Origin of the sequence: Winogradskyella sp. HaHa_3_26 (assembly GCF_019278425.1) — a bacterium.
In the GTDB taxonomy this organism is placed as follows: domain Bacteria; phylum Bacteroidota; class Bacteroidia; order Flavobacteriales; family Flavobacteriaceae; genus Winogradskyella; species Winogradskyella undariae.
The window spans coordinates 2,978,530-3,093,872 of record NZ_CP058981.1 but is presented as its reverse complement, the minus strand read 5'-3'; the positions used below and the strand labels follow the sequence as shown (position 1 = coordinate 3,093,872).

Here is a 115,343-nt window from a genome sequence, read left to right as displayed (position 1 = left end):
TTTTTTTACCAGAAAGTGCATATACGGTTGCTATATTGATTGAAGTAAATGTTTTCCCTTCTCCACTCACAGAGGATGTAACCATTAAAGTGTGCGCTTTACCTACTTCAATTTTTTGATTTTTAAAGATAAATTGCAAACTTGAACGAATAGCTCTAAACGACTCCGCAACGGCAGACTTAGGCTTTTCATAAGCTACTAAATTATTTTTATAGCGATACTTACCCACCAATCCAAGAATTGGGATGTTAGACATACGGGTAATTTCATCAGACCCATGAATGGTATTATCGAGTAGGTAAACAATAAAAATAAGAAACATTGGAATAAAAAACCCTAACATTAAGCCCATCATGTAATTCAGGGATTTATTAGGTCCTATTAACCCACCTCCAATATCTTTAGCTTCATCTATGACTGTTAAATCTGAAATATTAGCAGCTTTAACAATAGCGGCCTCACTTCGCTTAGCCATATAAATATTATAGGATTCCTGACTGATATCGAGCTGTCGTTGAATCTTTAAAAATTGTTGTTCGTCTTCTGGTAAATCACTCAATTCTGATTCTAAATTAGAGATATTAAGATTTAAAGTACGAATTCGAGCATTTATCGTTCTTTTAGTAGCATCAACAGTTTCGAGCAAAACATTTTTTTCGGAATCAATACGTCGATCTAACTCTTTAAAAAGTCCTGACCCTTCTTTAGTTGTATACTCTAAATTTTGACGTTCAGCAGCTAAAGCTACAATTTTAGAGACACTATTAAGAATATTACCTTCATCTATACCAACACTTGTTGGAGCAGCGATGTTAGTATAATCTGTTTTTGTATTTAAATAAACCTCAAGGTTGCTTAAGTAATCAAGCTTAGATGCTTCTACTTGTTTTTCTAATTCAAATTGTTGAAGCTTATTTGAAACCTGTGAAATCTCAGTACTAACATCAAAGACTTTATTTTCTTTACGAAATTGATTCATTTCATCTGTAAATCCATTGAGGTTTGTATTAACAGTTGCCAAACTACTATCAATAAACTTAATCGTATTTGTAGCATACAAGTTTTTACGCTCCAATTCAGTTTCGCTCAAAATAGCAGAAGTCGCATTCAAATAATCTACAATTTTAGCTTTATTATTACCAGCCAATTCTAACTTTAAGATAGAACCTGAAGAAGAATTAACTGTTCCTACAATAACGCTCGTCTTATAGTCATGAACAATGCCATCAAAATTGCTAAACTTAAGAAAATATTCAGAGCCAACTAAAACATTATAACCGGGCTTAACCATCACCTTACCATTAAGAAAGGGTAAAGAAATAGCTTCTCCATTTTTAAATGTTTTTTTAAAAGCCCCATTTGGCATTGTGACATGAGATTTAGATTTATCACCATACTTTTGAGAAGCCGCACTTGTGCCTTCGTATGCTGTAAAAATCTCAAATTCATTAGCACTCAAAAATCGAATTCCTACAGGATAATTAAGAACTTGGTCTTTAGATTTATCAATTATAAACTCGAAAGGAGCTTTTTTATAAATATCAATTTTACGATATTTCCCTTCTTCTAAATACTGCATATAATATTGAAGAGAATCTACAACCATCTCGTTATGGGTACGGGTTTTAATGGCGGTAATTATTTTACCTACTTTACCCGAGGTCCCTCCCCAATTAAAGGAGATACTAGTATTGGCCGTAAAAAAGGGATTTTGATCATTCTCTACAGAAATCAATGAATCTAGTTTGTAAACGTTTTGTTTTCTTACATTAATAAAATAAGCAATTAACATAGCTACACCTATACATATAAGAACAAACTTCCAAAGGTTTAATACTTTAAAAAGAAAGCCCCTAAAGTCAAAACTCATGCTTTGTGAGTCTTGGTCATCCATTTCGTCGTAATCTCTCATAGGTAATTATAATCTAGAATAAAGTAATACGGCTGTAGTAATTAAAGAAAGTATAGAGGCGATAGCAGTTATACTAGACAATGCTGTTTCCCCCGTCCCTATAGATTTTTGCTTTAATGGCTTCACATAAATTATATCATTAGGCTGTATATAATAATATGGAGACTGCATCACTTTTATATCCGTTAAATCTAAATGATGTATTTTTTGACCTTGAGGATATTGCCTGATAATTAAAACATCTTTTTTATTTCCTGTCACAGGGATTTCACCCACATTAGCGATAGCTTCAAATATATTAACACGTTCTGAAAATAACACATTACTTCCTGGCGACCCTACCTCTCCATTGGCGGTGTAACGTAAGCCTGCTAATTTTACAGTTACAAAAATATTAGCAGTTTCTTTAAATTGCTCATCAAGTAACTTGGCTTCAATAAGATTTTCAATTTCTTCTGTGGTAAACCCTAACACATTTAAATACCCTAAGGTTGGTATTCTAACATTCCCATGCACATCTACCGTAAAGCCATCAAAATAAGCACGCTCTGCACTACTTGCATTTAAATCGCCATCACCTGCTGGGTTTAATATTGATACCGTTTCTTGATCAAGCGCTTTCACTCTTATGTTCAAAATATCATTAACTTGAATACGGTAGGGTTTCTGAATTTCCGTAAGGTTATTTACAATACTATCATTGGAAGCATCTTCCTTTATTTGTAAGTAAACCGTATCTTTATGTGGAATACAAGAGGACACCACAATACAACATAATAAAATAATTAAAAGCTTAATAGGCTTCATAGTAACTATAGATCTTAGGAGGCAAATATAATCTATCAACACTAATATTAAAACTAATACGATTCTTTTTGGTTTATTTCCGTTCTTTGTAAAAAAACAACTTTGAATTACCTTAACGTAGAAAACATATCAAAGTCTTTTGGCGAGTTAGTACTCTTTAAAGATTTATCATTCAGTATTCATAAAGATCAAAAAATCGCTTTTGTCGCTAAAAATGGAAGTGGAAAAACATCGATCCTTAAAATGTTAGCTGGAAAAGACACGCCTGACGATGGGCAAATAGTCGTTAGAAAAGGATTACGATTGGCTTTTTTAGATCAAGAACCCGATTTAAACCCTGAATTAACCCTTGATGAAACCATCTTTGCTTCAGATATTCCGATTTTAAAAATCATTGAAGCCTACGAACATGCGTTACAAAACCCTGAAGATGCTGATGCCTATCAAAAAGCATTTGAAGGTATGGATCGTCATAATGCGTGGGAATTTGAAACCCAATACCAACAAACCTTATCGCAGTTAAAACTAGATGACCTTACCGTTAAAGTTAAAACGCTTTCTGGTGGACAGAAAAAACGTTTGGCTTTAGCACAAGCCTTGTTAAGCAAACCCGATATCCTTATCCTCGATGAACCTACTAACCACCTTGATCTTGAAATGATTGAATGGTTAGAAGACTATTTTTCCAAAACACAACAAACGCTTTTTATGGTAACGCACGACCGTTATTTCTTAGAACGTGTTTGTAATGAAATTATAGAACTCGATCATGGTCAGCTGCATACCTATAAAGGAAATTACTCGTATTATTTAGAGAAGAAAGAAGCCCGAATAGAAAACCAAGCTACTGAAGTAGGTAAGGCCAAACAACTCTTTAAAAAAGAACTAGATTGGATGCGTCGCCAACCTAAAGCACGTACTACAAAATCTAAAAGTAGAATTGACGATTTCCATGAAATAAAATCTAAAGCAAGCCAACGTCGTAATGACCACCAAGTGCAATTAGAAATCCACATGGAACGCTTAGGAAGTAAGATTATTGAATTCCATAAAGTTTCTAAAGCGTTTAAAAATAAAACCATTTTAAAGGATTTTGAATACACCTTTAAAAAAGGCGAACGTATAGGTATCATTGGAAAAAACGGAACAGGAAAATCGACCTTTCTTAACTTACTAACCGAAACGCTTCAACCTGATGCCGGAAAAGTAGTGATTGGAGAAACCGTAAGAATCGGGTACTATACCCAAGGTGGTATTAAGGCTAAACCTAACCAAAAAGTTATTGATGTTATAAAAGAATTTGGTGACTATATTCCTTTAGCTAAAGGCCGACAAATTAGTGCTCAGCAATTATTAGAACGCTTTTTATTTGACAGGAAAAAGCAATGGGATTTTGTTGAAAAACTAAGTGGAGGTGAACAAAAACGTCTGTATTTATGTACTGTTTTAATTCAAAATCCAAATGTTTTAATTCTCGATGAACCTACAAACGACTTAGATATTGTAACCCTAAATGTCCTTGAAGATTTCTTAATGGATTTCCCTGGTGTGCTTTTAGTAGTCTCTCACGACCGTTACTTTATGGATAAAATTGTAGATCATATGTTTGTTTTTAGAGGCGAAGGTGTTGTTGATGGTTTCCCTGGTAACTATTCAGACTTTAGAGCTTATGACAGCAGTCAATCTAAACAAATTGAAGTTGTCGCAAAAACAGATAACACAAAATCGACTAAACAAAACGAAGTCAACAAACTAGATTATAACGAACAAAAAGAGCACAAAAACTTAGAGTCTAAAATACGATCTTTAGAGTTAGACAAAGCCGCTTTAGAAACTAAGTTTCTTAATCCGGAGTTATCACAAGAGGAAATTACAAAACTATCAGATCAACTTCAGGTCATTATTGATACTATAGAAAAAAAGGAAACACGTTGGTTTGAATTATCTGAGAAATTGGAGGGATAGTTGAATGGTGATGCGGTGATGCGGTGATGCGGTGATGCGGTGATGCGGTGATGCGGTGATGCGTGAAAAACTAATATTTTGACATTATAAAAACAATAAATGAATCATTTTTAAAACTCCGCAATGCTGTCACTTTAAAACAATGAGAACCTGAAACTCTGAAACTCTGAAACTCTGAAACTCTGCGAGAAAAATAAAACCAAAACATTGTACCAACTAAAATCTTACATAAAATTCTTAACAAAAGCCACCAACCACCACGGTGTCCACTCCCCTTTTGTATACAATTTTGTCACAAAATGCCTTTATGACAAGACATTTTACGAAGCCTACAATCCGTTAAAATCTTATAAAAAGGAATTAAAAAAATCGAATACACTTTTACAAGTTACAGATTTAGGAGAAGGTTCTAAAGCTCTAGATGCGCACAAAAGAAAAGTAAGCAAAATGGTCAGTACCTCTAGTAGTTCTATAAAAGATGTCAAACTACTTTACAGACTTTCAAAATATTTCAACTTTAAAAACAGCTTAGAATTAGGAACTTCGTTAGGCATGGGCACTTACGCTCTAGCCCTAGCAAATCCTAAAACTAAAATTACCACGATTGAGGGTTGCCCAAATACCTCAGCCTTTGCTAGCTCTCAATTAAAACAAAAAAACATTAACAATGTTGAATTTATAATTGATGATTTCAAAGAAACCATCCCCAATTTAAAAGATTCAAATTTCGATTTCATCTTCTTTGACGGTCATCATAATAAAGTAGCAACCATCAAATATTTCGAAGCCTTATTACCTAAAATTCATAACGACAGTATTTTTGTTTTTGATGATATTTATTGGTCTCAAGGCATGACAGAAGCTTGGGATTACATTAAAAATCACGATGCAGTAACTGTAACTGTAGATACCTTTCATTTAGGCTTTGTTTTTTTCAGAAAAGAACAAAAGAAAGAACATTTTAAAATTAGACTGTAACAACCTAACTGTTTTAGCGTCTTATAATATAACAACTGCAAAAACCTTTTATCTTGCAGGTAGATTTACAACTAATATCGTATGTGAGGTTGAGCGCAGTAAAAACCAAATAAAATTGTACTTTTAAGACCTTTCGACTGCGCTCAAGGTGACAAAAAATATAAAATTATGAGTGACAACGTCATTGAAATTAGAAATATCATTAGAGATTTTAAATTAGGACAAGAAATCGTTCATGTCTTAAAGGGTATCGATTTAGATATTAAACGTGGAGAATATGTCGCTATCATGGGACCTTCGGGTTCTGGGAAATCTACATTAATGAATTTACTTGGTTGCCTAGACACACCAACGGGAGGTTCTTATAATCTAAATGGAAAGGATGTAAGTAAAATGAGTGATGATGATCTTGCAGACATTAGAAACACAGAAATCGGATTCGTTTTTCAAACTTTCAACCTTTTACCAAGAACCACAGCTTTAGACAATGTAGCTTTACCAATGGTTTATGCCGGAATTTCTAAAAAAGCAAGAGAAGAACGTGCTACAGAAGTCTTAAATGATGTAGGCTTAGCCGACAGAATGGATCACAAACCTAATCAGCTTTCTGGTGGACAAAGACAACGTGTTGCCGTAGGAAGAGCTTTAGTAAATAAACCTTCAATAATTCTTGCCGATGAACCCACAGGAAACTTAGATTCTAAAACAGGCGTGGAAATCATGAAACTCTTTGGAGATATTCATAAATCAGGAAACACAGTAATCATGGTAACGCACGAAGAAGATATTGCAGCCCACGCTAAGCGCGTTATTCGTTTACGAGATGGTGTCATTGAGAGTGATACTTTTAATTCATAAAAAAGGGATACGAGAATTTGGTGATGTGGTGATGTGGTGATGTGGTGATGTGGTGATGTGGTGATGTGGTGATGTGGTGAACCTACCAATTATGCTATTATTATAGCCTTTAATCTCTTCTTTAAAAAAAGTAATGTGGTGATGTAGTAATGTAGTAATGTGGTGATGTGGTGATGTGGTGAGCCTACGAATTATGCTATTATTATAGCCTTTAATCTCTTCTTAAAAAAAAGTGATGTAGTAATGTAGTGATGTAGTAATGTAGTGATGTAGTGATGTAGTGATGTAGTGATGTAGTGATGTAGTGATGTAGTGATGTAGTGAGTCTACGAATTATGCTATTATTATAGCCTTTAATCTCTTCTTTAAAAAAAGTAATGTGGTGATGTGGTGATGTAGTGAGTCTACGAATTATATTACCGTTTCACCATCTCACCTATTCACCATCTCACCATCTCACCATCTCACCATCTCACCATCTCACCATCTCACCATCTCACCATCTCACCATCTCACCATCTCACCATCTCACCATCTCACCATCTCACCATCTCACCATCTCACCATCTCACCATCTCACCAACTCACCATCTCACCATCTCACCCATAAAAAAACATTTTCAAACACATAACATTTAACTCATAACTCTTAACTTTGTTTATATGAAGGTATACACAAAAACAGGAGACAAAGGCACAACTGCCCTTTTCGGTGGCACACGTGTCCCAAAGCACCATATAAGAATAGAAAGTTACGGTACCATTGACGAACTCAACTCTCATATTGGTTTAATCAGAGATCAAGAAATCAACCCAATGTATAAAAACACCTTGATGGATATTCAAGATCGTTTATTTACCGTTGGCGCCATATTAGCAACCGATCCTGAAAAGGCAACCTTAAAAAATGGTAAATCACGTTTAAATATCCCTAAAATACACACCAAGGATATTGAGAAGTTAGAGAAGGAAATAGACCTCATGGAAGACAGCCTACCACCTATGACGCACTTTGTGCTTCCTGGCGGCCATCAAACCGTGTCATTTTGTCACATAGCACGTACTGTGTGCCGTAGAGCTGAACGTTTAGCATCTCACCTTAACGACTTAGAACCGTTTCAACCCGAAACTTTAATGTATATCAATAGACTATCTGACTACCTTTTTGTGTTGGCACGGAAGTTGTCTTATGACTTACAAGCTGAAGAGATCAAATGGATTCCGAATAAAGAATCTTAAAATAATAATCGTTAGTTCGATTATTCTAGCCTTTTAGCCAGAATGTATTGAAAACAAAGTTTAATAATGACCGTCAGTTCGAGTATTCTGACCTTTTCGTCAGAATGTATCGAGAACTAGATGATTAAACTAATATTATTTTAAACGCTTAAGACTAAAAAAGCAAAAAATTAGTCCGAAAGCAAAAGTTGAAGATTACACGTTCTTTTAATTAATGATGAAACATTTATAAGTGAAATTTGATCGAATTCAAAATGCACTAATATAAATGTTAAGCGAGACCAAAAAATTAAAATATTTATTTTAAGAGTTAATTAATTTGATTTTTTCTTGAATTATTCAACTAAAAAATTATTTTTGCAAAAATTAAATTACACGCAATTATGTATTGGACATTAGAATTAGCATCTTATTTAAGTGATGCACCTTGGCCGGCAACAAAAGATGAGCTTATTGACTATGCAATTAGAACAGGAGCACCATTAGAAGTTGTAGAAAATTTACAAGCGATAGAAGATGAAGGAGATTCTTACGACTCTATCGAAGAAATTTGGCCAGATTATCCTACTGACGAAGATTACCTCTGGAATGAGGATGAATATTAACATATAAAATTATCACAAAAAAGTCTCTTGCGTTATTATAACTGAGGGACTTTTTTTATTTTCGGATACATTTTAATCTGAAATAACCTATATGTTCTAAGATGTAAATGATATCTTAAAACAACTAACTGAAATTAATACTAAGATTGGCAAATGCCAATCCGTTACAAATGATTAACTATGACTTTTTTAGATAAAGTACTTAAGGTTTTTGTTGGAGATAAATCCAAACAAGATGTAAGTGCCATTAAACCTATTGTTGAAAAAATAAAAACTTTCGAGAAAGCTTTAGAGGCCTTATCACACGATGAACTTAGGGCAAAAACTGCCGAGTTTAAAGCTAAAATAGCAGAAGCCAGGCAACCCTTAAATACTAAAAAAGAAGACCTTTTAGAAAAAGCAAAAAATACTGAAGATATTGATGCTCGCGAAGATCTTTATCTTGAAGTTGATAAAATTGACGATGAGATTTACGAAATAACCGAAGGTGTTTTAAACGATATTCTTCCTGAAGCCTTCGCCGTCGTTAAAGAAACAGCAAAGCGTTTTGTTCATAACACACAAATACCGGTAACAGCAAATGCTTTTGACCGTGAGATTTCCGGAGAACACGATTATGTCAACCTAGAAGGCGATCAAGCTATTTGGGAAAACTCTTGGGATGCTGCAGGTAAACCAATTACTTGGGACATGATTCATTATGATGTTCAGTTAATTGGTGGTATTGCAATGCACCAAGGAAAAATTGCAGAGATGCAAACAGGTGAAGGTAAAACTTTAGTTGCAACACTTCCTGTATACTTAAATGCCTTAGCGGGTAAAGGCGTACACCTAGTAACTGTAAATGATTACTTGGCAAAACGTGATAGTGCTTGGATGGCACCAATATTTCAGTTTCATGGTATGAGTATCGATTGTATCGATTTCCACACACCAAACTCTGATGCACGTCGTAAAGCTTACAATGCAGATATTACTTACGGAACAAATAACGAATTTGGTTTCGATTATTTACGTGATAACATGGCCAATTCGCCAGAAGATTTAGTGCAACGTCCACATCATTATGCTATTGTAGATGAGGTCGATTCCGTTTTAGTCGATGATGCACGTACACCATTAATCATCTCTGGACCAGTACCAAAAGGAGAGATACATGAATTTGATGCCTTAAAACCTAAAGTAAATGCCATTGAAGAAGTACAACGTAAATATTTAATTGGTGTCTTAGCAGAAGCTAAAAAACTGATTGCTGCTGGCGATACTAAAGAAGGTGGTTTCTTATTATTAAGAGCTTACAGAGGGATCCCTAAAAATAAAGCATTGATTAAGTTTTTATCTGAAGAAGGGATCAAGCAATTACTTCAAAAAACAGAAAATCATTACATGCAAGACAATAATAGAGAAATGCCTATTGTAGATGCAGAACTCTATTATGTAATTGATGAAAAAAACAATCAAGTTGAATTATCTGATAAAGGTGTTGAATTCCTTTCAGGTGAGGATGATCCCGATTTCTTCGTGATGCCAGAAATAGGAATTGAAATCGCTAAGATTGAAAACAAGAATTTATCTTCTGAAGAAGAAGCTGATCTTAAAGAAGAATTATTTAAAGACTTCGGAATTAAATCGGAACGTATTCATACGCTTAATCAACTTCTAAAAGCTTACGCCTTATTCGAGAAAGACAACCATTACGTTGTTATGGAAAACAAGGTTATGATTGTTGATGAGCAAACAGGTCGTATTATGGATGGCCGTCGTTATTCAGACGGATTACACCAAGCGATTGAAGCTAAAGAAAGTGTAAAAATTGAAGCAGCTACACAAACATTTGCTACAGTAACCCTTCAAAATTACTTTAGAATGTACCGTAAACTATCTGGTATGACAGGTACAGCAGTTACAGAAGCGGGTGAACTTTGGGAAATCTACAAATTAGATGTGGTTGAAATTCCAACCAACAGACCCATCGCTAGAGATGACAGAGACGATTTAGTTTACAAAACAAAACGTGAAAAATACAATGCCGTAATTGATGAAGTTACTGCTTTAGCACAAGCTGGAAGACCTGTATTAATTGGTACAACTAACGTTGAGATTTCAGAACTTTTAGGTAAAATGCTAAGCATTCGTAAGATAGACCATAATGTCTTAAATGCGAAACAACATAAGAAAGAAGCAGATATCGTAGCACAAGCAGGTAATGCGGGTCAAGTTACTATTGCCACCAACATGGCTGGTCGTGGTACCGATATTAAATTAAGTGATGAAGTTAAAAAAGCAGGAGGTTTAGCCATTGTAGGTACTGAGCGTCACGATTCACGTCGTGTAGACAGACAATTACGTGGTAGAGCTGGTCGTCAAGGAGATCCAGGAAGTTCACAATTCTATGTCTCTTTAGAAGATAACTTGATGCGTTTATTTGGATCTGAGCGTATTGCTAAGATGATGGACCGAATGGGCTTAAAAGAAGGAGAAGTCATTCAACACGGTATGATTTCTAAGTCTATTGAACGTGCACAGAAAAAAGTTGAAGAAAATAACTTTGGTGTTCGTAAACGTTTATTAGAGTATGACGATGTTATGAATGCACAACGTGAAGTTATTTACAAACGTCGTCGTAATGCCTTACATGGAGAACGTCTTAGAGTCGATTTAGCAAACATGATTTTTGATACCTCTGAAGGTATTGCAGAAAGCAATAAAAACGCTAATGATTTTAAAAACTTTGAATTTGAATTGATTCGTTATTTCTCAATGGCATCACCTATTTCTGAAGCTGAATTCGGGAAAAAGAATGCAACAGAAATTGCAGGAATCATTTACAAAGCCGCTTTTAAACATTATCGTGAAAAAATGCAACGTGCTGCAGATTTAGCATTTCCTGTCATTGAAAATGTATATGACACACAACGCGATCGTTTTAAAAGAATCGTGGTGCCTTTTACTGATGGTGTTAAAAACTTACAAGTTGTAACCGATTTAGAAAAAGCATACGAAACTAAAGGAACACAGTTAATTAATGATTTTGAAAAGAACATTACTTTAGCAATTGTTGATGATGCTTGGAAAGTACATTTGCGTAAAATGGACGAATTAAAGCAATCGGTTCAGTTAGCTGTACACGAGCAAAAAGATCCGTTGTTAATTTATAAATTTGAGTCTTTTGAATTGTTTAAAGCCATGATTGACCAAGTGAATAAAGATGTTATTTCATTCTTATTTAAAGGTGAAATTCCACAGGAAACAGCAAATACAATTCAAGAAGCAAAACAACGTAAGCAAGAAAAATTAGAAACTCAAAAAGATGAGATTCCTAATTTAGATGAGCGTTCTTCTCAAAATAGAGCTGCAGGTGCAGGAGCTTCACAACAACAGCAACAAGTTGTTGAAACGATTGTTAGAGATCAACCAAAAATTGGTCGTAATGATAAAATAACGATTAAGAACGTTATGAGCGGAGAAAGCAAAGACGTTAAATACAAACAAGCCATTCCTTTATTAGAAAAAGGAGAATGGGTATTAGTTGAATAATGTAATTTCTACGAAAGTAGAAACCGAATAAATAGAATTTAAAAATCCTGATGTAACCCATCAGGATTTTTTTGTTTTATACTTAAAGACGCATAGCGTCACTTCGAGTAAAATCCTCTCTTCTGGATTTTGTATCGAGTAGTATTCGTAATAACACAAGTTCTCGATACGTTTCTCGCTTACTCAAAACACTCGAACTAACGGGAAGAATATAAAACAAACCTCAACGTCACTTCGAGTGAAATTCTCTTTTTAGGAATTTTGTATCGAGAAGTATTCTTATTAACAAAAGTTCTCGATACATTTCTCGCTTACTCAAAACACGCGAACTGACGGAAAAATATAAAACGAACCTCATACGTCACTTCGAGTGGAATTTCCTTTTTGGAATTTTGTATCGAGAAGTATTCTTATTAACAAAAGTTCTCGATACGTTTTTCGCTTACTCAAAACACGCGAACTGACGGAAAAATATAAAACGAACCTCAACGTCACTTCGAGTAAAATCCTCTCTTCTGGATTTTGTATCGAGTAGTATTCGTAATAACACAAGTTGTGATTAATATTGCCGACTTTCGGTCATCCACCAAACATTGTAGCTTTCTTCGAGGTCTTTTAAGTTTCCAAAAATGATGTGATTTGAAAATCGACGTAGGAAGATTTTTAAAGCGCCAAACTGTTCGATTGAAATCGTTGAGAGCGCGCTCTCAGAACGTTTGAAAACGTTAAACAGTTTGTCTGAAGTTATTGAAAAAAAATGAGAAAGTCAAGTTTGTTATATTATTTAACACTAATAAACACCTGACTTATAGTCCCTTACATTGATGTTTTTTTCAACAACTCATCATTTTTAGAAATTTAAATAATAAGGATTCGAAGAAAGTTTTTATTTTAAAACAAGCCATATATCGGTATATAACCAATTTTAAAACAAAACAATGTCTGGTGGCTGAATATCCTATGTAGCGTCGTCCATACTACGTATTTTAAGCTTAAAGTAGATAACCAAATCTAAGCCTAGAATAAAGATCCTGGAAAGCTATAAACCAAAAGAAAATAAAAATACTAAACACAACAGCGCATATAAAAAATAGCTTAGTCATTGATTTAATTTTATTTTTTGTTTCTTTATAGAAGATATATAAACCCGAAAGGCAGCTGATAATGAAGACGCTACTTTTCATATACGTACACCGTTCTCGATACATTTCTCGCTTACTCAAAACACTCGAACTGACGGGAAGAATATAAAACAAACCTCAACGTCACTTCGAGTGAAATTCTCTTTTTAGGAATTTTGTATCGAGAAGCAATTACTTCTCTCTAATAAATCTACATCTTTAATAAAACTTACCGCCCTATTATGGATCAATATTTAAGATTATCAATCAAAACTAAATTCTCCAAGAATATTTAAAAATACAGCTTACCTTATAACTTTTGTTTTTAATTTCGTTATGTTAATATAACGAACAAAAAATATGATGGATATTTCAAATCAGGACGTTTCAGATTTCGAATTTACACTTTCTTTAGAGATTGCTGGAAACATAGTAGATGAAAGACATGACCTTACCATAGGTGCTCTCACAATGATAAAAAAGAAAAAAACTTATGTTATAGACTTCAATCAATCTTATACAACTTACATTGAAGCCAGAGATATTACTGTAATAGAATGCCATTGCCCACAGCAACATTTTGAAATATTGGAAGATGGCACAAGGTATAATGAGGATTTTCCTGATTGCAAATTTGACCTTTCTACTACAGAAATGCCTAATGCTGATAATGTTTTATGGCTAGATGGCGAACTGGATGCTGAGATTAAGAGTATGACTTTGACTGGAAAACTTAATGAAACGTATTCATTTTCATCCAACGTTATTGAATGGAGTTCCTATGAGTCTTAAAAAGACCACTTAGTTCTCGATACGTTTCTCGCTTACTCGAAACACTCGAACTGACGGAGGTATATAAATCGGACCTCAACGTCGCTTCGAGTGAAATCCCCTGTTTAGGGATTTTGTATCGAGAAGTATTCAAAATAACTAACGTTCTCGATACGTTTCTCGCTCACTCAAAACACTCGAACTGACGGGAAGAGTACAAATCTAACCTCATAACGTCACTTCGAGTGAAATCCCTTTTTTGGGATTTTGTATCGAGAAGTATTCGTAATAACAAGAGTTCTCGATACGTTTCTCGCTCACTCAAAACACTCGAACTGACGGAATAATACAAAACGAACCTCATACGTCACTTCGAGTGAAATCCCTTTTTTGGGATTTTGTATCGAGAAGTATTCGTAATAACAAGAGTTCTCGATACGTTTCTCGCTCACTCAAAACACTCGAACTGACGGGAAGAGTACAAATCTAACCTCATAACGTCACTTCGAGTGAAATCCCTTTTTTGGGATTTTGTATCGAGAAGTATTCAAAGTAACACAAGTTCTCGATACATTTCTCGCTTACTCGAAACACTCGAACTGACGGAATAATACAAAACTAACCTCATACGTCACTTCGAGTGAAATCCCTTTTTTGGGATTTTGTATCGAGAAGCTTCATTTATCAAAATTCTTCTTTGCGAGGTTAGGTAACTTTTCAAAGTCACCACTGATCAAAGCTTCTTTTTTTATCCTTGACCATTTCTTTATTTGTTTTTCAGTTTGAATAGCTAAATTTATATCCGTAAACTCAGCATAATAAACTAAACTTAGAGGTCTTCTTTTATAAGTATAACTATCCTTGTGTTTCCCTGTTTTATGCTCCTCTACTCTTTTAGTTAGATTAGAAGTTATACCTGTGTAATAAGAATTATCTGAACATTTTAATATGTAAACATAGGACTGTTTCATGGTTACAAGATAATAAATTGCATTTAAAACCTAATAGACAGATATTTGATTAACAAAAGTTCTCGATACATTTCTCGCGCACTCAAAACACTCGAACTGACGGAATAATATAAATAGAACCTCAACGTTGCTTTGAATGAAATCCCTTTTTAGGATTTTGTATTGAGAAGTATTCAAAGTAACTAACGTTCTCGATACGTTTCTCGCGCACTCGAAACACTCGAACTGACGGAAGCATATAAATTGAACCTCATACGTTGCTTTGAATGAAATCCCTTTTTAGGGATTTTGTATCGAGAAGTATTCAAAGTAACTAACGTTCTCGATACGTTTCTCGCGCACTCGAAACACTCGAACTGACGGAAGCATATAAATTGAAGCTCAACGTTACTTTGAGTGAAATCTTCTTTTTGGGATTTTGTATTGAGAAGTATTCAAAGTAACTAACGTTCTCGATACGTTTCTCGCGCACTCGAAACACTCGAACTGACGGAAGCATATAAATTGAAGCTCAACGTTACTTTGAGTGAAATCTTCTTTTTGGGATTTTGTATTGAGAAGTATTCGTAACAACCAACGTTCTCGATACGTTTCTCGCTTACTCAAAACACTCGAACTGACTGGTGTTTATCACAAAGAAAATTCTTAAATTTACACTTCTAAATTCACAATAAAAATCAACGTTTTATAACCCAATAAAACAGACTACAATTAATACATTCATTATGAAAAATATAGTCCTAATTATAACCTTTATGTTAAGCAGCACTTTAGTTACCGCACAAAAAACAATGACCCCCGAATTATTATGGAAAGTAGAACGCTTAAGCGTTATGGGACTCAACGAAGATGCTTCAACTATTTTTTTCGCTATAAAAACACCGGATATTCAAACAAATGGTTACGACTCTAAATATTATAAAATGCCTATTTCGGGTGGTGATGCTACTGAAATAACAAAAGAAGAGGTTACGGTAAGTGACAAAAATATATCTCCTGACGGTACGTATCAATTATTCAACAAAGAAGTCGCTATTGAAGCTGTCAAAGGGAAAGATGTTTATAAGGATTTAAAAGCTGCTGAAGTTTATATTTTTTCTGATTTAGACATTCGCCATTGGGATACTTGGCAAGATGGTAATTTTAATCACTTATTCTATAAACAAGTCGGAAACGATAATGAAACAGGAATAGATGTGATGCCAAATGAACCTTTCCATACGCCACAACGTCCTTTTGGTGGTGATGAAGATTACATTTGGTCACCTGACAGTAAAGACATTTACTATGTTAGCAAAAAACTAAAGGGTAAAGCTTATGCGACCAGTACTGACACAAATATTTTTAAATACAATTTAGAAAATAAAACGACAGAGAACATTACAGAAGCTAATAAAGGCTATGATACAACTCCGGCTTTTTCTTCAAAAGGTGCTTTAGCCTGGTTACAAATGAAAACTGATGGTTACGAAAGTGATAAAAATGATATTATTGTTTTAAACAACGGAATCAAACAAAATTTAACAGCCAACTGGGACGATGCTGTAAGAAGTTTTCTTTGGAGTAATGACGGAAAAGATATCTTTTTCACAGCTCCTGTAGATGGAACAATTCAACTTTTTAAAGTGAATTACCCTGGTAAAAAACGAATTGCTCCTGTTGTGGAACAGCTTTCTAACGGACAATTTGATATCACTTCTATTGTTGCACAAAAGGATAAAACACTTTTGGTTACAAGAACAGATATGAATCATGCTGCTGATATTTTTAGTTTCGACTTAAAAACTAAAAAATTCAATCAACTCACAAACATCAATAGTGACTTATACGCTAGTGTAGATTTACCAAGCGTCGAAAAACGTTACGTTACAACTACTGATGGTAAACAAATGTTAGTTTGGGTTATTTTACCTCCAAACTTTGATGCTACTAAAAAATACCCAACCTTATTATATGCTCAAGGTGGACCACAATCTCCATTATCTCAATTTTATTCTTACCGTTGGAATTTCCAATTAATGGCATCTCAAGGTTATATCGTAGTTGCTCCAAACCGTCGTGGTATGCCTGGCCATGGTGTAAAATGGAATGAAGATATTAGTAAAGATTGGGGAGGACAAGTCATGGATGATTATTTATCTGCTATAGATGACATTGCCAAAGAACCTTACGTAGATAACGATAGATTAGGTGCTATTGGAGCAAGTTTTGGTGGTTATTCTGTTTTCTATTTAGCGGGAATTCATAACAATCGTTTTAAATCTTTTATTGCACATGATGGAGTTTTTGATACCAGAAGTATGTACGGAACTACCGAAGAATTATTCTTTGTAAATCATGATTTTGGAGGACCATATTGGGACAAAACCAATGAAGCTGCTCAAAAAACATATAACGAGTTTAACCCTATTACTAAAATCTCTGAATGGAATACACCAATTTTAATTATTCAAGGCGGAAAAGATTACCGTGTACCTATTGAACAAGGTTTAGGGGCTTACCAAGCTGCTCAATTATTAGGATTGAAAAGTAAATTATTATATTTTCCTGAGGAAAATCACTGGGTTTTAAAACCTCAAAATGCTTTAGTTTGGCAACGTGAATTTTTTAAATGGTTAAAGGAAACGTTATAATATTCTAAGTTTAAATTTATAATCATTAATAATTCAACCTAAATGATAAGAAATATTTTAGCTACAATTTTTGGCTTTATAATAGCATCATTAACTGTTTATAGTATTGAAAACCTCATCGGTCATAATTTATTTCCTCTCCCAATTGGTGCAGATCCTTTAAATATGGAATGGTTGAGTAATAACATGAATTTAATTCCTACAGGGATGAAAATCTGTGTTGTGATAGCTCATTTCACGGGTGTTATTATTGGAATGTTTGTGGCTGCTAAAATTTCTAAGCAAAGTATGGTACCAAGTTATATTGTTGGCGCCTTAATGCTTACTGCTACATTTTTTAATATTGTTATGTTACCTAAAGAACTTTGGTTTACACTTTCTGATGGTGGTTTTGCTATTCTTGGTTTTATTATAGGGAAGATTTTATCTGAAAGACAAATAAAAAAGTAAGTTGATACGTCACTTCAAGTGAAATCCTCTTTTCAGGATTTTGTATCGAGAAGTATTCTTTGTAATAAAGGTTCTCGATACGTTTCTCTCGCACTCAAAACACTCGAACTGACGTTAGACGCTATGTGATCTAAAATGTGAATCCGATTCTAATGCCTCCCCATTTTGCTGAAACCCCAGACTCAAATTCGCGTGTAATTGCTGATCGGGTATATTCAAAATACATGGTTTTTGTTTTTATAACGATACCATAATTATATTGTGCTGTAAAACGTTCCACTCCTTTTGATGAAATTGTATACGGATTATCTCTATTAAATAAGCCGCCTTGCAAAGTAGCATCATAACCAACAACAGTAATAATCGGTTGCGCATAAGCATAAATTTGAAATTTGTTTTTAGGTTTATCAGCTGTAAATTCTGAATTTAGAATTCCAAAGGTCGTATTAAAACCTAAAGATGTATTTGTAAATAAAGTCCCTAATTGTACTGAAGATTGCGCTTGTAAAGCAAACAAATGATTGTATTGATAAATTTGCTTTTCATAATTTATCTGATAATTAATGACCACATCATTTTGAATTTGGTTATCCCAACCACCAGGAACTTTATTCCCTGTTGCTTCATGAATGCCAACTTGCATTTCTTTCCCGAAAGCTCCAGGACCAATTAATCCTAAACTTAAAGACTGTGATATTCTTGTTTTACGAATGGTATCTGTGGCAATTGTAAATGACTTCAACATTATAGCTGTAGAAAAAGGACGATCTCCAAATTGAATAGCTTCACTTACATAATCATTCGGTGTAAAACCAATATGTTCTAAGGATAAACCATATTTGGTATGCGATGCTTTAGGTTTAATGAATAGATAATTTATCGGATTTTTTTCTAAACTAGGAGAAACTAATTCCAAATTATAACCCTGTGTATAGTTTTCGTCTGTAGCAGCAAAATAATCATTATCGTAGTGAAATCTAAAATAGGTTTCACTCTCTATATTTCGGTACGAAACTGAATTATCTATTTTCTGAGCCAACAAACTTATTGGTAACAAAAACAAAATACTAATAACAAATACTCTCATACAACACATACGAGAATATTAAAGCTTAGGTTTTACTTGTTCAATTTCAATAATAAATTAGGATCAGGACAATTCAATTTATAAAATTCTAAATCTATTTGATTAGAAACTCCTGGGTAATCACCTTTATAATCTTCAATATCTTTTATAATTTGAAAATGTAAATGTGGAGGATAATCACCGTTAATCTCTGCTGTCCCTAAATTTGCGATCTGTTCTCCTTGCTTCACCTCTGCTCCAACTTTCAGGTTTTCAATTGAAGCTAAACTTAAATGTCCATAGAGTGTGTAAAACTCAAATTCTTCAATTTTATGTTTCAAAATTATAGTTGGGCCATAATCTCCATAATTGGTGTTATTTTTAAAACTATGAATAGTTCCTTTTAAAGGTGAAAATATCGCTGTATTTGCTTCAATCCAAAGATCTAAACCAATGTGAATATTACGTTCCGTTTCTTTATTTAGTTGATTAAAATAATCACTACGTTGATAAATACCACGCTGTTCTAAATAACCGCCGAAAGCCAATTTAGCATTATTTTGTTTCATGTAATTCCAGATATACGCTTCCAAATCTTTAGAAGACGAAACATTAACTTGTTTTAATTCAGTATTCTCAACCGATAAATCTAAAGAAACACAAGTACCTTTGGCTACTGAAATATCTATTATAGGATGTGATTTTAATGTCTCTAAAAAACATTGAAAAGAAGAAATTAACATGGACTCATATTTAGAGTGTAAAATTATACATTAATAAGATTGAAAACTTGAACGGTTATAAAATTCTAATAATAATTTCCGTTTTATAAGAAAAACTTAAAATTCAACGTTAACCAATCATAAAGTTAGGGATTTGAATTATCTTTAAATCTTGAATACTTATGTTTGTGTTATTATTTCAAATTAAAATTTATTAAGATTTATAATCATGCTGAAACGCCTCCTTATCATTTTGTTTATTTTAGCTTTAGGCTTACTTTCATATTCTGTTTTTGTTGAAAATATTTTCTCTCCACGTTTAAGTCCAAAGGATTCTGCAAAGATTTCATTAAACGATTTAGATATCACGGTAGAATACAACAGACCTTCTAAACGCGATCGTGAGGTTTTTGGAGCACTTGTTCCTTTTGATGAAGTTTGGAGAACAGGAGCTAACGAAGCAACGACTTTTGAAACTAATAAATCATTGATGATTGATGGTATTGAGTTAAGAAAAGGAAAATATACCATTTGGACTGTACCAATGGAAGATTCATGGAAGGTGATGTTTAACTCTAAACAATACGAATGGGGTGTTAACGAAAAGATGGAACCTATGTGGGATCCTAATTACGATGCTTTAGAAATTATTGTTCCTGCACAACAACTCGATATTACAGTTGAACGTTTTACAATTGCATTTGATAATAAAACAGGGCATTTAAAATTAACGATGGCTTGGGATAATACATTCATTGAAGTCCCTATTGATATTGTTGAATAATTAAGCTTTAAATAAACTGAAGTCTTTTTAGTTATAGCTATTAGATTCAATTTATAATTCTTTTGGAAATAAAAAAACAGAGAGTTTCTCTGAATATATTGATGAGGAAAAAGATGTGATTAAGTATTCCATGAACTTGAAATACGAGAGAAATCGAACAAAATAAGAGTTGAAATGGAGAATACTAATTAATGTCTAGATTAAACCTCTCCACAACTATACATTAAACTACAAGACTTATGCCGTGACACAAAAAAACGATATTTTTGTGCCCATTAAGTAACAAAACGAATGACGTACCAATTTACCATTATAGTTCCGGTTTATAATGAAGAAGAGAACCTAGAACGTGTAGAAAAGGAACTTTCTAACTATCTTAAGATTGCAACTGTATCTACCGCTATCTTATTTGTGAACGATGGTTCTAGTGATAATAGCCAAGCTTTAATTGAAACTATTTGTAAACGTAATGAAGCGTTTGAATATATTTTATTTAAAGAAAACAGAGGCTTAAGTGCGGCTATTAAGGCTGGGTTTGATGCTGTAGATACTGAATTGGTAGGTTATATAGATTCTGATTTACAAACTGCTCCAGAAGATTTCAATATCCTTTTAGAACATATAGGTCAACATGAGCTGGTTACAGGTGTACGCTCTAATCGAAAAGATTCTTTTGTAAAGAACATGTCTTCTAAAATTGCTAATGGTATAAGACGTGCATTTACGCATGATGGCATGGATGATACCGGTTGCCCGCTTAAAGTTATAAAAACAGATTATGCTAAACACATTCCGATGTTTAGAGGATTACACCGTTTTTTACCTGCCATGATTATGTTACAAAATGGACGTGTAACGCAAATTACTGTACAACACTTCCCTAGAATGGCAGGAACTGCTAAATTTGGACTTTGGAACCGATTACTTGGTCCTTTAATGGATTGTTTTGCTTATTTATGGATGAAGAAAAAATATATTAATTACGATATTTCAAAATCTAGTAAAGACAACGTATAATTTGAAAGACTGGTTTATTTACAGCATTGGTTTCTTAGCTCAGATCTTATTTTCTTCTCGGCTAATTATACAATGGATCACCTCAGAAAAGCAACGTAAAGTTATCACTCCAAATACTTTTTGGACCCTAAGTTTAATTGCCTCTTTCTTATTATTTATTTATGGTTATTTACGCTTAGACTTTGCCATTATGCTCGGACAAAGTTTAACCTACTATATTTATATCCGAAATTTACAGCTGCAAGGGCAATGGCAAAAATTCCCAAAAGTGATACAATATTTACTTTTTGCTGTTCCTATTTTAATTGTTCTTTTCTATTATAACAATAATAAAATTGATGTTGATTTATTATTTCAAAATGATGCTATACCAACATGGTTATTGGCTTTAGGGATTGTGGCACAAATTGTTTTTACACTACGTTTTGTATATCAATGGATTCATTCGGAACGGCATAAAGCCTCTAGTTTACCTTTAGGTTTTTGGGTCTTGAGTTTAATAGGGGCAGGTTTAATCTTAACTTATGCCATTATTAGAAAAGATCCGGTATTATTTATTGGCCACTTATTTGGCTTAGTAATTTATGCTCGTAACGCTTATTTAATTAGACATACCAATGATTAAGTTCATCGAAAAATATCCTATTCCTAGCCTTTTACTATTTGTTATCGTCATGCTTGGCTTTACCATTGACGCTATTCCTGTGACGATTATGGAAGCTCGAAATTTTATTTCAGCTAGAGAAATGCTTACGGATAACAATTGGGTTTTAACCACAATGAATGGCGTTGCACGTTATGAGAAACCACCTTTACCAACTTGGATTACGGCTGCTTTTGGATATCTTTTTAGTATTACATCTGTGTTAGCTTTACGTTGGCCTGCCCTTCTTTTTGTTGCGAGTATCGGAATTTCAATCTATTTATTGTCAAAAAAATTAAACTTAACACCATCGCATAGTTTAATTAATGGTTTTATTGCGTTAACCTCTTTTTACATCTTAGGAATTACTATTGAAGCTCCTTGGGATATATACACCCATGGTTTTATGCTTATGGCCTTATATCAGCTGTTTCTTATGTTTCAAACTGGTAAAACCGCTATTGTAAGAAGTTTACTTTTTGTACTATTCTTAGCTTGCTCCGTATTATCTAAAGGTCCCGTTTCATTATACGTGTTGTTTTTACCTTTTATAATTGCTTACGGTATTGCTTTTAAATTTAAAGGAGGAATCCTTCATTTTTTAAAACTTTTTAGTCTTTTAATTTTCGGACTCGTTTTAGGTGCCTGGTGGTATCTTCATGTTAGAATCGCAGATCCAGAAACTTTTAATACTATTGCAGAGCGCGAAACTTCTAATTGGCACAGTTATAATGTAAGACCTTTTTACTATTACTGGAGCTTCTTTATACAAACAGGTTTATGGACTATCCCTGCTTTTATTAGTTTATTATATCCTTATTTAAAATCTAGAGTTAGTAATCTTAAAGCTTATAGATTTAGTTTCTTTTGGACCATTTTAGCTGTTATTTTACTCTCTGTTATTCCTGAAAAGAAATCCAGATACTTAATGCCTGTTCTTATTCCACTAGCTTTTAATATTGGATTTTATATTGAATATTTAGTCCGTGAATTCAAGAATCTAAAGTCGAAGAAAGAAACTCTTCCTGTTTATTTTCAGTTTGGGTTAATTGGTACTATAGCTATCCTATTCTGGGTTATTGGTTTTTCAATAAGTTCTTTTTTAACAGGAATTGTTCTTGTAAGGTTTATAATCTGTAGTCTCGTTTTGGCGCTTATTGGATTTTATATTTTTAAAAGCTTAAAGGCTAAAAACATTAAATCGGCTTTCTATCTTGTAATAAGTTTTATGCTTTGCATTGGCTTTTTAGCTTTACCGCTAGCCAAGTTACAAGCACAACCCGATTACAAAACACTTTCGGAATTACCATCAGATGCCATTCCGCTTTACAGATTAGATGGTGTGTCACCTGAAGCGATCTATAATTATGGAGCTAAGATTCCGAGTATAAAAACGGATGAAGGTATTTTAATTCCTGAAGAAAAACAATTCAGACTCTTAACTACAACGGCTCTACCTGAAGACATAGAAGAACTTTCTAAACTTTATACTATTGAATTTAAAGCGACTTATGACTTTAATTTTTCTAGTGCAAATGAAAGATCTCGATTAGTGAATCAACTCTATTTATTGACCAGAAAATAAAAAGGTTTCAAAAAGCTTTTTCTAAAAAACTTAAGCTACATATCTTTTAAAAAGATAATTATAAAGTTTATAAAATCCAAACCCTGTAATCGTTCCAAAAGTTAGACCACAAAGGATATCTAAAGGATAGTGCACACCTACATAAATGCGACTGTAAGCCACAATTAAACTCCAAATAACAAGTAGATAGATTAAGTTTTTAAAGTAAGGTTTTAAAAGTAAACCTGTAAAAATAGCCACGGCCATAGAGTTAGAGGCATGACCAGAGAAAAAACCATATTTTCCACAACGAGGAGCAACAAAACGTGTTAAATCCATAATACCTTCTGCCCTACAAGGACGTGCTCTTTGAAAAGTATCTTTAAAAACATTGGTAATTTGATCTGTAAATGTAATCATTGCAGCAACAACAAAAACCAATAATAAAATCCCTTTCCAGCCATATTTCTTATAAATCAAGAAGAGTAATACAGCATATAACGGAATAGAACACAGTTTATTAGTAATCACTAACCATAATCCATCCCAAGATTCAGAACCCAAATTATTGAGATATAAAAACAGGCTTTTATCTAATTCTATAAGTTGCTCTAACATTATTAATCGTCGTATCTCGCTATTTCTCTATCGTAAAAATCAGTAGCTTCTTGAATATAATTTTCAGTTTCACTCTCTAATTCCTTTTCGTCGTGCTGATCAAATTCTTCAAACCATTCTACTTCATCATCTTCAAGATTAATGATAAAGCGCGGGAATTCTGTATGAATAATAAAAATTGCATTCGGATAATCTGTGTTATCACCTAATATGAATTTTGGTAGTTCCATGTAATAAATATAATATTTGAAGCCTGAGACTTGGTGTAAAATTTAACTTAAGTTGCAAATATATCGATTTTGCTTGAGCTGTTCGATTAATATTGAAATATCGAATAGGCTTATAAAATCAGAATTTAATTTGATGTTTTTACAATTAACTTTTTAGTCAGCAAATGAAATCTTATAAATAACATAATAGCCGCGACACTTAAACCTACAATAAGTCCAATCCATATACCAAGGCTGCCATAAGCCTCTTCTTTCCCTAAATAATAGGATATAGGAAAACCTATCACCCAATAAGATATAAAAGTAATTACAGTCGGTATTTTAACATCTTGTAGTCCTCTTAACGCTCCAAGTGCTATAACCTGAAGACTGTCTGTTATTTGAAAAACCGCTGCGGCTAGCAACAATGTCGCTGCAACTGTTACCACTTCTGTAGTATCTACGATATTAATAGGATCATCTAAATCTACATACATCGTTGGTAAGAACTTATGAAAAACAACAAATAATAATGCAAAAAGAACAGCAAAAATAAACCCAACCATAAATATCGATTCGGCAATACGTTTTAATGCCGAATAATCTTTTAATCCTTTTTGATTTCCAACTCTAATCATCGCTGCAACACTTAATCCTGTAGCAACCATAAAGGTCATTGAAGACAAGTTTAATGCAATTTGATTAGCGGCTTGTGCATTGGCTCCTAAAGTACCACTTAACCAAACGGCAGCTGTAAAAATACCAACTTCAAAAAACATCTGTAATGCACTAGGCAATCCCAAGTTGGTTAATTTTTTTATAGGTGCTTTACTTAAGTTGAAGAATTTTAGGTTGGTAACATACGCTTTAGATTTTTCTCGTTTTGCAAGTAAACACCATAAATAAGCAACCATAACAAAACGAGACACTAAAGTTCCAACGGCTGCACCAACAATCCCCATCTCAGGGAAACCAAACTTCCCAAAAATTAAAATATAGTTAATTGCTACATTAAGTAAATTGGCAACAATAGTAGCATACATAGGGTATTTGGTTAATGACAAACCATCACTAAATTGTTTAAATGCTTGAAAAACAATTAAAGGCACGAGAGAAAAAGCCACTAAGTCTAAATAAGGAATCGCAAGGTCGACAACCTCTTTTGGCTGATCCATAATGTACATTAAGGGCTTTGCAAATAGTAAAATTATAAACAATATTAATCCCAAAACGGTACATAAAAAAAGACCATGTTTAAATACAGATTTCCCCTTATCAAAATCATTTTCTGTATCAGCTTCAGCAACTAATGGCGTAATGGCAGTAGAAAAACCAATACCCAAAGACATCGCAATAAATATAAAACTATTCCCTAAGGATACTGCTGCTAATTCCGCAGCTCCCAACTGACCAACCATAACGTTGTCTACAAAACTCACAAAAGTATGACCAAGCATCCCTAACATTACAGGCGATGCAAGTCGTAAATTGTATCTAAATTCTTTAGTGTAATGACTTAAAACCATGACGCAAAAGTAATACTTCCTTTTAGTTTTAAGAATGAATTATTTCTTAAATAATTTGAATTTTAAGAATCTAAAAAACACTTAAAAAATGACTAGAAATCAGCTTTAATTAATCGATTCTTTTTCCTTCCGTAAGAAATGATAAACCTTGTTGACCAGATGTAGACGTCATAATACCTTCAAAAATAGGTTCAGAACAATCTTTAGGTATTTGCCAATCGAAAATAAAATTACCCCCGGTACCACCTGCAATATCTATTTCATTGATTACAATATCTAAAGTTTCCATCGGTAATACATAAACAGGATTTTCAAAATACGTTTTTAACAAAACACCGTGCGTATCGTAATATTTAATATTTGATAAATAAATACTGTCTTTTTCACTTGTATTTCTAATACTAATCATTGCTGTAAGATTATACGTTTTATGCTGCGTATAACTATATATTTGAGAATAAACAGACAAATAGGACTTCCCTGATTCTAGAGAATCTGTGGGATTAATTGTAGCAGTACGAGCTTTCCAATTAATTTTTTCATATTCCTCATTACTAGAAACTTCTTTACAAGAATAGAAACCACAAAGTACTAATACTAAAACTATTATTTTTTTCATAATAAAATAAGTTGATTTACGGTTCTTTACAAAAATAACAGATTAGAGTTAGTTTTAGAGATAAATTTCACAATCTTAAATAATAATTAAGTGCATAAGTAATGTCGCTATAACTGCCCACCCCTTATGCACTTTTTTAATATGAATTTTCTAATTTTAGTTCAATAAATCATGAATCAATTGATTCCATTTTTCTATGGATTGTATTTCACCACTAAATTGATAATTAACTTTTGCATTGTAAAATTCTAAGAAAATGTCTGGCTCTTGTTTCACATCAGAACTAAGTTTTAAGCTAAGACAGTCAATAACTTCACCTTTATTCGCAGATATTCTATTAACTCTACTAATCTCACAACTTTTAATAGTAGAAAGATCTACATACTGAGAAACAATCTCTTCTTTATTTTTTGACACAAAAGAAACTGCCTTTTTTGATTCATCTATACCTATGGCGTAAGCACCACAAATTTCGTGCTTTGTAATTTTAGCCTGATGTTTTTCTGCAACATTTTTAAGTACTTTTAATATTTCTTTTCCTTTTTTATTTCTGCTAATATTTGTTAATATAAAAGGTAATGTACAACATGCAACACCTATAACTCCAATAATAGTTATTCCTAAATTCATTTTTATGTTTTTTTAAATTTTTGATATAATGATTTGTTTATGAAGTGGAACACCACAACATATTAATAAGTTAATTTTGACTACTTAAACTGTAGTTTAAAAAAAACAAGGATTACCAAAAATTATGAAAAGGAAAAATAAGATCAGACTTCCGATGCCTAATCAAAAGGTTTTTGAAGTGATTTTCGTACTGTTTAAACTTAGCATTAAACAGTAATTTATTTAAAAATAAAACGATAACAAAATCGTCTAAAGACAAATCATCGTTAGATACAGAGCTTTCTAAAAAGTTAGATACTGAAATCTCAGATTGATCTGTATGAATAAAATGCGTTTTAGATGCTGTTGAAAAAGAATCTTCTTGTCCATTGTTTTGTACAAAAACCTGTGTATTAGAATTTGTTGCTGTTAATGCAGAAACACCAATACCAAAACAATAAATTGAAATGAATAGTAATACCCTTAAGGTTTGCTCACCTTTTTTCATTCTAAGCTATTTTATTTTGAGCAAGAGCTGCATTGACTTCATCTAAACTATCCTCTTTATCTAAAAGCAGTACAAGCGTATCATTTGCTTCAATAACTGTAGAACCACCTGGACGTACAAATTTATCCCCTCTTTTAATCATAACTATAAATACGGAAATAGGAAAATGTAAATCAATAATTCGTTTATCTACAGCAAAACTATTGGGCAAAATTGAAACTTCTTCCATGGCTGATTTAGGAAGGTTAAGAATATACCTTTCATTTTCTGCAATAGGTTTAACTTTTTCAGGTAAAGCTACTTTTAACCATTTGGCAAAAAGAGACAATGTAGTGCCTTGAATTAAAATAGACGTTACCGATATAAAAAATACAATATTAAAAATCATATTCGCTTTATCAATCCCCGCTAATAACGGATAGGTTGCAAACACAATAGGAACTGCACCACGTAAACCCACCCACGAAATATAAAAACGTCTTTTTAATTTCATTTTGAAAAACATCAAACTTATAAAAACACTTACAGGTCGAGCCACAAGGATTAAAAACACTGAAATAAGTAACCCGATACCCATGTAAGGAATAATTTCGGATGGAAAAACAAGTAGACCGAGTGTAAGGAAAAGAACAATTTGCATTAACCAAGCCATACCATCAAACATCTTTAAAATGGTTGATTTATGTATTAAATCTTGATTACCTAAATAAACTGCACAAATATAAATGGCTAAAAATCCATTTCCACCTACTGCATCAGTCGCAGAGAACGTTATAAACATTAAGGCTATAACCAAAACAGGATAAAGTCCTTCAAAGTCTAACCTAATTCTATTAATAATAATTTTACTTAATTTACCAAAAGCAAATCCGGCAATACCACCTAAAATCATTTGTTGAAAGAACATAAAAATCATAGATAAAATACTTTCATCTTGATTAATGACTAAAGTTAAACAAGCTAATGTTAAGACATAAGCCATAGGGTCATTACTCCCGCTTTCAAGCTCTAATGTTGGTCTTAAATTTGTTTTTAATGCTAAATTCTTAGAACGTAAAATAGAGAATACGGCTGCTGCATCTGTAGAAGATACAATGGAACCTAAAAGCATACTTTCGTAGATTGTAAAATCGGTAACAAACCAAACAAAACCTCCCAATGTAGCTGCTGTAAGAAAAACGCCTAAGGTAGAAAGTACCAATCCTTCTTTTAAAATTGGTTTTATGGATTTAAAATTAGTATCAAGACCTCCTGAAAATAAAATAAAATTAAGAGAAACAATCCCTATAAACTGTGCTAGTTTAGGATCGTCAAAACGAATACCACCAATACCATCAGAACCGGCTAACATACCGATTCCTAAGAATAAAATCAATGTAGGAACACCAAATTTATAAGATGTCTTACCTACTACAATACTTATAAAAAGTAATATAGAGCCTACTAATACTATGTTTTCTATGGTTAAATTCATTGTTTATTAGCTAAATTTTAGCTGAAGCAAATTTAGCTTTTTTATTAATTGAAGACGATAAATTGAATCGTTTAAAAAATACTTATAGGATGAATTGTCAACTTATAAAAAAAGTACTCATAAATACGAATTCTCACCAATATACAAACACTCTAACTACCACACTAAAAATACTTTACAAGCTTTAATTATAATGAATTTATAGACTGTTTTGCCTCTTCAAATTCAGCGACCATTACTTTTACAATTTCCGCAACAGGTTTCACATCATGGATTAAGCCTGCAATTTGTCCAATTTCAAGTTCTCCATCTTCTAAATCACCTTCAAACATTCCTCTTTTAGATCTTGCTCTGCCCAATAATTCTTTAAGTTGCTCTAGTGTAGGACTCGTTTTATAAAGTTCTTGAACCTCGTTATAGAATTTATTCTTAATTAATCTAACAGGCGCTAATTCTTTCAGCGTTAATTGTGTATCTCCTTCTTTAGCATCCACAACAACTTGTTTAAAGGCTTGATGTGCTGATGATTCTTTACTAGCGACAAATCGACTTCCCACTTGTACGCCATCTGCACCTAAAACCATACAAGCTAACATCGCTTTCCCTGTCGCAATACCTCCGGCTGCTATTAATGGAATTTCGAGCTGTTCTTTCACCATTGGAATTAAAGTTAGCGTCGTTGTTTCATCCCTTCCGTTATGCCCACCTGCTTCAAAACCTTCAGCAACAATAGCATCCACTCCTGCAGCTTGCGCTTTTAATGCGAATTTCACACTACTCACAACATGTACTACCGTAATTCCTTTGTCTTGTAACCATTTGGTCCAAGTTTTAGGGTTTCCGGCAGATGTAAATACAATTTTTACATCTTCTTCAACAATAATGTCCATAATTTCTTGAACATTTGGATATAGCATTGGTACGTTAACACCAAAAGGTTGATCAGTTGCTGCCTTACATTTTTTAACATGTTCCCTAAAAACATCAGGATACATAGACCCTGCTCCTATTAAACCTAATATTCCTGAATTACTTGCCGCAGAAGCTAATTTCCAACCACTATTCCAAATCATTCCTGCTTGAATAATTGGGTGTTTTATATTGAAAAGTGAAGTGATTCTATTTGCCATATTATTGTTTTATAAATTTGACTGTTGTTGAATTATTACTCGTTAAAAGCTTCATTAAATAGATACCTGAAGCTAAACTTGAAACATTAAATCCATTTGCATTTTTAGTGATAAACTTAGTTAATACAACTTGCCCTAATTGATTATAAACTACAATTTCAACATCATCTATATTTGAAGGGAAGACAATATTTAATTGAGATTCTACAGGATTAGGATAAAATTTAAAATCTTCTGTGTGAACATTTTCAACAGATAAAAACATACTTCTTGCTAAATTTAAATCAGGAATGCCATAGCCTAAAAAATTATCTGGTGTATTATATTGTGATGCAGATTGTCTTACATAACTTTTAACTTCGCTTGGAGAAGCATCAGGGATTGCTTGCCATAATGAAGCAATACCACCACAAACAATAGGCCCACTAAATGATGTTCCGTTATTTTGAACAACACTATTAAATTCATTAATAACAAAAGCATTTCCTGCCCGTGCTACTACATCTGGTTTTTGATACCCAACCTGTGCGTCACTTCCTTGCGAACTAAATGACACATAAACACCATCTTCATCTACTCCTCCTATAGATAATACATCTGGAGAATCTCCAGGCGAACCTACAGTTTGCCAATCTGTAGCTCCAGAATTACCAGCACTTACAACCACTAAAATTCCTTTTTCTGCAGCAATTGATGCCCCTTTAGAAATGTAAGCCGTTTGGCCGTCCATGTCTAATGGTGAATAGCTGTAATTAGCATTATCATAAGTGGTGTATCCTAATGATGTGTTTATCATATCGACACCTAAACTATCTGCACGTTCTGCAGCTTCTACCCAATAACTTTCTTCTACAGGGTTTTCGCTAGAAGCATCTTCTGTTCTAAATAAATAATAGGAAGCATCTGGTGCTGTACCAACAAAATTATCTTGAACAAAACCAGCCATCGTACTTAACACTTGTGTGCCATGATTACTTGATGTATACTCATAAATTTCTGAAGTTCTATCTACAAAATCATAACCATTAAGCAAACCTCCATTCTCTCTTAAACGTTGGAAAGCTCCCATTGTATTGACATTTGGGAATCCAGAATCCATAACTGCAATTGTAATTCCTTCGCCTGTAAAATCATCTAGATGCAATTGATCTACCGCGATCATTTCTACTTGATTTTGAGTATTTCCGTAAGTAAAAGCTATCGTTTCATCTTCAATATTTATCACTTCTTGCTGATTAGAAGCTCTTGAATCTAAGTCCAAATTATTATCTGCAAAATCTATATAATCTACAAAAGTTAAATTATTTAGAGCATTAACATCAGCTTCAAGTCCCCTAATATGTACCGCATTAAACCATTTAGATTTCGCTAAAACAGTTATTCCTGTTTGAAGTTTTAAATCTGAAATATAAGCTTCATTTACAGGAACATCGCGTTCATCGATTGCTATGTTATGATTCTGTTTTCTGTCGATTGCTTTTTGTGAAAGTATACTAATAGGGTTTGCAATTGAAGCTGAAACATTTGGCTTATCTGTAAAGTAAACCCATGCATCTTCTTGTGCATACGTGCTTGAGACAAAAATTAAAAGTAGTATTGTAAAAATTTTTTTCATAGAACTATAAATCTAACAAGTTCTCGATACAATTTTCAACTAAAAAAGTTAAAAATCACTCGAACTGATAATTTCGGTTTAATTCATCAGAAAAATTAATTAAAAGCGAATTAAGAAATAACCCCTGAACCTACCAACTCATCTCCAAGATACCAGGCTACAAACTGCCCTTCTGTAATTGCAGATTGGTTGTTTTCAAACTCTACGTATAATCCTGAAGCCACTTTATGCAAGGTTGCTTTATCTAAAGTTTGTCTATAGCGTATTCTTGCTAATACAGACATTGTTTCACCTTCTTTTAAAGCTAAATCTGTACGCACCCAATGTAATTCTTCATTAGAAACAAATAATACATTTCTATACAAACCTGGATGTTGTTTTCCTTGACCTGTATAAATAACATTCTCGTTAACATCCGTATCAATTACAAACAACGGCTCTACAGTACCACCAACTCCTAAACCTTTACGTTGACCTTTTGTAAAATAATGAGCACCTTGATGTTTACCTACTATTTTTCCGTCTGAAACTGAATATTCTGGTTTTTTAGACAAGAATTCTAATTCTTTTTCTTTAGAATCAAATGTAGGCTTGGGTTGATTATAAATTTTAAATTCAGAATCAATTTCAACAATATTACCTTCTTTCGGTTTTAATTGTTGTTGTAAAAACTCTGGCAATCTTACTTTACCAATAAAACATAAACCTTGAGAATCTTTCTTATCTGCTGTAATTAAATCTTGAGCTTTGGCAATTTCTCTAACCTCTGGTTTTATTAATTCGCCAATAGGGAACAATGCTTTAGCCAACTGCTTTTGTGACAACTGACATAAGAAATAAGATTGATCTTTATTTCCATCTGCTCCTGCCAAAAGTTGATGAATTTCTTCACCATCTTTTTCAATTGTACTTTTTCTGCAATAATGACCTGTCGCAACATAATCTGCCCCTAACTCTAAAGCGATATCCATAAAGACATCAAACTTTATTTCTCTGTTACAAAGTACATCTGGGTTTGGGGTACGTCCTTTTTCGTATTCATCAAACATATAATCTACAATACGCTCCTTGTATTGTTCGCTTAAATCTACCGTTTGAAAAGGAATACCTAGTTTATCGGCCACTAACATAGCGTCGTTACTATCTTCTAACCAAGGACATTCGTCTGAAATAGTCACAGTATCATCATGCCAATTCTTCATAAAAAGACCTATAACTTCATAGCCTTGCTCCTTTAAAAGATAGGCTGCAACGCTAGAATCTACTCCTCCTGAAAGTCCTACAATGACTCTTTTCATATTATTTATACACTTTTTATCTAAACGTTAGTTCGATTGATTTCGATTATTTCTATCGGAATTGTATCGAGAACATTCTTAACTTAAATTACTTCTCGATACAAAATTCATAAAAATGAATTTCACTCGAAGTGACATAACTCTACTAAAGAGAAATGCAGTTCTTAGTTCGAAAAACTTCCGCAAAATTACAAAATAAAAAAGGCAATCCTATTAAGATTGCCATTCTGAAATACTATGAAAGACATAGCTATAATCTATTCTTTTTCTGAAATCACGGTTTGAGTTGTATGATCTATCTCTTTTGTGACTTTTCCATCTGTATAATACTTCCAAATTCCTTTCTTCTGGTTTTTAATATAACTCCCTTCAGAAGTTAAATTACCATCTGCATCATAATATGATGTTTTACCATCTAATTTATCATCTTTATAATAGGTATGTCTCAGCAAATTATTTTGCTCTGAAAACCATTTGGCTTCACCATCTAATTTTCCATTTTTATAATGTGCACTTTCTGCTAAACCACCATTAAGGTAATACACAAAGCGTTCACCTGAAAGTAAACCTTCGTCATTATAATTTTCAACAATCATTTTAGCTGAAGAATTTTTATGATAAAATACCCATTCACCAACAAAACGTTTACCATTCATTTGGCCCTTACTAATTACTTTTTTATTTGAAGCCAAAAATGTGACATTAGCAATACTATCCTTTTCATTAAAAACTTTTACAGCACTCAATACACTTTTACCTGCAGATAAGGTGTAAAACTTAAACGAATCTATTTCCTTACCATGTTTAAAAACTCCTTCATAGCGTTTTTGGTCTGTTTGGTGATAATCTTTAGACCATAAGCCGTGACGCTCACCATTATTATCAATCTGATTTACAGGTATTTGAGCATATACAGATATTGAACATAATATAAAAGTGCAAAGTGTAAAAACGATTGATTTAGTCATTTTATAATTTATTAATTAAGCAAACCTACAAAGGTTTGTTTAATTAACAATCTTAAAACAATTAAAAATATTAAAAATAACTTCAAATTACGTAATGAGTTCTATAAAACAATTAAGCCTCAACACAAAGTGCTAAGGCTTAATTAATATGTTTCAAGATTATTGAAACTTGTAGGTATTAAAAGAAAGAATTATTTTTTCTTTCCTTTTTGTTGTGCCTGTTTTTGTTGCTCAGCTTGCTCCATCATCTCAGCCATTTTTTTCTGAAACTTGTTTTGTTTCTTTGGCTTTGTTTTACTGACTTCAATCTTAGCTAAAACTTTATCTTCATCAATAATGTAATTTTTAATTACTAACATAATTCCGATACTAATTGAGTTCGATATAAAGTAATATAAACTTAAACCAGAAGCATAATTATTAAAAAATACTAACATCATTAATGGTGAGAAGTAAATCATGTACTTCATCATTTTTGCCATATCTGGCATCCCTTCTTGTGTTGGTTGGTTTGCCACTTGCTGACCTGTAGTCATTTTCATGTAAAAGAAAATTGCAACAGCTGCTAATATTGGAAATAAACTAACGTGATCTCCGTATAAAGGAATATGGAATGGTAAATCTAAAACGGAATCGAAAGAACTTAAATCGTCTGCCCAAAGAAAACTTTTTTGTCTTAAATCGAATGCTGTCGGGAAAAACTGAAACAAAGCATAGAATACAGGAATCTGCATTAAACCAGGCAAACAACCACTTAATGGACTCGCTCCAGCTTTACTCTGTATAGCCATTGTTTCTTGTTGAGCTTTTAACTTATTGTCTTTATACTTTTCTCTTACAGCATCTAATTCTGGTTTTAAGATTTTCATCTTAGCCTGAGATAAGAACTGCTTGTACTGTACAAATGATAATAAAATTTTAACCATTATAGTCATCACAATAATAGCAATACCATAAGGTAAATAGCTACTTAAGAATCCAAATAATGGGATAAAAAGCATTTTATTAATCCATCCAAAAATACCCCAACCAAAAGGAATACTTTCTTCTAAATCTTTATCATAGTCTTTTAAGATTGTATTTGAAGTTGGACCGTAATACAAACCAAAGTTTTTATTAAGCTCACCTCCACTATATGCCAATGGCATTTTAGTTGTATATAATTTGGTATGTGTTGTATCTATTTCTTCATCTTTAACTAAGTCTAAAGATGTAATAGCAACATCATTAAAACGACTATCCTTAGCCACTAAAATAGTACTGAAGAAATGCTGTCTATAAGACAACCAATCTACATCATTAATTAGGTCATCATCATCTTTGGCTTGTGATAATTTATCAACCTTACCATCATCATGCATGTAAGTTAAACGCGTATAACGATTCTCGTAAGTAATACTTTTAGAATGACGGATACTTTTTTGTTTCCAATCTAAAGTTATAGGCTGAGAGGTATTAAACACACCACTTAAACCTTGAGATCGGATTGAAAAATCAATCATATAATCGTCAGGTTTCAACTCATAACGATATTCTAAGAATGAAGATTCTGATACTTTAAGTTTCATAGAAACTATAGTATTCTCACCATTTTTAGTTACAGTAGGTTCAAAAGGAAAATCTTGTGTATTTAAAGTTCTATTATCAGAAGTTCCAAAAGTAATGTTGAAAGCACTATTTTGATCTTTTACCATATAAACAGGTACAGAATCATAGTCTACAAAATTTCTTAATTTAACCTCAGCAAGATGACCACCTTTATTGTTAAATTTTAATTCAAAAACATCTGTAGATACCGTTGTTTGTTTTTCTGAATCAGAAGGTAAACTTAAAGCATATGCAAAAGCACCTACTTTATTTTGGAGTGCTGCTTTTTGAGTAGAATCTAAAACTTGTGTATTAGAGTAATCACTTGAAGTGGTGATTAAGGTTTCTTTTTGGTTACTTTCATTATTTTCAGCTTCCACTTTTTCTTGCTCTGCTTTTTCTTGTGCTGCAAGCTCTTCGGGAGTGGGTTGGTTTTGATACATTATAAATAATAATATACCAAAGATGAGTACAAAACCTATAATAGATTTAACGTCGAATTTCTTTTCTTCCATGTATTTTCAATTTCCGACTTGGCAGTTCTTTGTAATAAAATTAAATCAGATATAACTGAACAAGTCTAATAAGGTAACAATTTGGATAACTCAAATAGTTATCCAAATTTTAGTTTGCGACAAAGTGGCACATTATTTTTTCTTACTGTATTTTAAGGCTGCACCTACAAATGCGACAAATAAAGGGTGTGGACTTTTTACCGTACTCTTATATTCTGGATGATACTGTACACCAACAAACCAATCGTTAGCAGGGATTTCTACAATTTCTACTAAACCTGTTTCAGGATTGAAACCTGTAGCTTTCATCCCAGCTTCTTCTAATTTTGCTTTATAATCGTTATTAAGCTCAAAACGGTGTCTGTGCCTTTCTGTAATTAATTCAGAATTATAAACTTTATAAGCTATACTTTCTGTATCTAATTTACAATCCCATGTTCCTAAACGCATGGTTCCTCCTTTATTAACAACACCTTTTTGAGATGCCATTAAATTAATAACAGGATCTGGAGTTTGCTCATCCATTTCTACTGAATTAGCTTTAGGAAGATTTAATACATTTCTAGAATATTCAATAACTGCCATTTGCATTCCTAAGCAAATCCCTAAGAACGGGATGTTATGTTCTCTTACATAACGAACAGCATCAATCTTACCTTCAATTCCACGTTCGCCAAATCCTGGAGCAACTAATACACCATCTAAATGACCTAGCTTAAATTCTATATTACTTACTGATAAATATTCAGAGTGAATAGGCTCTACATTAACCTTAACTTCGTTTTCAGCACCTGCATGAATAAAAGCCTCTAATATTGATTTATAAGAATCTTGAAGTTCTACATATTTACCAATTAATCCAATAGTAACTTCACTTTTTGGATTTTTATGACGCTTTAAAAATTCATTCCATCTCGTTAAATCTGGAACAGAACTTTTAAGGTTTAATTGATTTAGAACTACTTTATCTAAACCTTCTTCTAACATTAGGTTTGGAACATCATATATAGTAGATGCATCAATAGATTCTATAACAGCTTCTTTTTTCACATTACAAAAACGCGCTAGTTTAGTTTTTAAACTATCGTTAAGTTTATGCTCTGTTCTACAGACCAAAATATCGGCTTGCACACCACTCTCCATCAAAGTTTTAACACTGTGTTGGGTTGGTTTGGTTTTTAATTCACCTGCAGCAGAAAGATAAGGCACTAATGTTAAGTGAATTACACAAGTATTATGTTCTCCTAAATCCCATTCTAATTGTCTAACGGCTTCGATATATGGTAAAGATTCGATATCACCAACGGTTCCTCCGATTTCAGTAATAACAATATCGTAATCACCAGAATTTCCTAAAATTTGGATTCTACGCTTAATTTCATCTGTGATATGAGGAATAACCTGAACTGTTTTTCCTAAAAACTCACCACGTCTTTCTTTATCAATAACGCTTTGGTAAATTCTACCAGTAGTAACGTTATTGGCTTGAGATGTTGGTACGTTTAAGAAACGTTCGTAATGTCCAAGATCTAAATCAGTTTCGGCTCCATCATCCGTTACGTAGCATTCACCATGCTCGTAGGGATTTAAAGTACCGGGATCGATGTTAATGTATGGATCTAATTTTTGGATGGTTGCTCTGTAACCTTGTGATTGTAGGAGTTTAGCTAGTGATGCAGCTATAATACCTTTTCCTAAGGAAGAAGATACGCCTCCGGTTACAAAAATATACTTCGGGTTTGTGGTCATGATACGTTATTAAACGCAGGCAAAATTACGAAATTTAATGAGTTATTCTCTATTTGTTTATGGTTTGTTGATATGTTATTATTTACATCTATTAACATCGCTAAAAAACCGGCTTAAACAATAGCTTTCAAATGTTTAAGAATAAAAACAAATATTCTTTTAGTGCTTCTAAACAAGACTCTTTTACTTTAATACCTAAATGATATTACAACTTGTATTTATTTGAAGGAATATATACCGTAATTTGAATTAAAAAAACAACTCAAAAAAAATTAATAAGTAGAAAAAAGAGCGTGTTAGGATTGCTTTTTAAAATCTCTACGAATCGTATAAATTAATTCTTCTAATCCATTAATTTTAATTTCGCACATCTGTGCCATCATACGTCCTAGTTTACCTTCTGGAAATCCTTTTTGTTGATACCAAATATAATAAGGTTCAGGAATATCTATTAAATATTGATTTTTGTATTTACCAAAAGGCATTTTGTAGTGTGCCAGTTCAATTAAAACTGTTCCGTCTAATTCCATTTTAATTGAAATTTAGTTTAGATAAAAAAGGTTAAGGTGTTGTGTATTGATAATAACAATAAGTCGTTTAATCTCTTAAATTGATTTAAACGCCTCTAATTTATCAAGTTCTTTTTGAATGTTTGTATTCCATTCTTTTTGCATTTCAACATTCAATGAGTGATTGGTTTGCATATCGTATCGTTGTTGAGTTTCATTCAACTCTTCATTAATAGCTGCATGCAATCTTTTCATCTGTGCTTTTACATTCTTATTAACTTCTAATTTTGCTAATTTTTGCCTAAACTGACGTGCATAGAGTTCTGTAATATCAAAATGTAATTGCTCATGATTTAAAATGTAAGTATTACTCTTATCTTTTAAATACCATGATTTATTTGGATAAAAATGGGTAAAAACTGTTGTAGAAAAATCTACAATTTTTTTCTCTGAAGTTTTAACCGAAAAACCAAAAGTTATACCTGAAGCTGTTAATGCAACGGCATCAGATCCTGAATCTGGAGTTCCTTTAAAGTCTGCCCAAGTTAATTTAACATCTTCATTCCATGTTAAAGATTCTTCACTTGTAGCACTTCCTATAAAAAGAAAGCTTAATAAAAAGATAAGTGTTTTCAATTTTTGTTTTTCAATAGTAGAACTAATACAAATGGACTAAAAACGTTATAAAACGCATAAATATTCTTTATTATTTTGCTTCTACAATTCTAAGGTTATCAAACTTTACAATATAAACAGCTTGATTTATATAACCTCCAAATAAGGTTTTAGTATATCTAAATTTATTCTCTACATATTCTGTTTCAACAGTATCTGAAGATGCTTCATATAAATTTTCTGCAGATGCTAAACGCATTAATAAATCTAAAGTAATATCAAAACCACGTGCTACATATTTACTAGGCGACACTCCATATTCTTTTCTATATTTCTCTACAAAACCATTAGATTTAGTTTCGTCAAAATCTTTATGTATTGAAGCATAATGAAACTTAAGATTAGATAAATTATTATTATCAACATCCTTACCTTCAAAAGCTTTCCCTTTATTTAGCGTTGTAAGTACAATTTCTGTTTGCTTATTTACAAATCCATTAAGCATACTAATTACACTTGTAGAAAAAGAATAATTATCGGTTTCTAGAAAAACAATTGTTTTTCCTGGAGAGAAAACAGGTTCTAATTCTGCATGATAAACAAAAAATCCATCTTTAGATTTATGTTTTTTATCATATCTAGAAAAAATAAGTTTAGAGTTAGGAAACATTTTTTGTAAAGATTCACTACTCTCTCTGTGCTCATGATCTGAAATAATAACCACCTTAGTTTTTAAACTATCTGCTTTTACAAAATCGATCATTGCTTTACGCAACAGTTTATCTTCTGGCAAAGTTTGAAACACATTACTTAAAATATCTTTAGGCTTAATCATCGATGCAATAACAGGAACATTATCTCCTTTTAATGCCATTGCTACACGACTAAAACTCTCATCTTGCATTGGTCCAATAATAGCATCGTAATCTGAAAAATCATTTTCGGCTAATATATTTCCTGTTTCTGCAATATGATAACGTGTATCAAAAACCTTTAAATCTGTAGAAATCCCTAATTGTTTAGCAGAATCTAAAGCCATCATTACACCAACATGAAAATCTAAAACAGTAGATAATAATCTATTGTCTTTCATCATATTTTTTGTTTCTGCTACAGCATCTACATCAATTCTATCAAGACGATAAGGCATCATTAACGCAATTTTTTTAGTTTTAAAATTGCTTAAAATCCCTTTTAAATTTGTAGTCTCTACAGTATCTAATGCACTTAGTGTATCTACAGCTTCTGGCACTTTTAACACCATACCTGCTTTTAAACCTGTTTCTTTTAATTCTGGGTTTAATGTTTCTAGCTGTTCTTGAGTTAGATTCAACTTCACCTTTAATCTATAAAACCCTTCTTTAGGTAATACTTCATAATACCCAAATGTTGATTCGATTTCCTTTTCTTCTTGATCGTGAATATTAGGAACATTTAACTCATCACCAGGTTGAATAGTTTCATTCATAGAGGGATTTAAAGCCTCTAAATCTGCAACAGAAATACCAAACTTATAAGCTATTCTCCATTTTCCTTCTTTAGCTTGAACTGTATATTTTTTTACAGTATTATTTAAAGTTTGCTTAGATGCAACCGTTTTATAACGAGGAATTCTAAGTTTATCTCCTTTTTTAAGATTTTCAGAATATAAAAAACGATTTGCTTTTTTTATTTCATCTTCAGAAATACTATATTGCTTAGACAAGCCATATAATGTTTCTTTTCTTTTGACTTTATGCGTTTTATAACCTGTTAACTCCTTACTATCTTCCATAATAGCATCATTCTTAATTTTAGAATTAGGAATAATTAATACAGAATTAGGTTGAAACTTACGTTGCGCATCTGGATTTAAAGCATAAATATCGAAAGGCGTTACTAAATAGGCCTTAGCGATACTTTCTATAGTTTCTCCTGGCTTTACAGTATGCTCAATATATTTTTGTTGCGCACTGAGGCCAATTGAAAATGCAATTAATAGGATGGCTAAAATATTTTTCATAAAATCTTATTTATACCTACAAGGTTTTATAAAACCTCGTAGGATTTTTTTTATGTTAAGTCTAATATTAATGACTGTGACTAAACACTATTACTCTTTTTATTCCCACTCAATAGTAGCAGGTGGCTTAGAACTGATATCGTATACTACTCTATTGACACCTTTTACTTTATTGATAATTTCATTTGATGTTTTCTGTAAAAACTCATAAGGTAAATTTACCCAATCAGCCGTCATACCATCTGTACTTTCTACTGCTCTTAAAGCAACACATTTTTCGTAAGTACGCTCATCTCCCATTACACCAACACTATTAACGGGTAATAACATGGCTCCTGCTTGCCATACTTTGTCATACAGATTCCAAGTACGTAGGTTATTAATAAAAATAGCATCTACCTCTTGTAATATACGCACCTTTTCTTCTGTTAGATCTCCAAGAATACGAATCGCTAACCCTGGTCCCGGAAAAGGATGACGGCCAAGTAAATGTTTATCCATATTCATAGAAGCACCAACACGTCTCACTTCATCTTTAAATAAAGCTTTAAGCGGCTCTACCACTTTTAATTTCATAAAATCTGGCAATCCACCAACATTATGGTGACTCTTTATCGTTGCACTTGGCCCACCTGTTGCCGAAACACTTTCTATAACATCAGGGTAAATTGTTCCTTGCGCTAACCATTTTACATCTTGAATTAAATGCGCTTCATCATCAAAAACTTCAATGAACACACGACCAATAGCTTTTCTTTTTAGCTCTGGATCGCTTAATCCCTTTAAGGCATCCAAAAAGCGTGCCGAAGCATCTACGCCTTTAACATTAAGTCCCATACCTTCGTATTGTTTTAATACATCTACGAATTCATTTTTTCTTAATAAACCATTGTTTACAAAAACACAATAAAGGTTTTTACCAATTGCTTTATGTAATAACATAGCTGCTACTGAAGAATCTACACCTCCAGATAAACCAAGGACAACTTTATCATTTCCTAATTGTTCCTTTAATCCATCAACGGTTTCTTCGACAAAAGATTGTGGTGTCCAGTCTTGTTCAACTTTTGCAATCTTAACTAAAAAGTTATTTAAAAGTTGAGAACCATCTGTAGAATGGTAAACTTCTGGGTGAAACTGAATAGCATAGGTGTCTTCACCTTCAATTCTGTATGCTGCATTTTTTACATCACCAGTACTAGCCAATAAAACACCACCTGTTGGTAACTGCTTTATGGTATCACTATGACTCATCCAAACTTGGCTGCCTTCATGTATATTTTCAAAGAAAGCTTCATCAGTTTTAATAAAACTTAAGTTCGCTCTTCCGTATTCACGCGTATTAGATTCTGCAACTTCTCCACCAGAGAAATGTGCTAAATATTGCGCTCCATAACAAACGGCAAGCATTGGTTTTTTTCCTCTAATGTTTTCTAATTCTGGATGAAGCACAGCTTCTCCTCTTACGGAATTAGGGCTACCAGATAAAATAACAGCTTTAAAACTATCTGAATCTGAAGGAATTTTATTGAATGGGTGAATTTCGCAATAGATGTTTAATTCTCTAACGCGACGCGCAATAAGCTGTGTGTATTGCGATCCGAAATCTAGTATAAGTACTTTGTTGTGTTGCATGCGCAAAAATAAGGATTGATTTTGAAATTTTCGATTTAGGAATTATATAAATTTAAAAAAATATTAAATCATTAAAAAACAATGTTTTAAATAATTAATTTTGAAACAAAACGACAAATATTTAACTTCATAAATACTATTACTAATAAAGATATATGAAGATTTATCCTTCAATTATTCTAACTTCTGTTATATTCTTAAAAACACTAAAACGGTTATTAGTCTTTTTGAACCAATAACCGCTTTAAAAAATAGAATCTTAAATATTCTATTCCATAGTTTCTAAGATCATTTCTATATCTTTTTCTGTAGTATCTGGATTTATAAAACAAAAACGCGAACAAGTTTCATAAGTATCTCCGTTTTTCCACTTGGTTGGTGTTACTAAAGCGAATCCTTTTTCATGGTTTTCGTAAGTCCAATGTGTATAATCTTCTGGTTCCCATCCTATTCTTCGATATAAAACACAAGATAAACTTGGTTCTCTTACCAATTCTAAATCAGGATGCGCTTCTATTAAACGCCCTGCAATTTGTGCCAATTCTAAACCTCGTTCTACCGCTTCTTTATAACGATCTGTTCCGTGTGTTGCTAAAGAGAACCATAAAGGCAAGCCTCTAACACGTCTGGTTAATTGAATTTGATAATCCGTTGGATTAAATCCGTGAGCACCTTCATCTTTAAAAATATCTAAATATGAGCCTTGCTGAGAATGCGCATTTTTAGCTAACTCCATATTTTTATAAAGTACAGCACCACAATCGTAAGGTGAAAACATCCATTTATGTGGATCAATTGTAATACTATCTGCTCTTTCTATCCCGTTAAACAAATGACGAACAGAATCGGCTACCAACGCTCCTCCTCCATAAGCCGCATCGATATGAAACCATAAATTATGCTCTTCACAAACATCTGCAATACCAGATAAATCATCAATAATACCTGCATTTGTTGTTCCTCCAGTACCTACAACAGCAAATAAACATTTACGTTGGTGATCTGTTAAACTTGCTATTTTTTCTTTTAATGCCTCTCCTGTTAAATGCTCTTCAGAATCTACTAAAAGAATATCTACATCTGCAACTTTTGCCATTGCTTTTACAGAAGAATGCGCTCCCATAGACGTAATAATTAATCCTTTTTCACGATTAAATTCTGGGTTTTCTCTCCAATGCTCTCTTGCAGTAACAATAGCGGATAAATTAGCTGCTGTTCCTCCACTTGTAAACACTCCAAAAGCGCCTTCTGGCATCCCTGTTAAAGAAACAATCCAGCTCATAGCTTCATTCTCACAAAAAATACCGCCTGCACCTTCCATCCAATATGCGCCATGAATACTTGATGCCGCCGTAATTAAATCGAACATAATGGCTGCTTTTGTAGGAGCTGCTGGCACAAATGCTAAATTACGAGGATGATCTACCGGTACATTTGCCTTTGATAAATGCTCTTTCCATAAATTAAAAGCATATTCTCCTCCAACACCTTTTTCAGTTACCGTATCTCCAACTAAAGCTTTTAAATCTTCATACTTTTTAGGTTTTCCTATTTGATGTTCTGTAGCTGAAACTCTTCCGATGACATATTTCATGACATCTAAAGTCATTTCAATAAGATCAATATCAATGTGATGCATTAATTATTTTAAATTTAATATTAAAAATTCGCCTTTAAGTGGCTCTAAGGTTTTGGTTAATTCTGTAATTAATTGGTCGCCATACTCTAAATACAATTCTGAAAAATTAGTATTTCGTTCTTGTAAACTTTGACCAGGAAATAATTGGTCTTGCAAATCTGTACAGCGTTCTATCTGATCTGCAAGCTTTCTTTTCTGGGCTTTTAACAAACGTTTTTCTAAATGTTTTAAACCCTTTATTTGTTTTACTTCTTGAGATTTTACAGCACCAACAAAAGATGCATCGGTTTGTTCTGCTAAATCGAAAAGATCCTTAAACTGCGTTTCTAAATGTTTAATTTGCTCTGTAAAGTCAATATCTATATTAGAAATCTTTCGGACTTTCTTATTAATAAAAGAGTGACGGTCTAAAAACAAATCGTGATTAGAAATATGTAAATTTTCTAATTTATCTGCTTGCTTTTCTGATTTTACTAAAGCTGAATTTCTAAGTAGTAATATTGGAAACGTAACGTTTTGAGCTTCAAAATTAGCTTTCAATTGTAGCCAATAAATCATTTCTCCTCCTCCACCAATGTAACAAAGATTCGGTAAAATTACCTCTTGATATAAGGGGCGCATAATTACATTTGGCGAGAAACGCTCTGGAAACTCATCAAGATGATTTAGCAGTTCGCTTTGACTCCATGATATTTCTGATTCTAAAACAGAAAAGACACTATCTTTTTCTACAATGCGTTCTCTTAATCCGTCTTTAATATAGAATAGATTAATTTCTCTTGGATTCACTTGAATTGTTAATTCTAAATCTTCAAGTTTTTTATTCGTTTCAGAAACGTTCTTAAAAGCCGTTTGCTCTAATAATTCCGACTTCATCTGTGGAATAAACAAACGCTTTAGGTCCCTATCATCAGCATCTAAAATTACCAATCCTTGGTCGCTAAATAATTCGTTTGCTAAATATCGCGTAGCATCTGCTAAATTATCGTGATTAAGATACGCTTCTTTAAACCATGTTTTTAATTGCTCAGCATTTTTTCCTGCTCCAAATTCTGAAGAAATGACATCAAAAACATCTTCTAAACCTTTTGTATTAAAATGACCAACAGCTCCGGTTTGCCCAGAGTTCCATTGTATTTTTTTACCTTTAAAGTTGAAGTAATTGATTTCTTCAAAATCGTGATCTTCAGAAGCCATCCAATATATAGGAACAAAGTTATATTTTGGGTAGGTTGCTTTTAATTGCTTCGTAAGGTTAATGGTTGAAATTATCTTGTACAGAAAATAAAGTGGTCCTGTAAATAAATTTAACTGATGTCCTGTAGTAATTGTAAAGGTGTTTTCAGTCTTTAAGCTTTCAATATTTTCAGCAGTTAATTCTGATGTTTTAAGCTTTTTATATTGTTTTTTTAAGCTTTCAACTAAAACAGATCTTGACTGCGCTTTAACTGATAATTGTTTTTCTTCAATCTGAGCTTTAAAATTCTCTAGTTTCGGAAAACGATGATAAAAGTCTTTTAATTCAGGTTTCTGATCTAAATAGTCACATATAAAGTCTGAAAAATAATGGGTTTCCCTAAACGGAATACAGTCGGTTGGCATACAAATTATTTATTAGGGTATAAATATACTGCTCTTCTATTTTTTAACTGCTAATTTTTAGTTAATTCAGCTGAGCAATGTATATTTACTAGCTTCTAATTAAATATATGTTCAATGCAAAAATTTGTTACTACACTTATTGTAATTTTTAGCTTGCAAGCTACACTAATTGCACAAAAACTAGAATCACCAAGTGCGTTTTTAGGCTATGATATTGGCACACAATTTAGTCGAAATCATCAAGTTATTGATTATTTTAAATCCGTTGCCGAAGCACTTCCAAATGCAATAAAACTAGAACAATATGGTTTAACAAATGAGCGAAGAGGTTTGTATTTAGCTTATGTTTCTAGTGAAGAAAACATTAAAAACTTAGAAACTATCCGTGAAAATAATTTAAAAAACACGGGTTTATTAGTAGGAACACCAACAGAAACAGATATTGCTATCGTTTGGTTAAGTTATAATGTACACGGTAATGAAGCTTCGAGTTCTGAAGCGGCAATGCAAACCTTATACACGTTACTCTCTGAGCATAAAGATTTATTAAAAAATACGGTTGTTATTATTGATCCTTCGGTCAACCCTGATGGTCGTGATCGTTATGTAAACTGGTATAACGAAACAGCCAATCAGCCTTACGATATTGATGCACAAGGAAGCGAGCATAACGAACCTTGGCCTGGCGGACGACCAAATCACTACCTTTTTGATTTAAATAGAGACTGGGTTTGGGCCACACAAGTAGAAACACAACAACGTTTAGAGGTTTATAATAGATGGATGCCGCATGTACATGTCGATTTTCATGAGCAAGGCATTAATGAACCTTATTACTTTGCACCTGCCGCAGAACCTTTTCATGAAATTATTACCGATTGGCAACGTGATTTTCAAACTGAAATAGGACAAAATCATGCTAAATATTTTGATAAAGAAGGTTGGTTATTTTTCACAAGAGAACGTTTCGATTTATTTTACCCTAGTTACGGTGACACCTACCCAACATATATGGGAGCGATGGGAATGACTTATGAACAAGGTGGACATGGACGCGCTGGATTAGGAATTTTGAATGATGAAGGTCACGTTTTAACTTTAATAGAACGTTTAACTCACCATACTACTACAGGGATTTCAACAATTGAAATGGCTTCAAAAAATGCTAAAAAATTAAATACTGAATTTGGAAAATTCTTTAATAATTCTGATTTAAAATATAAGAGTTACGTTGTTAAAGGAAATGCAGACAAATTAAATAGCCTAAAAGCACTTTTAGTTAAGCATCAAATTAATTTCGAAAACCCTACCGTTTCTAAAGTATCGGGATATGATTACAGCACAGGGAAACAAGGAAAAATGAATGTGAACGCTGCTGCTTTAGTAGTACACAGTGATCAACCCAAAGGTAAAATGGTAAAGGTGTTGTTTGAACCAAATGCCAAACTTTCAGATTCTTTAACCTATGATATCACAGCTTGGTCATTACCTTATGCCTATGGATTAGATGCTATTGCAAGCACTTCTAAAATTCAAAGTGGGATAATTTCATCTCGAAAAGCACTTCAAGTCTTAAATGATGCTTATGGTTATGTTAGTAAATGGGATTCTATGGATGATGCTCAGTTTTTAGCTGAATTATTAAAAAATGATTTTAAAGTTCGGTTTACAGAAAAACCATTTACTTCAAAGGACACAAAATTTGAAAGTGGTTCATTAATCATCACAAAAGGAGACAATAAGCATATTAAAAACTTCGTTGAAAAATTAAATACTATTGCGCAAGCACAAGTACAACCATTAACGGAAATCAACTCTGGGTTTTCTCAAACAACACCAGATATTGGATCGCCAGATATTAAGTTAATCAATAAGCAAAAAGTTGCTGTACTTTCCGGTGAAGGCACATCGTCTTTAAATTACGGTGCTATATGGCATTTCTTTGAGCAACAACTACACTATCCATTAACTTCTATAAACACAGACGATTTAGGTAAAACTAATTTAGATAAATACAATGTATTAATCATTCCGAATGGAAATTACAGACAAGTTATCGATGAGAAGATCATGGAAAAACTAAAAGGTTGGGTACATTCTGGCGGAAAAGTTATCGCCATTGATGGTGCTTTACGAAGTTTTGCAGGTAAAGATGGTTTCAGCTTAAATTATAAAGATTCAGAAACCGACGAAAAGAAAGCTAACTTAACCTCTTATGCCGATCGCGAACGCGCATACAGTAATCATTTAATTACAGGTGCTATTTTTAATGCAAAAATAGATAATACACATCCTATGGGATTTGGTTATCCTGATCATTATTTTACGTTAAAACAAGGACGTAGCACCTATAGCTTATTAGAAAATGGTTATAATGTCGCTTACCTAAATGATACCAAAGTATACTCTGGTTTTGCAGGTCAAAATGCTTTGAAAAACTTAGATCAAACGCTTATTTTTGGTGAAGAACCTATGGGAAGCGGTAGTTTTATTTACATGGTAGATGACACACTATTTAGAAGTTTTTGGGAAAATGGAAAACTGTTTTTTGTGAATTCTATTTTTATGGTGAATAACAATGCTTATGAATTATAAATACAGTAATTCTAATAAAATTAAAATATTTAAAAGTTCTCGATACGATTTTCAGAAAAAGAAAATCACTCGAACTGACAGTTAAAAACAAGTATCCAATACCATAGAACTTAACACAATATAAAACAACACTTTAAACACATTATATATGAAACATGCTAAATCAACACTTCTAATTTTATTAATACTTTTCGCCGTTTGGTCTTGTAAAGAAAACGAAGAAAAAACAGAACCACAAGTAGAACAGGAAGCACAAGAATTTAAAGTCGATTATGAAAAATTCACTTTAGATAATGGCCTACAAGTCATTCTTCATGTTGACAAATCAGATCCTGTAGCCGCTGTAGCCTTAACAGCACATGTAGGTTCTGCACGTGAAAAAGCAGGAAGAACAGGTTTTGCTCATTTATTTGAACATTTACTATTCTTAGAATCTGAAAATCTTGGCAAAGGTGGTTTAGACCAAATGAGTGCTCGTATTGGTGGCTCTGGTGCTAATGGATCTACGAGTCGAGATCGTACTAATTATTTTCAAACCGTACCAAAAGATGCCTTAGAAAAAATGATTTGGGCAGAAGCAGATAAATTGGGTTACTTTATTAATACTGTAACAGATCCTGTTTTAGCAAAAGAAAAACAAGTGGTTAAAAACGAAAAACGTCAGCGTGTAGACAACCAACCTTATGGTTTTAATTCTAGTGTTATAAATAGTAATTTATACCCTGAAGGTCACCCTTACAGTTGGGAAGTTATTGGATCTTTAGAAGATTTACAAAATGCCACTTTAGAAGATGTTAAGGAGTTTTACAAACGTTGGTATGTACCAAATAACGTCACTTTAACCATTGCAGGAGATATTGATATTGCACAAACGAAAACTTGGGTAAAAAAGTATTTTGATGAAATCCCAAAAGGTGAAGACATCCTTGAGGTAAAAAAACAACCTGTAACTTTAACAGCGACAAAACAATTATACTACGAAGATAATTTTGCACGCTTACCAAGGTTAACGATGGCTTGGCCAGGGGTACCGGAATACGATAAGGATTCTTATGCCCTAAGTGTCCTGACAGATTATTTATCTAATGGAAAAAAAGCACCATTAAATAAAGTCTTAGTTGAAAAAGAAAAGCTTACCGATAATATACAATTTTATCAAAACAATGCTGAAATTGCTGGACAATTAATGCTGAGCGTTACTGCTTTTAATGCTACTCATTTAGATACTGTAGCTGCAGCGATAAAAGAAGGTTTAAAAGATTTTGAAACTCATGGTATTTCTGAAGCTGACTTAAATAGAATTAAAGCAGGACAAGAAACTGATTTTTACAGAGGACTCTCTAGTGTTTTAGGCAAAGGATTTCAGTTAGCTCAATATGAAATTTTTGCAGGTGATCCTGGTTTTATTAATCAAGATGTGCAACACATTTTAGCTGTAACCCCTGAAGATGTAATGCGTGTTTATAACACTTACATTAAAGGAAAGAATTTTATAGCAACGAGTATTGTACCTAAAGGACAAGGTAACCTAATTTTAGAAAATTCTGAATTAGCAAATATCGTTGAAGAAGAAATTATAGAAGGTGCTGAAGCTACTTTTGATGCTAGTATTGCGGCAGATTATGAAAAAACACCAAGTAGTTTTGATCGCTCTATAGAACCTGATTATGGAGAAAGTCCGGATTTAATAATTCCTAAAGTTTGGAAACAAGATTTAGCTTCTGGAATTAAAGTTTTCGGTATCGAAAATACAGAAGTTCCTTTAGTAGAATTTGAACTTGAAATAAAAGGAGGTTTACTGTTAGAACACATCGAAAAGGTTGGGGTTTCTAATCTTATGGCTAGATTGATGAGCAAGGGTACAAAAAACAAAACACCCGAAGCTTTAGAAAATGCTATTGAAAGTTTAGGTGCTCAAGTTTATAGTTACGCTACTGAAAATAGTGTTACTATCGCCGGGACTACTTTAGCCAAACATTTTGATGCCACTATGGACTTAGTAACGGAAATGTTATTAGAACCACGTTGGGATGAGGACGAATTTAATTTATTAAAACAAAGTACGATTAGTAGTATTCAACGTCAAAAAGCAAATCCTAATAGTATTGTATCTCATGAATTTGCTAAACAATTATATGGAGAAGACAATATTTTAGCTTACAATAATAATGGTACAGAAGCATCTGTAAACTCTATTACCATAGCAGATTTACAAAACTTCTACTCCGAAAAGTTAACGCCTCAATTGACAAACTTTCATGTGGTAGGTTCTATTTCAGAAACAGAAGTTGTTAATGCGTTACAAGCCATTAATAAAAATTGGGCATCAAAAGTTGTAACGATTCCAAAATTGCCTGAAGCAAAGTTTCCAGAAACTTCTAAAGTTTATTTTTATGATGTTCCTGGTGCTAAACAATCCGTTATAAAATTTGGTTACCCTTCACTAAAAGCTACTGACGCAGATTATTATGCTGCTTCTGTTATGAATTACCGCTTAGGAGGTGGTAGTTTTGCATCGCAATTAACACAAGAATTACGAGAAGGAAAAGGTTACACCTATGGTATTCGTTCTAGATTTGATGGCGATGCTTATAAAGGAGAATTCTCTATTAATAGTGGCGTACGTACAAACGTAACTTATGAATCTGCTGCTTTAGTAAAAGAAATTTTAGCAAATTATGGGACTAATTATACTGAAGATGATTTAGAAATCACAAAAGGTTACACTCTAAAAAGTAGTGCTCGTGCTTTTGAAACGTTAGATGCTAAATTAAGTATGCTAAGTAATATTAGTAATTTGGGTTATGCTGATGATTATGCTAAACAACGTGAAACTATTGTAAAAGACTTAAGCGTTGCTGATGTGCAAGCCTTGGTTAAAAAGTACATTACACCAAATAAAATGATTTATATAATTGTTGGTGATGCCAAAACACAATTAAGCAAGTTAAAGGCTTTAGGTTTTGGTGATGCTATATTACTTAATTAAGGAAGCTGAAATAAAACAAAAAATAGCATAGATAAAAGCATGTTAGCTCTATTGGTATATAGAATTAACATGCTTTTTTATTTTTATAAATTGACTCTCAATGAAAATTCATTTTAAGAACAATAAATCAGTTACATACAAAATAAAAGCTGATATACTAAACAAGCTATAACAAGACAAGCGAATAGCATTAATACTCTTATTTGATTTCTTTTAATAGTCCTCATAATAACAATCAATTTGATATTAATAAGACACTAATATTAATGTAAAGTCACATCATTATTAACTTAAAACTTCACCATATAGATCAAAGTCCTCAGCTTCAATGACTTTAATCGTTGCAAATTCACCTGTTTTTAAATACGTACTTGTTGCATCAATTAAAACTTCATTATCTACATCTGGAGAATCATATTCCGTTCTTCCAACAAAGTAATTTCCTTCTTTTCTATCGATAACCACTTTAAACTCTTTTCCTATTTTTGCTTGGTTCAATTCCCAAGAAATCTGAGATTGAATTTCCATAATTTCATTAACACGTTCCATTTTCACTTCTTCAGGAACATCATCTTCTAAATTAAAAGCATGTGTGTTTTCTTCATGAGAATACGTAAAACAACCTAAACGCTCAAAACGCATTTCCTTTACCCAATCTCTAAGCAATTCGAAATCGGCTTGCGTTTCACCAGGATAACCAACAATTAATGTGGTTCTAATAGTCATTTCAGGAACTTTAGCTCTAAAATCCTTTAATAACTTGGTTGTTTTAGCTTCTGTCGTTCCACGACGCATACTCTTTAAAATAGCATCTGAAATATGTTGTAATGGAATATCTAAATAATTACAAACCTTTGGCTCACGCTTCATCACATCTAACACATCCATTGGGAATCCCGTAGGGAATGCATAATGTAAACGAATCCACTCAATACCTTCAACTTTAACCAAGTTTTCAAGTAATTCTGCAAGATTTCTTTTCTTATAGATGTCTAAACCATAATATGTTAAATCTTGAGCAATAAGAATCAGTTCTTTAACACCATTTGCGGCTAACTTTTCTGCTTCAATCACTAAGTTTTCAATAGGCGTACTTTTATGCTTACCTCTCATTAACGGAATAGCACAAAAACTACAAGGTCTATCACAACCTTCTGCAATTTTTAAGTAAGCATAATTTTTTGGTGTCGTTGTTAAACGTTCCCCAATTAATTCATGCTTATAATCTGCACCAAGTGCTTTAAGTAAGCCTGGTAATTCTGTAGTACCAAAATACTGATCTACATTAGGGATTTCTTTCTGTAAATCTGGCTTATAACGCTCACTTAAACAACCGGTTACAAAAACTTTATCTACTTCTCCATCTTCTTTTTTCTGCATGTACTCCAAAATGGTGTTCACACTTTCCTCCTTAGCATTATTTATAAATCCACAAGTATTTATAACAACAACATTACCCTCTTCTTCATGTACAACGTCTTTACCGCTTGCTTTTAATTGTCCCATCAACACTTCGCTGTCGTAAACATTTTTACTACAACCTAATGTTATAACGTTGATTTTGTTCTTTTTAATGGTTTTTGTTCTCATGCTTTTTATAAATCAGTTGGCAAAGATACGTAATGATTTACGATAATCTATTTTTGATTGCTTTTCAATTAGTTTAAACTTTTTATTATTTTGTAAGTCTACAATAAAATATAGATTATGAAACATAAATTACTGATTGCATACTTATTGATTTTCTCACTATATTTCTCATGTACTTCTAAAAATGATTCTAGCACAGAAGAACCACAAAATGAAGAAGTCAGATACTTTCCTCCTATAAATTCAGAGATATGGGAAACCAAAACTACGGCTGAATTAAATTGGAACGAAGACCAATTATCACCTCTTTTAGATTTCTTAGAAGAAAAAAACACTAAAAGTTTTATAATACTTCATAATGGTAAAATAGTAATTGAAGCATATATGAATGGACACACTGATACTACACCTTGGTATTGGGCAAGTGCAGGTAAAACTTTAACTGCTGCTGTTACAGGTATTGCACAAGAAGAAGGTTTAATTGACATTAATAATAAGGTTTCTGATTATCTAGGTACAGGCTGGACAAGTGCTCCTTTAGAAAAAGAAAACTTAATCACTTCTAAAAATTTATTAGAAATGACTTCTGGGTTAGATGATAATTTGGGAGATGATGTTTCATCTTCTAATTTACAATATTTAGAAGATGTTGATCAACGTTGGGCTTACCATAATGCATATGTAAAACTTCAAGATGTTGTTTCTGCTGCTAGCCAAGACAGTTGGACTAATTATTTTAATACAAATTTAAAAACTAAAATTGGAATGTCTGGTGCTTGGATACAAACCGGTAGTTATAGCCTTTATTGGAGTACTACAAGAAGCATGGCTAGATTTGGCTTATTATCTTTAGCTAACGGAAAATGGGAAACAGAGCAAATCATTCCCGAACTTTATATGCACGAAGCAACTAACACATCTCAATCTATAAATGAAGCCTATGGCTATTTATGGTGGTTAAATGGTAAATCTTCATACCACTTACCACAAAGCCAATTTGAATTTCAAGGTGAATTAATCCCTAATGCACCTAGTGATACATTTGCTGCTTTAGGCAAAAATGATCAGAAAATCTATATCGTTCCTAGTAAAGATCTAGTTATAATTAGAATGGGAGAAGCTGCTGATGATGAAAATTTTGCTTTATCTAGTTTCGATAATAACTTATGGGAAAAAATTAATGCATTTATCGATTAATTAAGATCAAGTATAACGCAAGTTTTATGTAAAGAACACATCTAAAAGGTAACAACTAACCTAATAGATTGCTTTAAAACATATTGCTTTGCATAAAAAATATCAACTCCTCTTTTTTATAATTTTTTCTTATTCAATTAAATCTTACGCACAATTATGCGAAGGTAGTTTAGGTGATCCTGTTGTTGAAATAGATTTTGGATATGGATCAGCACGAGGTGATGCCTTAGATTCAAATATTACTGCATTTACTTACAGTAATTCAGGTGAATTAGACGAAGGCGAATACACTATTTCTAATACAACCAGTGGGTTAAAATCAAATGCATGGCATGTGACAAGTGATCATACAGGAAATTCAAATGGTTATATGATGGTAATTAATAGTGCTGTTATAGCTAATGAAGGTGTTTTTTACACTAAATCAATCACAGGACTTTGCTCTAATACAACCTACGAATTCTCAGCTTATGTAATGAATATTATGAATCCTTCTGTCGGTACAGATGAATACCATCCGGATGTTACATTTAGAATTAGTGATACTGCTGGTAATATATTAGGATCCTATAACACCGGTGATATTGCACAAACGACATCAGGAGTTTGGGTACAGTATGGATTCTTTTTTACATTAGATAATGATGAAGAGGTTATTATCACTATGCTAAACTCTGCACCAAGTGCAAATCCTGGAAATGATATTGCTTTAGATGATATTACTTTTAGACCTTGCGGACCTACAATTACCAATTCTATAGATGATGAAATCAATAGCTCTATTACCCTCTGTCAGAATGAATTAGTTAATTACACATTTCAATCAGAAGTTTCTTCTGGCTATTCAGATCCACAATACCAATGGCAATATTCCAATGACCTAGGAGAGAGTTGGATTGATATTACCGGAGAAATAACAACCGAATATACATTTACGGAAACCAGTAATTCTGGCACTTTTCTATATCGTTTAACCGTTGCTAATGGAACAAACATAAATTCAACTTCATGTAGAATTACTTCTGAAGATTATAATATTACAATTCTCGAAACACCTGAAACTCTAACAGGAGCCTCAGAACAAACATTTTGTACAACACAACAACCAACGGTAAATACTATTGAAGTCAACGGAGCAGCTATTTGGTATGATGAAGCTATTGATGGAAATATAATTCCTAACACAACGTATTTAATTGATGGAATAACTTATTACGGCGCTCAAGAAACCAATAATGGATGTGAAAGTGATCTAAGGTTTCCTGTATTAATCACTATACTATCACCTAGTTTAGTTGTAAACAATATTGAAACTCCTATTTGTGACACGGATAATGATTATGAAGAAAATGTAGATCTCACACTTTACGAAACTAATATTGTAAATTGTGAAGATTGTATTTTTAGTTATTTTGAAAATTTTTCGGATGCTGAAAACTACAATGACGAAAGTAGAATACTAGATCCTGAAAATTACAATTGGAATGAAGATACTCTTTTAATATATGCCAGAATAGACTCACCTGATCAATGCTATCAAATAGCTGAAATTATTTTATACTTAGAAGAAACACCAATCATAGAAATAGAAGATTCAGTAGGTATTTGTGCTGGTTATAATACAATAAGTATAGATGCCGGCTATGGTTTTAATAGCTATTTATGGTCTACAGGAGAAACTTCACAATCTATTATTGTTTCTGAAGAAAACTTAGGGCAATATTCTGTTACAGTTACTGAAGATTACCTTGACTATACTTGCGCTTCTACTAAGGAATTTGAAGTAATTTTGTCTAATACAGCAGTTATATCTCAAATTGACATTGATGATTGGTCAGATAATAACAATAGTATTACAGTACATCTATTTGATTTAAGTTTAGGGGACTATGAGTATTCTATAGACGGGATAACTTACCAAAACAGTAATAATTTCACAGGCTTAACACCCGGTGAATACAACGTTTATGTTAGAGATAAAAGAGGGTGTGGTATTACTGAAGAAGTTGTTTATGTATTAAACTACCCAAAATATTTTACACCGAATGGTGATGGAAATCACGACACATGGTTTATAGAAAACTCAACTTCAGAACCATCTTTAACCATAAAAATTTATAATAGATATGGGAAAATTCTAAAGATTTTAGATTCTAATTCAGTTTGGGATGGAAACTACAATGGTAACCCAATGCCAACTTCAGATTATTGGTTTGTAGCTACTAGGGAAAATGGCAGAAGCTATACTGGCCACTTTAGTTTAAAACGATAAAATAAAAAAGCCAATCTAAATTTAGATTGGCTTTTTTTATTATTTAAAGAAAGAGTCGACAAATTCATATTTATTAAAGACTTGCAAATCTTCAATACCTTCACCTACTCCAATATATTTTACAGGAATTTTAAATTGATCACTAATACCAATTACAACACCACCTTTTGCTGTTCCGTCTAATTTTGTTACCGCTAATGACGTTACTTCAGTTGCAGCTGTAAATTGCTTAGCTTGCTCAAAAGCATTTTGTCCTGTAGAACCATCTAATACTAATAACACATCGTGTGGTGAGTTAGGAACAACTTTTTGCATTACACGTTTTACTTTGGTTAACTCATTCATTAAGTTAATCTTATTATGTAAACGTCCTGCAGTATCAATAATAATAACATCGGCTTGTTGGTTAACACCAGATTGTAAAGCATCAAAAGCAACAGAAGCAGGATCTGACCCCATTTCTTGTCTTACCATTGGTACATCTACACGATCTGCCCAAACTTGTAACTGATCTATGGCTGCAGCTCTAAAAGTATCAGCTGCACCAAGTACAACTTTTAAACCTTTCTTTTTAAACTGATAGGCTAACTTACCAATAGTTGTTGTTTTGCCAACACCATTAACACCAACCACCATAAGAACGTAAGGTGTTTTAGAACCATCTGCTTGTTTAGGTAATTCAGGAATTGTGTATTCTGTTTCTTCACCAGATTTAGTTTCTGATAATAAAGCAGCAATCTCTTCTCTTAAAATTTTATTAAGCTCAGAAGTCCCTAAATATTTATCTTGTGCTACACGTTCTTCAATACGTGTAATCACTTTTAATGTGGTCTCTACACCAACATCGCTAGTTACCAAAATTTCTTCAAGATTATCTAAGACATCATCATCTACTTTAGATTTTCCTGCAACAGCCTTGTTCAGTTTAGTAAAAAAAGAAGTTTTAGATTTCTCTAAACCTTTATCTAAGGTTTCTTTCTTTTCGGAAGAGAATATTTTTTTAAAAAAACTCATTGTATGATTCTATTTAAACAAGACTTAAACAGAGATTGTTGTATTCTCTAAATAGTATTGTTATTCAATTTTATAACAAACAATAATCTTGCCTATAACAATTTACTGCTAAGTTGTCAGACCTTTTCAAATATAAGCATAAAAAAACTGCTTTCTAATGAAAGCAGTTTTATAAATCTATATGTAAATAAAGATTATTTTTTGTTTAAAAAGTCACTGACAAATTCTGGTGCCATTACTGATTCTACAAACATGTAAGCTCCAGTTTTTGGTGATTTTACCATTTTTATCGCTTTTGTCAAACGCTTTGATCCTGTCTGTAAAGACGCTACTGATTTCTTTGCCATGGTTTCTTATTTTATCTCTTTATGAACTGTCATACGCTTAAGGATAGGATTAAATTTCTTAATCTCCATACGATCTGGCGTATTCTTTTTATTTTTCGTTGTAATGTATCTAGATGTTCCTGGTTGTCCAGAAGTTTTGTGCTCTGTGCACTCTAAGATCACTTGTATTCTATTTCCTCTTTTTGCCATTGTAAATCGACTTAAGCGTAAAAAACGCTATTATTTATAAAATCCTTTTGCTCTAGCTTCTTTCAACATCGCTTCGATACCAATTTTATTGATAGTCTTTAACGCTGATGTAGAAACTTTTAATGTTACCCACTTATCTTCTTCAGGAATATAAAAACGTTTCTTAATCAAGTTTGCATCAAACTTGCGTTTAGTTTTATTCATTGCGTGAGAAACATTGTTTCCAACCATCGCTTTCTTCCCAGTAAGTTCACAAACTCTTGACATTGTATTCTTTCTTTAGGTGTATTATTATTTATGTTTATCTAAACATCCTCACATAGGATATTTTAAACAAGGGTGCAAATTTAATAAAACTTTACGTTTCAGCAAACTTAAATCACTTCTTTTTTAAAATTTCTTTTTGAAGCATGCTAAAAGCCTTATTTGTAGCACGTCCAATCACGTTTTCACGATGCTTTCCAAAGTTAAAAACTTCGGATATTACTTCATCTTTAGTTGCAACAGCAATCCAAACAGTACCAACTTCGGCTTCTGAATCTCCTTTTGACGGACCTGCATTACCTGTTGTACTTATAGCATAATCACTATCAAATAATGCTCTTACATTTGTAGCCATAGCTTCTGCTACTTCTTTACTCACTACCGAATGCTTATCTATAATAGCTTCGGGAATTCCTAAAATTTTCACTTTAGATTCCGTCGCATAAGGTACTAAACCTCCTTTAAAAAAAGCTGAAGCACCAGCATTTGCTGTAAATGACTGAGATATTAAGCCTCCTGTACAACTTTCGGCAACGGCTAATGTTTTTCTCATTTCGGAAAGACGTCTCCCAATTAAAGCTTCAAGAGATTGATCTTCTTCATACCCAACAAACACATCTTCAATCTGAGGCAATAACAAATTAACTTGTCTTTGAACCTCGTCACCCACAATAATTTGATCTGTTCCTTTTGCGGATAAACGCAAACGCACACGTCCTAAACTTGGCAAATAAGCTAGTTTTATAAAGCTAGGTAAATTATCTTCCCACTCCTCAATACGTTCTGCTAATGCACTTTCACCAAGACCATAAGTCAATATCGTTTTGTGCATTATATATGGAAAACTGAATTGCGCTCGTAATTTAGGAATAACTTGCTCTGTAATTAACGCTTTCATCTCAAAAGGTACTCCCGGTAGTGAAACAAATACTTTTCCGTTTTTCTCTAACCACATTCCTGGAGCTGTTCCGTTATGATTCATCAATACCTTAGATTTAGAGGGCACTAATGCTTGATGCTTATTAACGGTTAATAAGGGGGATTTATGATTTGAAAATATGCGTTCCACATTCTCTAGAACGGCTTTATCTTCAACTAAAACATCATCAAAGTATTCGCAAATGGTATGCTTAGTAATATCGTCTTTTGTTGGTCCTAATCCACCTGTAATAATAATGATATCCGCATTACCTTCAGCTTCTTTTAAAGCTTTAAGGATATGAGATTTATCATCTTGTACCGATGTAATCTGGTAGATTGAAATTCCTATTTTATTAAATTCTTTTCCTAAAAATGCTGAATTTGTATCAACAATTTGTCCAATTAGAATTTCATCTCCAATTGTAATTATTTCTGCTTGCATTAATTATAATCCGAAATCGGCTTTAATTTCATTAGTAGCATTCTCTACAGCTTTAAGTACAATTTGAAGTTCTGCTGTTACATCTTTATCACCTTGCTCAAACTTTCCCCAATCTTGTACTTCGATTAGTGTGTCTAAAACACCTAACTCAAACATATCTATCGTAGGCTTCATTTTATGAGCGGCTTGATAGACATCTTTAAAATCTTTATTAGGAACGCCTACTTTTAAACGTTCTGCATCTTCTGGGACTTCTTCTATAAACGCGGCCGCTATTGCTGAAACAAAATCTTCATCATCTTCAGCCAATTCTCGTACGCGATCTAATTTATAATGTTGTGACATTTATTTTATTTTTATTGAAAACATTTCTTCGTCTTCGAGATATCCTTTTAATTGATCTTCTGCAAAAACTTTCCCAACACCTGCTGGTGTGCCCGTAAATATAATATCTCCAATTTTTAAAGTGAAATATTTTGACACATATTCGATGAGTTCATCAACTTTCCAAAGCATAAGCTCTGTATTTCCTTGCTGAACCACTTCTTCATTTTTCTTTAAACTAAAACTAACATGATCTATATTCTGAAACTTAGTTTTAGGTAACCACTTACCTATTACAGCAGCACCATCAAAGGCTTTTGCTTTTTCCCAAGGTAAACCTTTTGCTTTTAATTTTGCTTGAAGATCACGTGCTGTAAAGTCTATTCCAAGTCCAACTTCATCATAATATTTATGAGCGAATTTTTTATCAATATGTTTACCAACTTTATTAATTTTTATCAATAATTCGACTTCATGATGCACTTCATCGGAGAAATCAGGTATAAAGAAAGGTTGTTTCTTTAATAAAATCGCTGTATCTGGTTTTAAAAAGATTACAGGATCTGTTGGTTTTTCGTTTTCTAGTTCTTTTATGTGATCGGTATAATTACGACCTATACAAATTAGTTTCATGTCTCTATTATTCCTGCAAAAGCAGTAAACTTATTAATTTGACGTTTATTTTACATTATGGATTTCTGCCTTCGCAGAAACGACAACTAACTTAATTTATTATTAAACTGTCTTAATTTAATAGCCGTTAAAACCTTTTTAGTATAAAGTGGAAAATCTGCATTGAGCAACCATCCAAAATAACCTGGTTCTTTATCTAAAACATCTAAAACACGTTTTCCTTTATGCTTACCGAATGAAAAACACTCTTCACCTTCTTTATTAAAGATTAAGAAACCAGCAAAATCTGCAAACTTTTTACGCGAGCTAAATTCAGCTAAAAATTTAGTATCATTCTCTAAATCTTCATAACGATCTAATTGCGCTTTTAAAACTTCGTAAGTTGCTTTTGTATCTGCCTCTGCACTATGTGCATCTTCTAAACTTTTATCGCAATAAAATTTATAAGCAGCTACCAATGTGCGTTGCTCCATTTTATGAAATATAGTTTGCACATCTACAGATTGCGTATTTTTCATATCAAAATCAACCTCTGCTCTCAACATTTCTTCTGCTAATAATGGAATATCGAATCGATTAGAATTAAAACCACCTAAATCAGAATCTTTAATTAAATTATAGATCTCCTTAGATAATTCTTTAAAAGTTGGTTTACCAACTACATCTGCATCTGAAATACCATGAATCTCAGTAACTTCTGCAGGAATTGGCATTTCTGGATTTACAACCCAAGTTTTAGCTTCTTCCTTACCATCTGGATGAACTTTAAGGATTGAGATTTCAACAATACGGTCTTTTGAAATATTGATACCCGTAGTTTCTAAATCGAAAAAACAGATTGGTTTTGATAGGTTAAGTTGCATTTGTTATTGAATTTATGCAAAGGTAGTTAGATTCTTTGAAAAAGACATATTAGGTTTTAAAAACATAAAAATATAGGTTATTTATTAAACTTGGTTATTTTTGAAAAAATAGCAGAAAATCTAAAAAAAGCAGATACTAAACAACTTTCATAACAATATTATTTAGTAATTTAACATTTACATTAGCAATCCTGAATGCGAGTATACTTAACCATATTAATACCCTTTATCTTTTTTAATAGTCTTTTTGCTCAAAAGCAGAATGATTCAATTGAAAATTTGGCTAATAAACCAGTATCGACAGTCAAAACTCACCTTGATTCCCTCACAGAATCTATGATCTCTGACTATTATAAGGAAGATTACAGTACCGCTATTTTAAAAGGAAATGAAATTTTAAAACTTGCAAAAGAGAATGAACTTCCTAATGAGATTTTTCAGATTAATAGTTATCTCGCAAATTCTTATCACTATTTAAAGGATTCAATAAAATCATTTGAATATGCAAGAGAAAATACAGAATTAGCTAAAAAACTAAAAACTCCTAATTCTATTATAAGTGCTCAGATAGATTTAGGAAATATCTATTTTGCTTTTAAAGAATATGACAAAGCTCTCAATGCTTTTAACAAAGCTATTCCGCTAGCTGAGAAACAAGAGAGCAAACGTACTCTTTTTATACTTAACTATAACATCTCTGAAACCATCCTAGTTCAATTCAAAGATTATAAAAAAGCCAAACCTTATTTAGATGCTGCCGAAAAAAATATTCCGAAAGGTTTTAAAATAGGATTTACAGGAATTAATTTATTTAAGGCAAATTATGCTTTTATGGATGAAGACTACGACCTTGCCTTAAAATTATATATAGAAACTGTAGAATTAGCTAAACAAACAAACTTTAATGAAATCTTAAAAAAGGCATACGAAGGCTATATAAATTGTTTAGTAAAAAAAGGGGATTACAAAACGGCTTATAAGATTAGCAAAATTACAGATAGTATATCGCAGAGTGAACAACAAAAAGATATAGAAAAATCGGCTAAAATTTTAACTGTTAGCTTAAAAAAATCACAAATGCAAGAGGCTCTAGAAAATCAAGCTTTAAGAAGTGAATTAATTATAGAAAAAGCGGATAAACAAAATAAATTTTTAATTGCTAGCGTCATTGTTTCATTATTACTTTTAGCTCTAGTTATTAACCTCCTCAAGGTAATTAAACATAGAAAAAAGTTAAATGCTTTATTAAAAAAGAAAAATCAAGATTATCTTGAAGCTAAGCTAGAATCTGAGAAACTAGCTAAATCTAAATCTCGCTTTCTATCTACTATGAGTCACGAACTGCGTACCCCTCTCTATGGAATAATCGGCTTAAGTACGATACTTAATAATGACAAAAGTCTTAAATCTCACAAAACAGAATTACAATCTTTAAAATTTTCAGCAGATTATTTACTTAATCTTGTAAACGACGTCCTCACTTTAAATAAAATGGATTCTAATGAGAAAAATGAAATAGAGTCCAAATCATTTCATCTCAAAGATTTTTTATATAACATTAAAGAATCTCTAGAATACATAACAGGTCAGACCGACAACAACCTAATTATAACTCTAGATTCAAAAATTCCTCATTGGATAAAAGGTGATCAAACTAAAATATCTCAAGTCTTAATTAATCTATTAGGAAATGCTTTAAAATTCACTAATCAAGGTGAAGTAAAACTTATTGTTAATTTAATTGAAAGCACTAAAGATCATTTAAAAATTTTATTTGAGGTAAAAGATGATGGAGAAGGAATTTCTGAAAATGACCAGAAAAAGATCTTTGAAGAATTTGGACAACTTAATCATCAAAGCCTTTTTCAAGGTTCTGGCCTAGGACTTACTATTGTTCAAAAGTTACTAGTTGAAATGAAATCGAGCATACAACTAAAAAGTACTATTGGAAAAGGCTCGAATTTCTTTTTTGAAATGACTTTTGGAATAGCTACTGAAGAACATATTAACCAAGATAAAGAAGATATTTCTACGATAGACATCCTTCGTGGTAAGAAAATTTTAGTTGTAGATGATAATACTATTAATCTTTTAGTTACCAAGAAAACCTTAGAAAGCCACGGCATACAAGCAGACATAGCTAGCAACGGACAAGAAGGAATTGATAAAATTATAGAATCTGACTACGACTTGGTTCTTATGGATGTTTTTATGCCTAAAATGGATGGTATAGAAGCCACTAAAAGAATCCGAAAATTAGGGAAAACGGTAACGATTATTGCACTGACCGCTGTGACACAAAATGAACAAGATGATCATTTTAAATCTGCAAAATTTGACGATTCTATTGTGAAGCCTTATAAAATTAATGACTTCTTAAAGACAATTGCAGCTAATATTGCTAAAGATTAATATAAACTGCTAACTAGCCGATTTAAAAACAAACAGAATCTCTATAAAGTTTTAGTCATAAGAAATTCAATTTTCATATGATTAAATTAAAAATATTAAGAAAACAAAAAAGCACAGTTTATAAACTGTGCTTTTTTTATATGCATAAACATGAAATGATAATACAGATTATTTCAATAATTCAGGATGATTAAGAATCAATTCAATTTTTCTTATAATAACGGTAACTTGATTCATTTGTGCTTCTATATTTATAAAAAACAAGCTAATATCTCTATTTACCCAACTTTCAGAAATAACTCTTGCTCCCAAACTAATTCTTAATACAGCACTTTGTAAGTCATTTGTATATTTTACATTAACAGCTTGTCCTATATGGCATTTTTGAGCCGCAAGCCTTATGGTATCTAATGGAGAACCTTCAAACTGATCTGATAAATCGGAATTTAATAATGCATATAATTTTTTCACATTATCAACTGACAATGCTTCATTATTTTTAAGAATGAAAAAAGGAAAAATAGTACGAATATTTCTTATTCCAAATTCCTTGCTATTATTACTACTAGGTTTAACTTCATCACCATAAAGAGGTTTTAAGAATGTGGCATCTTTTATAGAGTCTTCTACAAAATTACAAAACATCTCAATCCCCATGTTTCTGTATAGAATTGGTGTTTTAAAGTATCTATCCATTTCAACAATGGCAGCATTCCAACGCATATAAGAACCATAATTAAATCCTTCAGATAAATCTTTTGAACAGAACCATGATATAGGCCAATCTGAATGATTATAATACTGTGTTAGACCTGCTGGCAACACATTTTTTGAAGATTTAATAACTTCACTTACACTTTCTGGTAAAATTAACGCTCCTGCATAAGGAGGTCCTGTAAAATATTTACTTCCGGTAGTAGAAACAATGTAATCTTTTTCTAAATAAGACCTTATATCTGATGGATCTAAACGAAGCTGAGCTGCATCTACAATAACTTGCATAGACACATCTTGTAAATCATCTAATTTCTGCATCATTTCTTCACTAGGCGACTGATACCCTAATTTAGAATGATCCATAACATGCAAGACAATATGTCTCCCTAATTTTTGAGTTTCTGAAACAGCTGTAAACACTTCAGAATCTAATTGAGATTCTGATTTTAATTTTCCGTTTTCATCTCTAAATGTAATTTTTATCAATTCAACATTTCTAAACCCTTCTATTTTGTCTCCTTTTTTAATTGGATAATTAAGAGCTGTTGTATTTTCAAAATGACAACCTTTTAATGCTGCAGGAACTCCACTTCCTGTTTCGTCTGAAGCAACTAAAACATGTGTAATATCTTTATCTGTTATAATTTGAGTTATCGCTGCAATTTGAAGAGACGCATCTGTACCTGAAGGAGAAAAAATAATTTCGCAGGCTTCATTTAATTTAAAGATATTCTTAACATTGGTTTTTAATAATTCTGAAAACTCATTAGTTGTCTTTTTAAAACCGTTTTTTAAGCTATTTTTAATTAATATACTTCTTACTTTATCTGTTTTATCAAAAGCAAAATTAGAAACACTTGTCGCTGTTGATGATGCAAAAGTAAATGCCTCAGGTCTTGGAAATGGTCTACAACCGTACTTATTTAATAAAGCAACTTCGTCTATATTTAACCTAAGATCTCCACCAGCCATTAACAAATACTCTGTTGGTTTCGCTAAATTTTCTACAATAGGTAACCAAGACTCTTCAAATTGCTTATCCGCATTATCTAAATCATGAAAAGCCTGTAATTCTTTATGTTTTAATAAATCTTCAATACTTAAGTCTTCGTCTTTTTTAAATAATTCGATTAAAAAATAATCAAGAGATTTTAACTTTTCCTTGTCTTCTTTTGGTAATAATTTGTAGAATATTCTAGTTACTTCAAAAGCAGCAATATCACACAAAGCAGAATCTTCATTTTTACTACTTAATGCTTTATACCAGAGTTGCCACTCAATTCCGTATCGTAAATAAACTAAAGCTAAAACTGGATTTTTTAAATATGAAGCACCAATTATAATTGATTCATTTGGTACAATTTTAAATACATCTGGTACCGTACTAGAAGTAATAATATTTATATTGTTAAGCTTAGGTACTGTATTAAACCTTTTTAAAACGTGTACGAGATAATTAACATTATCTTTTTCAAACAAACTTGTTCTTTTATATTGATTTTCAATAATTATATTATTTGTCATAAATGCTTCATTTTTAAAACGTTCAGAAGAACGAAATTCTCTAACCAGAGTATTTAGAGTATCAATTAACTAGTATATTTTGTGTTCTTTTTATGAACTTCTTTAAAAATTTTGATAAAAATAGGTTTATTTTAAAAATTTAACCCTCATTCCTGTTTCTATTTATTCGATTTCATAATTTCTAAAAAAACAGCAAAAGTAAAAAACTAGCTACAATATACTAGATGTATGTAATTTTATTAAAATTCCTTTTTGAATATATTTTGAATAAACTCAGGGATCTTTTTAGGTAAACGCGATTCTCGATCTACAAAAACAACTGTTGACTTCGCTTTAATTAAAAGGATGTTTTGTTCATTTCTAATTTCAAATTCAAAATTAAAACGCACTTTAGGCATTTCTCTTATTATAGTTTTTACCGTAATAAGCTCATCAAAATATGCAGGTTTTTTATAGCTAATATCAAATGAAATAACGGGTAATATGATATTATTCCTTTCAAGAACAACCTCATCTAAGTTTAGTTTTCTTAACAACTCATTACGTGCTTGGTGACAATATGTAAGATAATTTGCATGATATACATATCGCATTTGATCAACTTCGCCGTAATGTGGTCTTAATTGAAATGTATCAGTGATCACAGCATTTATCTTCTAATTTACTTTCAGTGAGTTGATGTCCCATTTGATTTTCTTTGGTCGCTAAATAACTCTTATTAAATGGGTTTGATGGTATTATTATAGGAACGCGTTTTACAACCTTAATTCCGCTTTTCTCTAATCCTGAAATTTTATCAGGATTATTAGTTAACAGGTTCACTTGTTTTACCCCAACAGCATTAAGAATTTCTACGCCTACGTTATAATCTCTTTCATCGGAAGCAAAGCCCAATTTTAAATTAGCCTCAATGGTATCGAATCCTTCTTCTTGAAGTTTATAAGCTTTCATCTTATTCATTAGACCTATACCTCTACCCTCTTGTTGCAAGTAGACAATAACGCCTGTTCCGTTTTTCTCAATCATCTTCATGGCTTCAATTAATTGATCACCACAATCGCATTTTAAGGACCCGAATAAGTCTCCGGTAGCACAAGCTGAATGTATACGTGTTAAGACAGTATCTTTTGAGGTTAAATCTCCTTTAATAAGAGCCATGTGCTCAAAACCATTTACTTTTTCTTTAAAAGGGATTAATTCAAAATGACCAAACTTAGTAGGTAACTTAACCCTTACTCCTTCTATAATAGCTGAATCTTTAATAGACATTAATATAATTTTTATTTTTTGTGAATAGAAATCAATTAAGCATTCCTATTTTTTTTATTAGCAGTGACATTTATAGTCTTTTAACTGCTTATTCTTTTTTTTATGAAGTGAACAACTTGTTCCACTATCTATAATTTCATTTTCAACAAACTGTAAAATAACATCAGCAGAATCACCCGAACATCCTCTTATCACCTTAATCCCTGCTTTATTTAATCTATTGAAAGCCTTATTTCCTATATGATCTGATAACATAAAGGTAACTTCTGCATTTGCCAATACGTTTACAACATTAGAACAGTCATAACTTTTGTCTAACTCTAACAATTGCACATCTAAAATATCATTAGTTTTAGAGAAAATATAAATTTCATAAAACTTAGAATCTCCAAAACAGCTTTCAATTTTGTTATTTTGAGTTATGGGAACAGCAATTTTCTTCATGATATAATCTTTCTAACCGGTTACAATGTGATTTTTTTATCCTTCCTTTTCTACATTGCCTAATTTCAGAATCCTCAACAGTATCAGATTTAGTCTTTCTACATTTCCCTAATTTCATTCCTGTTTTGGACCTAAATTATCTGGACCTCTATGGTTTAAATTTGACATAATTTATTCATTTAAATTTACCAATTCATTTGTATCTCCCGAAGAACAATCATCACACTTTAAATTATTTTCAACACCGGCTATTAGTTTGAAGCATGTTTTACACTTATACCAATCTTTCTCAAACTCAAAATCTCCACCTTTAATAAGAATCGATTTTCCTTCTACAAAGGCTTGTCCAATTTTTTTTAAAGCACTATTATAAATCCGGGTAAGCGTAGGCCTAGAAACCTCCATTTTATCCGCAGCATCTCCTTGCGAAAGGTCATCGTATATAACTAGTTTCACGGTTTCGTATTCTTCGTATTGCATAATAATATGCTCTGTTTCGCAGAACCGAATACCAAATGGCTTAAAACCAAGCATCTTAGGTGGGAAATCAACTTTTCTCTTCTTTTTTGGGCGTGGCATTTGTCTTAATTTTACATAAAGGTAATGAACTTACGTTCATAACAAAACTTAATAATGATAATTTTTTGTTATAAATAGAAAAAATTTGATGGTGAGATTATTATAGATTTAAAAACAAAAAAGCACAGTCGTAAAACTGTGCTTTTGTTGATTAATTCTTATATAAAATAGACTTAAATCTCGCGATCTAAATCCCAAGCTTCTAAATAATCTTTTACTGCTTTTACAAATTGTCCACCAAGTGCACCATTAACAACTCTATGGTCATAAGAGTGCGATAAAAACATTCTGTAACGGATACCAATATAATCGCCTTCTGAAGTTTCAATAACAGCAGGTACTTTTCTAATGGCACCTAAAGCTAATATTCCCACTTGTGGTTGATTGATAATTGGTGTTCCCATAATGCTACCAAATGTACCAACATTAGTTACTGTATAAGTTCCTCCTTGTATATCATCTGGATTTAATTTACCCAAACGTGCTCTATTTGCTAAATCGTTAACATGTTTTACCATTCCTAATAAACTTAATTGATCTGCATTTTTAATTACAGGAACAATTAAATTACCATCTGGTAATGCTGCTGCCATACCAACATTAATAGCTTTCTTTTTTATAATTTTATCGCCTTCAACAGAAATATTCATCATAGGAAAATCTCTTAGAGCCTTTGTTATAGCTTCCATAAAGATTGGTGTAAAGGTTAAGTTCTCACCTTCACGTTTCATAAAACCACTCTTCACCTTCTTTCTCCAATTCCAAATATTAGTTACATCTGCTTCAATAAACGATTGTACGTGAGCTGAAGTTTGAATAGAATCTACCATGTACTTAGAAATAAGTTTCCCCATTCTAGACATTTCAATAATTTCATCATCACCAGAAGTTACAACAGGTGTCTGTGCAACAGGCTTACTTTGAGTTTTAGATGTATTGCTCACTACAGAATCTGCTTTAGGAGCTGCTACAGGAGCAGAACTACGAGACTCTAAATATGTTTTAATATCATTTTTAGTAACACGGTTATCTTTACCAGTACCTTGAATTGTATCTAATTCAGATTGTGCTATACCCTCTTTTTTTGCTATATTTTTTACTAAAGGAGAATAAAAACGATCCTCTGTAGAAATTACTGGCTCTACAGATTCTTTAGCTGCAACAACAGTTTTAGCAACTTCAGCCACTGCTTTAGGAGCTTCTGTTTCTGCAACAGGTTCTGGTTGCGCTTCAGTAGCTTTTACTTCTATTGTATCGCCACCTTCTGTTTTTATAACCGCAATAACTTGTCCTACTTGTACTACATCATCAATATCAAATAGTTTTTCAACTAAAACACCATCTACTTCACTTGGTACTTCACTATCAACTTTATCTGTTGCTATTTCTAAAACAGCTTCATCTGCTTCAATTGTATCTCCAACATCTTTAAGCCATGAGGTTATTGTTGCTTCTGCAACGCTTTCTCCCATTTTAGGTAACTTAAGTTCAAAATTTGCCATATCTATAATTTGTAGGTCGTTATTTGCTAATCGCGTGCAAAATTACTGAAAAAATACGTGTTTTACTGAATTTAATTCAATAAATATAGTTTAAAAGTGTAGAACTTCTCCCCTATTATTAGCACTATCGCTTCCGAGGATAAATTTACAGTTTTTTGAAAGAAATCTAAAGACAATATGATCTTGTTTCGATTTTTGCTTCATATCTGCAATTACATTACTCGCATTCAACAATTTAAAATCGTAAACAATCATACTATTATTTTCAACATTAGGTCTAATATCAATATCAACTTGAGTTGGCTTTGGTAATTTTTCAACCAAACTAATATTTAAATCAGCAGTATATAAATATGATCTATTTGAATTTACGATAACATCAATTGGAGTTTTTCGCATTAAAAAGGCCATTTTAATCCCCAACCAAACTACTGCATTGAATAATAAACTCTGTTTAAAATGTTTTTTATAGAAAATCTGCATCGCTCCGTAAAAACGTTTTGCATATTTAGAATCTTTTAAGGTACTCTCTCCTTTAAAATGAATGATTGTAGTGTTTCCGAAGTAGAAATTATCATATCCTGCTTTTACTACTTTATATGATAAATCGATATCTTCACCATACATAAAATAAGCTTCATCGAATCCGCCAACAGCATCATAAACTTCTTTTTTAAGCCACATAAAAGCGCCTACTAAAATATCTACTTTACCTGTTTCTTCTATATTGATATGATTTGCATAATAATCATTAGTGCTGCCTAATACTTTTTTTAAAGCTACTTTTGGCGTTGGAATGTTACGTTTACTTTCAGGTAAAAATCTCCCCTTTCCATCTATTAACTGACAACCTACAATTCCTAGGTTATTTTTAGAATCTGTAAAATTGAGGAGTTTAGTAAAAGTATCTTCTACAACAACTGTATCGGGATTAAGAATACAAAGATATTCTCCTTTTGCCTGAGCTACACCAATATTATTTCCTTTTGAAAATCCAGGATTATCTTTATTCTCAATCAACTTGACAGAAGGAAATAATTGTTTCACCATAGCACAACTGTCATCTGGAGAATTATTATCAACCACAATAATTTCAGCATCAATAGTTGCAATAGCCGCTTCAACACTTTTTAGACAAATCTCTAAAAAATAGCGGACATTATAATTTAAAATGATGACTGAAAGTTTCAAAACAGTTTTACGATTTTAATGAAGCTTCAAATGGAACACGATCTATAATACTTCGACCTAAAGTAATTTCGTCTGTATATTCTAATTCGTTTCCGGCAGCAACACCTCTTGCAATAGTAGAGGTTGTGACTTTATAATCTTGTAATTGTCTAAATATATAAAAGTTTGTTGTGTCTCCTTCCATCGTAGGGCTCATGGCAAAGATTAATTCTTTCACTTTTCCTTCCTTTACCTTTTCTACTAAAGAGGTAATATTTAAATCTTGAGGACCAATACCATCCATTGGAGATATTTTTCCTCCTAAAACATGATATAAACCTTTAAAAGAGCTTGTGTTTTCTACCGCCATAACATCTCTTATATCTTCAACAACACAGATTAATTCGCTATTTCTGTTTGGATTTGCACATATTTCACACAATACCGTATCACTAATATTATGACACGATTTACAAAAATTAATTTCTCCTCTCACCTTTGTTAATGCATTGGCTAATTGAAAGGTTTGATTTTCGGGTTGTCGTAACATGTGCAACACTAAACGCAAAGCTGTACGCTTACCAATACCAGGTAATTGAGACATCTCGTTAACAGCGTTTTCTAAGAGTTTTGATGAAAATTCCATAGCTGCGAAGATACTGATTTTTGCCTATAAAAAAGGAGCAACTTAAAACTCTATTTTAGAGTAAATTATACATATGCTTATATTTTTTTCGCAATTAATTCTATTTTAAAGCTATCTTTTTTTTCAAATACATTACTTTCATAAATTATACTAAAATGTTAATTTCATGTCGCCAACATCAATACTTATCTTAATTGTATGCTACTTTGGTTTACTTATATTAATCTCTTATTTCACAGGAAAAGAAGATTCTAATGCTGCTTTTTTTAAGGCAAACAAATCTGCTCCTTGGTATTTGGTGGCTTTTGGAATGATAGGTGCTTCCTTGTCTGGCGTTACATTTATTTCGGTTCCTGGTGCTATTGAAGCAAAACAATTTGGTTATTTACAAGTTGTTTTCGGATATTTCTTTGGGTATTTAATTATCGCTTTTGTGTTATTACCGCTTTATTACAAGCTTAATCTTACTTCTATTTACACCTATTTAAAAGATCGTTTTGGTATTGTAAGTTATAAAACTGGCTCTGTTGCTTTTTTAATTTCAAGAACGGTTGGTGCTGCTTTTCGTTTATTCCTTGTTGCTAAAGTTTTACAACTTTTAGTGTTTGACTTATTTGATATTCCTTTTGCCATTACTGTAATTATCACCATTGTATTAATTTGGCTTTACACCTTTAAAGGTGGAATAAAAACAATCATTTTTACCGATACACTTCAGACTTTATTTATGTTAATATCTGTAGTTGTTGCCATTGTATTTTTAGCATCTGCTTTAGATTTAAATAGCATTAGCGAAGTGATTACTTACACCAGAGAAAGTAACCTAACGAAGGTGTTCTTTTTTGAAAATGGAAATGATCCGCAATATTTTTGGAAGAGCTTTTTATCTGGGATTTTTATTACCATTACCATGACAGGTTTAGACCAGGATATGATGCAAAAAAACCTGACTTGCCGTAATTTGAAGGATGCACAGAAAAACATGATCACCTTTAGTATTGTATTAATTTTTGTGAATCTACTTTTCTTAGTTCTTGGACTGATGCTAACACAATATGCCGCTACTCATGGAATCTCAGCGTCTAAAGATGATTTATTTCCAACGATTGCTATGTTACCAGAAATAGGAATTGTGACCTCAGCCTTCTTTTTACTCGGCTTAATTGCTGCTGCTTATTCTAGTGCAGATTCTGCTTTAACATCCCTAACAACATCTTTTTGTTTTGATATTTTAAATATTGAAAACAGGCCTGAGGCTAAAAGAAAAAACTTAAGAAAACGTGTTCATATTGGATTTAGTGCCGTACTTGTTCTAGTGATTTTATTATTCGATTTTATATTTAAAGATGTTTCCGTTATTTGGGAACTCTTTAAAGCTGCAGGTTACACTTACGGACCATTATTAGGTTTGTTTGCCTTTGGTCTATTTACTAAATTTCAAATTAAAGACAAGTTGGTTTGGATTGTAGCAATTGTAGCTCCATTAATTTCATACCTCTTAAACTTATATTCTAAAGAATTATTTAATGGTCACGAAATAGGATTTGAAATACTAATCTACAACGGCCTATTCATGTTTTTAGGTTTACTGCTTCTCAAAAAGAAAGCTTAATATTGTCCTGTACTCAATAACACTAAAGTACAAGCGACTTCAAATGCAATATTATTTTGTTCTAAAATATTATAAAATTCAGAATTTTCTGTTCCTGGGTTAAAAATGACGCGTTTAGGATTTAAACCCATAATATAATCGTAATATGGTTTTTGGCGTTGTGGATTAAGATATAGTGTTACGGTATCAATATCCTTATACGGCATTAACTCGGTATCAATAGAAACATCTTCAACCATACCTGGTTTTAAACCAAAAGCTTTTACATCATGTTTAAAATGGCGTAATTTTTTGATTGCAATATTTGAATAACGTTCTGGTTTTAACGAGGCTCCTATAACTAATGTTGTTTTCATATTTTAAATATAAACTAAAATTTATAAGATTCTCAAATTTTTCAAATCATAATTTATGAGTATTTAAGAAGTATTACACTAAGTGTTAAATGCAAGTTAAACACCAAAAGCTATGAAATAATATTGCACTTATAGCGTCTATAGTAGTATAGTTTTTTTAAGTAATAATTATTATAAATTAATTTTTATAATAGTGTTAGTTAAGGTTGGTTAATAGCGAAAAAGCCTAAACAAATTTTGTTTAGGCTTTTTTTATTGATAAAACAGATCCTTAAAATTCTTTATTTTTTCCGTAACCATCCTAATATTTGATGATTATTAATTTTCCACTTACCATTCTCTTTAATTAAATGATATCGTTTACGTGAATTACCAAAAGGTCCAGGATTTTGCTGTATAATTTCTATATCCTTATCTGTAACTTGAGAGATAATTGAGACATGGCCATATTTATTTAGAACAGTTCCTGAATATACCACCAAATCATTTAACCTAGGTTTAGAAAGACTTGGATTTGAATATTGAATTAAATTTCTTCCCTTATTAATTTTCCCATCGCTAACCTTATTATCAAAAAAATCTTTAGCATGTCCGTAGCTATTAGGCATTTTGTGATTTAGAGCTTCATAGTAGTATCGTTTTACAAACTCTACACATTGATGCTTTAATCCAAGATTATAACCATCAGCTGTCAATTCTCGTCCACTAACATCACCTACATTTCCATTATAATAAACAGCAACTCCATTAAATTGATCAATTTGTTCCCCAACTTTATATTGTGGATTAATATTAATTGTTTGGGATATAAAAAATCCAAAAACACCTACAATCAATAGTATTACAAGGATTACAACTTTCTTTTTCAAAATTTAATGTGTTACGCTTATTAGTATTAACGGTACTTAAAACCGTATACTTCTTGAATTTTATGATTCATAATATGATCTGAAGGAAAAACAGTTAGTTCTATTTTTTCATTTTTAGATTTTAACCATTTAACAAATTCAATATAGCTATCAGATTGCGCTATGGATAAAAACCTTAGAGACTCAACTTTATCATCTTTCATAAACTTTATTCTATTTCTATCTGGTGATTTATGAACCGAAATAAATTCTACTGCAATTAATTCATTATAAGGAATCTGTATGCTTTTATCCAGATAAATGTAGTCTACTGAAATAACAGCTTCTAAGAACTTAATAGTAAATACCTTTTTTCTTAGATAGAGTATTATAAATATCAAAACTACTACTAAAAATATAATAGTGATGACTTTGATCCAAATTGATTCTACAGAAGTGAAAATTCCTATAGAGATAACAATAAGCATTAATGAGGCCATGACGGCTTCAAAATTTAAAAACCTTGATGATGACGAATATTTTATCATTGAAAAACGCTTATAAATTTAATCTTTTGACACTTTATTATCCGTTAAATAAACACGTGTTCTAGGAAGGCTTTCAGGGTAATTTTCTTGAATAAATTTAATCATTTTTTCACGAACATGAACACGTAAGTCCCAAGCGGTAGGCGAATTTTTAGCACTTACTAAAATACGAATTTCAACAGAGTTTTCTTTAGAGTCTGTGACTTGCAAAACATTAACTTGTTTATCCCAAAGCGATGTGCTTTCTAAGATTTTAGTTAATTCGGTACGTAAATCATCAAATGAAACACGATAATCGGTATGCAAAAACACGGAACCTATAATATCCGCAGAATTTCTTGTCCAGTTTTGAAACGGATTTTCTAAAAAGTAAGTAGAAGGCAAAACTAATCGTCTTTTATCCCAAAGTCTAATCACCACATAAGTAAGGTTAATTTCTTCAATCCAACCCCATTCATTTTCTACAACAACAGCATCATCAATTCTAAAAGGTTGCGTAAATGCGATTTGAATTCCTGCTAATAATGCACCAACAACTTTTTGCGCTGATAAACCAATTATAATTCCGGCTAAACCTGCAGATGCAAAGATTCCGTAACCAATTTTCTTTATATTATCAAAAGAGAGTAAAATAAAACCTACCGCAAATAAGATAATAACGAAAATGATAATTTTCTCTAACAAGTTGATTTGCGTATACATCTTCCTAGCTTCAAGGTTATCTTCAGCCGAAATATCGTAATGCTTTAAAAAACTTCTTTTTCCTTTTCTTAAAAATATAATAAGAAGCCATGCAAAACAAAAAATCAAAAAGTTTTGCCTTTGGGAAACCAATAATGAGTTGTCAAAACTGTCAAGCCCTAAAATAGAACTACCAAAATTTAATAGACTTTCAATGTTAAAAAATAATAAGATAAGTATGATACAAATAATAAGTTGAATGTGTCTTTTCATTCTAAATGCGCTTTAAGTGTTTCTTCCTAAGTTATTTGTTTCGTCATAGAATCACAAGTAAAATGTTGTTAAAACATACTTAAATCTCCATTATTATTGTATTTGAAAATTAAAATGATCTTGTTGAGTATATGATAATCATAAACAGCGACACACTATAGTTTCCTCATTTTAAAAATATAAAAACCCCAAGCCATTGGCACAGGGTTTTTTATTATAATTGGTATAAATCGTCTTTTTATTTCTTGTAAAGGTTTAGTTTGGAGGATAACAAAGTAAAATTTTAGAAGCACTTTTAGATTTAAAAGTCATTTCTGAAATCGCTGCAGAAATAAATATTTCATCTCCTTGTGTATATTCATATTCTTTTCCGTTACACTCAATTACTCCGTCACCAGAATAAATAACTGCGACATAGAAACATGAATTTCCTTTAATTGTATGTTTTCCGTCTAAAAGCAATTCACTTAACCCAAAACAACTAGTATGTTTTTTATTAAATAACGTTTTAAACGTATACTCATCTGTATGTTCTAAAACTTCTGGTGTTATTTTCCATTCATTTAAGGCTTCTTCTATGGTAAAAGTATCGTAATGAAAACATTCTAACATTTTTTCTTCACCTACACCTTGATGAATTAATTCTGGACCAATTTTTAAACCTGCAGGTGTTGTTTTTTCAACACGCATGGTATAATCTGTAGGTTCTTGTACTTCCATTAAAAAACAACCTGCACCAATAGCATGTGGTACACCTCCATAAATCATAAAAGCATCCCCTGGTTTCACCTCGATTTTGTGTAGGCAATCTAACATTCCTTCAATGTTTTGATTCTCAAAATGCGTTTTCCAGATCTCTTTAGTTACATGTTTTTTAAACCCCATGTAAACCACTGGCTTTTCACCATTTATTTCTCGTGTATTTAAAACATACCAAGATTCTGTTTTTCCAAATTCTGAATTAAAAACAGTTTTCGCATAATCTTTATCTGGGTGTACTTGAACTGTTAAACGCTCCATAGAGTCTAACATTTTAATTAGCACACCTGTTGTTCCATATTTATTAGCAAGATCTTTACCTAAATATAATTCTAGGTCAGAATTGATTAAATCCTTAAGAGGAAAAACGCCATCTTCAGTTTCTATTAAAGAAAGTCCTTCGTCTTCAGGCCTACCATTTCCACGAGCTGTAATTGTAGACATAATCCACTGTTCTGGCATTTGTCCATCTACTTCAGGTGTGATTTTTTTCCATCGATCAATTAAAGCACCTCCCTCATAAGTTCGCCAAACTCTATTAGATTTTTGTTTTAAAGGTATGTGTGCATATTTCTGTAAGTCCTCACTCATGGTTATTGTATTATTTCTTAAACTATTATTATACAAAATCTATAAATCCTATTATCGCTACGTATAGCATGTAACAATTAAAAATAAAAGTAGCACCTAAAGCCATATTCATCCATAAAGAAGTTTTATGCGACTTCATTACTTCAGATTTGTTTATCAAAATTATTAAAAATAGTGTTATTAAAGGCATTACAAATGGACTAAATGCTTGAGAAGCAATTAAAATCCAAACAGGTTTTCCTCCTAAAAATGGCACTATTAATCCAGATAAAGCCACTAAAACTACTATGATTTTAAATAGTGGTCTTTTCATATTTCGAGGTGTATCTGTATAATCTGCAATTAACCAAGGGAATAAAAGCAGGTTTGGGAAAATTGAAGATAACCCAGCTCCAACAATACCTAATGTAAATAACGTTAAAGCAAAATCACCTGCCCATGGCCCCAAAGCGGTCATTAAGTCTGTAGCATCATTTACGGGTATTCCTTTAAAATAGAGTGTTCCTGTTGCACTAATCATAATGGCTAGACTGATTAAAAAAGTCATAACCATTGCAGACATTGCATCTTTATTTTCTTTTTTTAAATCGTTTAAGCCCCATTTTTCTTCATGTACTAAAATACTACGAGATGCCAAACAAACCCCTGCCATTGTAGTCCCAACAATTCCGGCTATTATTAAACCTGTATTATCACCTGTTGGTAAATCTGGAAAAAACTCAATGATAGATTTCCCTGATTCTTTTAAAACCATAAAACTTGTAAAAATAAAAGCGAGCGCCATAAAGCCAACCATAAGACTCATGGCTTTTATAAAATTCTCATGCTTTCCTGTCCAGAAAAGAGCAATTAATAAAGCAATAAAAAAAGTTGCAATTACAGGTTTATTTAAAAATGAAATAGATGTCTTCACAGAGATCCATTCCATACAAACTTCAGCAACAACGCCCATAACACCAATAACAGAAGAGATAATGGAAACCGCTAAAGCTGTTATAATAAATAGTGTAATAGGCTTACCAAATGTTTTTTTGAATAGTAACATAAGCGTATTACCTGTAACGATGGTAAGTTTACTAATTGAAATTAATAAAAAGTAAGTAAAAAAACAGGATAACAGAAGAGCCCAAGACAAGCTTAATCCAAATTTAGCACCAGAAACCACCATTGAGGTCACACTTCCGGTACCGACGACATAGCCAATAATAAAAAAGGCTGGTCCAAAATCTTTAATCCTTTTTTTGAATTTAGCGGCAAAAGTAGAGCTGCTTGTTTCCATAGTTTAGTTGTTTTAGTTTATATATCAAAGCCATGGAAAATAAAATCAATTTATAATTGAAATGTAGAGTTATCCCCCTTGTCTTTATGAAATTTAAGACCTCAAGATATGAAATAAGAATATAAGAGATGACTAATATTACCTATAAAATAAAAGAACCTAATCTGTAATTACAAATTAGGTTCTTAAAAAAATTACACTTTATTAAATGCGTATTATAAAAGCGATTTATTACCACTTGATAACCACACTTCCCCACGTAAATCCACTACCAAAAGCGGCTAAAACAAGCGTATCTCCTTCTTTTATTTTTCCTTCTTCCCATGCTTCTGTTAAAGCAATAGGAATAGAAGCTGCAGTTGTATTTCCGTATTTCTGAATATTATTAAATACTTGGTCGTCACTCAACTTAAATTTACGCTGTATAAACTGTGAGATACGTAAGTTGGCTTGGTGAGGAATTAACATATCAATATCATCAACCTGTAAATTGTTATTCGTTAAACCTTCCATAATTACTTCACTAAAACGAACCACTGCATTTTTAAATACAAACTGCCCATTCATATGTGGAAAATAACTTACATCATCAGGGTCATTATCTGCTATAATATCACTTACCCAACGTTGTCCCATTCCTGGTGCAACTAAAACTAATTCTTCTGCATGCTGACCTTCAGAATGTAAATGTGTAGATAAAATTCCTTTTGTATTATCTTCTTCTCTTGTAAGAATTGCTGCTCCTGCTCCATCACCAAAAATCACAGATACACCTCTACCACGTGTAGTTTTGTCTAAACCAAAAGAATGTAATTCACTACCAATCACCAAAATATTTTTATACATCCCAGTTTTAATAAAATTATCAGCGACAGACAATGCATAAACAAAACCAGAACATTGGTTACGTATATCTAGTGCTCCAACAGTTTTAATATCTAAAGCATGTTGTACTTGTACTCCTGCACCTGGAAAATACATATCTGGACTTAGCGTCGCAAAAATGATAAAATCAATATCATCTTTATCTAAACCAGAACGTTCAATAGCAACCTTAGCTGCTTTTACACCCATAGTTGCTGTAGTATCACCACTACCCTTTTCTACCCAACGACGTTCTTTTATCCCTGTTCTTTCTTGTATCCATGCGTCATTAGTATCCATCAATTTCGACAAATCGTCATTAGTAACAACGTTATCAGGTACATATTTACCTAAGCCAATTATTTTTGAATTGTACATCTAAAAATTTATTTTTAATTCTGTGATATTGGAAATCTAAACTCTTTGTTTTATTAATAACAAAGCTAATCTTTTAAAAGGTAGAATATATTTAGTAAGCTAAAATTAATTATGCACGCATAACATACTCATCGATTTATAGAGAGAAATTGATCCGTTTTACACAAATCAGCATATGCCATCTTGTCACAAATATTTTCTTGGTATTTTATTTGCCTATAACTAAGTATTCAAATTAATAATACAAAAAACTATATATCATGACAAAAGGAAGTATTAATGTATCGGTAGAGAATATCTTTCCGTTAATTAAAAAGTTCTTATACTCTGATCACGAAATCTTTTTACGTGAGCTTATTAGTAATGGTACAGATGCCACACTAAAATTAAAACACCTTACAAGTATAGGTGAATCTAAATCTGAATACGGAAATCCTATCATTGAAGTTAAGATTGATAAAGAAGGTAAAAAACTTCACATCATTGATCAAGGTTTAGGAATGTCTGCTGAAGAAGTTGAAAAATACATTAACCAAGTTGCCTTTTCTGGTGCTGAAGAATTCTTGGATAAATATAAAGATTCTGCAAAAGATTCAGGAATTATTGGTCATTTTGGTCTTGGTTTCTACTCTGCTTTTATGGTTGCAGAGAAAGTTGAAATTATTACTAAGTCGCATACTGGTGCTGATGCTGCACATTGGACTTGTGATGGTTCTCCTGAATTTACATTAGAGCCTTCTGATAAAGAAACTAGAGGAACAGAAATCATTCTTCATATTGCTGAAGATTCTACTGAATTTTTAGAAGAAGCAAGAATCAGTGCATTACTTAATAAGTATAACAAGTTTATGCCTATTCCAATTAAATTTGGAACTAATGAAATAAACGATCCTGAGTTTACACCTGAAACAACTACAGATGCTGAAGGTAAAGAAACTACTGAGCCACATAAACAGATTACTGTAGATAACATTATTAATAACCCTAATCCGGCTTGGACAAAACAACCCACTGAATTAGAAGCTGAAGATTACAAAGGATTCTACAGAGAATTGTACCCAATGCAATTTGAAGAGCCTCTATTTCATATCCATTTAAATGTAGATTATCCTTTTAACTTAACAGGTATCTTGTATTTCCCTAAAATGGGTAATGACATGAACATGCAAAAGGATAAGATTCAATTATACCAAAACCAAGTTTATGTAACGGATAATGTTGAAGGGATTGTACCTGAATTCTTAACCATGTTACGTGGTGTTATTGATTCTCCAGATATTCCATTAAACGTATCGCGTTCTTATTTACAAGCTGATGGTGCTGTGAAGAAAATTTCATCTTACATCACTCGTAAAGTCGCTGATAAGTTGAAATCATTATTCAACTCAAACCGTGAGGATTTTGAATCTAAATGGGATGATATAAAACTTGTTATTGAATACGGAATGCTTTCTGAAGATAAATTCTTTGAAAAAGCAGATGCATTTGCATTGTACCCAACAGTTGATGGTAAATATTATACTTATGAAGAGCTTTTTAACAAAACAAAAGCAACTCAAACGGATAAAGATGGTAAATTAGTATTGCTTTACGCTTCTAACAAAGACCAACAGCACAGTTATATTGAAGCTGCAAAAGCTAAAGGTTACGAAGTATTAATGTTAGATTCTCCTATTGTATCTCACTTAATTCAGAAATTAGAATCTACGAAAGAAAATATTTCTTTTGCACGTGTAGATGGTGATCATATTGATAATTTAATCAAGAAAGATGAAACTACTATTTCTAAATTATCTGAAGAGCAACAAGCAGAATTAGATACACTTTTAAAAGAAGTTGTTCCTTCTGAAAAGTTTGCTGTACAACTAGAAGCTATGGATAGTGATGCTTCACCGTTTATTATTACACAACCAGAATTTATGCGCAGAATGAAAGAGATGCAGCAGACTGGTGGTGGCGGAATGAATATGTTTGGTAATATGCCAGAGATGTACAATCTTATCGTCAATACAAACTCTCCATTAGTTGGTGAAATTTTAGAAACTAAAGAAAAGGAAAACCAAGAACGTTTAATTACGCAAAGTTTAGATTTAGCACGTTTATCTCAAGGCCTTTTAAAAGGAGAAGAATTAACAAACTTTATTAAGCGTAGTTACGAGATGATTAAGTAATCTAATTACTGATTTTCAGAGGAATCTCTTTAATAATTCAAAAACCACTTTGTTCATTCAAAGTGGTTTTTTTTATGTTTAATACAATATATTTGTCTGAATTTTCAACCAAATCAAAAACATTCATACTTAAAAAACTACACTTAATCGTTTTTATTGGCTTTTTCTCATTGTTATTAAAAGCCCAAACAATCTCAGAGTTCTCAACCGGTTACACTTCACCAGAAGGTATTGCTGTAGACTCAAACAATACTGTTTTTGTCACAGAACTTTACACTGGTAATATCTACCAATTAGATGCTAACGGAACACAAACCTTATTCGCTACTACTAATTCTAGAGCACATGATATCGTTTTTGATAATAATGACCTTTTATACGTAGCAGAACCTTTTTATAGTAAAATAATGACTGTAGATGCTGCTGGAGTTGCTACAGATTATTTATCTATGCCAAATGCTTCTCCTTACGGACTTGCTATTAAGGATGGTTTATTATACTTCGCTTCAGAAAACAGTGGTAACGTCGTTAAAATAAATGCAGATTTATCAACATCTAATTACGCCACTGGTTTATTTACGCCGGAAGGTATAGCCTTTGACTCTAATGGCAATTTATTTGTAGCTGACAGAAATGACAGAAAACTATTTAAAATAACACCAACAGGTACAGTAACAACTATTACAAGTAACATAGAAAACATAAGAGGTGTTGCTATTGCTCCAAATGACGATGTTTACTTTACAAAATACAAAACATTTCCAGAAGAGCATAAAATCTTAAAATATGACGCTGTAACAGGTACAATTAGTGATTTTGTAACAACACTATTAGAACAACCTAGATCTATTACTATTGACAATTTAGGAAATATGTATGTTACTAATTTAGGTAGTGGTAAAGTGATAAAAATTTATGATGATTCTTTATTACCAAGCTCAACGCCTCAAATAGTAAATATTCCTGATGCTAATTTTAAAGCAGAGCTCGTTAATAACACTACCATAAATACAAATGCAGATACTGAAATACAAATAACAGAAGCAGAGGCATATAATGATTTACTGTACTTAGTAAATAAAAATATATCTAGTTTAACAGGTATAGAAGCATTTACGCAATTAAAATATTTATTTTGTAGCGATAACGCCTTAACAACATTAGATGTTTCAGCAAATACTAACCTACTAAATTTATCATGTAATAATAATCAGCTTACCGCTTTAGATATTTCAACAAATACAAATTTGATTAGTTTATCCTGTAGCAATAATCAAATTACGAGTCTAGATGCTTCAGCAAGCTTAAGTTTAGAAAACTTATATTGTGAGAATAATGTATTATCATCTTTAAATGTAACAGGCCTTACAAGTTTAACAAATTTAAGTAGCTTTAATAATCAACTAACTTCTTTAGACCTTTCTGGGCTTACAAGTTTAACCAATTTAAGAACTTCAAATAATCAATTAACTAGCCTAACGCTTACTGGTGCAACAAATTTAATTGAGATAGAATGTCAACAAAACCAAATTGCAACATTAGATGTTTCTGGGTTTTCAAGCTTAACTAAGCTAAGAAGTGAATTTAATCAATTAACCAATGTGACTCTTTCTGGTACAACAAGTTTAGAAAATTTATCAACTTTCAATAATCTTTTAACAACTTTAGATGTTTCACAAAATACGAACTTAATGAATTTAAGTTGTTACGATAACCAAATAACAACTTTAGATCTTTCTGAAAACACTAGTTTAGAGTATTTATCTTGTCATGATAATCAATTAACATCTATCAATGTTTCTACAAATACTGATTTATATTTTTTGCATTGTTATAATAATCAATTACCAATATTAGATGTAACTGCGCTTACAAGTTTAACAGATTTAGCATGTAGAAATAATCAGTTGTCTAATTTAAATTTGTCTTCAAATATTAATTTAATAAACTTAATCTGTAGTAATAATACATTTTCAAGTTTAGACTTAAGTAATAATGTAAATTTAACGAGCTTAACTTGTCATGTAAATGACCAATTAACAACCCTTGATTTAAGAAATGGAAATAATACAATATTAACAAGTTTTAATATGCATACAGTGCCAAATCTAACTTGTATTTTTGTTGATGATGAAGATTATAGCATTGCCAACTGGACCAACCCAAACCCAGAAACAACTAGCTTTATAGAAACAAATGCTGAATGTTCTATCTTATCTGTAGACTTATTTGAGACTAATCGTTTTAGAATATTTCCTAACCCAGCTTCAACACAATTAAACATTGAAACTGATGTGTCTTTTAGCAAGTTAACTATTTATAATTTACAAGGCAAAAAGCTATTAGAATCAGCACATGCTTCAGTAAACATCGAAGGCTTATCTAAAGGAATCTATCTTATTAAAGTTGAAGGAGAAAACAATAAAATTGTTACTGAGCGCTTTATAAAAGAATAAATAATTTATTGTTCTTAGAAAGCTTTCTTACTTAAACCATCAAGTTTTACTTGATGGTTTTTTTGCTTCTTATCCTTATAAGCAACTTGATAAAAATTTGTTTTTGCTTTTTACAAACTAATCAAAAGTTATGCTTTACTCATTAAAAAGCATGGTTAACTAAATATTCATTTTCTATACCACAATAGAAGTATAGGTTTGATATGTACTAACATAAAAATCTTATATCATGAAAAACCAATTTAACTTAAACATTAAAACACCATGCTCAGAAAAATTTGATCAATTTTCACCAACTTCCAATGGAGGTTTTTGTGGCTCTTGCAAAAAAGAAGTTATAGACTTTACAAAAATGAACACACAAGAAATTATTACATTCTTTAAAAACAAAGAGACTCAAAATACCTGTGGACGTTTTAACAACAATCAATTAAAAATTTACAATCAAAAAACTCCCGAAAACCATAAACTTAACTTTCTAAGTGGTATTGCAATAGCTTGTTTAGCACTTTTCTCTAGCATTACAGCACAGGCACAAGAAGTAAAAAAAACAATGACCTCAACAGATGGCGCCTCTAAAATTGAAGCTAATAAATCTGAAAAAAATATAATTGTAAAAGGTAATGTATCAGAAAACAACCAACCGCTTCCTGGTGCAAATGTAATTTTACAGGGTTCTACAATAGGCATTGCTACAGATTTTGATGGCAATTTTGAATTCCCTGAAAAACTAAAAAAAGGAGATGTTTTAATTATTAGCTATATCGGCTTTGAAGCTCAAAAAGTAGTAATTGAAAATAATAAATCTGCCGCAGAAATTGATTTAAAAATTGATATGGAAATGACTTCTTGTATTATTATGGGAGAAGTTGCAGTAAAAAAAGTGTATCAATCAAAAAGGAATTAAAAACCCAAATAAAAAGTTTATGAAAAATATACTGGTCTTCATTTTTGCCTTCTTTGTAAATACTGCTTTTACTCAGGTCTCCGATTTTAAACACATCGATTTTACCAAAGCAGATAACATAGCAAAATTAAATGAAGACAGTAGTTTAGAAAACTTACCACTACTAGTACATAACCTAACCTATAAACTAACAACAGATGTAGAAAAGTTTAGAGCTATTTACATTTGGGTTTGCAAAAATGTTAGCGGAGATGCTAATCAACATCAGAAAGTACTCCAAAAACGAGAAAAATTTAAAAAGGATAGTTTAGGTTATATCGTATGGAATAACGAATACAAAAAAATTGCTTTCAAAAAATTACTAAAACATAAAAAAACCATGTGTACAGGGTATGCCTACCTCATTAAAGAGTTATGTTTTATCGCTAATATTGAAAGTGAAATTATTGATGGATATGCCAGATCAGTAGATAGCAATATTGAAAATCTAGAATCCCCAAACCACTCATGGAATACTGTAAAACTAGACAACAAATGGTATTTATGTGATGCGACATGGTCTAGTGGTTATATGATTAATAGTAGCCTATTTATTCCTGATTATAATGATGGCTACTTTTTAACAGATCCAATATTATTTGCGAAAAATCATTATCCAATACAAAAAAAATGGTTTCTAAATAATAATTTAATCCACTCAACATTTATATCAGAACCAATTGTTTATGGCGAAACTTTTAAACAACAAATAATCCCCATTAGTCCAAAAAAACTAAACACTACAATAAAAAAGAATGAAGAAATTAACTTTAGTTTTAAATCTCTAAACACTATTTCAATAGATAAAATTTCTCTAATTCAAATATCAGGAACTAACATTAAATCTTTTGAAATTTATGAGCTTAAAAACAAAAACGGATTAATCACCTTTAAATACCGCTTTAAACACAAAGGATTTTATGACGTGCATCTAAAAATAGAAAACGATATTGTTGCAACTTATAGCATTAGAGTTATTAAAGATAGAAATCATAATGATTAAGTAATTGTAATAAGATAAAACAAGACGATTACACCACAATTAAATAGCAATTAATAACCTATACATTTTCGTTTTCTCTAAGCTTAAGACTTCAATCACAATAACGTTCTTTTAACATTTTACACTAAAAATTGGCAAGGCTTTTGAAAATTGAATGCCATAACCAACAACAACATTCATGACTTTACTAAAAACATTTCCTATTTTAATATTAAGCATCATGCTATCTTCTTGTGGCACATCAAAAAACGTTACTTCAATCTATTGGGTAAATAGTACTAAAACAGATTGCGATGCTGGTGCAGGAAAAACGACTTGCTTACAAGTTTCAAAAGCCGATAATTATAAAAATGCCGAATGGTCTAATTTTTATACAACAATAAATGGGTTTAATTTTGAACCTGGTTATTTGCAAAAAATTGAAGTTTCAAAAACAGCTTTAGACACTAAAAACACACCTGAAGATGCTTCCTCTATAAAATATGAATTAGTTAAAGTACTTGAGAAAAAGCAAGATCCTAAATTAGCAATTCATGATATTTGGATAACAACTCATATTAATGCTGAAGAAATAGAAAAAACCAATGCACCAAGTCTTGAAATAAACACTACTGAAATGCGTGTTTCAGGAACTAATGGTTGTAATAATTATAGCGGACAAATTAAAAATATAACTTCTAATACTATAACATTTGGTGCCATTGCATCTACAAGAAAAATGTGTATAAATATGGCGATTTCTGATCGTTTTTATAAAGCAATGAATAGCATTTCAACGTATAAAAAAGAAGGCATAACTTTATTCTTTTATAATGCAAATGGCAATGAGGTTCTACGGTTTAAAAAAGTAGATTAATCACAATATCATTATTTATTTAATTTATTGGGTTATTTAGGCTTAGGTCTTAATAACCCAATTTGTTTTCCATTACCTTTGTCCCTATTAAATTATTAAGAATTGGAAAAGAAAAAACAGCATCCTGAAGTAAAATCAGAACTTCACCCAAGAAATCAACATAGATCACGCTATAATTTTGATGCCCTTATAAAAAGTTCACCAAAATTAAGTCCTTATGTTGCACCTAATAAATACGGTGACGATTCTATCGATTTTTTTAACCCTGCCGCTGTAAAAGCATTGAACAAAGCTTTATTAATTCACCATTACGGATTAGACTACTGGGATATTCCTGAGCACTATTTATGCCCACCAATTCCAGGAAGAGCAGATTACATTCATAATATTGCAGACCTTTTAAAGGGTGAAGGCAGTGTTATTCCTAAAGGAAATCATATTAAAGGTATCGATATTGGTGTTGGTGCCAATTGTATTTACCCTATTATTGGTCATCATGAATATGGATGGTCATTTATAGGAAGTGATACCGATGAAGCCGCTATTATATCTGCGAAAGAAATTGAGCAGAAAAATTATGACTTAAGATCTACTCTAGAAATTAGACGTCAAGAAAAAGCGAACAACTTTTTTTATGACATTTTAAAACCCGAAGAAAAAGTAGATTTCTCTATTTGTAATCCACCGTTTCATGCTTCAGCAGAAGATGCTCAAAAAGCAAGCTTAAAAAAACAAAGGAACCTTAAAGGGAAACGCCCTAATAAAGCACTTTTAAATTTTGGCGGACAGCATAACGAATTATGGACCAAAGGTGGTGAAGCTCGTTTTGTAAAAGACATGATTTATGAGAGTAAGCATTTTGGCAAACAATGTTTTTGGTTTACTAGTTTAATTTCGAAAGAAGTAACTTTAAAACCCACCTATAAAGTTCTAGAAAAAGTAAATGCTACTGCTGTAAAAACTATTGAAATGGGACAAGGCCATAAAATCAGTAGATTTATAGCTTGGACTTTTTTAACAGAAGAAGAACAAAACGACTGGATAAAAGAACGTTGGTAGGACGATTTCGTCACTTCGAGTGTTCTGATTTTTTTATCGGAATGTATCGAGAAGCAATTGAATCCTTATAGTTCTCGATACTATTTGCTCATACTTCACAAATCACTCGAACTGACGTGGTTTGTAAATTTTATATTTTTATATCAAAGTTTGAATTAACAAATATTCTAACTTTGTTACCTTATTTGTTATTCCTGCCTTCGCAGGAATGACAAACTTAATAAACACAAAACCTATGTCATTTAAAGACTTACATCTTATAAAACCTATTCAAAAAGCTGTTGCAGCTTCTGGTTATGTAGAACCTACTTTGGTACAACAACGTTCTATTCCACCAATTTTGGAAGGTAAAGATGTTATTGTATCTGCACAAACAGGTACAGGAAAAACAGCTACTTTTGCTTTACCTATTTTGCAAAAATTGTACGATAAACAAGATGCGCCTAAAAAAGGTAAAAAAATAAGAGCGCTGATAATAAGTCCTACACGAGAATTAGCGATACAAATTCAAAAGAATTTTAAAACCTATGCTGAGTTTACCAATCTAACATCGTTAGTCGTTTTTGGTGGTGCATCTATAGAACCACAAATAGATACGTTAAAAAAAGGCGTTGATATTTTAGTGGCAACACCTGGTCGTTTACTCGATTTGCATAAACAAGATTATATTAATCTCGATTTTATTGAAACTTTAGTTTTAGATGAGGCCGATTTAATGTTGGCAATGGGCTTTATTGATGACGTAAAAAAGATTGAACGTCTTTGTCCTGAAGACAAACAGACCTTATTGTTCTCAGCAACAATTCCTTATAAAATTGAAGACTTAGCCAATACGTTACTTAAAGATCCTGAACGTATTGATGTGACACCTACAAAATCGGTAGCTAAAGATGTAAGTCAGCTGTTGTATTATGTCCCTAAGCAAAATAAAATTGAACTGTGTTTACATTTAATGCGCAATACTATTGAAGGTAACGTTCTTATTTTTAGACGTACAAGAAATGGTGTAGATAAGCTTGAAGAAACCTTATTAAAAAACGGATTCTCTGTAAATAGTATTCATGGTGATAAACCACAAAGTGAAAGGCAAACTGCTTTAAACAAATTTAAAAACGGTTACGTTAAAATACTTATTGCTACAGATGTTGCGGCGCGTGGTATTGATATTAACGAATTAGATAACGTTCTTAATTTTGATATGCCAGGCATACCCGAAACTTATGTACATAGAATTGGTAGAACTGGTAGAGCTGGACATACAGGTAACGCTTACTCGCTGTGTTCTGCTGATGAGAAAAATTATGTAAAAAAGATAGAACAAGCTATTAATGTTCAGATTCCTGTGGAAACCGAACATCCTTATCCTTTAGATCCTAAAGCAGAACCTGTTGTACATAAAAGACAAGGTAGTAAGTATAAAAAAGGTAGAAAGAGTGAAGCTTCTAAGAAGAAGAAAAAACGTTGGTATTAGAATAGATATTAGCTAAAAATAATAAATAATTTAGACCTCAAAGATTTTTAAAAATCTTTGAGGTCTTTTTTTGTTCAGAAGCAGCTGAGCCGTTGTTGGTGTTTTTCACCAACAACTTGTGGATTTGAATTTGCAATGGATCACCGTTGGTGAAAACACCAACATTGGCAAGAACACTTAGTGGACCTAGGTACTTTTTGTATTTGTTTTAAAATGAATTATTTAATCGAATCTTTGTATGAATAAATAATACCATTGACAATATCAAAGAAAATAAGCCCCGAAGATTTCTCTGAGCCGTTGTTGGTGTTTTTCACCAATAACTTGTGGATTTGAATTTGCAATAGATCACCGTTGGTGAAAACACCAACATTGGCAAGAGAGATTTTAGACGTTAGATATTAGATTATAGACAAAAGCACTTAGTGAATTTAAGTGCTTTTTTATTTCTTTAAAGAATGAACTACTCAAACTTCATTTCGAAAAGTAAATAATGTTTAATCCCAAATTGCTTTCCCCATTTTTCAATTTCAGCGCCTGCAGTTCCAACATCACACCAAGACAATAAACCATCTTCTCTTTCGTAAGGTAAAATATAAGCTAACAGATAAAACGACTTGTTATAGCTTATTTCTAAATTGCTTTCTTCTACTAAATTTCTTAGACTATAGTTTTCAGAATCTGTAGCTTCATAATTTTTAGTGATACTAAATCTTGGAAACTTAAAGGTCATTTTCAGTTGGTTATCATCGGTATGTTTTGAAATTACTTTCATTTTAAAAACCGTATCACTTAACGTTTCAAATTGTTTAACACCAATACTTCTGCTATCCATAACAATGGTATCAGATACGATTTTCCCATCCCAAATTTCCTTTACCGTGAGTTTGTAACTTTTTCCTTTAAGTTGCTCACCTGAAAATTTCAACTTCATATAATCAATCCCTTCAAAACTTAAAAGATCACTTACCTCTTCAATATCTGAAGAATACTCACTTTCCATTTTTAAACTTGAAATTGTTTTAGAATCCGTTTCTTTTTGTTGTGCTAGTAATCCACTGAAGCACGTTAATGCGACAGTAATAATCAGAAATATTTTCATAAATTAATTGTTTTATTTTTTGATTGAATCGTTATACGTATAAATAATACCATGAATAATATCGAAGTAAATTTCACCAGAAAAATTTCCTTTGCCACTTGGTTTTCTTTCCATCATACTATACTTCTCACCTTTGCTCGTGGGTTGCATTTCTATTTTATAATTGCCCACAAAATTCTTAGTATTGTTACCAATGGCCTTAAAACTGAAATCTAAATCAGGATAGAAAAAATGGATTTTAGAATATTCAGAATACAGATTAAAGCGTTTAAAATCTTTAGCCCAATTATAAAAATAGTACTCACTATTAAAGTCTGATATTGTTGTATTTTTTCGAATTTCTCCAATTTCAACTTTAGAAAACTCTGAGGTAATTTTTGTGTTTTGTACACTTCCTATTTTCCCATTTTTCACATTTTTAAACTTATACTCTCCTCCTAGAATAGCATCAGCTTCAAAATTAACATCATCAATCCTGATATTATTAAAACTGTTATAAAGTGCTTTTGCTTTTAAAGTTCCTGATTTCAGTTTAATGGAAATTTCATTTTGTAAATCATTTCTAAAATGTATACCCGAATTTTTCCCATTAATATTTAGCTTTAAATAAGGTGGAATTTTTATTACAAAAATGCTTCGCATGATATCTATATTCTTACTTTCAAACTTAGATAAGTTACCATCTTTATCAATTTTTTTTAATCTGTTATTTATATACTTTAAAGGATTATTCGTTCGATCTCCTGCGTTATTCAATCTAATCTCTGCTAACAAAGAATCTTTCGATTTACGTATTATTGTATCCTTTTTTTTATTAAAAAATTCATCATTATTTAATATAATTCCTGACTCTACATTATACTTATACAACTCAAATGTTATTTGATTTTTACTATTAACATTCAGTGTAATATGATTATCAAAACTTGATACTTCAGTAGTTATTTCTTCAATTTTTTCCTTAATCTCTTTTTTTGAATACCCTTCAAACTCCATTAAAAAATCAAAGTGAACTTTATCATCTGTAGATTCTTCAATAGCGACATAAATATTTGCGAAATTTAATACAATTGATGTGCTTTTATCTACCGAAAAACTTTCTTTAAGTATCTGATGACTTTGACTATGACTTAATACTGATGTGATGAGCATCAATACTAAAAGTTTAAATTGATTTTTCATATTGTTTGTTTGCTTGATTTAATATCTTGATGTGGTTTTGAATGTCTTTTAAAATCTGTAATCGCGTTTGAAGATTTTCAACCAATGCTTCAATGACTAAAATGTTATTGGCATCATCTTTGAACTGCAATGAAATATCTTGATAATCGTTATCTAAATCTTCTAAGTTTTTTTTGAATCGCTCTACCAAAACGGCATCATCTGCGATAGCTATAAAACTTTGCCATTCGGTTTCAATATTAGCTAGGTATTCAGCTTCAACAGCTTCTACTTGTGCTATAATTGGCGACGATTGCTTAAGTTCTGGTTTAGATTTCATTTCCATAGCATTAAAGCCAATGGTTAATGCAATAATTAAAATTGCAGCTGCACTTAACCATGCATAAGGATTTTGTTTTGGTTTGGATTGTTTTTTAAGTTTTTCAGCAAACTCAATTCTATGATTTTCAGGAAGCGTTTTTAAATCGTCTTCCTCGTTAAATAGGTTTCTAATATCTTGCTTCATTATACTTTTGTTTTAAAAGGTCTTGTAATTTTAATTTCCCACGTCTTAGATGTGTTCGAGATGTTTTTACGGGGATTTCTAATATGTCTGAAATTTCTTCGTGATCGTAGCCTTCCAACAAATAGAGCTTCACGACTATTTTATGTTTTTCATTAAGTTCGTTAACGGCTAACAGAATTTCTTCCTTCGTAATACTGCTATCAAAATGCCAATCGTCTTCGTTTATAATCTGCAATTCGGTAACCTCTACAGCACTAAACTCTAACTTATTTTTCTTTAAAACATCTAAACATTGATTGATAATAATTCGTTTTAACCAAACACCAAACGTAGCTTTTGGCTGATATTTTTCAATATTTGTAAAGGCTTTTAAAAATCCTTCTTGCATGGCATCCTTGGCATCTTCTTCATCATTGAGATAACGACAAGCAATGGTAAACATCGCTTGCGCATAGGTATCATAAACTTGCATTTGTGCAGCTTCATTTCTTTTTTTACAAAGCTTAATAAGTTGAGTGTCTTTGTGCATTGGGTTGGTTAGCTATTCTATAATTAAAAACGATGGAATTTGGAAAGAGTTTCAAAATAGGATAAAAAAGATTGATTTTAATTCAATATGATTAATTTTAACCTGAATTTCAATCTACCCAATATAAAGATGAGCGACGATTACAAGAAACCTGCGTTTAAAAAATTATTAGATCGATTACAAGAAGAGAGCTGGCAATTAGAATTGCTGATTTCTGGTTTTTCTATTTTTGGATTATTCTCAGCCTATCCTGCTTTAGAAATGAAAATGGCCTATCACCAGTCTCAAAACGATAATAATCTGTTTTTTACGCTAATTTTAATTCTTGCACTTTCTGCATGTTCCATATTAATTTTCAACTTACTTCTCCATGTGCTTTTACGAGGCTTATGGATTGGTGCCTTAGGATTACGGTATGTTTCTGGAGACATTGATTGAATACGACACCTTAAATTACACCAAACGATTTAGCAATTATCTAAAATTAAAAGTAGGTTCTTTTGATAGGTACATTGCAAGATTAGAAGACTACTGTAGCATCATTTTCGCAATCACGTTTTTGCTCATCTTTTATTTGCTCGCTCTTGTTCTAATCATAGGATCAATTGCTACAATATTTTCAGTATTTCTAAATGGTAATTCGTTTAGAGATTTTTCTACGTACGTTGGTATTATCCTTTTAGCATTTGTAGTTATTGGTATGCTACTAACTTTTATCGACTTTATTACTCTCGGTTATTTAAAAAAGAAAAAATGGCTTAGCAAAGTATATTTTCCTTTCTACTGGGGTTTTAGCATTATCACACTTTCCTTTTTATACCGACCATTAATTTATAACTTTCTAGATAATAAATTTGGAAAACGCCTGAGTCTCTTTTTAGTTCCTGTTTATATTTTATTCGTATGGATGACTTCTTTATATTACAATCAATCTAACTATTTTAATTTTATTGAGGACTCGAGTACTAACATTTCTAATTCTGCAAATTACGAAAATATGTTAGTTAAGGAATCTGATTTTATTAAAAACATTGCTATCAATAGTAAAGTTATAAGCGATCCGTACGTCAAAGTATTTATAGCTTTTGATAAATATATAGAGGATGAAATTTACCTCTTCAACCCAACTTTAAAAGTTGATGAAGATGCTAGAGGTATTACATCAGAAATCAGCACAATCAATTATGACTCCAATACTAATGCATTAAAAAACGACTATTTAACTACATTCAATTCACTTTATTCTGTTGAAATTGATTCCTCATTATATAAAACCGAATTTTTACTCGGTAGAACTATAAAAAAACAAAACGGGTTTGAAACTTATATAGGTATTAAAAACATAAAAGAAGGTAAACACATGCTTTATGTAAAACGAAGAGAACTAAAAGAATCGGATACCATATCTAAAATTGAAGCTTCTATACCATTTTGGTATTATCCAAATTAGCATACAGTATAAATAATGTATCTTTAAAATCTATACACTTAACCATGCATAAAATTTTATTTATTCTCTTGTTTATTGGGCAAATTACATTTGCGCAAACAACCATTAAAGACAATATCACATCCTATCCTGTAAGTTACGCCACCATATCTTTTGGCAATGGTAATGGTCTTTTTGCTGATGATGAAGGTCAATTTATATTTACCGAAAAATTATATCCAGATATCGACTCTCTTTTTATATCCGCACTTGGGTTTAAAGATTTAAATGTAGCGACCAAAGATTTACCTGCACAATTATTAATGCAACCAGAAGCGCATTTATTAGACGCTGTTATAATTAACAATAAGATAGATCGAAAATTTAAAGAGGAAAAATTAAAACCTTATTTAGACGACGATTATTATAAATGTTGGCTACCAACGATAGAGTCTGAGATTGCTGTGTATTTCCCAAAAACGACTTCTCAAGATCAAAAACTTTCAGAAGTCTTATTTCCTATTGCATTAGAATCTAAAGATTGGAGTAAGCGAAATAAATCTAATAGTGAAAAGAAAAAGTTCTCTACTTTATTTAAAGTAAAATTTTACGACAATGATAATGGAAAACCTGGTAAGGTTTTAACTTACGAAACGACTGTATTTAGAGCAACGGAAAAGGATGGAGATTTTCATGTATTAAATGTTGATGATTATGATATACTTATTCCTGAAAATGGTTTTTTTGTGTCATTACAAGTTTTAGGCTACACAAATAAGGATGGCAAATTACTTCCCAATAAAAAATATAAAGAAATCGTTTCTAAATCTGAAGGTATTATAAAAATACCAACCAACTTTAGACCCTTGTTACCCTTTACAGATAAAATTGAAACAAAGAACACCTTTGTAAAACGTGTATTTATTAACGGAAACAATTGGGTAAAATTTGATAACGGAAATCAATTCACATCTAGTTTATTAGATAAAAATCTATTTAACTATGGTATTGGTTTAACCTATAAAACATATAAAGATGAATGAACCTATAGGACTATACATCATGGCTGTTCTGTATTTTATTGCAGGAATAATGCATTTTATAAAGCCAAAAACCTACATGCGTATTATGCCAAATTACTTACCTAGCCACAAAGCTTTGGTTTACTTAAGTGGTTTGGCTGAAATTGTTTTAGGAATTGGCTTGTGTATACCAATGTTTAAAAATATTTCAATTTATGGTATTATAGCCATGTTAGTCGTATTTCTATTGGTGCATTTCTATATGCTTTCTAGTAAAAAAGCATCTGCAGGCATCCCTAAATGGGTTTTAATTTTACGTTTACCTCTACAATTTGGGTTAATGTATTGGGCATGGATTTATTTTAACTAGTTTACTTTTGAAAGCTAAAACAAGCACAACTAAATGGGTTTTACCCATAATTATCTTTTCTCAATTTTGTTGTACATCGTTGTGGTTTGCCGGGAATTCTATTATAGACGATTTAGTTTTATTTTTTAATCTGAGTGCAGAATCACTCGGATATATTAGTTCTTCCGTACAATTTGGATTTATCATTGGTACTTTTGTTTTTGCGATTCTTACACTAAGCGATCGCTTTTCTCCATCAAAAGTATTTTTCATTTGCGCCGTTTTTGGAGCTGTTTTTAACTTAGGCATACTCTATCCCAACAATACGATAACTACAATACTTTTTTTTAGATTTTTAACCGGATTTAGTTTAGCAGGAATTTATCCTGTAGGAATGAAAATCGCAGCAGATCATTTTGAAAAAGGATTAGGTAAATCACTTAGTTTTTTAATTGCGGCCTTAGTATTGGGTACTGCCTTCCCTTATTTAATTCAATCTTTTGGATTTAATATTAAATGGGAGGCTGTAATTTTTACCACATCAATCTTAGCATTGATTGGAGGATTTCTTGTTTTAATTTTCGTTCCTAATGGACCTTATCAAAAACTGGCTGATAAGTTTGATGTTTCTAAAATTTTAGATGTTTTTAAAAAATCGAGTTTTCGCTCTGCAGCATTCGGTTATTTTGGACACATGTGGGAATTGTATACCTTCTGGACATTTGTACCTATATTACTAATGATGCATCAAGAATTTCATGGTGTAACCTTAAATATTCCTTTATTTTCATTTATCATCATAGCCTCAGGAAGTATATCTTGTATTTTAGGTGGTTTTATATCTAACAGATTCGGTGTTAAAAGAACAGCTATTTGGGCCTTAACTATTTCTGGAGTATGCTGCTTTTTGTCGCCTATTTTCTTTTTAGTTAGCGCTACACCACTCTTTATTATTTTTCTTATAATTTGGGGAATGGCAGTAATTGCAGATTCACCTTTATTTTCTACTATGGTTGCACAAAATTGCGAAGTTCAATCTATTGGCACAGCCTTAACTATTGTAAATTGTATTGGGTATAGTTTAACCATTATAAGCATTCAATTGTTAAATTATTTAATAACATATGACACTATTGCGCCCTATGCATTTGTAGTTTTAGCAATAGGACCGATTATAGGTTTAATCTATTTGAAAAAAAATTAGATTATTCTATTTCAAAATCAAAGTATGTTTTAGGAAAAGGTTCCCAACGCAACGTAAAATGCCACCATTCTTTAGAGTAGTTTCTAAAATTATGTTTCAGCATTACAGTTTGTAATAATTGACGGTTTTGTTTTTGTAAATCCGTTAAAGGTTCGTGAGCAATCCAAGATTCTTTTCCAAAATGATCAAACGGACTTCCCATATCTAAAGGCTCACCTGTTTGTCCGTCAATAATCGTTAGGTCAATAGTACTTCCTCTACTATGCCCAGAGCGTGAAGCAATGTAACCAGCTTGAAATAAGTTGCGTTTTTCTGCTTCAGGATAAAACTGAGATTTTTTAATCGTGTCATTTAAATCACGAGCCCAAGTAATAAAATTATTTACAGCACGTTGCGGACGATAGCCGTCATAAACTTTAAGACAAAGGTTTTGTTCTTGCAATTCATCCTGTACCAATTTTAACTTTTCAGCTGTCGCTTTTGTTAAAATTAAACGATTTGCTTCATAACCATCTATAGTATCTCCAACAAAATTATTCGTCGTAAAATAACGCAATTCAACATCTAAATCTGGAATTATAGATTTTACGTACACAAATCCCTCTGGTAACGTTTGTTGTTGAATTGTAAACGAAAGAAGAAAAAAGCTTCCGATGTATAAAAGTGTTTTGTAATTCATACTGAAGTATTAATTATTCAAAAATAAAACTAAGAATCTATTTTTAGAAGATATATAGCTTTTAAATTATTTCTTTATAAAACACAAAAAGCGCCAAAGAAAAAATCTTCAGCGCCTTCTTCAGATGTTAATAACACTAACTAAAAACACCCCTCTAATTATAATTTAAAAGTCATAACAGGTAATGTTGAATGGTTTGCTATGTCTTCAGAAACACTTCCTTCAAAAAAGTGAGATAAACCTTTTCTACCGTGTGTAGCTACAGCAATAAGATCTGCACCTATTACATTTGCAAAATGAAGAATTCCTTTTTCTATGGTATAATCTGAAACAATATTTATCTGATTTAGTTTTTTTAAATCCCCTTCTGCTTTTTCTAAAAACTTAGATACACGCTTATCAATTTCAACAGAACTATTAAAGTTTCCATCAGGTGAATTGACGTATACCAAATGCATATTTATACCAAGACTTTCAAAAGTTTGCTTTGCATTTAAGTAAGGTTTTATTGCGTCTTCAGAAAAATCACATGCAAAAACACCATTTTCAAAATCCATTAAAATAGGATTGTGCTTAATGACCAATACAGGAATTTCTGAATGTCGTACTACTTTTTCAGTATTAGAACCCACAAATACTTCTTTAATACCACTAGTTCCTTGAGATCCCATAACAATAATACTAGCATCATATTCTTTCACCACATCATTAACCTCACTCCACACTTTAAAGTGTTTAATTATTTTGGTGACTTTAATATCTTTTAAATATGGCTTCTTTAAAAATATTTCAAATTTTTGCTCTGCTAGTTTTATAAAGTAAAGCGCCTCTTGGTTTAATGCTTCACTTGCAGACGATATTATGGTATTAGATAACTCTAACATGTGTAAGACTAAGAGTTCTGAACCATACTTTTGAGCTAAACTTGCTGCAGCTTCCAAGGCAAACTCTGATTGTTCCGAAAAATCAACTGGTACAATAATTTTATCCATCGTTTTTTTGTTTTAGATTGTCATTGAAAACAACTGAGCATCAGGCTTTTTTCTTTGTAATAACAAATCAAAAGCCATACATATATTTCTAATAAAAGGTTTCCCTTTTTCTGTTACATTTATTTTTTTTACTTCAAACTGAAGTAATCCATCTAATTCAAATTCCTTTAATTTAATAAGTATATCAGGCAACTCTTCAAATACTAATGCGTCATCTTTCCAATTGGTTTCAAAATTACACATCAAATTAAGAATATGCTTTCTAATTACTAAATCTTCTGTATTAAGAATATGACCTTTAAATACAGGAATAATATCTTTATCTAACAAGCTATAATATTCTTCATTAGACTTTACGTTTTGAGCAAAGCCATACCAACTATCACTAATAGATGACACTCCTAACCCAATCATGGCTAATGTTTTTGAAGCTGTATACCCCATAAAATTACGATGCAGCTTTTTGTTTTTTAAAGCCTTGTAAAGTGAATCGCTTTTTAACGCAAAATGATCCATCCCAATTTCTACATAACCTGCATTTTCAAAACATTGTTTTCCTGTTTCGTATTGTTGACGCTTAGATTCTGGCGTAGGTAAATCATTATCACTAAAACCACGTTGCCCGTTTCCTTTTATCCAAGGCACATGCGCATAACTGTAAAATGCAATACGATCTGGCATTAATGCTCTCGTTTTATTGATGGTTTCAATAACATCTGCTTCAGTTTGAAACGGCAATCCAAAAATAATATCGTGACCTACTGAAGTATACCCAATTTTACGAGCCAAATCTGTAGCACGTTTTACGTTTTCGAAAGGTTGTACGCGATTAATTGCTTTTTGAATACTAAGATTATAATCCTGAACCCCATAACTAACACGTCTAAATCCTAAATCGTATAAGGTTTGAAGATGTTCTTCTGTGGTGTTGTTAGGGTGACCTTCAAAACTAAATTCATAATTCTCTGCTAAATCTGCATTAACTAAAAGTTCTGATATTAAAAATTTAAGATGCTCTGGTGAGAAAAATGTTGGTGTACCACCTCCTAAATGCAATTCTTTAATTCTTGGTTTACTTCCTAATAACTTAAGATATAAACTCCACTCTTTTAAAACAGCTTTAATATAAGGCGACTCTACTTCATGTCGCTTAGTGATGCGTTTATGGCAACCACAAAAGGTGCATAAACTTTCACAAAAAGGTAAATGAATATATAAACTTAAGCCTTCAGAATTATTACTTTCTTCAAAAGAACGTTTTAAAGAATCTTTCCATTTCGCTAAAGAAAATGTACCCGAATCCCAATAAGGAACTGTTGGATAGCTTGTATAACGTGGACCTGCAACATTATACTTATTAATTAACGATTGGCTCATTTTACTCAGAAATTTATGAAGCAAAATTAGATATTTAATTGCTTAGAAATTATGATAATTATCATGATAGAGAAAACATAACACCAAGAATCCTTATAGTTCTTGCTTTACTGCTTATAACTACTTAACTTTACTAGAAATAAAAATTAGTCATGAAAAATACAAAATTATTTTCGTTATTATTTATTCTTACTTTAGGATTAACATCATGTAAAGAAGAAAAAAAAGAAGCTAAAACGGAGCCTACTGAAACGGTAGAAAACGCTGTTAAGTATGTCATTAAACCTACAGGAACTTCTGTAAAATGGACTGCTTATAAAACAACAGATAAGTTACCTGTTGGAGGAGAATTTGCTACTTTAAATTTTGATGCTAAAGAGGGGGCGACACCAGAAGAAGCTTTAAATAATTTAGAATTTTCAATTCCTATTAGTAATTTACTAACCAAAGATGCATCTAGAGATGCAAAAATTAAAGCATCTTTCTTTGGAGCTATGTTAGACACTGAATTTATCAAAGGAACTATAAAATATGTAGATAATGCTTATGTAGCATCTATTACTATGAATGGTGTTACTGCAGATTTACCTTTAGACGTTAGCATTACAGATGAAAGACGAGTGAGCTTAAAAGGAACAATGCAATTGAAAAATTGGGATGCTTTAGGAGCGTTAGAATCATTAAACAAAGTATGTTTTGACCTTCATAAAGGTGCTGATGGTGTTAGTAAAACTTGGGAAGATGTTGCTATTGAAGTCAATACTTTTTTAAGAGAGAACTAAAACTCATTGACTCACCTACGTTTTTAAAAACGTATGCTTAACTCTATCAAATGAATTAATATTATTTTTGATTGAGTTCTAAAAACATTTCTTACTTCATTAATTTGGGCTTGCTGTTAAATTATATTTAATATCAAGCCCAAATTTTTTTGTATTAAATATATGTAATGCAGTTATAATATTAACGCAACATAAAATTAGAACTATCATGAAAAATTTAAAATTCATTACACTCGCACTTACCATTCTATTTGCAACCGCTTGTAAAGACAAACCAAAAAACACCGATAAGGTTACTAAAACAGAAGCAGCAAAAGAGACTTCAATTTCTAAAAAAAGTTTATCCATAGCATTAGACCCAAAAAGCGGTAGTAATGTTGAAGGAACAATTAATTTTTCTGAAGAAAACGGAACAGTTAGCATGGTTGGGACCATTACAGGTTTAGAAGAAGGTAAACACGCTATTCATATTCACGAAAAAGCAGATTGCTCTGCCAATGACGGAACATCATCTGGAGGTCACTGGAATCCTACAGCACAACCACACGGCGCTTGGGGAGATGAAGCTGGTTATCACAAAGGAGACATAGGTAATCTTACTGCTAATTCTGACGGAAAAGCTACCATAACCAAAACTACAGATGAGTGGTGTATTGGTTGTGAAGACGACACAAAAAACATATTAGGAAAAGCTGTTATAGTACACATTGGTGTAGATGATTTAAAATCACAACCATCAGGTGATGCAGGCACACGTATTGGTTGTGCTGGAATTATAAAATAATTGTATTACATTTACAATAGCTAAATAACAACTCATTGTTAGAACAATTGCGGTGTACTCTTCCCCTTCTGCAAAAATTTCTAAGTAAAAATCCACTTATTAAATGGAATTAGAATTACTGGTAAAACAGTTTCAAAATAAAAACCACTTGGCTTTCGAAAAGCTATATGGCATGTATAGCAAAAGTATACATGGTGTCGTTTATAATATTATAAAGGATACGGCTATTGCAGATGAAATTATGCAAGATGTATTTATAAAAGCATGGAATAAATCAGAGACATACTCTTCTAAAAAGGGACGTTTTTTTACGTGGATACTCAATATTGCTCGTAATGCTGCTATTGATAAAACACGCTCTAAAGCTTTTAAACAAAAGAAACAAAACCTTAGTGCAGATTATTTCGTAGATATCATAGCCAGCCATGATAACTTAGACAACAGTACGGATGCCATTGGTATTAAAAAATTTGTAACGGAATTAGGTGACAAATGTAAAGCAGTCATAGAACTACTTTACTTTAAAGGATTCACTCAAAAAGAAGCTTCGGAAGAATTACAAATGCCAATTGGTACTATTAAAACAAGAAACCGGAACTGTATTCAACAATTAAGAGATATGGTATTGTAATATGGATATAAAAGCATACATAGAATCAGGTATTTTGGAGCTATACGTAGCCGGTAAATTATCTGAAGACGAAAATCTAGAGATCAATAAACTCTTGCAACAACACCCAAAGTTGTTACAAGAAGTTTTAGAAATAGAAAGTGCTGTTATAAAATTAACAGCCGCTGCATCACCTAAAGCAAAAGGATTTGAGGATATAAAAAATAGAATTACTGCTAACGAAACTAAAGTTGTAGAGCTACAGCCAAGAAAAACCAATTGGATTTCTTACACAGGTTGGGCAGCATCTATTTTATTAGCAACAGGATTATTCTGGTCACTTAATCAGAAATCAGAATTAGAGCAAGAAATACAAACCGTAGATATAGAAAATCGTTATTTAGAAATACAAATAGAAGCTGCTAAAACAGATTTAGCTACAACTAAAAACTTACTAGATGTAATTAGAGATAAAGATATTATATCAGTACCACTTGGTGGTCAAGGTAATTTTGCTTCTAGTTTCGCAAAAGTTTATTGGAACAAATCTAATAATACAATTTATTTAGATGCTGAAGGATTACCTGAAGCACCTGAAGGAAAAGTATGGCAAGTATGGTCATTAACATTAAATCCGTTAACGCCAACGAGCTTAGGAACTATTGATGATTTTAATACCGATGATAATAAAATCTTCACCATCATAAACGCTAACGAAAGTCAAGCTTTTGGTATTACATTAGAACCTGAAGGTGGAAGTGAATCTCCTACAATGGAGCAATTACACACTCTTGGTGTTGTAGATGTAAGTCCGTCGTAAACATATTTTAAAATTATAAATTAATTAAAACCACCTTGTGAAAACTTGGTGGTTTTTTTATTGATTAATTATAAGGTCACAATTAGAAAAAAAGAATACTGTTATGCACCCAAGTACACTTTTCTTCTAATTTTCAAGCTATTTCTTAAGTTGAAACCATCTATTTAAAAACTATCTTAATTTAATATCATAAAAAAACAACACACAAACCATTGATAAATAGATAATTAATAAATTATTATTCAATTAATTAAATTTTAACAAAACCACTATTCTTATTTTTTCGTAGGTAGAGCAGAGACAAAATAAATAATTAACTAAATCTCAAAAATTATGAAAAAAACAAAAATTTTAATCGCAACAGCAGTATTAGGTTTTGCCACATTCGTTGCCATTGCAGCAGATCATATAGATGCACCTGCAGTACAAGGAGGCACAAGTGACATTACAGATTTTTATGCCTTTAGAGGTGAAGATCAATCTAACTTAGTTTTAGTAGCTAACGTACAAGGGCTATTAACACCTGGAGCAACAAGTAGTGCTTCTTTTGATGAAAACGTTTTATTAGAATTTAATATTGATACTGATGGCGATAACGTTGAAGATTTAGTTATACAAGCAACTCCAAGAGATGGTAAAATGTATTTCTTTGGACCAACGGCTCCATCACAAACAGGTTTAAACAGTTCTATTATGTCAACATCGGCTAATGCAGGTATCGTTGATATTACAAATTATGGTGAAACAGCAATTATTGAAGAATTTGCTGGAATGAAATACTTTGCTGGACCAAGAGATGATCCTTTCTTTTTCGATTTCAACAAGTATACTGAAATTATTGCTGGTGATGCTTCTGGTTTTGATAATCCTGGTGACGATACATTTGCAGGAAGTAATGTATTATCTGTAGTTGTTGAAGTACCAAAATCTATGATAGGAACCTCTGGCACTATTAATACATGGGTAGAATCTAAGAGAAAGCAATAAATCTAAAATAGATTTAACGCATAACATTAAAACAATATTAATTTAAAAAAATAGTCACATTATAACATCTGTATAGAAATTAAACATGTTATAATTGATTGAAATAACCTTAAAAAATAACAAGATGAAAATCAATAATATAAAATTATTTGCTGTTGCAATTTTAGCGTCTATGACGGCTTTTAACTGTAGCAATGACGATGACAATACAACCGAACCAGAAGGACTTAACTTTACAGGAACATATGTACAAGAAGACCAAATGGGGCGACCTGCAATTAACACGGTATTTGTAAATGATGGTATGAAAGATACTTTTAACACCACAATCCCTTCAGATATGAGTGCTGCTTTTCAAAGCGCATTTCAAACTAAATTAGAAACTTTAAGTCCTGCTTACGATCCTGCATCTCCAGATGATGCTAATGCTTTAGGGTTTACTGCTGCACAATTTACAAGTGTATTAGCTACAGATGTACTTACGGTATCATTAGATGCACCAACAACATTTTTTGACGGAACTAACATATTAACTGGTAGAAATTTAACAGATGATGTTATCGATGTAGAATTAATACTAATCTTTGGTGGAGAAGAAGGACTAACTAATCCAGAATTCCCAGGTTTAACAAGCGATAATGTAGCTTCTAACGACAAAGACTTTTTAACTTCTTTCCCTTACCTAGCGTCTCCTTGGTAAATAAATTTTTAGTAGACTAAAATGAGATTAATGACATCTCATTTTAGTTTATTTGCAAATGCATAACACACAATAATAAAATCTCAAAAACAAATTATTATGCACATTAAAAACATCCTTCCCCTATTTTTATTGGCAACAATGCTGAGTTGCAATACTAAAACAGTTACAAAAGTATCAGATTACAACCAATACCTATCCACTAACATTAATACTCCTGATCTATTAGAAGACGTTAACTTTTGGACCAATAAAATTGAAAATAGTTCAAGCTCTTACTCTTATTTAATAAGTAGAGCGAATGCCAACACAAAAGTATTTAATATCACAGGAGAAATTAACTATTTAATTGAAGCTGAAAAAGATTTACTTGTCGCTAATACCATTGTTAAAGATACTGATGCTGGACTTCTAAAAAACCTAGCAGGTAATTATATTTCACAACACCGCTTTAAAGAAGCCTTAGCTTTGTTAAAAAAGGCAGAAGCTAATGGTAAAAAATTGAATGGCACAAAAAAGATGCTGTTCGATGTTCATTTAGAATTAGGAAACTACATCTATGCAGAAGCTTATTTAGATGAAATAAAAAACAATTCAAACTTTGATTACCTCATCCGTTTATCAAAATTAGAGGATCATAAAGGTAATCTTGATGGAGCTATTGAAAACATGGAAAAAGCCATGGCAATAGCAGAATCATCAAATACTAAAAGAATGAAACTTTGGTCTTATACTAATATTGCAGATTTTTATGGTCATGCAGGTGAAATAGAAAAATCATACACTTACTATTTAAAATCTTTAGAGCTAGATCCTAATAATGCCTATGCAAAAAAAGGAATTGCTTGGATCGTTTATTCTTATGAAAACAACCCAAAAGAAGCTTTAAACATTTTAAACCATATTACTACTTATCATAATTCACCAGATTATGATTTACTAAAGGCAGAAATCGCTGAATATAAAAATGATGAAACCTTAAAATCACAATCATTAAAAAATTATTTAGCCGCCACTAACAACAAATTGTATGGTGAGATGTATAACAAGTATAGCGCTCTACTTTTTACTGATGATTTAGCAATGCCAGATCGTGCATTAGAAATAGCAAAAAAAGAAATCGAAAATAGAGCAACACCGCAATCTTATGACTTATTAGCATGGAGCTATTTTAAGAAAGGTGATATAGCTAAAGCAAACGACATAATTGAAGAGTTTGTAATCGGTAAAACATTTGAACCTTCTGTTTTATACCATGTAGCAGAGATTTATAAAGCTGCGGGTAAAACAGAGAAAATTCAACCTATAAAAGAAGAATTATTAGCGAGCCTTTATGAATTAGGCCCATTAATGGAACAAAAAATAAACCAATTATAAACCAACCTTTACCTATCAATTATGAAACAAATCTTAACATTAACTATTTTATGCTGCTTCTCATTAGTCACGAGGGCACAAAATTTAAAAGGAATAGTACAAAACGAACTCAACCAGCCCTTAGAAGCTGCATACATATACAACCAGAGTACAGAAAGTCACGCCCACTCTACAGAAAATGGAGTGTTTTTAATAAAAGACACCAAAGTAGGAGATTCTTTAAGAATTGGGTTATTAGGTTATAAAACAAGAATTATTAGATTAGAATCTTCTGTGAATTTTAAAATTACACTTAAAGAAAAAGCATTTCAATTAGATGAAATGATGATTACGGAAGAATTAAATACCGTAAGTACAATTTCTAGATTAGATCTAAATATTACACCTGTAAATTCTACTCAAGAAGTTTTAAGAAAAGTACCAGGTTTATTTATTGGTCAGCATGCCGGAGGCGGAAAAGCAGAACAATTATTTTTACGTGGTTTTGATATCGATCACGGAACCGATGTTTCTATTTCTGTAGATGGAATGCCTGTAAATATGGTTTCTCATGCACACGGTCAAGGTTATAGTGACTTACACTTTGTAATCCCAGAAACTGTAAATAAAATTGATTTCGGAAAAGGTGCTTATTATGCACAAGAAGGAGATTTCAATACTGCAGGTTATGTTAACTTTAAAACGAAAGACTATTTAAAAGAAAGTGAAATTTCTTTTACAGTAGGTCAATTCAACACCATGAGAACTGTAGGTTTATTTGATCTTTTAGAAAGCTCTAAAAATCAAAATGCTTATGTCGCTTTAGAATATATAAACACTGATGGCCCTTTTGAATCGCCTCAGAATTTTAACAGACTTAACCTATTTGGTAAATACGTTGTATTTTCTCCAGAAAATGACAAATTAACTTTAACAGCTTCTCATTTTACGAGTCGTTGGGATGCTTCAGGTCAAATTCCACAGCGTGAAGTTGACAACGGAAACATTACACGTTTTGGTGCTATTGATGATACTGAAGGAGGACAAACACAACGTACCAATCTTAATGTAACTTACGATAAATATATTGATGATAATACCAAGTTAAGCACTAATGCTTTTTACTCTCATTATGCTTTTGAATTGTATTCAAACTTTACCTTCTTTTTAGAAGACCCAATTAATGGAGATCAAATTTTTCAAAAAGAAGATCGAAATATTTTTGGTGTCAATACAACAATTACACACAATACTAATTTTGGTGATACTGAACTAACATTAACGTCTGGTATTGGCTTAAGACATGATATTTCTGATGATGTAGAATTATCTAGAACCCTAAACAGAAGTACAACTTTAGAGAATATTCAGTTAGGAGATATTAACCAAACTAATATTGATGCTTTCGTAAATGCTGAATTCGAATTCGGAAAATTTAAAGTAGCACCAGCGTTACGTGTAGACTATTTTAAGTTTATGTACAACGATGCTCTTCAAACTAATTATGCAACCTTATCTGAGACTAAAACAATTTTAAGTCCTAAGTTAAATTTCTTCTATAACGCTCAAGATAATTTACAATTATATCTTAAGTCAGGATTAGGTTTTCACTCTAACGATACAAGAGTTGTTGTAGCCAATGGAGGTGAAGATATTTTACCACGTTCTTACGGAGCTGATTTAGGAACCGTATGGAAACCATTCCCTAAGTTAGTAGTAAACTCTGCACTTTGGTATTTATTTTTAGAACAAGAATTTGTTTATGTAGGTGATGCTGGTATTGTAGAACCAAGTGGTAAAACAAGACGTTTTGGCTTAGATTTAGGTTTACGTTACCAGTTAACAGATTGGTTATTTTTAGATACAGATGCTACACTTACCAATGCAAGAAGTATTGATGAAGCAGATGGACAAGATTACATTCCTTTAGCACCAGATTTCACTTTAGTAGGTGGTTTATCTGTAGATGATCTTAATGGTTTTTCAGGAGGCTTACGCTTTAGATATTTAGATGATAGAGCTGCTAATGAAGATAATTCTATTGTCGCTGAAGGTTATATGGTAACAGATTTTAATGTGAATTACAGTTTTAATAAAGTTACACTAGGACTTGCTATAGAAAATCTTTTTGATGTAGAATGGAATGAAACACAATTCGCTACAGAATCTCGTTTACAAGGCGAAGCACAATCTGTTGAAGAAATACATTTTACTCCTGGTACACCTTTCTTTATAAAAGGAACAGTTAGCTACCGATTTTAAAAACTTTCAACGCTTAATTTGTGGGGAAGCAGATTAAGTATTGTTGATTGATAGCTAACAAAAAAGATTGATCTGTGTTTGAGATTGATCAAATCATGAAGTTTTCATGATGTTTTTGAGTTTTTTTGTTGGTGAAACACCTGCTCGAAAGAGTGGGTGTTTTTTTTATTATTATTTCTAATTTGAATAGCAATGAACGCTTATAGAACCTTTGAGTTTATTCCAAAAAAAAAGACCATCCGTAAAGATGGTCTTTTAAATATTATATAATGTTTTAGCTTAAAACATATCTCTACCTGAAAAATGGAAAGCACCTTCAATGGCTGCATTTTCATCACTATCACTTCCGTGAGCTGCATTTTCTCCAATAGAAGCTGCATATAACTTACGGATCGTACCTTCAGCTGCATCATCAGGATTTGTAGCACCAATTAAAGTTCTAAAATCTTCAACTGCGTTATCTTTTTCTAAGATAGCTGCAACGATAGGACCACGAGTCATATATTCAACTAACTCTCCAAAAAATGGACGTTCGTTATGTATTGCGTAAAATTCCTCAGCATCAGCTTTAGTCATTTGCGTTAATTTCATCGCTACGATTCTAAAACCTGAAGCTGTAATTTTTTCTAATATTGCGCCAATGTGTCCTTTTTCAACAGCATCAGGCTTTAACATTGTAAATGTTCTGTTAGTTGCCATGTATCTTTTTTTTAATATGGTGCAAAAGTAATGTAATTTACAGAATAAGCAAGCATCAATACTTCTGCGTTAATTCGTTAAGTTTTATATTATTTCCGCCTCTCATTTCCATTTCAATTTCTTTAGTTTTAAAATTAAAATGTAAAACTCCAAAGCTAATTTCAGAAACAACATTTCCTATTCTGTAAACATTTGGTTCGCCTAAAAATTTACTATAAGCATACGTTAAATCGTTTAATATAAAATCTACCAAATGATATGCCTTTAGCTTTAGAAGCTACTATTAAGGATTCTAAACGACTGACTTCATGAGGAAAACTCCCTAAGTTCCAAACCCATATTCATTATATAAAATTGAATACTACTTACTATAATATTAAAATCTGCGCCTGAAGTTTTTAATTCATTTTCTACCCCCTGGATCAGATAATTGTTTATCATAATCGGATTTCAATTTCACTATATTATCCGTATCAGAGGACACATTATATCTGTACGAAATCAAAATACTTAGTTGGTATTCTAAAATAAAAACTCACAATAAATTGATAATATTTTGCTTATTACAAAACCAAATACAATTGTATAATCTACATTATGATTTACAACATTAGCCTTTAGCTTCGTTTTTATATCCGATGACTTACAAATAACAGAACAATAATGACACTTAAAACACGAATAAAATGATTCTTAATAATGTTAATTTTTAACAAAATTAATTTAAAATAAAGCAAGGTGTTTATACGATATATTATTAAATTGTATCTTCGCATTCTATGATCACAAACCAAATTCCAGAAATAAAAGCCTTATTAAGTACACCTAAAAACATCGTTATTGTACCGCATAGAAATCCTGATGGAGATGCTATGGGTTCTACTTTAGCTTTGTGTCATTACTTAAAATTATATAACCATAATGCTGTAATTATTGCACCTAATGATTATCCTGATTTTTTAAAATGGTTGCCAGGTGACGATTCTGTTTTAAAATTTGAAACGCAACAACAAGAAAGCAATAAACTTATAAATGATGCCGACTTAATTTTTACATTAGACTTTAATGCTTTTCATCGTGCTGGAAATCTTATGGCTGAAGCTTTAGAAAAAGCGACTGCAACAATGATTATGATAGATCACCATCAACAGCCAGATAATTATGCTAAATACACGTATTCAGATGTAAGCATGTCTTCAACTTGTGAAATGGTTTATAATTTTATTGAAATGCTTGGAGATGCTGAAAAAATTAATGCCGATATAGCAACGTGTCTATACGTTGGTATTATGACAGATACAGGCTCTTTTCGTTTTCCTGCAACCACGAGCAGAACTCACGAAGTTATCGGAAACTTAATTGCAAAAGGAGCTGATAATTCTCAAATCCATAATAATACATTCGACACCAATAGTTATAGCCGCTTACAGTTATTAGGAAGAGCACTTCAAAATTTAAAAGTGATTCCAGAATTACGTACAGCTTACATTACATTATCTCAGGCAGAACTGGACGAATTCAACTTTAAAAAAGGAGATACAGAAGGGTTTGTAAATTATGCCTTATCATTAAAAGGTATTATTTTTGCCGCTATTTTTATAGAAAGCCATCAAGATAAAATCATAAAAATATCATTACGTAGTAAAGGTGAGTTTTCTGTGAACGAATTTTCTAGAGCACATTTCCATGGAGGTGGTCATACCAACGCAGCAGGAGGACGTAGTGATGATGATATGCAAACTACTATAAGTAAATTTATTAGTATATTACCGCAGTATAAAAACGATTTAGCCCAATAAATCCACCTAATTAATTGCAAATAAAATGTTTTAACATGAAAAACCTACATATAATAGCTATCCTAACTCTATTATGTTTCAGTTGCAAATCTCCAGAAGCTAGATTGCCAGAATCTGTACAATCGGGTTCATTTTTAAAAGCCTCTGTAGAACGAAACAAAAAGCTTAATGAGCTAGAACACAAACAAATTTCAGATATTATAAAGAGTAATCCAGACAAAGAATATTTCGCTTCAGAAAGTGGTTTTTGGTATCATTACAATACTAAAATTGAAAAAGACACCATACAACCAGAATTTGGAGATCTTATCCATTTTTCTTTTAATGTATCTACTATTGAAGGAGACCAAATTTACGCCAACAGTTCTAGAACATATGTAATGGATAAAGAAGAATTGTTTACAGGTCTGCGCGAAGGTTTAAAATTATTAAAACCTACTGAAACAGCAACTTTTATATTTCCTTCCCAAAAAGCTTTTGGGTATTACGGAGATGAAAATAAAATAGGAACCAACGTTCCTCTAATTTGTGAAGTAACTTTAAACACTATAACTCAAAAAAATGATTAAAAAAGCACTTACTGTATTTGTTGTATTAATAGTATTGGTAAATATTTCTTGCCAAGAACGCTATTCGGATTTAGGAGACGGAATTTATGCCGAATTTATAACCTCTAAAGACACAATGGTTGCAAAACTATTTTATGATCAAGCACCTGTAACGGTTGCTAATTTTGTTGCATTGGCAGAAGGAGATCACCCTTTATTAGGAGATGAATTTAAAGGAAAGCCTTATTATGATGGATTAACATTTCACCGTGTTATGAATGATTTTATGATTCAAGGTGGAGATCCTACAGGAACAGGTTCTGGAGATCCGGGATACAAGTTTGAAGATGAACTTGTAGACAGTTTAAGACATGACAAACCTGGTATGCTATCTATGGCTAACTCTGGCGCTAACTCTAACGGAAGTCAATTTTTCATTACAGAAAAAGCAACACCATGGTTAGATGGTTTTGATGCTAGCGGAAATTTAAAAGATTGTTCTAATCCAAGAGTATCATGTCATGCTGTATTTGGAGAATTAGTAAAAGGTTTAAACGTATTAGATACAATTTCGAATGTAAAAGTTCAGCCTGGATCTAACAAACCATTAGAAGATGTGGTGATTACAAAATTAAATATTATTAGAATTGGTACTGCAGCAAAAAAGTTTGATGCACCTAAAGTATTTACAGAAGAATTACCTAAAATTAAGGAAAGAGCTGCAGCTGCAAAACTTGACGCTGAGAAAAAAGCTGAAGAAGCTAAATTAGCTGCTAAAGCTAAAGCTGAAGTTGCAAAAACTGAATTCTTAAAAAAGAACGAAGAATTAAAAGGTAGAAAAATTGAATCTCCTACAGGAATGGCTATGATCTTTACTTACGAAGCAGATGGTGTAAAACCAGCTTCTACTGATCGTGTAAACATTGATTGTGCTGGGTATTTAGAAAATGGAGATCTTTTCTGGACGACTTTAAAAGAAGTTGCTGAGAAAAACGGCAAATATGACGAAAGACAAGATAAAGCTGGTCGTTATGTTCCTTTTGATATGCAATACAACGAAACTGCTACTTTAATTGCTGGTTTTAAAGAAGCAATGCTTAACATGAAAATTGGAGATAAAGCAAGAGTATTTATTCCTTACTATTTAGGTTATGGAGAAAGAGGAAATCCTCCAGTGATTCCTGCTAGTGCCAACCTTATTTTTGATATTGAATTGGTAAGCATTAAATAATACTTACTATAACATAAAAAAGCAGCTATAATTTATAGCTGCTTTTTTTATGAAATAAAATCAATAAGAAAATTATCTTATTAATTTATAAAACCTATGCTTTAGGAATATGTTCTAATATCTCTAAAACAAATTTCCAATATTTCTGTGCTGAAGAAATCTGAGCACGCTCATCTGGAGAATGCGCTCCTTTAATATTAGGACCAAAACTAATCATATCCATTTCCGGATAATTAGTTCCTAAAATTCCACACTCTAATCCTGCGTGGCAAGCTGCAACGTGAGGTTTAGCACCATTATTTAAACGCTCGTAAATTGGTACCATTTCTTTTAAAATAGCAGAATCCATATTTGGAGCCCAACCCGGATAATCGCCAGAAAGTTCTACTTCACAACCTGTCAATTCAAAAGTTGCACGTAACATATTGGCTAAATCATCTTTAGTACTTTCTACAGAACTACGTGTTAAACAACCAATTTTAATAGCGCCATCTTTCACTATAACTCTTGCAATGTTATTAGACGTTTCTACCAAACCTTCAATATCCGGGCTCATACGGTAAACACCATTATGCGCAGCATATATCGCTCTAGTTAAACCTTCTTGCACTCCTAAATCCATGATTTTTTCTGGAGTTTCTGTTTTAGAAACAACAACCTCTAAATCAGGTTCCATTGTTTTAAATTCAAACTTAAGCATTTCGGCTTTCGCTTTCATTTCGGCTTCAAAAGCATCTTCATGTACAGAATCTACCGCTACAATTGCATTACTTTCTCTTGGAATAGCATTTCTTAAACTACCACCATCAATTTCAGAAATACGAAGTCCATAATCTTCAAAACCATCAAACAGTAAACGGTTCATTAATTTATTAGCATTTCCTAAACCTTCATGAATTTGCATTCCTGAATGTCCTCCTTGCAACCCTTTTACGGTTATTGTATACCCAATTTTAAACTCTGGAGTTTCTTCTTCATTATACTCGCGTGTTGCCGTAACATCTATTCCTCCTGCACAACCAACTCCTATTTCGTCATCTTCTTCTGTATCTAAGTTTAAAAGAATTTCACCTTTAAGTAAACCTCCTTTTAAACCTTGAGCGCCTGTCATTCCTGTTTCTTCATCAATAGTAAACAAAGCTTCTAATGCAGGATGCGCAATAGTATCACTTTCTAAGATAGCCATAATCGTTGCAACTCCTAAACCGTTATCTGCACCAAGTGTTGTTCCTTTTGCTTTTACCCAGTCTCCATCAACAAACATTTCAATACCTTGCTCATCAAAATTAAAAACGGTATCGTTATTCTTTTGATGTACCATATCTAAATGCGATTGCATTACTATCGCCTTACGGTCTTCCATTCCTTTAGATGCAGGCTTACGGATAATTACATTTCCAACCTCATCGACTAACGTTTCCAAACCTAAACTCTCACCAAAATCCTTCATAAATTTAATGACACGCTCTTCCTTTTTAGAAGGTCTTGGCACCGCATTTAAATCTGCGAATTTATTCCATAATACTTTTGGCTCTAAGGCTCTTATTTCTGAACTCATAAATCTTATTTTTAGATATACAAAGGTACAAAATACGTTTATCTCTTTATTGAGATTCTAAACTTGTTTCTCTCATATAAAATAATTAGTCAGTCCATTCTTTTTCCTATTTTTGATACATGCGAAAAAACATAAAACTTATCCTTGTTATTTTCTTCGGAATTCAATTGTTATTCTTATCGCAATTGAAGCATTATCCCGAATTTATTGAACAATTTTACAGCAACGGACTTTATGTGTTTTTATCAAAATTATCACGTTATATTTCTGGATGGATTCCTTTTTCTGTTGGTGATCTATTTTACACTTTTGGAGGCATTTACATTATAAAATGGTTAATTACAAACCGAAAACGCATTATTAAAGACACAAAAAACTGGCTTTTAGATGTTGGTTCTACTTTATCTATTGCCTATTTTGCCTTTCACATACTTTGGGCTTTTAATTATTACCGTCAACCGCTCTACAAATCTTTAAATCTTGAAGCTGAATATTCTACCGAGCAATTAATATCCTTTACAAAACGTTTAATTGAAAAGTCGAATCAATTACAATTTCAATTGGTTAAAAATGATACTTTAAAAGTTGAATCTCCATATACTAAACCTGAAATTTTTAATAAAGTAGAAAATGGCTATAAATCGTTAGCTAAAGTTTATCCACATCTTGAATATAACCCCGTAAGTATTAAAAAATCAATTTACAGTTTACCT

General features: G+C 31.9%; 101 protein-coding genes (2 of these 101 only partly in view). 43 read left to right on the top strand and 58 right to left on the bottom strand.

Annotated features, from left to right (window positions below; all coding sequences use genetic code 11):
• Together H0I32_RS13320 and H0I32_RS13315 are read right to left on the bottom strand one after the other, a co-directional pair.
• Positions 1 to 1,912 carry the 5' portion of a polysaccharide biosynthesis tyrosine autokinase gene (locus tag H0I32_RS13320; protein ID WP_179314610.1) on the bottom strand. It extends 569 nt beyond the left edge of the window, so the window shows 1,912 of its 2,481 coding nt (coding positions 1-1,912); it begins with the start codon at positions 1,910 to 1,912; its stop codon lies off the left edge, out of view.
• A 6-nt stretch (positions 1,913 to 1,918) separates the two neighbouring features.
• Positions 1,919 to 2,719, bottom strand: coding sequence for a polysaccharide biosynthesis/export family protein (locus tag H0I32_RS13315; protein WP_179314611.1), 801 nt, complete (start codon positions 2,717 to 2,719; stop codon positions 1,919 to 1,921).
• Between the two features lie 102 nt (positions 2,720 to 2,821).
• On the opposite strand from H0I32_RS13315, the gene H0I32_RS13310 reads away from it, so the two are divergent.
• From H0I32_RS13310 to H0I32_RS13280, 7 genes are all read left to right on the top strand, one after another.
• Positions 2,822 to 4,684 (top strand): ABC-F family ATP-binding cassette domain-containing protein, encoded by a 1,863-nt coding sequence (locus H0I32_RS13310; protein WP_179314612.1) that lies wholly within the window; start codon positions 2,822 to 2,824, stop codon positions 4,682 to 4,684.
• Positions 4,685 to 4,891: 207 nt separating this feature from the next.
• Positions 4,892 to 5,662 (top strand): O-methyltransferase, encoded by a 771-nt coding sequence (locus H0I32_RS13305; RefSeq protein WP_179314613.1) that lies wholly within the window; start codon positions 4,892 to 4,894, stop codon positions 5,660 to 5,662.
• A 168-nt stretch (positions 5,663 to 5,830) separates the two neighbouring features.
• The gene (locus H0I32_RS13300; protein WP_173588169.1) at positions 5,831 to 6,520 is read left to right on the top strand and encodes an ABC transporter ATP-binding protein; all 690 of its coding nucleotides are present in this window, start codon (positions 5,831 to 5,833) and stop codon (positions 6,518 to 6,520) included.
• Between the two features lie 663 nt (positions 6,521 to 7,183).
• Positions 7,184 to 7,759 carry a cob(I)yrinic acid a,c-diamide adenosyltransferase gene (locus H0I32_RS13295; RefSeq protein WP_173588168.1) on the top strand — a complete coding sequence of 192 codons (576 nt, stop codon included), beginning with the start codon at positions 7,184 to 7,186 and terminating at the stop codon, positions 7,757 to 7,759.
• Positions 7,760 to 8,142: 383 nt separating this feature from the next.
• The gene (locus H0I32_RS13290; RefSeq protein WP_008272287.1) at positions 8,143 to 8,364 is read left to right on the top strand and encodes a DUF2795 domain-containing protein; all 222 of its coding nucleotides are present in this window, start codon (positions 8,143 to 8,145) and stop codon (positions 8,362 to 8,364) included.
• 180 nt (positions 8,365 to 8,544) lie between these two features.
• Positions 8,545 to 11,901 carry a preprotein translocase subunit SecA gene (gene secA, locus H0I32_RS13285; RefSeq protein ID WP_179314614.1) on the top strand — a complete coding sequence of 1,119 codons (3,357 nt, stop codon included), beginning with the start codon at positions 8,545 to 8,547 and terminating at the stop codon, positions 11,899 to 11,901.
• A 1,481-nt stretch (positions 11,902 to 13,382) separates the two neighbouring features.
• Positions 13,383 to 13,814, top strand: a complete 432-nt coding sequence (locus H0I32_RS13280) for a hypothetical protein (RefSeq protein WP_173588166.1) — start codon at positions 13,383 to 13,385, stop codon at positions 13,812 to 13,814.
• A gap of 656 nt (positions 13,815 to 14,470) precedes the next feature.
• Here H0I32_RS13280 and H0I32_RS13275 read toward each other — a convergent pair.
• On the bottom strand, positions 14,471 to 14,764 hold the full coding sequence (locus H0I32_RS13275) for a GIY-YIG nuclease family protein (protein WP_179313870.1): 294 nt from the start codon (positions 14,762 to 14,764) through the stop codon (positions 14,471 to 14,473).
• A gap of 725 nt (positions 14,765 to 15,489) precedes the next feature.
• Here H0I32_RS13275 and H0I32_RS13270 point away from each other — a divergent pair.
• Both H0I32_RS13270 and H0I32_RS13265 read left to right on the top strand, forming a co-directional pair.
• Positions 15,490 to 17,397 carry a S9 family peptidase gene (locus tag H0I32_RS13270; RefSeq protein WP_179313869.1) on the top strand — a complete coding sequence of 636 codons (1,908 nt, stop codon included), beginning with the start codon at positions 15,490 to 15,492 and terminating at the stop codon, positions 17,395 to 17,397.
• 42 nt (positions 17,398 to 17,439) lie between these two features.
• Positions 17,440 to 17,847, top strand: a complete 408-nt coding sequence (locus H0I32_RS13265; RefSeq protein WP_179313868.1) for a hypothetical protein — start codon at positions 17,440 to 17,442, stop codon at positions 17,845 to 17,847.
• A gap of 130 nt (positions 17,848 to 17,977) precedes the next feature.
• On the opposite strand, the gene H0I32_RS13260 is transcribed toward H0I32_RS13265, so the two are convergent.
• Positions 17,978 to 18,934, bottom strand: a complete 957-nt coding sequence (locus H0I32_RS13260) for a lipid A deacylase LpxR family protein (RefSeq protein WP_179313867.1) — start codon at positions 18,932 to 18,934, stop codon at positions 17,978 to 17,980.
• 32 nt (positions 18,935 to 18,966) lie between these two features.
• On the bottom strand, positions 18,967 to 19,656 hold the full coding sequence (locus H0I32_RS13255) for a peptidoglycan DD-metalloendopeptidase family protein (protein WP_179313866.1): 690 nt from the start codon (positions 19,654 to 19,656) through the stop codon (positions 18,967 to 18,969).
• Between the two features lie 208 nt (positions 19,657 to 19,864).
• On the opposite strand from H0I32_RS13255, the gene H0I32_RS13250 reads away from it, so the two are divergent.
• The 4 genes from H0I32_RS13250 (at position 19,865) to H0I32_RS13235 (ending at position 23,664) form a co-directional block, all read left to right on the top strand.
• Positions 19,865 to 20,419, top strand: coding sequence for a DUF2911 domain-containing protein (locus tag H0I32_RS13250; RefSeq protein WP_179313865.1), 555 nt, complete (start codon positions 19,865 to 19,867; stop codon positions 20,417 to 20,419).
• A gap of 291 nt (positions 20,420 to 20,710) precedes the next feature.
• The gene (locus tag H0I32_RS13245; RefSeq protein ID WP_179313864.1) at positions 20,711 to 21,436 is read left to right on the top strand and encodes a glycosyltransferase; all 726 of its coding nucleotides are present in this window, start codon (positions 20,711 to 20,713) and stop codon (positions 21,434 to 21,436) included.
• Position 21,437: 1 nt separating this feature from the next.
• Entirely contained in the window at positions 21,438 to 22,061 is a 624-nt protein-coding gene (locus H0I32_RS13240; RefSeq protein ID WP_179313863.1) for a lipid-A-disaccharide synthase N-terminal domain-containing protein, read from the top strand.
• Positions 22,054 to 23,664 carry an ArnT family glycosyltransferase gene (locus tag H0I32_RS13235; protein WP_179313862.1) on the top strand — a complete coding sequence of 537 codons (1,611 nt, stop codon included), beginning with the start codon at positions 22,054 to 22,056 and terminating at the stop codon, positions 23,662 to 23,664. The genes H0I32_RS13240 and H0I32_RS13235 overlap by 8 nt, the downstream gene beginning before the upstream one ends.
• A gap of 30 nt (positions 23,665 to 23,694) precedes the next feature.
• Here the strand turns inward: H0I32_RS13235 and H0I32_RS13230 are convergent, their stop codons facing one another.
• The 19 genes from H0I32_RS13230 to bshC all read right to left on the bottom strand — a co-directional run bounded on the left by H0I32_RS13230 (position 23,695) and on the right by bshC (position 46,070).
• The gene (locus tag H0I32_RS13230) at positions 23,695 to 24,261 is read right to left on the bottom strand and encodes a phosphatase PAP2 family protein (RefSeq protein ID WP_173588155.1); all 567 of its coding nucleotides are present in this window, start codon (positions 24,259 to 24,261) and stop codon (positions 23,695 to 23,697) included.
• 2 nt (positions 24,262 to 24,263) lie between these two features.
• The gene (locus H0I32_RS13225; protein WP_173588154.1) at positions 24,264 to 24,491 is read right to left on the bottom strand and encodes a hypothetical protein; all 228 of its coding nucleotides are present in this window, start codon (positions 24,489 to 24,491) and stop codon (positions 24,264 to 24,266) included.
• Between the two features lie 125 nt (positions 24,492 to 24,616).
• Entirely contained in the window at positions 24,617 to 25,996 is a 1,380-nt protein-coding gene (locus H0I32_RS13220; protein WP_179313861.1) for an MATE family efflux transporter, read from the bottom strand.
• Positions 25,997 to 26,105: 109 nt separating this feature from the next.
• Entirely contained in the window at positions 26,106 to 26,615 is a 510-nt protein-coding gene (locus tag H0I32_RS13215) for a DUF3124 domain-containing protein (protein ID WP_179313860.1), read from the bottom strand.
• Positions 26,616 to 26,771: 156 nt separating this feature from the next.
• The gene (locus H0I32_RS13210) at positions 26,772 to 27,245 is read right to left on the bottom strand and encodes a hypothetical protein (protein ID WP_179313859.1); all 474 of its coding nucleotides are present in this window, start codon (positions 27,243 to 27,245) and stop codon (positions 26,772 to 26,774) included.
• 112 nt (positions 27,246 to 27,357) lie between these two features.
• Positions 27,358 to 27,732 carry a hypothetical protein gene (locus H0I32_RS13205; RefSeq protein WP_179313858.1) on the bottom strand — a complete coding sequence of 125 codons (375 nt, stop codon included), beginning with the start codon at positions 27,730 to 27,732 and terminating at the stop codon, positions 27,358 to 27,360.
• A gap of 1 nt (position 27,733) precedes the next feature.
• Positions 27,734 to 29,206 (bottom strand): potassium/proton antiporter, encoded by a 1,473-nt coding sequence (locus H0I32_RS13200; RefSeq protein ID WP_179313857.1) that lies wholly within the window; start codon positions 29,204 to 29,206, stop codon positions 27,734 to 27,736.
• Between the two features lie 188 nt (positions 29,207 to 29,394).
• Positions 29,395 to 30,336: an NAD(P)H-dependent flavin oxidoreductase gene (locus tag H0I32_RS13195; RefSeq protein WP_173588148.1), complete on the bottom strand. Its 942-nt coding sequence runs from the start codon at positions 30,334 to 30,336 to the stop codon at positions 29,395 to 29,397.
• Position 30,337: 1 nt separating this feature from the next.
• The gene (locus H0I32_RS13190; RefSeq protein ID WP_179313856.1) at positions 30,338 to 31,951 is read right to left on the bottom strand and encodes a S8 family serine peptidase; all 1,614 of its coding nucleotides are present in this window, start codon (positions 31,949 to 31,951) and stop codon (positions 30,338 to 30,340) included.
• Positions 31,952 to 32,061: 110 nt separating this feature from the next.
• On the bottom strand, positions 32,062 to 33,249 hold the full coding sequence (mnmA, locus tag H0I32_RS13185) for a tRNA 2-thiouridine(34) synthase MnmA (protein ID WP_179313855.1): 1,188 nt from the start codon (positions 33,247 to 33,249) through the stop codon (positions 32,062 to 32,064).
• Between the two features lie 257 nt (positions 33,250 to 33,506).
• Positions 33,507 to 34,217, bottom strand: coding sequence for a toxin-antitoxin system YwqK family antitoxin (locus H0I32_RS13180; protein ID WP_173588145.1), 711 nt, complete (start codon positions 34,215 to 34,217; stop codon positions 33,507 to 33,509).
• A 191-nt stretch (positions 34,218 to 34,408) separates the two neighbouring features.
• Complete coding sequence (yidC, locus tag H0I32_RS13175) at positions 34,409 to 36,319, bottom strand: membrane protein insertase YidC (RefSeq protein ID WP_179313854.1); 1,911 nt, start codon at positions 36,317 to 36,319, stop codon at positions 34,409 to 34,411.
• A gap of 132 nt (positions 36,320 to 36,451) precedes the next feature.
• Positions 36,452 to 38,068 (bottom strand): CTP synthase, encoded by a 1,617-nt coding sequence (locus H0I32_RS13170; protein ID WP_179313853.1) that lies wholly within the window; start codon positions 38,066 to 38,068, stop codon positions 36,452 to 36,454.
• A 296-nt stretch (positions 38,069 to 38,364) separates the two neighbouring features.
• Positions 38,365 to 38,598 (bottom strand): DUF3820 family protein, encoded by a 234-nt coding sequence (locus H0I32_RS13165; protein WP_173588142.1) that lies wholly within the window; start codon positions 38,596 to 38,598, stop codon positions 38,365 to 38,367.
• Positions 38,599 to 38,673: 75 nt separating this feature from the next.
• Positions 38,674 to 39,213: a DUF922 domain-containing protein gene (locus H0I32_RS13160; protein WP_218841348.1), complete on the bottom strand. Its 540-nt coding sequence runs from the start codon at positions 39,211 to 39,213 to the stop codon at positions 38,674 to 38,676.
• A gap of 70 nt (positions 39,214 to 39,283) precedes the next feature.
• A complete protein-coding gene (locus H0I32_RS13155; RefSeq protein ID WP_179313852.1) occupies positions 39,284 to 41,194 on the bottom strand; it encodes a LysM peptidoglycan-binding domain-containing protein in 1,911 nt (636 codons plus the stop codon).
• 99 nt (positions 41,195 to 41,293) lie between these two features.
• Positions 41,294 to 42,829 (bottom strand): glutamine-hydrolyzing GMP synthase, encoded by a 1,536-nt coding sequence (gene guaA, locus H0I32_RS13150; protein ID WP_179313851.1) that lies wholly within the window; start codon positions 42,827 to 42,829, stop codon positions 41,294 to 41,296.
• A gap of 268 nt (positions 42,830 to 43,097) precedes the next feature.
• Entirely contained in the window at positions 43,098 to 44,468 is a 1,371-nt protein-coding gene (locus tag H0I32_RS13145) for a pyridoxal phosphate-dependent decarboxylase family protein (RefSeq protein WP_179313850.1), read from the bottom strand.
• A 3-nt stretch (positions 44,469 to 44,471) separates the two neighbouring features.
• Positions 44,472 to 46,070, bottom strand: a complete 1,599-nt coding sequence (gene bshC, locus H0I32_RS13140) for a bacillithiol biosynthesis cysteine-adding enzyme BshC (protein ID WP_179313849.1) — start codon at positions 46,068 to 46,070, stop codon at positions 44,472 to 44,474.
• A gap of 114 nt (positions 46,071 to 46,184) precedes the next feature.
• Between bshC and H0I32_RS13135 the strand changes: the two genes are divergently transcribed.
• Positions 46,185 to 48,665 (top strand): M14 metallopeptidase family protein, encoded by a 2,481-nt coding sequence (locus tag H0I32_RS13135; protein WP_179313848.1) that lies wholly within the window; start codon positions 46,185 to 46,187, stop codon positions 48,663 to 48,665.
• 148 nt (positions 48,666 to 48,813) lie between these two features.
• Positions 48,814 to 51,654 (top strand): M16 family metallopeptidase, encoded by a 2,841-nt coding sequence (locus tag H0I32_RS13130; protein WP_179313847.1) that lies wholly within the window; start codon positions 48,814 to 48,816, stop codon positions 51,652 to 51,654.
• Between the two features lie 285 nt (positions 51,655 to 51,939).
• On the opposite strand, the gene rimO is transcribed toward H0I32_RS13130, so the two are convergent.
• Positions 51,940 to 53,244 (bottom strand): 30S ribosomal protein S12 methylthiotransferase RimO, encoded by a 1,305-nt coding sequence (gene rimO / locus H0I32_RS13125; RefSeq protein WP_179313846.1) that lies wholly within the window; start codon positions 53,242 to 53,244, stop codon positions 51,940 to 51,942.
• 117 nt (positions 53,245 to 53,361) lie between these two features.
• Here rimO and H0I32_RS13120 point away from each other — a divergent pair, with 117 nt between their 5' ends.
• Together H0I32_RS13120 and H0I32_RS13115 are read left to right on the top strand one after the other, a co-directional pair.
• The gene (locus H0I32_RS13120; RefSeq protein WP_179313845.1) at positions 53,362 to 54,441 is read left to right on the top strand and encodes a serine hydrolase domain-containing protein; all 1,080 of its coding nucleotides are present in this window, start codon (positions 53,362 to 53,364) and stop codon (positions 54,439 to 54,441) included.
• An 88-nt stretch (positions 54,442 to 54,529) separates the two neighbouring features.
• Positions 54,530 to 56,713 carry a T9SS type B sorting domain-containing protein gene (locus H0I32_RS13115; protein ID WP_179313844.1) on the top strand — a complete coding sequence of 728 codons (2,184 nt, stop codon included), beginning with the start codon at positions 54,530 to 54,532 and terminating at the stop codon, positions 56,711 to 56,713.
• Between the two features lie 39 nt (positions 56,714 to 56,752).
• On the opposite strand, the gene ftsY is transcribed toward H0I32_RS13115, so the two are convergent.
• The 8 genes from ftsY to H0I32_RS13075 form a co-directional block, all read right to left on the bottom strand.
• Positions 56,753 to 57,727 carry a signal recognition particle-docking protein FtsY gene (gene ftsY / locus H0I32_RS13110; protein WP_179313843.1) on the bottom strand — a complete coding sequence of 325 codons (975 nt, stop codon included), beginning with the start codon at positions 57,725 to 57,727 and terminating at the stop codon, positions 56,753 to 56,755.
• A 194-nt stretch (positions 57,728 to 57,921) separates the two neighbouring features.
• Positions 57,922 to 58,074, bottom strand: a complete 153-nt coding sequence (locus H0I32_RS13105) for a DUF4295 domain-containing protein (protein WP_173588131.1) — start codon at positions 58,072 to 58,074, stop codon at positions 57,922 to 57,924.
• A gap of 6 nt (positions 58,075 to 58,080) precedes the next feature.
• Complete coding sequence (gene rpmG, locus H0I32_RS13100; protein WP_020896723.1) at positions 58,081 to 58,263, bottom strand: 50S ribosomal protein L33; 183 nt, start codon at positions 58,261 to 58,263, stop codon at positions 58,081 to 58,083.
• Between the two features lie 30 nt (positions 58,264 to 58,293).
• Positions 58,294 to 58,530 carry a 50S ribosomal protein L28 gene (gene rpmB / locus H0I32_RS13095; protein WP_173588130.1) on the bottom strand — a complete coding sequence of 79 codons (237 nt, stop codon included), beginning with the start codon at positions 58,528 to 58,530 and terminating at the stop codon, positions 58,294 to 58,296.
• Between the two features lie 112 nt (positions 58,531 to 58,642).
• Complete coding sequence (locus H0I32_RS13090) at positions 58,643 to 59,890, bottom strand: competence/damage-inducible protein A (RefSeq protein ID WP_179313842.1); 1,248 nt, start codon at positions 59,888 to 59,890, stop codon at positions 58,643 to 58,645.
• 3 nt (positions 59,891 to 59,893) lie between these two features.
• Positions 59,894 to 60,235 (bottom strand): Hpt domain-containing protein, encoded by a 342-nt coding sequence (locus H0I32_RS13085; RefSeq protein ID WP_173588128.1) that lies wholly within the window; start codon positions 60,233 to 60,235, stop codon positions 59,894 to 59,896.
• Entirely contained in the window at positions 60,236 to 60,847 is a 612-nt protein-coding gene (locus H0I32_RS13080; RefSeq protein WP_179313841.1) for a fumarylacetoacetate hydrolase family protein, read from the bottom strand. It lies immediately after the preceding gene.
• Positions 60,848 to 60,933: 86 nt separating this feature from the next.
• On the bottom strand, positions 60,934 to 61,710 hold the full coding sequence (locus H0I32_RS13075; RefSeq protein ID WP_179313840.1) for a 3'-5' exonuclease: 777 nt from the start codon (positions 61,708 to 61,710) through the stop codon (positions 60,934 to 60,936).
• A gap of 336 nt (positions 61,711 to 62,046) precedes the next feature.
• Between H0I32_RS13075 and H0I32_RS13070 the strand changes: the two genes are divergently transcribed.
• Positions 62,047 to 64,122, top strand: coding sequence for a response regulator (locus H0I32_RS13070; RefSeq protein WP_179313839.1), 2,076 nt, complete (start codon positions 62,047 to 62,049; stop codon positions 64,120 to 64,122).
• Positions 64,123 to 64,290: 168 nt separating this feature from the next.
• Here the strand turns inward: H0I32_RS13070 and H0I32_RS13065 are convergent, their stop codons facing one another.
• From H0I32_RS13065 to recR, 8 genes are all read right to left on the bottom strand, one after another.
• Positions 64,291 to 66,363, bottom strand: a complete 2,073-nt coding sequence (locus H0I32_RS13065; RefSeq protein WP_173588124.1) for a hypothetical protein — start codon at positions 66,361 to 66,363, stop codon at positions 64,291 to 64,293.
• Between the two features lie 239 nt (positions 66,364 to 66,602).
• Positions 66,603 to 67,007: an acyl-CoA thioesterase gene (locus H0I32_RS13060; protein WP_179313838.1), complete on the bottom strand. Its 405-nt coding sequence runs from the start codon at positions 67,005 to 67,007 to the stop codon at positions 66,603 to 66,605.
• The gene (gene ribA / locus H0I32_RS13055) at positions 66,997 to 67,632 is read right to left on the bottom strand and encodes a GTP cyclohydrolase II (protein ID WP_173588122.1); all 636 of its coding nucleotides are present in this window, start codon (positions 67,630 to 67,632) and stop codon (positions 66,997 to 66,999) included. Before ribA ends, H0I32_RS13060 begins: the two co-directional genes overlap by 11 nt.
• A 57-nt stretch (positions 67,633 to 67,689) precedes the next feature.
• Positions 67,690 to 68,076 carry a NifB/NifX family molybdenum-iron cluster-binding protein gene (locus H0I32_RS13050; RefSeq protein WP_179313837.1) on the bottom strand — a complete coding sequence of 129 codons (387 nt, stop codon included), beginning with the start codon at positions 68,074 to 68,076 and terminating at the stop codon, positions 67,690 to 67,692.
• A gap of 171 nt (positions 68,077 to 68,247) precedes the next feature.
• Complete coding sequence (locus tag H0I32_RS13045; protein WP_173588120.1) at positions 68,248 to 68,655, bottom strand: DUF134 domain-containing protein; 408 nt, start codon at positions 68,653 to 68,655, stop codon at positions 68,248 to 68,250.
• Between the two features lie 173 nt (positions 68,656 to 68,828).
• On the bottom strand, positions 68,829 to 70,157 hold the full coding sequence (locus tag H0I32_RS13040; protein ID WP_179313836.1) for a dihydrolipoamide acetyltransferase family protein: 1,329 nt from the start codon (positions 70,155 to 70,157) through the stop codon (positions 68,829 to 68,831).
• 90 nt (positions 70,158 to 70,247) lie between these two features.
• Positions 70,248 to 71,348, bottom strand: coding sequence for a glycosyltransferase family 2 protein (locus H0I32_RS13035; RefSeq protein ID WP_179313835.1), 1,101 nt, complete (start codon positions 71,346 to 71,348; stop codon positions 70,248 to 70,250).
• A gap of 7 nt (positions 71,349 to 71,355) precedes the next feature.
• Positions 71,356 to 71,973 (bottom strand): recombination mediator RecR, encoded by a 618-nt coding sequence (recR, locus tag H0I32_RS13030; protein WP_173588117.1) that lies wholly within the window; start codon positions 71,971 to 71,973, stop codon positions 71,356 to 71,358.
• A 166-nt stretch (positions 71,974 to 72,139) separates the two neighbouring features.
• On the opposite strand from recR, the gene H0I32_RS13025 reads away from it, so the two are divergent.
• Entirely contained in the window at positions 72,140 to 73,585 is a 1,446-nt protein-coding gene (locus H0I32_RS13025; protein ID WP_179313834.1) for a sodium:solute symporter, read from the top strand.
• Here H0I32_RS13025 and H0I32_RS13020 read toward each other — a convergent pair.
• From H0I32_RS13020 to H0I32_RS12990, 7 genes are all read right to left on the bottom strand, one after another.
• Complete coding sequence (locus H0I32_RS13020; RefSeq protein WP_179313833.1) at positions 73,582 to 73,941, bottom strand: CoA-binding protein; 360 nt, start codon at positions 73,939 to 73,941, stop codon at positions 73,582 to 73,584. The two genes, H0I32_RS13025 and H0I32_RS13020, sit on opposite strands and share 4 nt — an antisense overlap.
• Before the next feature lie 281 nt (positions 73,942 to 74,222).
• Positions 74,223 to 74,810: a CHAP domain-containing protein gene (locus H0I32_RS13015; protein WP_179313832.1), complete on the bottom strand. Its 588-nt coding sequence runs from the start codon at positions 74,808 to 74,810 to the stop codon at positions 74,223 to 74,225.
• Between the two features lie 26 nt (positions 74,811 to 74,836).
• Positions 74,837 to 75,337, bottom strand: coding sequence for a hypothetical protein (locus H0I32_RS13010; protein WP_179313831.1), 501 nt, complete (start codon positions 75,335 to 75,337; stop codon positions 74,837 to 74,839).
• An 18-nt stretch (positions 75,338 to 75,355) separates the two neighbouring features.
• Complete coding sequence (locus H0I32_RS13005) at positions 75,356 to 76,291, bottom strand: mechanosensitive ion channel family protein (RefSeq protein ID WP_179313830.1); 936 nt, start codon at positions 76,289 to 76,291, stop codon at positions 75,356 to 75,358.
• A gap of 255 nt (positions 76,292 to 76,546) precedes the next feature.
• Positions 76,547 to 77,641 carry a type I phosphomannose isomerase catalytic subunit gene (locus H0I32_RS13000; RefSeq protein ID WP_179313829.1) on the bottom strand — a complete coding sequence of 365 codons (1,095 nt, stop codon included), beginning with the start codon at positions 77,639 to 77,641 and terminating at the stop codon, positions 76,547 to 76,549.
• 28 nt (positions 77,642 to 77,669) lie between these two features.
• Positions 77,670 to 78,920, bottom strand: a complete 1,251-nt coding sequence (locus H0I32_RS12995) for an NRAMP family divalent metal transporter (RefSeq protein WP_179313828.1) — start codon at positions 78,918 to 78,920, stop codon at positions 77,670 to 77,672.
• A 231-nt stretch (positions 78,921 to 79,151) separates the two neighbouring features.
• A complete protein-coding gene (locus tag H0I32_RS12990; RefSeq protein ID WP_173588107.1) occupies positions 79,152 to 80,162 on the bottom strand; it encodes a 3-oxoacyl-ACP synthase III family protein in 1,011 nt (336 codons plus the stop codon).
• A gap of 260 nt (positions 80,163 to 80,422) precedes the next feature.
• On the opposite strand from H0I32_RS12990, the gene htpG reads away from it, so the two are divergent.
• The 7 genes from htpG (at position 80,423) to H0I32_RS12955 (ending at position 90,124) form a co-directional block, all read left to right on the top strand.
• A complete protein-coding gene (gene htpG, locus H0I32_RS12985; RefSeq protein WP_179313827.1) occupies positions 80,423 to 82,333 on the top strand; it encodes a molecular chaperone HtpG in 1,911 nt (636 codons plus the stop codon).
• A gap of 74 nt (positions 82,334 to 82,407) precedes the next feature.
• Positions 82,408 to 84,789, top strand: a complete 2,382-nt coding sequence (locus H0I32_RS12980) for a T9SS type A sorting domain-containing protein (RefSeq protein ID WP_179313826.1) — start codon at positions 82,408 to 82,410, stop codon at positions 84,787 to 84,789.
• A 229-nt stretch (positions 84,790 to 85,018) separates the two neighbouring features.
• Positions 85,019 to 85,696, top strand: coding sequence for a carboxypeptidase-like regulatory domain-containing protein (locus H0I32_RS12975; RefSeq protein ID WP_179313825.1), 678 nt, complete (start codon positions 85,019 to 85,021; stop codon positions 85,694 to 85,696).
• Between the two features lie 19 nt (positions 85,697 to 85,715).
• Complete coding sequence (locus H0I32_RS12970) at positions 85,716 to 86,738, top strand: transglutaminase domain-containing protein (RefSeq protein WP_179313824.1); 1,023 nt, start codon at positions 85,716 to 85,718, stop codon at positions 86,736 to 86,738.
• A 178-nt stretch (positions 86,739 to 86,916) separates the two neighbouring features.
• Complete coding sequence (locus tag H0I32_RS12965; RefSeq protein ID WP_179313823.1) at positions 86,917 to 87,594, top strand: DUF4377 domain-containing protein; 678 nt, start codon at positions 86,917 to 86,919, stop codon at positions 87,592 to 87,594.
• Between the two features lie 102 nt (positions 87,595 to 87,696).
• Complete coding sequence (rlmF, locus tag H0I32_RS12960) at positions 87,697 to 88,653, top strand: 23S rRNA (adenine(1618)-N(6))-methyltransferase RlmF (RefSeq protein WP_179313822.1); 957 nt, start codon at positions 87,697 to 87,699, stop codon at positions 88,651 to 88,653.
• 235 nt (positions 88,654 to 88,888) lie between these two features.
• Complete coding sequence (locus H0I32_RS12955) at positions 88,889 to 90,124, top strand: DEAD/DEAH box helicase (protein WP_179313821.1); 1,236 nt, start codon at positions 88,889 to 88,891, stop codon at positions 90,122 to 90,124.
• 463 nt (positions 90,125 to 90,587) lie between these two features.
• On the opposite strand, the gene H0I32_RS12950 is transcribed toward H0I32_RS12955, so the two are convergent.
• The 4 genes from H0I32_RS12950 to H0I32_RS12935 are packed head-to-tail and all read right to left on the bottom strand — an operon-like array spanning position 90,588 to position 93,442.
• Positions 90,588 to 91,226, bottom strand: a complete 639-nt coding sequence (locus H0I32_RS12950) for a hypothetical protein (protein WP_173588098.1) — start codon at positions 91,224 to 91,226, stop codon at positions 90,588 to 90,590.
• 12 nt (positions 91,227 to 91,238) lie between these two features.
• The gene (locus tag H0I32_RS12945) at positions 91,239 to 92,408 is read right to left on the bottom strand and encodes a hypothetical protein (RefSeq protein WP_173588097.1); all 1,170 of its coding nucleotides are present in this window, start codon (positions 92,406 to 92,408) and stop codon (positions 91,239 to 91,241) included.
• Positions 92,392 to 92,913: a hypothetical protein gene (locus H0I32_RS12940; RefSeq protein ID WP_173588096.1), complete on the bottom strand. Its 522-nt coding sequence runs from the start codon at positions 92,911 to 92,913 to the stop codon at positions 92,392 to 92,394. The genes H0I32_RS12945 and H0I32_RS12940 overlap by 17 nt, the downstream gene beginning before the upstream one ends.
• Complete coding sequence (locus tag H0I32_RS12935) at positions 92,897 to 93,442, bottom strand: RNA polymerase sigma factor (protein WP_179313820.1); 546 nt, start codon at positions 93,440 to 93,442, stop codon at positions 92,897 to 92,899. The genes H0I32_RS12940 and H0I32_RS12935 overlap by 17 nt, the downstream gene beginning before the upstream one ends.
• 129 nt (positions 93,443 to 93,571) lie before the next feature.
• Between H0I32_RS12935 and H0I32_RS12930 the strand changes: the two genes are divergently transcribed.
• The 5 genes from H0I32_RS12930 to H0I32_RS12910 are packed head-to-tail and all read left to right on the top strand — an operon-like array spanning position 93,572 to position 97,446.
• Positions 93,572 to 93,880: a hypothetical protein gene (locus H0I32_RS12930; protein WP_179313819.1), complete on the top strand. Its 309-nt coding sequence runs from the start codon at positions 93,572 to 93,574 to the stop codon at positions 93,878 to 93,880.
• Positions 93,858 to 94,892 carry a hypothetical protein gene (locus H0I32_RS12925; RefSeq protein WP_179313818.1) on the top strand — a complete coding sequence of 345 codons (1,035 nt, stop codon included), beginning with the start codon at positions 93,858 to 93,860 and terminating at the stop codon, positions 94,890 to 94,892. The genes H0I32_RS12930 and H0I32_RS12925 overlap by 23 nt, the downstream gene beginning before the upstream one ends.
• A gap of 44 nt (positions 94,893 to 94,936) precedes the next feature.
• Positions 94,937 to 95,914 carry a hypothetical protein gene (locus H0I32_RS12920; RefSeq protein WP_179313817.1) on the top strand — a complete coding sequence of 326 codons (978 nt, stop codon included), beginning with the start codon at positions 94,937 to 94,939 and terminating at the stop codon, positions 95,912 to 95,914.
• A complete protein-coding gene (locus H0I32_RS12915) occupies positions 95,907 to 96,263 on the top strand; it encodes a MauE/DoxX family redox-associated membrane protein (protein ID WP_179313816.1) in 357 nt (118 codons plus the stop codon). The genes H0I32_RS12920 and H0I32_RS12915 overlap by 8 nt, the downstream gene beginning before the upstream one ends.
• A 7-nt stretch (positions 96,264 to 96,270) precedes the next feature.
• The gene (locus H0I32_RS12910; protein ID WP_179313815.1) at positions 96,271 to 97,446 is read left to right on the top strand and encodes an MFS transporter; all 1,176 of its coding nucleotides are present in this window, start codon (positions 96,271 to 96,273) and stop codon (positions 97,444 to 97,446) included.
• 1 nt (position 97,447) lies between these two features.
• On the opposite strand, the gene H0I32_RS12905 is transcribed toward H0I32_RS12910, so the two are convergent.
• The 3 genes from H0I32_RS12905 to hemN form a co-directional block, all read right to left on the bottom strand.
• The gene (locus H0I32_RS12905; protein ID WP_179313814.1) at positions 97,448 to 98,125 is read right to left on the bottom strand and encodes a M15 family metallopeptidase; all 678 of its coding nucleotides are present in this window, start codon (positions 98,123 to 98,125) and stop codon (positions 97,448 to 97,450) included.
• A gap of 158 nt (positions 98,126 to 98,283) precedes the next feature.
• The gene (locus tag H0I32_RS12900; RefSeq protein WP_173588089.1) at positions 98,284 to 99,117 is read right to left on the bottom strand and encodes a universal stress protein; all 834 of its coding nucleotides are present in this window, start codon (positions 99,115 to 99,117) and stop codon (positions 98,284 to 98,286) included.
• 12 nt (positions 99,118 to 99,129) lie between these two features.
• The gene (gene hemN, locus H0I32_RS12895) at positions 99,130 to 100,494 is read right to left on the bottom strand and encodes an oxygen-independent coproporphyrinogen III oxidase (RefSeq protein WP_179313813.1); all 1,365 of its coding nucleotides are present in this window, start codon (positions 100,492 to 100,494) and stop codon (positions 99,130 to 99,132) included.
• A 152-nt stretch (positions 100,495 to 100,646) separates the two neighbouring features.
• Between hemN and H0I32_RS12890 the strand changes: the two genes are divergently transcribed.
• From H0I32_RS12890 to H0I32_RS12855, 8 genes are all read left to right on the top strand, one after another.
• Positions 100,647 to 101,276: a YceI family protein gene (locus H0I32_RS12890; protein ID WP_173588087.1), complete on the top strand. Its 630-nt coding sequence runs from the start codon at positions 100,647 to 100,649 to the stop codon at positions 101,274 to 101,276.
• A gap of 208 nt (positions 101,277 to 101,484) precedes the next feature.
• On the top strand, positions 101,485 to 102,060 hold the full coding sequence (locus tag H0I32_RS12885) for a superoxide dismutase family protein (protein WP_179313812.1): 576 nt from the start codon (positions 101,485 to 101,487) through the stop codon (positions 102,058 to 102,060).
• Positions 102,061 to 102,163: 103 nt separating this feature from the next.
• The gene (locus H0I32_RS12880; protein ID WP_173588085.1) at positions 102,164 to 102,691 is read left to right on the top strand and encodes an RNA polymerase sigma factor; all 528 of its coding nucleotides are present in this window, start codon (positions 102,164 to 102,166) and stop codon (positions 102,689 to 102,691) included.
• Between the two features lies 1 nt (position 102,692).
• Complete coding sequence (locus H0I32_RS12875) at positions 102,693 to 103,490, top strand: anti-sigma factor domain-containing protein (RefSeq protein WP_179313811.1); 798 nt, start codon at positions 102,693 to 102,695, stop codon at positions 103,488 to 103,490.
• Between the two features lie 333 nt (positions 103,491 to 103,823).
• Positions 103,824 to 104,477: a DUF4331 family protein gene (locus tag H0I32_RS12870; protein WP_173588083.1), complete on the top strand. Its 654-nt coding sequence runs from the start codon at positions 103,824 to 103,826 to the stop codon at positions 104,475 to 104,477.
• Between the two features lie 124 nt (positions 104,478 to 104,601).
• On the top strand, positions 104,602 to 105,177 hold the full coding sequence (locus H0I32_RS12865; RefSeq protein WP_179313810.1) for a DUF4331 family protein: 576 nt from the start codon (positions 104,602 to 104,604) through the stop codon (positions 105,175 to 105,177).
• 99 nt (positions 105,178 to 105,276) lie between these two features.
• Positions 105,277 to 106,554 carry a tetratricopeptide repeat protein gene (locus H0I32_RS12860; RefSeq protein ID WP_179313809.1) on the top strand — a complete coding sequence of 426 codons (1,278 nt, stop codon included), beginning with the start codon at positions 105,277 to 105,279 and terminating at the stop codon, positions 106,552 to 106,554.
• A 21-nt stretch (positions 106,555 to 106,575) separates the two neighbouring features.
• Positions 106,576 to 108,795 carry a TonB-dependent receptor gene (locus H0I32_RS12855; protein WP_179313808.1) on the top strand — a complete coding sequence of 740 codons (2,220 nt, stop codon included), beginning with the start codon at positions 106,576 to 106,578 and terminating at the stop codon, positions 108,793 to 108,795.
• A gap of 279 nt (positions 108,796 to 109,074) precedes the next feature.
• Here the strand turns inward: H0I32_RS12855 and H0I32_RS12850 are convergent, their stop codons facing one another.
• Together H0I32_RS12850 and H0I32_RS12845 are read right to left on the bottom strand one after the other, a co-directional pair.
• A complete protein-coding gene (locus tag H0I32_RS12850) occupies positions 109,075 to 109,494 on the bottom strand; it encodes a nucleoside-diphosphate kinase (protein ID WP_173588079.1) in 420 nt (139 codons plus the stop codon).
• Between the two features lie 55 nt (positions 109,495 to 109,549).
• Positions 109,550 to 109,747, bottom strand: coding sequence for a hypothetical protein (locus tag H0I32_RS12845; protein WP_179313807.1), 198 nt, complete (start codon positions 109,745 to 109,747; stop codon positions 109,550 to 109,552).
• 526 nt (positions 109,748 to 110,273) lie between these two features.
• Here H0I32_RS12845 and H0I32_RS12840 point away from each other — a divergent pair.
• The 3 genes from H0I32_RS12840 to H0I32_RS12830 are packed head-to-tail and all read left to right on the top strand — an operon-like array spanning position 110,274 to position 113,072.
• The gene (locus H0I32_RS12840) at positions 110,274 to 111,293 is read left to right on the top strand and encodes a DHH family phosphoesterase (RefSeq protein WP_179313806.1); all 1,020 of its coding nucleotides are present in this window, start codon (positions 110,274 to 110,276) and stop codon (positions 111,291 to 111,293) included.
• A gap of 35 nt (positions 111,294 to 111,328) precedes the next feature.
• Positions 111,329 to 111,862, top strand: coding sequence for a gliding motility-associated peptidyl-prolyl isomerase GldI (gene gldI / locus H0I32_RS12835; RefSeq protein ID WP_179313805.1), 534 nt, complete (start codon positions 111,329 to 111,331; stop codon positions 111,860 to 111,862).
• On the top strand, positions 111,855 to 113,072 hold the full coding sequence (locus H0I32_RS12830; RefSeq protein ID WP_179313804.1) for a peptidylprolyl isomerase: 1,218 nt from the start codon (positions 111,855 to 111,857) through the stop codon (positions 113,070 to 113,072). The genes gldI and H0I32_RS12830 overlap by 8 nt, the downstream gene beginning before the upstream one ends.
• A 94-nt stretch (positions 113,073 to 113,166) precedes the next feature.
• On the opposite strand, the gene H0I32_RS12825 is transcribed toward H0I32_RS12830, so the two are convergent.
• Positions 113,167 to 114,630 carry an aminoacyl-histidine dipeptidase gene (locus tag H0I32_RS12825; protein ID WP_179313803.1) on the bottom strand — a complete coding sequence of 488 codons (1,464 nt, stop codon included), beginning with the start codon at positions 114,628 to 114,630 and terminating at the stop codon, positions 113,167 to 113,169.
• Between the two features lie 119 nt (positions 114,631 to 114,749).
• On the opposite strand from H0I32_RS12825, the gene H0I32_RS12820 reads away from it, so the two are divergent.
• On the top strand, positions 114,750 to 115,343 hold the 5' portion of the coding sequence (locus H0I32_RS12820; RefSeq protein WP_179313802.1) for a DUF3810 domain-containing protein. The gene runs 474 nt beyond the window's last position; 594 of the gene's 1,068 nt are visible here — the first part of the coding sequence; the start codon lies at positions 114,750 to 114,752; its stop codon lies off the right edge, out of view.

Coding starts and splice junctions, on each gene's coding strand:
- H0I32_RS13070 (WP_179313839.1), top strand. CDS start 62,047: ATGATCTCTGACTATTATAAGGAAGATTACAGTACCGCTATTTTAAAA.
- H0I32_RS13220 (WP_179313861.1), bottom strand. CDS start 25,996: ATGGTTTTAAGTCATTACACTAAAGAATTTAGATACAATTTACGACTT.
- H0I32_RS13165 (WP_173588142.1), bottom strand. CDS start 38,598: ATGGAATTAGACGGAACAGTTTTAATTGAACTGGCACACTACAAAATG.
- H0I32_RS12965 (WP_179313823.1), top strand. CDS start 86,917: ATGACTTTACTAAAAACATTTCCTATTTTAATATTAAGCATCATGCTA.
- H0I32_RS12975 (WP_179313825.1), top strand. CDS start 85,019: ATGAAAAACCAATTTAACTTAAACATTAAAACACCATGCTCAGAAAAA.
- H0I32_RS13300 (WP_173588169.1), top strand. CDS start 5,831: ATGAGTGACAACGTCATTGAAATTAGAAATATCATTAGAGATTTTAAA.
- H0I32_RS13260 (WP_179313867.1), bottom strand. CDS start 18,934: ATGAGAGTATTTGTTATTAGTATTTTGTTTTTGTTACCAATAAGTTTG.
- H0I32_RS12980 (WP_179313826.1), top strand. CDS start 82,408: ATGTTTAATACAATATATTTGTCTGAATTTTCAACCAAATCAAAAACA.
- H0I32_RS12825 (WP_179313803.1), bottom strand. CDS start 114,630: ATGAGTTCAGAAATAAGAGCCTTAGAGCCAAAAGTATTATGGAATAAA.
- H0I32_RS13090 (WP_179313842.1), bottom strand. CDS start 59,890: ATGCAAGCAGAAATAATTACAATTGGAGATGAAATTCTAATTGGACAA.
- H0I32_RS13080 (WP_179313841.1), bottom strand. CDS start 60,847: ATGAAACTAATTTGTATAGGTCGTAATTATACCGATCACATAAAAGAA.
- H0I32_RS13210 (WP_179313859.1), bottom strand. CDS start 27,245: ATGAATTTAGGAATAACTATTATTGGAGTTATAGGTGTTGCATGTTGT.
- H0I32_RS13180 (WP_173588145.1), bottom strand. CDS start 34,217: ATGACTAAATCAATCGTTTTTACACTTTGCACTTTTATATTATGTTCA.
- H0I32_RS12950 (WP_173588098.1), bottom strand. CDS start 91,226: ATGAAAATATTTCTGATTATTACTGTCGCATTAACGTGCTTCAGTGGA.
- H0I32_RS13275 (WP_179313870.1), bottom strand. CDS start 14,764: ATGAAACAGTCCTATGTTTACATATTAAAATGTTCAGATAATTCTTAT.
- H0I32_RS12920 (WP_179313817.1), top strand. CDS start 94,937: ATGCATAAAATTTTATTTATTCTCTTGTTTATTGGGCAAATTACATTT.
- ftsY (WP_179313843.1), bottom strand. CDS start 57,727: ATGAGTTTTTTTAAAAAAATATTCTCTTCCGAAAAGAAAGAAACCTTA.
- gldI (WP_179313805.1), top strand. CDS start 111,329: ATGAAAAACCTACATATAATAGCTATCCTAACTCTATTATGTTTCAGT.
- H0I32_RS13050 (WP_179313837.1), bottom strand. CDS start 68,076: ATGAAGAAAATTGCTGTTCCCATAACTCAAAATAACAAAATTGAAAGC.
- mnmA (WP_179313855.1), bottom strand. CDS start 33,249: ATGAAAAGAGTCATTGTAGGACTTTCAGGAGGAGTAGATTCTAGCGTT.
- H0I32_RS12875 (WP_179313811.1), top strand. CDS start 102,693: ATGGATATAAAAGCATACATAGAATCAGGTATTTTGGAGCTATACGTA.
- H0I32_RS12860 (WP_179313809.1), top strand. CDS start 105,277: ATGCACATTAAAAACATCCTTCCCCTATTTTTATTGGCAACAATGCTG.
- H0I32_RS13230 (WP_173588155.1), bottom strand. CDS start 24,261: ATGTTAGAGCAACTTATAGAATTAGATAAAAGCCTGTTTTTATATCTC.
- H0I32_RS13000 (WP_179313829.1), bottom strand. CDS start 77,641: ATGAGTGAGGACTTACAGAAATATGCACACATACCTTTAAAACAAAAA.
- yidC (WP_179313854.1), bottom strand. CDS start 36,319: ATGGAAGAAAAGAAATTCGACGTTAAATCTATTATAGGTTTTGTACTC.
- H0I32_RS13045 (WP_173588120.1), bottom strand. CDS start 68,655: ATGCCACGCCCAAAAAAGAAGAGAAAAGTTGATTTCCCACCTAAGATG.
- H0I32_RS12885 (WP_179313812.1), top strand. CDS start 101,485: ATGAAAAATTTAAAATTCATTACACTCGCACTTACCATTCTATTTGCA.
- H0I32_RS13135 (WP_179313848.1), top strand. CDS start 46,185: ATGCAAAAATTTGTTACTACACTTATTGTAATTTTTAGCTTGCAAGCT.
- bshC (WP_179313849.1), bottom strand. CDS start 46,070: ATGCCAACCGACTGTATTCCGTTTAGGGAAACCCATTATTTTTCAGAC.
- H0I32_RS13245 (WP_179313864.1), top strand. CDS start 20,711: ATGACGTACCAATTTACCATTATAGTTCCGGTTTATAATGAAGAAGAG.
- H0I32_RS12995 (WP_179313828.1), bottom strand. CDS start 78,920: ATGGAAACAAGCAGCTCTACTTTTGCCGCTAAATTCAAAAAAAGGATT.
- H0I32_RS13105 (WP_173588131.1), bottom strand. CDS start 58,074: ATGGCAAAGAAATCAGTAGCGTCTTTACAGACAGGATCAAAGCGTTTG.
- H0I32_RS12930 (WP_179313819.1), top strand. CDS start 93,572: ATGAGCGACGATTACAAGAAACCTGCGTTTAAAAAATTATTAGATCGA.
- H0I32_RS12905 (WP_179313814.1), bottom strand. CDS start 98,125: ATGAATTACAAAACACTTTTATACATCGGAAGCTTTTTTCTTCTTTCG.
- H0I32_RS12890 (WP_173588087.1), top strand. CDS start 100,647: ATGAAAAATACAAAATTATTTTCGTTATTATTTATTCTTACTTTAGGA.
- H0I32_RS13065 (WP_173588124.1), bottom strand. CDS start 66,363: ATGACAAATAATATAATTATTGAAAATCAATATAAAAGAACAAGTTTG.
- H0I32_RS12855 (WP_179313808.1), top strand. CDS start 106,576: ATGAAACAAATCTTAACATTAACTATTTTATGCTGCTTCTCATTAGTC.
- recR (WP_173588117.1), bottom strand. CDS start 71,973: ATGGAATTTTCATCAAAACTCTTAGAAAACGCTGTTAACGAGATGTCT.
- H0I32_RS13155 (WP_179313852.1), bottom strand. CDS start 41,194: ATGAAAAATATTTTAGCCATCCTATTAATTGCATTTTCAATTGGCCTC.
- H0I32_RS13200 (WP_179313857.1), bottom strand. CDS start 29,206: ATGAATTTAACCATAGAAAACATAGTATTAGTAGGCTCTATATTACTT.
- rimO (WP_179313846.1), bottom strand. CDS start 53,244: ATGAGAACAAAAACCATTAAAAAGAACAAAATCAACGTTATAACATTA.
- H0I32_RS12900 (WP_173588089.1), bottom strand. CDS start 99,117: ATGGATAAAATTATTGTACCAGTTGATTTTTCGGAACAATCAGAGTTT.
- H0I32_RS13265 (WP_179313868.1), top strand. CDS start 17,440: ATGATAAGAAATATTTTAGCTACAATTTTTGGCTTTATAATAGCATCA.
- H0I32_RS12830 (WP_179313804.1), top strand. CDS start 111,855: ATGATTAAAAAAGCACTTACTGTATTTGTTGTATTAATAGTATTGGTA.
- H0I32_RS13075 (WP_179313840.1), bottom strand. CDS start 61,710: ATGCAACTTAACCTATCAAAACCAATCTGTTTTTTCGATTTAGAAACT.
- H0I32_RS13280 (WP_173588166.1), top strand. CDS start 13,383: ATGATGGATATTTCAAATCAGGACGTTTCAGATTTCGAATTTACACTT.
- H0I32_RS13005 (WP_179313830.1), bottom strand. CDS start 76,291: ATGAAAAGACACATTCAACTTATTATTTGTATCATACTTATCTTATTA.
- H0I32_RS12925 (WP_179313818.1), top strand. CDS start 93,858: ATGTTTCTGGAGACATTGATTGAATACGACACCTTAAATTACACCAAA.
- H0I32_RS13170 (WP_179313853.1), bottom strand. CDS start 38,068: ATGACCACAAACCCGAAGTATATTTTTGTAACCGGAGGCGTATCTTCT.
- hemN (WP_179313813.1), bottom strand. CDS start 100,494: ATGAGCCAATCGTTAATTAATAAGTATAATGTTGCAGGTCCACGTTAT.
- H0I32_RS13250 (WP_179313865.1), top strand. CDS start 19,865: ATGCTGAAACGCCTCCTTATCATTTTGTTTATTTTAGCTTTAGGCTTA.
- H0I32_RS13130 (WP_179313847.1), top strand. CDS start 48,814: ATGAAACATGCTAAATCAACACTTCTAATTTTATTAATACTTTTCGCC.
- H0I32_RS12840 (WP_179313806.1), top strand. CDS start 110,274: ATGATCACAAACCAAATTCCAGAAATAAAAGCCTTATTAAGTACACCT.
- H0I32_RS13315 (WP_179314611.1), bottom strand. CDS start 2,719: ATGAAGCCTATTAAGCTTTTAATTATTTTATTATGTTGTATTGTGGTG.
- H0I32_RS13145 (WP_179313850.1), bottom strand. CDS start 44,468: ATGCATCACATTGATATTGATCTTATTGAAATGACTTTAGATGTCATG.
- H0I32_RS13040 (WP_179313836.1), bottom strand. CDS start 70,157: ATGGCAAATTTTGAACTTAAGTTACCTAAAATGGGAGAAAGCGTTGCA.
- rpmG (WP_020896723.1), bottom strand. CDS start 58,263: ATGGCAAAAAGAGGAAATAGAATACAAGTGATCTTAGAGTGCACAGAG.
- H0I32_RS13120 (WP_179313845.1), top strand. CDS start 53,362: ATGAAACATAAATTACTGATTGCATACTTATTGATTTTCTCACTATAT.
- secA (WP_179314614.1), top strand. CDS start 8,545: ATGACTTTTTTAGATAAAGTACTTAAGGTTTTTGTTGGAGATAAATCC.
- H0I32_RS13235 (WP_179313862.1), top strand. CDS start 22,054: ATGATTAAGTTCATCGAAAAATATCCTATTCCTAGCCTTTTACTATTT.
- guaA (WP_179313851.1), bottom strand. CDS start 42,829: ATGCAACACAACAAAGTACTTATACTAGATTTCGGATCGCAATACACA.
- H0I32_RS12945 (WP_173588097.1), bottom strand. CDS start 92,408: ATGAAAAATCAATTTAAACTTTTAGTATTGATGCTCATCACATCAGTA.
- H0I32_RS13295 (WP_173588168.1), top strand. CDS start 7,184: ATGAAGGTATACACAAAAACAGGAGACAAAGGCACAACTGCCCTTTTC.
- H0I32_RS12870 (WP_173588083.1), top strand. CDS start 103,824: ATGAAAAAAACAAAAATTTTAATCGCAACAGCAGTATTAGGTTTTGCC.
- H0I32_RS13085 (WP_173588128.1), bottom strand. CDS start 60,235: ATGTCACAACATTATAAATTAGATCGCGTACGAGAATTGGCTGAAGAT.
- H0I32_RS13190 (WP_179313856.1), bottom strand. CDS start 31,951: ATGAAAAAAATTTTTACAATACTACTTTTAATTTTTGTCTCAAGCACG.
- H0I32_RS13225 (WP_173588154.1), bottom strand. CDS start 24,491: ATGGAACTACCAAAATTCATATTAGGTGATAACACAGATTATCCGAAT.
- H0I32_RS13290 (WP_008272287.1), top strand. CDS start 8,143: ATGTATTGGACATTAGAATTAGCATCTTATTTAAGTGATGCACCTTGG.
- H0I32_RS13205 (WP_179313858.1), bottom strand. CDS start 27,732: ATGAAAAAAGGTGAGCAAACCTTAAGGGTATTACTATTCATTTCAATT.
- H0I32_RS12880 (WP_173588085.1), top strand. CDS start 102,164: ATGGAATTAGAATTACTGGTAAAACAGTTTCAAAATAAAAACCACTTG.
- ribA (WP_173588122.1), bottom strand. CDS start 67,632: ATGTCTATTAAAGATTCAGCTATTATAGAAGGAGTAAGGGTTAAGTTA.
- H0I32_RS13025 (WP_179313834.1), top strand. CDS start 72,140: ATGTCGCCAACATCAATACTTATCTTAATTGTATGCTACTTTGGTTTA.
- htpG (WP_179313827.1), top strand. CDS start 80,423: ATGACAAAAGGAAGTATTAATGTATCGGTAGAGAATATCTTTCCGTTA.
- H0I32_RS12915 (WP_179313816.1), top strand. CDS start 95,907: ATGAATGAACCTATAGGACTATACATCATGGCTGTTCTGTATTTTATT.
- H0I32_RS12990 (WP_173588107.1), bottom strand. CDS start 80,162: ATGTACAATTCAAAAATAATTGGCTTAGGTAAATATGTACCTGATAAC.
- H0I32_RS13270 (WP_179313869.1), top strand. CDS start 15,490: ATGAAAAATATAGTCCTAATTATAACCTTTATGTTAAGCAGCACTTTA.
- H0I32_RS12865 (WP_179313810.1), top strand. CDS start 104,602: ATGAAAATCAATAATATAAAATTATTTGCTGTTGCAATTTTAGCGTCT.
- H0I32_RS13215 (WP_179313860.1), bottom strand. CDS start 26,615: ATGAAAAAAATAATAGTTTTAGTATTAGTACTTTGTGGTTTCTATTCT.
- H0I32_RS12940 (WP_173588096.1), bottom strand. CDS start 92,913: ATGAAGCAAGATATTAGAAACCTATTTAACGAGGAAGACGATTTAAAA.
- H0I32_RS13010 (WP_179313831.1), bottom strand. CDS start 75,337: ATGATAAAATATTCGTCATCATCAAGGTTTTTAAATTTTGAAGCCGTC.
- H0I32_RS12850 (WP_173588079.1), bottom strand. CDS start 109,494: ATGGCAACTAACAGAACATTTACAATGTTAAAGCCTGATGCTGTTGAA.
- rpmB (WP_173588130.1), bottom strand. CDS start 58,530: ATGTCAAGAGTTTGTGAACTTACTGGGAAGAAAGCGATGGTTGGAAAC.
- H0I32_RS13255 (WP_179313866.1), bottom strand. CDS start 19,656: ATGTTAATTTCTTCTTTTCAATGTTTTTTAGAGACATTAAAATCACAT.
- H0I32_RS12955 (WP_179313821.1), top strand. CDS start 88,889: ATGTCATTTAAAGACTTACATCTTATAAAACCTATTCAAAAAGCTGTT.
- H0I32_RS12935 (WP_179313820.1), bottom strand. CDS start 93,442: ATGCACAAAGACACTCAACTTATTAAGCTTTGTAAAAAAAGAAATGAA.
- H0I32_RS13020 (WP_179313833.1), bottom strand. CDS start 73,941: ATGAAAACAACATTAGTTATAGGAGCCTCGTTAAAACCAGAACGTTAT.
- H0I32_RS13195 (WP_173588148.1), bottom strand. CDS start 30,336: ATGGCAAATAGAATCACTTCACTTTTCAATATAAAACACCCAATTATT.
- H0I32_RS12970 (WP_179313824.1), top strand. CDS start 85,716: ATGAAAAATATACTGGTCTTCATTTTTGCCTTCTTTGTAAATACTGCT.